Raw genomic sequence first — 112668 nt, forward strand, 5'->3', positions numbered from 1 at the left:
AGCTCCCACAGGGTTCGTGCCCATTGCAATAGAGGCTTACATGAACAACGCCCTGAACCAGCTGCAGCCCTACCCGTTCGAGAAACTGCGCGCCCTGCTCGGCAGCGTTACGCCAAACCCGGACAAACGCCCGATTGCGCTGTCCATCGGTGAGCCCAAGCACACATCGCCGGAATTCGTTGCCAAGGCGCTGGCTGACAACCTCGACCAGATGGCCGTGTACCCGACCACGCTGGGCATTCCGGCATTGCGCGAGGCCATCGGCGCCTGGTGCGAACGCCGCTTCAACGTGCCCAAGGGTTGGCTGGACCCGGCGCGCAATATTCTGCCGGTCAACGGCACCCGTGAAGCGCTGTTTGCCTTCACCCAGACCGTGGTCAACCGCGCTGACGACGCGCTGGTAGTGAGCCCGAACCCGTTCTACCAGATCTACGAAGGCGCCGCGTTCCTGGCCGGCGCCAAGCCGCATTACCTGCCGTGCCTGGACGCCAACGGTTTCAACCCGGATTTTGACGCCGTGTCGCCGGACATCTGGAAACGCTGCCAGATCCTGTTCCTGTGCTCGCCGGGCAACCCCACCGGCGCACTGATTCCGGTCGATACCCTGAAAAAGCTCATCGCCCTGGCCGACGAGTACGACTTCGTCATCGCCGCCGACGAGTGCTACAGCGAGTTGTATTTCGACGAACAAACCCCGCCGCCCGGCCTGCTCAGTGCCTGCGTCGAGCTTGGCCGTCAGGATTTCAAACGCTGCGTGGTCTTCCACAGCCTGTCCAAGCGCTCCAACCTGCCGGGCCTGCGCTCGGGCTTTGTGGCCGGTGATGCCGACATCCTCAAGGCCTTTTTGCTGTACCGCACCTACCATGGCTGCGCGATGCCGGTGCAAACCCAACGGGCGAGCATCGCGGCCTGGCAGGATGAAGCCCACGTGCTGGCCAACCGTGACCTGTACCGCGAGAAGTTTGACGCCGTGCTGGCCATTCTCAAGCCAGTGCTGGACGTACAAAGCCCGGACGGCGGGTTTTACCTGTGGCCGAACGTGAATGGCGACGACGCCGCGTTCTGCCGTGACCTGTTCGTGGAAGAACACGTGACCGTGGTGCCAGGTTCGTACCTGTCCCGGGACGTGGACGGCGTCAACCCAGGCGCCGGGCGCGTGCGCATGGCGCTGGTTGCACCGTTGGCGGAATGCGTTGAAGCGGCCCAGCGCATTCGCGACTTCATTCAGCGCCGCCGCTGACACTTATGGGTCATTTCACATGACCCAGATTCGCCTCGCTCATGTCCAGATCCGCCAGCACTTCACGCAAAACGTCATCACCAATCTGGTGATGACGGCTCAAGCTGTACAACTCCAACCGCTGCGCTCGCAGGGCCTTGAGGCGTAATTTGCGCTCCAGCTGGTCCATCTGCAGCGCCAGCGCCTGGGCGTCGGCGGAGTCATTGAACACTTCCAACTGATGGCGATATTCCGACATCAGCCGCGCCTTGAGCTCAGTGGCCAGTGCGGCCTGGGCGGCGTCCGAGGTTTCGGTTTCGGCGGGTTCTTCCGCTTCAAGGGCATGGATCGCCGCCACGGCGGTCTTTTTCCACGCCTCGCGCACTTCGTTATGACGCTTTTCGTCGGGACTTTGCTCGATGCCGCGCAACAGCAACGGCAGCGCGATGCAAGCGGCGATCAGCGATAGCAGAATCACCCCGGCAGCGATGAAAATCAGCAGGTCCCGCTCAGGGAAGGCCTCGCCCGGCGCCAGCAGCAGGGGCACCGACATCACACCGGCCAGGGTCACCGCACCGCGTACGCCGCCGACCGTCAATAGCCAGCAGGAGCGCGCGGTCGGCACCAGGGTCAGTTCGCTTTTGCCACGCAGGCGTCGCAGTAAACCCGACAGGCGCCAGATGCTCTGCACCCAGATAAAGCGCAACACCACCAGCACCACAAAGATCGCAATCACATCCAGGCAGCGATACAGCAGGGTGGGCCACAACGTTGTCTCGTGGCTGACCACAGCCTTGATGATGTCCGGCAGTTGCAGGCCCAACAGCAGGAAGATCAGGCCATTGAAGGCAAACTCCAGCAGCGACCAGACACTGCGGTTAAGCAAGCGCGTGCTGGTCTGGCGCGGCAACAGGTCGAGCCAGCTTTGCATCATGCCCGCCGCCACCGCCGAGAGAATGCCCGATGCGCCCAGGCGCTCCGCCAATACATAGGCCGCAAACGGCAACAGCAACATGAACACAACATGCGTGGCCGGGTCATCCCAACCGCGCGCGATCATCCAGGCGCGCAAACGGCCGACCAGCCAGCTCAGTGCCACGCCAACCGCCAGACCACCCACGGCGACCAGCACAAAGGTCAGGCTGGCATCCGCCAGGGAGAACACGCCGGTCAGCGCCGCCGCCAGGGCGAACTTGAAGGTCACCAGGCCCGAGGCATCATTCATCAACGCTTCGCCCTGAAGCATGTGCATCAACGGCTTGGGCAGACGATTCTGGGCAATGGCCGACACCGCCACGGCATCCGTCGGCGATAAAACCGCTGCCAGGGCGAAGGCCACCGGCAACGGGATCGTCGGCAATATCCAATGAATGAAATAGCCAGCACCCACCACGGTGAACAGCACCAGCCCCACCGCCAACGTCAGAATCGGGCCGCGCAATCGCCAGAGCTCGCGCTTGGGCATGCGCCAGCCATCGGAGAACAACAGCGGCGGCAGGAACAGAAACAGAAACAACTCAGGGTCCAACGCCACATGCAGCCCCAGGGTGGGCCAGGCCAGCAAAGCGCCGGCGGCGATCTGCACCAGGGGTAACGGCAGAGGAATGATGCGCCCGACCAGGCGCGAAACGCTGACCAGCATCAGCAGGATAAGAACGGTGTAGGCGGTTTGCATAAAGCGGGTTTCCCGGACAATCGACTTGCAACGACATCCATCAGGCAACAGCTGGCCGTTGAAGTGCCATATTACTCGGCTATGTTAACCAGCCATGTTACGCGGCCATGCCGCGCCATGGCGTTTGCACAAAAGTCGCACTGCGCCATCAGCAAGCATGACGAGCGGCACCCAAACCTGCTGGTCATGGCATAATCCGTGACCTTTCGTTTCTACTTGGTCCAAAGGGGGGCAATTCCTTGACCGCTTCAAGCAAAACGTTGCACCTTTTCGGCATCAAAGCCTGCGACACCATGAAAAAAGCGCGCACCTGGCTCGATGAGCACGCTGTGAGCTATGAGTTTCACGACTACAAAACGGCCGGTATCGACCGCGAACACTTGACCCAATGGTGCAACGAGCACGGTTGGCAGGTGGTTTTGAACCGTGCGGGCACCACCTTTCGCAAACTCGAAGACGAACGCAAAGCCGATCTCGATCAGTCGAAAGCCATTGAATTGATGCTCGCACAACCCTCGATGATCAAGCGCCCGGTGCTCGATCTCGGAGACAGAACCCTGATTGGCTTCAAGCCAGATAGTTATTCGGCGGCCCTCAAGTAGGCCAGCCTTCCATTTTTGTAGAGGTAACAGCATGTCCAATTCCCTGTTCAGCCTGGGCTTCGGCGTCGGCACTCAGAACCGCCAAGGTGCTTGGCTGGAAGTGTTTTACGCACAACCGTTGCTCAACCCGTCGGCCGACATCGTCGCAGCCATTGCGCCGATCCTGGGCTACACCGAAGGCAACCAGGCCATCACCTTCACCGTCTCCCAGGCGCTGCAAATGGCTGACGCGCTCAAAGGCGTCGACGCTGCCCAAGCTGCCCTGCTGAGCCGCCTGGCTGAAAGCCACACCCCGCTGGTCGCCACCCTGCTGGCCGAAGACGCCGCACTGACCTCCACGCCTGAGGCCTACCTCAAGCTGCACCTGCTGTCCCATCGCCTGGTCAAGCCACACGGCCTGAGCCTGGCCGGTGTGTTCCCGCAACTGCCGAACGTGGCGTGGACCAGCCAGGGCGCGATCGACATCAATGAGCTGGCCGAACGCCAACTGGAAGCACGCCTGCGTGGCGAGCTGCTGGAAGTGTTCTCGGTGGACAAGTTCCCGAAAATGACCGACTACGTGGTCCCGGCCGGCGTGCGTATCGCTGATGCCGCGCGTATCCGCCTGGGCGCCTATGTGGGCGAAGGCACCACCGTGATGCACGAAGGCTTCGTCAACTTCAACGCCGGCACCGAAGGCCCGGGCATGATCGAAGGGCGCGTCTCCGCTGGCGTGTTCGTCGGCAAGGGTTCGGACCTGGGCGGCGGTTGCTCCACCATGGGCACCCTGTCGGGCGGCGGCAACATCGTGATCAAGGTGGGCGAAGGCTGCCTGATCGGCGCCAACGCCGGTATCGGCATCCCGTTGGGCGACCGCAATACCGTGGAGTCGGGCCTGTACGTCACCGCCGGCACCAAGGTCGCGCTGCTGGATGAGCAGAACCAACTGGTCAAAGTGGTCAAGGCGCGCGAGCTGGCCGGCCAACCGGACCTGCTGTTCCGCCGTAACTCCGAGACCGGTGCCGTGGAGTGCAAAACCCACAAATCGGCCATCGAACTGAACGAAGCGCTGCACGCTCACAACTAAGCAGCCACTCGATGCCACTAGCGGGTCGCGCCTCCGGGTCGGCCCGCTTATACGAGTCTTGAACACCATGCTTGTGCCCTCTCCCTGGCGCGCCGATTTTCCGGCCATCGCCACCCTGCAACGGCAAGACCAGACCTACCTGGACAACGCCGCCACCACGCAAAAACCCCAGGCCCTGTTGGATGCCATCAGCCATTACTACGCCAATGGCGCAGCCAATGTGCACCGTGCCCAACATTTGCCGGGCGCCCATGCGACCCAGGCGTTTGAAGACAGCCGCAGCAAGGTCGCGCAGTGGCTTAACGCAGGTGACAGCGGGCAAATCATTTTTACCCACGGCGCAACCTCTGCGCTGAACCTCCTGGCCTATGGCCTTGAGCACTTATTCAATGCGGGCGATGAAATTGTTATCAGCGCCCTGGAACACCACGCCAACCTGCTGCCCTGGCAGCAACTGGCCAAACGTCGCGCGCTCACGCTGGTGGTGCTGCCACTGGGTGACGACGGCGTGATTGACCTGCATGCCGCAGGCGAATTGATCGGCCCGCGCACGCGCGTGCTGGCGGTGAGCCAGCTTTCCAATGTGCTTGGCACCTGGCAGCCCTTGGACGCCTTGCTGGCGATGGCGCGGGCACACGGCGCGCTGACCGTGGTCGATGGCGCCCAGGGCATCGTGCATGGCCGCCATGACGTGCAGGCGCTGGGGTGCGACTTCTACGTGTTTTCCAGCCACAAACTGTACGGCCCGGACGGCGTCGGCGTGCTGTTTGGCCGCAACGAAGCCCTGCATCACCTGCGCCACTGGCAGTTTGGCGGCGAAATGGTGCAACAGGCGGACTACCACAGCGCCAGTTTCCGCCCTGCCCCGCTGGGTTTTGAAGCGGGTACGCCACCAATCGCCAGCGTGATCGGCCTGGGTGCCAGCCTGGATTACCTGAGCTCACTGGACCCGACCGCCGTGGTCGCCCATGAAGCGGCGCTGCACGACTACCTGCTGCGCGGCCTCAAGGCACGCAATGGCATCCGCGTGTTGGGATCGCCTCACGTAGCTTTGGCCAGCTTTGTGGTGGAAGGCATACACAACGCCGACCTCGCCCACCTGCTGACCGAACAGGGCATCGCCGTGCGCGCCGGCCACCATTGCGCGATGCCGTTGCTCAAGGCGATGCACTTGTCCGGGGCGATCCGCGTGTCCCTTGCGCTGTACAACGACTCCGATGACCTGGAGCGCTTCTTTGAAGCCCTCGACCAGGCGCTGGATATGTTGCGATGAGCTTGCCGGCCGAAGCCGCCGCTGCCCTGCACGCCTTTCAGGCGATCGGCAGTTGGGAGCAGCGCGCGCGGATGCTGATGCAATGGGGCGAGCGCCTGCCAGCCTTGGCCGATGAGGACAAAGTCGACGCCAACCTGGTGCAGGGCTGCGAGAGCCTGGTGTGGTTGGTGGGGCGTCTTGAGAACGGCCATTGGCAGTTCGCCGCGAGCAGCGATGCGCGGATGATTCGCGGGTTGGTGGCGCTGCTGCTGGCGCGGGTCAATGGGCTGTCAGCGGCGCAGTTGCAGGCCGTTGACCTGCCCGATTGGTTCAGTCAACTGGGGCTGTCCCGGCAGCTGTCACCTTCGCGCAGTAATGGCCTCAATGCAGTCCTGCAGCGCATGCGCGAACTAAGCCATACGCAAAACTAAATGTGGGAGCTGGCTTGCCTGCGATGCAGACACCTCGGTCAATCAATCAGACTGCGGTGATGCTATCGCAGGCAAGCCAGCTCCCACACTTTAGGCGTGTGCCGAGGGTGAGAGTTAAGTGGGCTTGACCCGCTCCGACGGCCTGCGCACCCCAGCCACAATCTTGTCCACCGCCTTGGTCGCCGCCACCATACCGAACGTGGCCGTCACCATCATCACCGCGCCAAACCCGCCGGCGCAGTCCAGCTTCACCCCATCCCCAACGAAACTTTTTTGCAGACAAATGCTGCCGTCCGGCTTGGGATAGCGCAGCTGCTCGGTGGAAAACACGCACGGCACGCTGTAATGGCGGGTCACGGTGCGGGAGAAACCGTAATCGCGGCGCAACGTGGAGCGCACCTTCGAGGCCAGTGGGTCATTAAAGGTGCGGTTCAGGTCGCACACCTGGATCAGCGTCGGGTCGATCTGCCCGCCGGCGCCGCCGGTGGTGATGATCTGGATCTTGCGGCGCTTGCACCAGGCAATCAGCGCAGCCTTGGCGTTGACGGCGTCGATGCAGTCGATCACGCAATCGATATTCGGCGTGATGTACTCGGCCATGGTGTCGCGGGTCACGAAGTCCGCCACCGCATGCACGGTGCAATCGGGGTTGATAGCGCGCAGGCGCTCGGCCATGACCTCGACCTTGGGCTTGCCCACCGTGCTGTCCAGCGCGTGCAACTGGCGGTTGCTGTTGCTGACGCAGACGTCGTCCAGGTCAAACAGCGAAATCTCGCCCACCCCGCAACGGGCCATGGCTTCGGCCGCCCACGAGCCTACGCCGCCGACGCCGACGATCGCCACATGGGCCGCTTTCAAGCGTTCCAGGCCTTCAATGCCATACAAGCGGGCGACGCCTGCAAACCGCGGATCTTCTGTGCTCATGACCATTACCCCAAAAACCGGCGCGCATTATGGACTACGCAGCGACAAGTTCGAAGCTTCCAGCTACAAGTAAAGAACTTAGGTGAACATTCGCGGACTAACGTCCGGCTTTTCTCTGTCTGCTGTACGCTCGGGGAAAGGCCGGTGTAGGATGCGCGCCGTTCGGCGTAAGCCGACACCTCTTTTCGTTCCACACCCTTTGGAACCCGAAATAGCCATGTCATCGCGTAAATTTGGACTCAACCTGGTGGTGGTGCTGGCAATTGCCGCGCTGTTCACCGGTTTCTGGGCGCTGATCAACCGCCCGGTCACCACACCCAACTGGCCTGAACAGATCTCCGGGTTCTCCTACTCGCCGTTCCAGCAAGGCCAGTTCCCGCAGAAAGACCAGTACCCAAGCGACGAAGAAATGCGTCGTGACCTCGAGATCATGAGCAAGCTGACGGACAACATCCGTACCTACTCGGTCGACGGCACCCTGGGCGACATCCCCAAGCTGGCGGAAGAGTTCGGCCTGCGCGTGACGCTGGGCATCTGGATCAGCCCGGACCTTGCGCGTAACGAACGCGAGATCCAGCGGGCCATCGAACTGGCCAACAGCTCACGCAGCGTCGTACGCGTGGTGGTCGGTAACGAAGCGTTGTTCCGTGAGGAAATCACCCCAGAGGCGCTGATTGCGCTGCTCGACCGCGTACGCGCCGCCGTAAAAGTGCCGGTGACGACGTCCGAGCAATGGCACATTTGGGAAAAGAATCCGCAACTGGCCAAGCACGTTGACCTGATCGCGGCGCACATCCTGCCGTTCTGGGAATTTATTCCGATGGACAAGGCCGGCCAATACGTACTCGACCGCGCCCGGGATCTGAAGAAACTGTTCCCGAAAAAGCCGCTGCTGCTGTCGGAGGTTGGCTGGCCGAGTAACGGCCGTATGCGCGGGGGCAATGAAACCTCGCCCGCCGACCAGGCGATTTACCTGCGTACGCTGGTCAATAAGCTCAACCGCCAGGGCTACAACTACTTCGTGATCGAGGCGTTCGACCAGCCGTGGAAAGTCAGTGACGAAGGCTCGGCCGGCGCCTATTGGGGCGTGTACAACGCCGCGCGCCAGCAGAAATTCAACTTTGAAGGCCCGGTGGTCGCGATCCCGCAATGGCGCGTGCTGGCCATCGGCTCGGTGGTGCTGGCGCTGCTGTCGCTGACCTTGCTGATGATCGACGGCTCGGCCCTGCGCCAGCGTGGCCGTACGTTCCTGACCTTTATCGCGTTCCTGTGCGGTTCGGTGCTGGTGTGGATCGGCTACGACTATAGCCAGCAATACAGCACCTGGTTCAGCGTGACCGTGGGGATCTTGTTGGCACTCGGCGCCCTCGGCGTGTTTATCGTGTTGCTGACCGAAGCCCACGAACTGGCGGAAGCGGTGTGGACCCACAAGCGCCGGCGTGAATTCCTGCCGGTGGAAGGCGATTCGGACTACCGCCCGAAAGTGTCGATCCATGTGCCGTGCTACAACGAGCCGCCAGAGATGGTCAAACAGACCCTCGACGCCCTCGCCGCCCTCGATTACCCGGACTATGAAGTCCTGATCATCGACAACAACACCAAGGACCCGGCGGTATGGGAACCGGTGCGCGACTACTGCGAAACCCTCGGCCCGCGCTTCAAGTTCTTCCACGTCTCGCCCCTGGCCGGTTTCAAGGGCGGCGCGCTGAACTACCTGATCCCGCACACCGCCAAGGACGCCGAAGTGATCGCGGTGATCGACTCGGACTACTGCGTATCGCCCAACTGGCTCAAGCACATGGTGCCGCACTTCGCCGACCCGAAAATCGCCGTGGTGCAGTCGCCGCAGGATTACCGCGACCAGAACGAAAGCACCTTCAAGAAGCTCTGCTATGCGGAATACAAAGGCTTCTTCCATATCGGCATGGTCACCCGTAACGACCGCGACGCGATCATCCAGCACGGCACCATGACCATGACCCGTCGCTCGGTGCTCGAAGAACTTGGCTGGGCTGACTGGTGCATCTGCGAAGACGCCGAACTGGGCCTGCGCGTATTCGAGAAAGGCCTGTCGGCGGCGTATTACCACGACAGCTACGGCAAAGGCTTGATGCCCGATACCTTTATCGACTTCAAGAAGCAGCGTTTCCGCTGGGCCTACGGCGCGATTCAGATCATCAAGCGCCACACCGCCAGCCTGCTGCGCGGCAAGGGCACTGAGCTGACCCGTGGCCAGCGCTACCACTTCCTCGCAGGCTGGTTGCCGTGGGTGGCGGACGGCATGAACATCTTCTTCACCGTCGGCGCCCTGTTGTGGTCGGCGGCGATGATCATCGTGCCAACGCGGGTTGATCCGCCGCTGCTGATTTTCGCGATTCCGCCGTTGGCGCTGTTCGTGTTCAAAGTGGGCAAGATCATTTTCCTCTACCGCCGTGCGGTGGGTGTGAACTTGAAAGATGCGTTCTGCGCGGCGCTGGCCGGCCTGGCGTTGTCGCACACCATCGCCAAGGCGGTGCTGTACGGCTTCTTCACCACCAGTATTCCGTTCTTTCGAACCCCGAAAAACGCGGATAACCACGGCTTCTGGGTAGCGATCTCCGAGGCCCGCGAAGAAATGTTCATCATGCTGCTGTTGTGGGGCGCGGCGCTGGGGATCTACCTGGTGCAGGGCCTGCCGAGCAATGACATGCGCTTCTGGGTGGTGATGCTGCTGGTGCAATCGCTGCCGTACGTGGCGGCGTTGATCATGGCGTTCCTCTCGTCGCTGCCAAAACCTGCGCCGAAGGTTGAGCCGGTAACGGCTGAGTAAAAACTTGCGCAATGCACTAAACGGCGGCCCTTGGCCGCCGTTTTGCTATAAGATAACGGCCGTTTTGTGAGACTTGGCCTAGCCCTGCTTTCTGTGGGAGCTGGCTTGCCTGCGATGGCACCGCCGCGGCGTACCTGCCAGACCGCGGCGTCTGCATCGCCGGCAAGCCAGCTCCCACATTGAATCTGCGCCCATTCAGGTTGTGTATTCCACATTCGTCCTGCGCCCATAACACGCTTCCGGAGTTCCCCCATGACGGCCCATGCCGACCTTTCGCCGACCCTTCAACTCGCTATCGACCTGATCCGTCGCCCCTCGGTGACGCCGATCGACGCCGATTGCCAGAAGCTGATGATGCAGCGCCTGGGCGACGCCGGCTTTGCGCTGGAGCCGATGCGTATCGAAGATGTGGACAACTTCTGGGCCACCCACGGCAAGCACGACGGCCCGGTGCTGTGCTTTGCCGGCCACACCGACGTGGTACCGACCGGCCCGGTGGGCGCCTGGCAGAACGACCCGTTCGACGCGCTGATCGACGAAAACGGCATGCTCTGCGGCCGTGGCGCGGCAGACATGAAAGGCAGCCTGGCCGCCATGCTGGTGGCCTGCGAACGTTTCGTCAGCGACTACCCGGACCACAAAGGCTCGGTCGCCTTCCTGATCACCAGCGATGAAGAAGGCCCGGCGCACCACGGCACCAAAGCCGTGATCGAACGCCTGGCAGCCCGCAAGGAACGCCTGGACTGGTGCATCGTCGGCGAACCGTCGAGCACCACGCTGGTGGGCGATGTGGTCAAGAACGGCCGCCGTGGCTCCCTCGGCGCCACCCTGACCGTGCGCGGCGTGCAAGGCCACGTGGCGTACCCGCACCTGGCGAAGAACCCGATCCACCTCGCCGCCCCGGCCTTGGCCGAATTGGCCGCCGAGCACTGGGACGACGGCAACACCTTCTTCCCGCCGACCAGCTTCCAGATTTCCAACCTCAATTCCGGCACCGGCGCCACCAACGTGATCCCCGGTGACCTGACGGCGGTGTTCAACTTCCGCTTCTCCACCGAGTCCACCGTCGAAGGCCTGCAACAGCGTGTTGCGGCGATTCTCGACAAGCATGGCCTGGACTGGCACGTGGAGTGGGCGCTGTCGGGCCTGCCGTTCCTCACCGAACCCGGCGCGTTGTTGGATGCGGTGTCGGCCAGCATCAAGGCGATCACCGGGCGCGAAACCAAAGCCTCCACCAGCGGCGGCACCTCCGATGGCCGCTTCATTGCCACCCTCGGCACTCAGGTCGTGGAACTGGGCCCGGTCAACGCGACAATCCATCAGGTCAACGAGCGCATTCTGGCCAGCGACCTCGATGTGCTGACCGAAATCTATTACCAGACCCTGATCAAGTTGCTCGCCTGATGCTCGCTTGCCCCATTTGCAGCGCACCGCTCCACGCGGTGGACAATGGCGTGGCGTGCCCGGTCGGGCACCGTTTCGACCGCGCGCGCCAGGGTTACCTGAACCTGTTGCCGGTGCAGCACAAAAACAGCCGCGACCCGGGCGATAACCTCGCGATGGTCGAGGCACGCCGCGACTTCCTCAACGCCGGACACTACGCCCCGGTGGCCAAGCGCCTGGCTGAACTGGCCGCTGAGCGCGCACCGCAGCGCTGGGTGGACATCGGTTGTGGCGAGGGTTACTACACCGCGCAAATCGCCGAGGCCCTGCCCCACGCCGACGGCTATGCGTTGGACATCTCCAAGGAAGCGGTCAAACGTGCGTGCAAGCGCAACCCGGCGCTGACCTGGTTGATTGCCAGCATGGCGCGCGTACCGCTGGCCTCGGGCAGTTGCCAATTTCTCGCCAGCGTTTTCAGCCCATTGGATTGGCAAGAGGCCAAGCGTCTGCTCAGCCCTGGCGGCGGTCTGATGAAAGTCGGCCCGACGGCCGGCCACCTGATGGAACTGCGCGAACGCCTGTACGACGAAGTGCGCGAGTACACCGACGACAAACATCTGGCCCTGGTGCCGGATGGCATGAGCCTGGCACACAGCGAAACCCTGGAATTCACCTTGAGCCTGGCCGAGCCCAATGACCGCGCCAACCTGCTGGCGATGACACCACACGGCTGGCGCGCGAGTGCCGAGCGCCGCGCCGAGGTGATCGAGGCCGCCGAGCCGCTGCAGGTCACGGTGTCGATGCGCTACGATTATTTCGTGCTTCAATAACCGACTTTTAAGCATCCGCGAATGGATTTTCGAATCCCGCAACGAGGAACATCCATGCGCCAACCTGATATCGAGATTTACCTGAAGGACGCCGACGTCGACCACAAAGCCATCGCCGCCTGGCTGGGCGCCGCGCTGGGCCCGTGCACCGACTGGGTCCAGAAGGGCCAGACCTACAAGTGCAAGGCCGGCAACGTGCCCGTCACCTGGCTGCCCAAGGCCGTAGGCAAATGGAACAGCCTGTACCTGGAAAGCGACCAGACCCCGTGGCACGACGACATCGCCTGCGCCCGCGCAGCCTTCGCCGCACTCAACGTTGAAGTGCGTTGTGCGCCGGGTACCTGGGTGGAGGAAGAAGGTGAGGAAAGCGCCGACACCTGGATTCGCATCAGCGTGGACGGTGAAGAACAGATCACCTGGAAAACGGCTTGATCTAAACCTGCGAACCCGATCAATGTGGGAGCTGGCTTGCCTGCGATGCAGGCACCTCGGTCTGTCAATCAGACCGCAGTGATGCAATCGCAGGCAAGCCAGCTCCCACCGTTGATTGGGTTATCAAGGCCGGATGTGGTCTGTGTTACAACCCCACCACATCCTCCGCCTGCAACCCCTTCTCGCCGGTCACCACGGCGTATTCCACCTGCTGGCCCTCGGCCAGTGAGCGGTGACCATCACCGCGAATGGCGCGGTAGTGCACAAACACATCCTTGCCGTCCTCGCGTTGTATAAAGCCATAGCCCTTTGCATCGTTGAACCACTTCACATTGCCGGTTTCGCGCGTTGCCATCAGTTTTGCTCCCACATGCTTTTTATTGTTGAGTCAGTCGCATTGAACTGCCGAGTATAAGACAGGCTCAAAAACGATCAACTCAAGTTTACATCGCCGCTTTTTTGCCGATTTTCGGCGAATACGGCACACTACCCGCCCGAGCGCCTGCTCGGTTTTTCCCACTTGAAGCAGCACGCCTATGACCCGCTCTCCGTTCCGCCGTCTGGTGTTTGGCACCTTGCGCCGACTGTTGTACCTCTGGGTTCGCTCGGAGACGATCAACCAGTCGTCCCTAACCCTTAACCTCGACCGCAGCCGGCCGGTGTTTTACGTCCTGCAATCGCCCTCCCTTACCGAACTGGCCGTGGTCGATACCGAGTGCACCAAGGCCGGCTTGCCGCGCCCGGTGCTGCCGGTCTCGGTAGGCCCGCAGATCGAACCCGCCGCGTTCTTCTACCTCACGCCCGAGCCGGATTGGCTCGGCCGTCAGGACAAGCGCGGCGCGCCGCCGACCCTGACCCGGCTGGTCAACACCCTGACCGAACACGCCGAAGAGAATGCACAAATCATTCCGGTCAGCGTGTTCTGGGGCCAGTCGCCCGAGAGCGAGTCCAGCCCGTGGAAACTGCTGTTTGCCGACAGCTGGGCCGTCACCGGGCGCCTGCGCCGTTTGCTGAGCATCCTGATCCTGGGTCGCAAGACCCGCGTGCAATTCTCCGCGCCTATCAACCTGCGTGAATTGATCGAGCACAATAAAGGTCACGAACGCACCGTGCGCATGGCCCAGCGCATCCTGCGGGTGCACTTTCGCAACCTGAAGACCGCCGTGATCGGTCCCGACCTTTCGCACCGGCGCAACCTGGTCAAAGGCCTGGTGAACATGCCGTTGGTGCGCCAAGCCATCAGCGAAGAGGCCGAACGCGAGAAAATCTCCCCGGAAAAAGCCAAGGCCCAGGCCTTGCGCTACGGCAACGAGATCGCTTCGGACTACACCTACACCGCGATTCGCTTCCTGGAAGTGGTGCTCAGCTGGTTCTGGAACAAGATCTACGACGGCATCAAGGTCAATAACATCGAAGGTGTGCAAAAGGTTGCCCAGGGTTACGAGGTGATCTACGTACCGTGTCACCGCAGCCATATCGACTACTTGCTGCTGTCCTACCTGCTGTTCAAAAACGGCCTGACCCCGCCGCACATCGCCGCCGGTATCAACCTGAACATGCCGGTGATCGGCAGCCTGCTGCGCCGGGGCGGTGCGTTTTTCATGCGCCGCACCTTCAAGGGCAACCCGCTGTACACCTCGGTGTTCAACGAATACCTGCACACTTTGTTCACCAAGGGCTTTCCGGTGGAGTACTTCGTCGAAGGCGGACGCTCGCGTACCGGGCGCATGCTGCAACCCAAGACCGGGATGCTGGCGATTACCCTGCGCAGCTTTTTGCGCTCCTCACGCATGCCGATCGTCTTCGTGCCGGTGTACATCGGCTATGAGCGCGTGCTGGAAGGCCGCACCTACCTCGGCGAGCTGCGCGGCGCGAGCAAGAAAAAAGAGTCGATCTTCGATATTTTCAAAGTGGTTGGCGCGCTCAAACAGCGCTTTGGCCAGGTCGCGGTCAACTTTGGCGAGCCGATCAAACTGGCCGAGTTCCTCGACGCCGAGCAACCCGACTGGCGCGCCCAGGAGCTGGGCCCGAACTACAAGCCGGCATGGCTCAACGAAACCACCAACCGCCTTGGCAAGCTGGTGGCGCGTCACTTGAACGAAGCCGCCGCGGTCAACCCGGTGAACCTGGTGGCCTTGGCGTTGCTGTCCACCACACGCCTGGCGCTGGATGAACAGGCCATGGCGCGCCAATTGGACCTGTACCTGGCGCTGCTGCGCCGCGTGCCCTACTCACCGCACACCACCTTGCCGGAAGGCGATGGCCTGGCGCTGATCAAGCACGTCAAGGACATGCACCTGCTGTCGGAGCAGAGCGACGCCCTGGGTAAGATTTTGTACCTGGACGAGCAACATGCCGTCCTGATGACCTACTACCGCAACAACGTGCTGCACATCTTCGCCCTGCCGGCGTTGCTGGCGAGTTTCTTCCAGAGCAGTTCGCGCATGAGCCGCGAACAAATCCTGCGCTACACCCGTGCGCTGTACCCGTACCTGCAATCGGAGCTGTTTATCCGCTGGTCGCTGGATGAGCTGGACGCGGTGGTCGACCACTGGCTGGAGGCGTTTGTCGAACAAGGCCTGCTGCGCTTCGAGAATGAGGTGTACCTGCGCCCGGCACCGAGTTCGCGGCATTTTGTGCTGCTGACGCTGCTGTCCAAGAGCATCGCCCAGACCCTGCAACGCTTTTACATGGCGATCTCGCTGCTGCTCAACAGCGGCCAGAACACCATCAGCGCCGAAGAGCTGGAAGACCTGTGCACGATCATGGCTCAGCGCCTGTCGATCCTGCATGGCCTCAATGCCCCGGAGTTCTTCGACAAGAGCCTTTTCCGACATTTTATCCAGACGTTGCTGGAGCAAGATGTGCTGCGTCGCGATGAGGCCGGCAAGTTGAGTTATCACGACCTGCTCGGTGAGTTGGCCGAAGGTGCAGCCAAACGCGTGCTGCCTGCCGACATTCGTTTGTCGATTCGCCAAGTGGCGTTGCACCGCGTCGATGGCGCAGCCGAAACGCCGACCGAACCCGAGCCGGTAAACGCTGAAGAACGCCGCTAGATTGAACGAGGCGCCGGGCGGTTTCCGGCGCCGTTGAAAAGGAGCTGTACCATGAAAAAGATCATCCTCCTGGGCCTGACCGCCCTGCTCGGAGCCTGCCAATCCATGACCCCCAAGGCCAGCCTCGACGGCGAAGTGTTCTACCTGCAACGCATCGCGCTGCCGCCCGCCGCCACCTTGAGCGTCAGCCTGCAGGACGTGTCCTTGATGGACGCTCCGGCCGTGACCGTCGCCGAACAGAAAGGCCCGGTCAAAGGCCAGGTGCCGCTGCCATTTCACCTGAGCTACGACCCGGCACAGATCAAACCGGGCCACACGTACTCGGTCAGCGCTCGCATCGAGCTCGATGGCAAGCTACTGTTTATCACCACCGAGCGGCACGCCGTGCAACTCAACGGCCAAGACCCACAACCAATGCGTCTGCGGGTTGATGCGGTCTCACACTGATTATTCCCAGCTTGAAAAAGGAAGCGCCCATGCTCCGTAATTCTCTTCGCCTCACCGCCCTGTGCGCCGGCCTGCTGCTTGGCGCCAACGCCATGGCGGTGTCACTTGGCAGCCTGTCCCAGGGCGACGCCAGCGGCGGCCTCAAGGATGCACTGACCCAAGGCGCACAAATCGCCGTGAAACAACTGGGCGCGCCCGGTGGCTTCAGCAACAACCCGCAAGTGAAAATCGGCCTGCCCGGCAAACTCGGCAAAGTCGCCGACAAGCTGAAAATGTTCGGTATGGGTGATCAGGTCACGCAGCTCGAAACCAGCATGAACAAAGCGGCAGAAACCGCCGTGACCCAGGCTCAGCCGATCCTGGTCAATGCGGTGAAGAACATGAGCGTGACCGACGCCAAGGGCATCCTCACCGGTGGCCAGGACTCGGCCACTCAATACCTGAACAAAAGCAGCCGCGAAGAGATTCGTGCCAAGTTCCTGCCGATCGTCAAGGCCGCCACCGACAAGGTCGGCGTCGCCCAGCAATACAACGCCCTGGCCGGCAAGGCCGCAGCGTTTGGCGCGGTTGATGCCAAAAGTGCCAACGTCGAAAGCTACGTGACCGAACAGGCGCTGGACGGCCTGTTCAAGATGATCGCGCAGCAGGAAGAAACCATCCGCAAGAACCCGGCCGCGGCTGCCACCAGCCTGGCGAAGAAGGTGTTCGGCGCCCTGTAAACGCTGGCAGTAAACCTTCAATCACTGCGCCAAGGCCGCTGTTCACGGGCCTTGGCGCAGTTGTTTCAGCCCTGGATAACCGCCTGCGCCAACCGCCCAAGCATGAGCGTGGCGAAACAACAAATCGCCACGGATGCCGCGCGGTTGATCTTCAGCGGCGTGAGCCACGTCTTCTGAATCCCTTCAAAGCGGCTGCCCAGCACGATCCAGGCAGACCCCACCGGCACCACCACCAACGCCAGCGTGGCCATGAACCCGGCATAGCCCTGCAACGATGCAAATGCGCTGAGCGGGGCGATGAACGAAACGATCAACAGGCCTTTGGGATTCATCACGGTGAGCCAGAAAAAATACACGCCAGAGAAGCGGTCACGGGTCGAATCGATGGCGCTGTGTTTGCGTTGCCACAGCTTGAACGAGACATACAGCAGGTAGCAGCCCGCCGCCAGTTGCGTGGTTTTCAACGCCCACGGCGAATGCGCCGCCAGATACAGCCACGCCACGCCCCACACCGAGACCTGCAACAGGTACGCCAGGCACTCGACCAGCGCCAGCGTCCACGACGCCCGATAGCCGAACAACACCCCGGCACGAAACAACAGGGTGTTGGTCGGGCCAGGGGCAAGCAGCAACAACAGTAGGGCTGAAACAGTGGCCAGCATGATTACGCGACGTCCCTCCTCACTCGGAACCACGCAGCATACAGGGCCGGCAGGAACAACAGGGTCAACGCCGTCGCCACAATCAACCCGCCCATGATCGCCACGGCCATCGGCCCGAAGAACACGCTGCGTGACAGTGGAATCATGGCCAACACCGCCGCGAGCGCCGTCAGCACAATCGGGCGGAAGCGTCGCACGGTCGCTTCAATGATCGCTTGCCAGGGTGTCAGGCCGGCCTTGATGTCTTGCTCGATCTGATCGACCAGGATCACCGAGTTGCGCATGATCATGCCCGACAAGGCGATGGTCCCGAGCATGGCGACAAACCCGAAGGGCTGGCGGAACACCAGCAGAAACAAAGTCACGCCGATAAGGCCCAGCGGAGCCGTCAGAAACACCATCGCAGTGCGTGAGAAGCTGCGCAGTTGCAGCATCAGCAAGGTCAGGACCACCACGATAAACAGCGGCACGCCGGCCTTGACCGAATTCTGGCCACGCGCAGAGTCTTCAACGGTGCCGCCGACCTCCAGCAAGTAACCTTCCGGCAGTTCGGCGCGCACGCCTTCAAGGGTCGGCAGGATCTGCTGGACCAGGGTCGCCGGTTGTTCCTTGCCATAGATGTCGGCGCGCACAGTCACCGTCGGCAGGCGGTTGCGGTGCCAGATAATGCCCTCTTCGAAGCCGTACTCAAGGGTGGCAATCTGCGACAGCGCAACGCTTTTGCCGTTGTCGGTCGGCACGGCCAGGCTTGGCAACAACGACAACTCGGTGCGCTCGTGCACGGTGCCGCGCAGGAGGATTTCGATCAACTCGTTGTCCTCGCGGTACTGGCTGACGCTTGCACCAGTCAGCGAACTCTGCAGGAACTTCGACACGTTGGCGGTGCTTACACCCAGGGCGCGGGCGCGGTCCTGATCGATATTGAGGTAGACGATTTTGCTCGGCTCTTCCCAATCCAGGTGCACGTTGACCACGTGGGTATTTTCACGAACTTTGGCCGCCACTTTGCGGGCCAGGGCACGGACCTCTTCGATGTGTTCGCCGGTCACGCGAAACTGCACCGGGTAACCCACCGGTGGACCGTTCTCCAGGCGTGTGACCCGTGAACGCAGTTCGGGGAATTGCTCGTCAAGGGTTTCGATCAGCCAGGTGCGCAGGCTTTCACGCTCTTCGATGGTCTTGGCCAGCACCACAAATTGCGCGAAGCTCGCGGCCGGCAATTGCTGGTCCAGCGGCAGGTAGAAGCGCGGCGAACCGGTGCCGACATACGCCACATAGTTGTCGATGCCGGCGTGTTCCTTGAGCAGCGCTTCCAGGCGTTTGACCTGCTCGGCGGTGTTGCTCAGGGACGCCCCTTCAGCCAGCTTGAGATCGACCATCAACTCCAGGCGACCGGAAGCCGGGAAGAACTGTTGCGGCACAAAGCGGAACAGCGCGACCGAGCCGATAAACAACAGCAACGTCAGCACGATCACGGTTTTGCGCCGACGCACACACCATTCAACCAAACGTCGCACACGCTGATAGAACGGCGTGCCGTAGGGATCGGGCCCATCGGTGCCGTGCTTGGCTGCATGAATTTTCGCCAGGTCCGGCAGGAGTTTTTCCCCCAGGTACGGCACAAACACCACAGCGGCCACCCATGAGGCCAGCAGCGCGATGGTCACGACCTGGAAAATCGAGCGGGTGTATTCACCGGTGCTCGATTGCGCAGTGGCTATCGGCAGAAACCCTGCAGCGGTGATCAACGTACCGGTGAGCATCGGGAACGCAGTGCTGGTCCAGGCAAAGCTGGCGGCCTTGAGCCGGTCGTAGCCCTGCTCCATTTTGATCGCCATCATTTCCACGGCGATGATCGCGTCATCGACCAGCAGGCCCAGGGCCAGGACCAATGCGCCGAGGGAGATCTTGTGCAAGCCGATGCCCAGGTAATACATGGTGGCGAAGGTCATCGCCAACACCAGCGGAATCGCCAGGGCCACCACCATGCCGGTGCGCACACCGAGGGAAAAGAAGCTCACCAACAACACGATCGCCAGTGCCTCGGCGAGTACCTGGACGAATTCGCCGACGCTGGTTTTCACCGCGGCCGGTTGGTCCGACACCTTGCGCAGCTCCATGCCTGCCGGAAGGTTCTTCTGCAGGCGTGCGAATTCACCTTCGAGGGCCTTGCCCAATACCAGAATGTCGCCGCCGTCACGCATGGCCACGGCCAGCCCGATGGCGTCCGCGCCCATGTAGCGCATGCGCGGTGCCGGTGGGTCGTTGAAACCCCGGTGGATGTCGGCCACGTCGCCAATGCGAAAGGTGCGGTCACCGACGCGAATCGGGAAATTGCGGATCTCCTCCACCGTCTTGAAGTTGCCGGACACGCGCAACTGCACGCGCTCGGTCGGGGTTTCGAAGAAGCCGGCGGTAGAGACGGCGTTCTGCTCCTGCAACGCCTGCTGCACGGCGGCCAATGGCAGGCCGAGGGTGGCGAGTTTGAGGTTGGATAATTCGATCCAGATTTTTTCGTCCTGCAGGCCGAGCAGCTCGACCTTGCCCACATCCGGCACACGTTGCAGTTGAATCTGGATGCGGTCGGCGTAGTCCTTGAGCACCGCGTAGTCGAAGCCATCACCGGTCAACGCGTAGATATTGCCGAAGGTGGTGCCGAATTCATCGTTGAAAAACGGCCCCTGGATATCCGGCGGCAAGGTCTGGCGAATGTCGCTGATCTTCTTGCGCACCTGGTACCACAAGTCCGGAATCTGCGCCGAGTGCATCGCGTCGCGCGCTATGAAAGTGACTTGGGATTCACCGGGGCGCGAGAAGGAAACAATGCGCTCGTAGTCGCCGGTCTCCATGAGCTTTTTCTCGATACGCTCGGTGACTTGGCGCGAGACTTCCTGGGCCGTGGCCCCGGGCCAGTTGGTCTTGATCACCATGGCCTTGAAGGTAAACGGCGGGTCCTCGCTTTGCCCCAGCTTGGTGTAGGACAGCGTACCGACGACCGCCAGCAGGATCATCAGGAACAGTACGATCTGGCGATTACGCAACGCCCATTCGGAAAGATTGAAACCCATCGGGGACTACTCCTTGTTGGCCGCCAGATTCACCACGCGGTTGGAGCGATCCACCGGGCGCACCTGCTGGCCCTCATGGAGCACATGCACACCGGCCGCAATCACCCAATCGGTGGGGGCCAGACCTTCCAGTACCGGCACGGTTTTTTCACCAAAGGCGCCGATCCGCACCGGCGTGCGCTTGAGCGTGTTGTCTGACTGCACCACCCAGACGTAGGACGCGCCATTCTCTGCACTCAGCGCTGACAGCGGCACCGCCAGCGCAATCACGCCGTCAGCCTGTATGAATACGCGGGCGCTCTGGCCCAGCTCGGCCGGGACTTTGCCGCCGGTGAAGGCAACCCGGGCGGCAAAGGTGCGCGATTTTGGATCGGCAGCCGGCGACAGTTCACGGATACGCCCGGCAAAACGTTGGTCGGGCTGACTCCACAACTCAACCGACACAGGCTGGCCGATCTTGAACCGGCCGAAACCTTGCTCCGGCAGGCTGATCAGCACTTCGCGCTCGCCATCGGTGGCCAGGGTGAAGACGGTTTGGCCGGCCGACACCACTTGGCCAACTTCCACCGCGCGCTTGGCGACCACACCGTCCTGGGGCGCGCGCAGCACGGCGTAACCGGCCTGGTTGCTGGACACGTCGAACTCGGCCTTGATCTGCTTGAGGCGCGCTTCACCGGATCGGTAGAGGTTTTCGGAATTGTCGTACTGAGAACGGCTGACCATCTGACGGTCCATCAGGGTCTTGTAGCGATCACGCTCGGCGCGCACCAGGCTCAGGTTGGCTTCGGCGGCGGCCACTTGGGCGCGCGTGGCTTCCAGTTGCAGGCGTACGTCCTGCGGATCGAGTTCGGCCAGCGGTTGGTTGGCCTTGACCCGCTCGCCCTCCTCCACCAGACGTTTACTGACTTTGCCGCCAATGCGAAAGGCCAGGTCCGGCTCATAACGGGCACGTACCTCGCCTGGAAAGCTGTCCATCGCCTGCGCCGAGGGCTGCGGTTGCACCACCATGGCTGGACGGAGGGTGGTGTGGGCCGCTTCTTCATGGCCGCAGGCGGCCAACAGGAAGATCAGGCTGACAGGCAACGCAAGGGGCAGGAAAGTGCTGCGCATGCTGTAGGACCTTTCGCAAATGGAGCTAGGAATAATTATACTGGCCGGTATGTTATTAATACCAAACTCACCAGTCCAGTATTAAAGGTGAAAATGTCCGACAATCCTGTAAACACCAATAGCCCCGGGCGTCCCAAGGACATGGCAAAACGCCAGGCAATCCTCGAAGCCGCGAAGAATCTGTTTTTGAGCAATGGCTACGCCAGCACCAGCATGGATGCCGTAGCAATGGAGGCCGGCGTGTCGAAACTGACCGTCTACAGCCACTTCACCGACAAAGAGACGCTGTTCACTGCCGCCGTCGTGGCCACATGCGAAGAACAGTTGCCGGTGATGTATTTCGAGCTGCCCGCCGGCATGCCGGTGGAAACCGTGCTGCTGAACATCGCACGGGGCTTTCATCGGCTGATCAACAGCGAGGAGTCGGTGAACCTGCATCGCCTGATGATGACCACCGGCAATCAGGACGTGAAACTCTCACAGATCTTCTTTGAAGCCGGGCCGATGCGCATGCTGCAGGGCATGGAGCGCCTGCTCAGCCGCATCCACCAGAGTGGCGCGCTGAGCATCGACAAACCGTTTACGGCAGCCGAGCACTTCTTTTGCCTGCTCAAGGGCACGGCGAATTTCTGCTTGCTGTATGGCTGCGGCGGGCAACTGAGCGAAGAAGCCGCCGAGGCGCATGTGCAGGAGGTGGTGGGGTTGTTTATGCGGGCTTACAAGCCCTAACGCTGGGTGGTGTCTGGACCGGCGCTATCGCAGGCAAGCCAGCTCCCACAGGAGAATGCATTCCAGCATGAGAACACGGTGAACTGTGGGAGCTGGCTTGCCTGCGATGAGGCCCTCAAGGCTTGAGCGCTTTCTTGGGATAAATGTCATACCGGCTCGACTTGCCATCCAACGCATGGCTCGGCTTTGGCCCTTCAATGCACGGCGCCTTGCGTGGACGCTTGACCACCACGCGGTGACTGGCCAAAGCCAAGGCCGCGGCGAGCAACGCCGGTGCGTCCGGGTCATCGCCCACCAGTGGCCGGAACAGGCGCATTTCCTTCTTCACCAGCGCGGTTTTCTCACGGTGAGGAAACATCGGGTCCAGGTAGATCACCTGCGGCGGCTCACCTTCCCAATTGCGCATCACGTCGATGGAGTTGCCCTTGAGCAACTTCATGCGCGCCACAATCGGCGCCACTTCGAAGTCGTCCGCGCCACGCGCCAGGCCGTCTTCGAGCAAGGCGCCGATCAGCGGCTGGCGCTCGATCAGGCTCATCTCGCAGCCAAGGCTGGCCAGCACGAACGCGTCCTTGCCCAGCCCCGCCGTGGCGTCCAGCACGCGTGGGCGCACGCCTTGGGCAATGCCCACCGCCTTGGCGATCATCTGCCCGCTGCCACCGCCGTATAGACGCCGGTGCGCCGCGCCACCTTCGACAAAATCCACGCGCACCGGCCCCGGTGCATCGGGCCCGAGCTGCTGCAGTTGCAGGCCGTGCTCGCCCACTTGCAGGGAAAAATCCGCCTCCTCCAGCTGCACAGGCAGGCCGAGCTGCGACGCCCACTGCTCGGCACGCGCCTGAAAACCTTCGGCCAAAGCCTCGACCCGAATGCGGCTGGCCGCTGGTTGTTCGCTCATCAATCGCTACGCTCAAAAATATTAAGGATCGGCAAACAGCGGCCGATAAAAACAACAGTCAGGTATTTTGCCAGAGCTGAGCGTCGACCGAGAAAAATGTCAGACATTCTTCCCCTAACCATCGGTGTACTGCCGACCCACAACCACTACGGCCTGCGCAATACTCAAGCACTGGCCGGGGTGAGTCATGTGTGGCAGGACTTCTTCGCCCGGGCGCTGGCCGAGCAGCTCGGCGACACGCCGGACGCGCGCGCCGCCAAAGCACCGGCCCCCAGAGACCCGGCGGTAGAACCCAGCGAAGGCGCCGACCTGCTATCGCAGATCCTCACCCAGCGTGAATGCGACGTGAAAGACGCCGAGATCGCCCCGCCGGAACCGCTGTTCCTGCCGATCGCCGAATTCGAAACCGAGTTGCTGCCGCCACCCGCTACGCCGTTCCCGGCGCAAGAAATCGTTGCCCAACAGCGCCAGCAGAACTTTGAAAGTGGCTGGGTGCGCCCGCTGGTGCTGAATGCCGGCCAGCCGCTGCCTGAGCCTGGGCCGGCGCCTGAACCGCAGCCGCTGCACCTGCCCATCGCCGAGTTCGAACTGGACTTGCTGCCGCCGCCCGCCGTGCCTTATCCAAAGGAAGAGCTGGTGGCGCAACAGAAAGCGCTCGACTTCGACTACCACTGGGCGCGCCCACTGATCCTCAACAACCTGCGCCTGGCCGCCTGAGGCTCAGCGACACACTCCCCAACGCCCCATGTCCAGATGGAAGTGGTTGCGATGAGCAGCGTTGTAGTCCGGGCTCAGCACCACGTTGAAATCATCGCAGGCGCCATCGCGCACCTGGCGCAGAAACCGCGCGCTGTCGCCCGTCCCCGGCCAATCCTTGAGCACACTGATGCTGCGCCCATCCGCCAGGCGGAAGCCGGCGATATCCAGCGCATTGGCCGAGGCGTGCTGACTGAGCCGCCCGTCTGCACGGTTATACATATTGCGACAGGCAAAGCTGCCCAGGTGATCGACCCGCGTCACCGCCTGACCAAACACCGCCTGTGCCGCAGGTTGCAGGCTGTGGCGTTCGAACAGGGCAAAGGCGACGGCCAGCGGGCAACTGGCGAGAAAGCTGCTGCTCAAGGCTACGTCAGCGCCTTGTACGCGCAAGACATTGCGCAATGGGCACGCGGCATCAGCCGGGCTGTCGGCCTGATGGCTGACGCGCAAGTCCGAGGTTTTCAGCACCTCATCGCACAGCGCTGGATCATCCTGCAGGCGACCGAGCTTGAAGCGCGTGAGCAGGTTCGGCTTGGCACGCACATCCAGCGGCGCCCAGGGGTTCCATTCGGCAGGCAACGGCACCCAGCCACGCCACACGCCCACTGCGGACACCCCCGCCAGCAACAGCAGCGCACCGCTCACGTTAAGAAAACGCACGGCTCAGCCCTTGAAGAATTGGTTGGCCTGGCTGAATGGCATCTTGCGCTCGGTGAAGGTAAAGGTGCCCAACTGGTAGACCTCCTGCGCGGCGCGGTAGAACTCGCCATACGCCGCCAGCGCCATGGCCGAGCCGACACTGATGCGGCGCACGCCCATCTCGCTCAACTGCGCGACGCTGAGGTTCAAGCCACCGGACATCAACACATTCACCGGTTTCGGCGCGACCGCCCTGACCACCGCCAACACGTCTTCGGCACTGCTCAACGCCGGCGCATAGAGCACGTCGGCTCCCGCCTCGGCGTAGGCCTGCAGGCGGCGAATGGTGTCAGGCAAATCCAGGCGACCATGCAGGAGGTTTTCCGCGCGAGCCGTCAGGGTGAACGCAAATGGCAGACTGCGGGCCGCCGCAACCGCCGCTTCGACGCGCTCAACAGACAAATCAAACGGATAGATCGGGTCGACGGCAATGCCTGTGGCGTCTTCGATGGAGCCACCGACGATGCCCGTGGCGGCCGCGCGCAGGATGGTCTGAGCGCAGCCTTCGGGGGTATCGCTGAAACCGTTTTCCAGATCGGCCGCCACCGGCAGTGCGGTCGCCCGAACGATGGCTGACGCATTGCCCAGCGTGTCCTCCAGCGACAACGCACCTTCCGCATCCGGCCGCCCCAGGCTGAATGCATAACCCGCGCTGGTGGTGGCCAGGGCTTCAAAACCCAGGCTGGCGAGCATGATGGCCGAGCCAGCGTCCCACGGGTTGGGCATCACGAACGCGCGATCACGCTCGTGCAAGGCTTTGAAGGTTTCGGCGCGAAGGGTTTGGGCATCCATGTCTGACTCCTGGCGGAAAAAGGAGCCTTAGAGTAACCCCAGTTGCTCCGCTGCGGGTTCTCGATGCAAGGTCGGCAGCGGTGGCAGGCCCGGCAAACGCGCCATCAGTTGTTGATGAAAACGCAGCGCCAGTTGCGCGGCAAGGCGGTTATCCGAGGTGTGCAGGAACACATACGGCGTACGCCCTTCCTCGATCCAACCAGCGACTTTTTCCACCCACGGCACCAGGAACGGGTCGTTGGCTTCCAGCTCCGGATGACCAATGAAACGCACTTGGGGAAACAGCGTCAGTGCGGCCGGACGCGGCGGCACCTTGGGTTTCTTCGACTGAGCGTGCAGCACGGCGGCTGAGGTAGAGGTGCAACTGAACAGCGCGCGCGGGTCGAGGCAGATTCGCTCAACGCCACGGTCACGCAGCAGACGGTTGAGGCTGCGCTCGTCATCGCCCTTGGCGAAGAACGCCTGATGGCGCACTTCCACCGCCAGCGGGCGCTCCAGTCCATCAATAAAACCGGCCAGTTCACCGAGGCGTTGGGGCGAAAAGCTCGCCGGCAGTTGCAGCCACAGCGGCGCGACACGCTCACCCAATGGGCTCATCAAGCCGACAAAACTTTCCGCTGCCGGCAACTGCTCAAGCAGGTCGCCACTGTGGCTGATGTCGCCGGGGAATTTGGCGGTGAAGCGAAAATCCGCGGGCATGATTTCAGCCCAGCGCTGCACGGTGGCGGCCGAGGGTCGGGCATAAAATGTGGTGTTGCCTTCAACGGCGTTGAAGACTTGGGCATACAGCGAAAGGTAATCGCTGGCGCGTGCATCGGCTGGATACAGGTACTCGCGCCAGGCGTTGTCACTCCAGGACGGGCAACCGATAAAGTAAGGCAGACGCATCAGATATGGATGTCGAGACCCAGCACTTCCATATCCCATTCGACAAAGCCGGCAGTGGTCAGGTAGCTGGCCAGGGCGGTAGCGACGCTTTTGCTCATGGAGCGGGGGAAGACCATGTCTTGCTGACGCGCGGGAAGACCGCTGATACGCGCGCCGGCTGAACCTTGGGCGCTGGAATGAGAACTGGCATGCGACTCGGATTGGACCTCGATGAAGTCCGGCGAATCCTCGACGGAATCGTCTACCGTCACGTTCGCCTTGCGCAGCTTACGTTTGAGGGGGTAGGACTGTGAGGAGAAGCCGTCTATACGCATACATGCAGACTCGGTATCAATGATGGCAATTTAGCGGCACTTTCCGTGGTGCGCAAATGCTCTGGTGATAACTAGAACACATAATTTGTAAAAGGTTTAAAAACGGGGCCAAATTCTGACGATTGGCGAACTTTGCCCCAAATTGCCATCATTTTTGACGTCAAATAATCCCGCGTTCAGCCTTGGTCTGCGCGACTTTATCACGCAGATAAACCGGCGCCGCCTGATCGGCCGGAATCGCTTCGCCACGCTCGAAAGCGAAGCGTGCCAGCGTCAGCAAGTCCTGGGCATGAGGCAACATCCCAGCGTCCTGCCCCACCAGCTTTACGCCAATGCGCTCGCCATAACCCCAGCCAGTGCCGGCACCGAACCAGTCACCGTTGCCATCAGCCGGCAACACAGAGGACTGCGGCGATTGCACCGCTTCGACGCCCACCAGGCGCATTTCGCCAGCGTGCTCGCGGTAGCAACCCCAATAGACTTCGTCCATGCGCGCGTCGATGGCCGCGGCGACTTGCGAAGCGCCGTGTTCACGCAAGGCACGCTGGGCCAGCACTGCCAGGTTGGAGACCGGCAATACCGGACGCTCCAACGCAAAGGCCAGGCCCTGGACCACACCGATGGCAATCCGCACACCGGTGAACGCACCCGGGCCACGGCCAAAGGCAATGGCGTCGACGGCCGCGAGCGTGGTGCCCGCGTCCTCAAGCAGTTGCTTGATCATCGGCAACAGCTTCTGCGCATGCAGGCGCGGGATCACCTCGTAGTGGCTCGTTACCTTGCCATCGTGCAGCAAGGCAACGGAGCAAGCTTCAGTCGCGGTGTCCAGGGCCAGCAGGGTGCTCATGGGTGTCGGTGTCCAAGTCGAAAAAAAGTGCGCCAGTATAAACAACAACGGCCCGCAAGCGGGCCGTTGTCAGTGAAGCCGATCGATGGATCAGCTCAACGCTTGCAGCACCTTGGCGGTGATGGCTTCTACGGAGCCGACGCCAGGGATGTGGCTGTACTTCGGCTTGCCGTTGGCAGCAGACAACTTCTGGTAGAAATCCACCAGCGGCTTGGTCTGCGAATGGTAGACCGACAGGCGATGACGCACGGTTTCTTCAGTGTCGTCTTTACGCTGCACCAGGTCGTCGCCGGTGACATCGTCCTTGCCGGCCACTTTAGGCGGGTTGTAGACGATGTGGTAAACGCGGCCCGAGGCTTCGTGAACACGACGACCGGCGATACGCTGAACGATTTCTTCGTCTTCAACTGCGATTTCAACCACGGCATCCAGCTCGACGCCGGCTTTCACCAAGGCTTCGGCCTGGGGAATGGTGCGTGGGAAACCGTCGAACAGGAAGCCGTTCTTGCAGTCTTCCTGGCTGATGCGTTCCTTGACCAGGTTGATGATCAGGTCATCGGAAACCAGGCCGCCGCTGTCCATCACGCTTTTTGCTATCAGGCCCAGCTCGGTGCCGGCCTTGACGGCCGCGCGCAGCATGTCGCCGGTGGAGATTTGTGGAATGCCGAATTTTTCAGTGATGAACTTTGCCTGAGTACCTTTACCGGCCCCGGGAGCTCCCAGCAGAATGACGCGCATCGATGTGCTCCTCAATTTTTTATAGAGATGACGCTCGGATTCGCCGCGTGGGGCCAATCTCGTAAAAATATGGGTCCAGGCCGATCAAACGGCCAAAGGCTGATCAAGATACACAGCGGGCTCTATCCATACAAGCCGCCGAAAGTCGCAGGAACCCACGCCCGGCATGCGTCACAGCTCGGGTGTGCCTGAGTGCAACCTTGCCCCGCAAACGCCGACCGCCCTTTTCGGGGCGGTCGTCATGGTTTATCTGCAAGCCCTTGAGAACACGCAGAAAACTTTAACCGGTGTTGCGCAAACCGGCGGCAATACCGGCCACAGACACCAGCAGCGCCTGTTCCAGAGGGCTGTCCTGTGCGGCCTCCTGCTCACGCGAGCGCGCCAGCAACTCGGCCTGCAGCAAGTGCAACGGGTCGAGGTAGGTGTTGCGCAGACGGATGAACTCAAGGGTGTCCGGGCTATGGGCCAGCAGTTGCGACTGGCCAGTCAGGCCAAGCACCACGCTGCACGCCTGCGACAATAGGTCGCGTAAGTGCGCACCCAATGGCAGCAGGTCCGGTTGCACCAGGCGCTCGTCATACAGGCGAGCAATATCGGCATCGGCCTTGGCCAGCACCATTTCCAGCATGTCGATGCGCGTGCGGAAGAACGGCCACTGCTCGCGCATCTGCCCCAGCAACTCGCCTTCACCACGCTCCAGGGCCTTGCTGAGTGCTGCTTCCCAGCCGAGCCACGCAGGCAGCATCAGGCGGGTTTGGGTCCAGCCGAAGATCCATGGAATGGCCCGCAGGCTTTCGATCCCGCCCGCGCGGCGCTTGGCCGGGCGACTGCCGAGCGGCAAGCGGCCGAGCTCCTGCTCTGGCGTGGACTGGCGAAAGTACTCGACGAACTGCGGATTTTCCCGCACCACGGCGCGGTAGGCGCTGACACCGTCTGCTGCCAATTCATCCATCAAATGGCGCCAGGCAGGCTCCGGTGGTGGCGGTGGCAACAGCGTGGCTTCCAAGACGGCGGCCAGGTAGAGGTTGAGGTTCTGCTCAGCAATGTCCGGCAAGCCGAATTTGAAGCGGATCATTTCGCCTTGCTCGGTGGTACGGAAACGCCCCGCCACCGAGCCCGGCGGCTGCGACAGGATCGCCGCGTGCGCCGGGCCGCCGCCACGGCCGACGGTACCGCCGCGACCGTGGAACAACAGCAATTCCACCTGTTGTTCGCGGCAGATATCCACCAAGCGTTCCTGTGCCCGGTACTGTGCCCAGGCGGCGGCAGTGGTGCCGGCATCCTTGGCTGAGTCCGAGTAGCCAATCATGACTTCCTGCGGGCCTTGCAACCGCGCGCGATAGCCCGGCAATTGCAGCAGGGTTTCCATGACCGGCCCGGCGTTATCCAGGTCGGCCAGGGTTTCGAACAACGGCGCCACCCGCATTGGCCGTTGCACGCCCGACTCTTTAAGCAGCAGTTGCACCGCCAGCACATCGGAGGCGGCACCTGCCATCGAGATGACATACGAGCCGAGCGACGCAGCGGGCGCCGCGGCGATTTCCTTGCAGGTGTTCAACACCTCGGCAGTGTCCGCCGACGGTTTGAAGTAGCCCGGCAGCAGCGGTCGGCGATTGGTCAGCTCCTGGGTCAGGAAACTGATGCGCGCCTCTTCGTCCCAGTCTTCATAACGACCCAAGCCCAGGTAATCGGTGATTTCGGTCATGGCCGACGAATGCCGGCTGGAATCCTGGCGCACGTCCAGGCGTACCAGGAACAGGCCAAAGGTCACCGCACGGCGCAGGCAGTCGAGCAGCGGGCCATCGGCGATCACGCCCATGCCGCACGCGTGCAGCGACTGATAACACAACTCCAGCGGGTCCAGCAGGTCACGGTTGTTCTGCAACACTTCGGCCGGCGCCGGGGTGTTGGCGGCCAGCGAGGTGTGCGCCCATTGGCGCGTGGCGCGCAGACGTTCGCGCAGTTGCTTGAGCAAGGCGCGATAAGGCTCGACGCTGTCGCCTACCTTGGCCTGCAACGCGGGGCTGGCCTGTTGCATCGACAGCTCGGACGCCAGGTGATCGATGTCGCGCAGGTACAGGTCCGCCGCCATCCAGCGCGCCAGCAGCAGCACTTCACGGGTCACTGGTGCGGTGACATTCGGGTTGCCGTCACGGTCGCCGCCCATCCACGAAGCAAAGCGGATCGGCGCTGCCTCCAGCGGCAGGTGCAGGCCGGTGGCGGCGTGCAGGGCATGATCGGCTTTGCGCAAGTAGTTGGGGATGGCGTGCCACAGCGAATGCTCGATCACTGCAAAGCCCCATTTTGCCTCGTCGACAGGCGTCGGGCGCACGCGGCGGATTTCTTCGGTGTGCCAGGCTTCGGCGATCAGTCTTTGCAGGCGTTCACGGATCTGTTCGCGCTCGGCAGTGGTGAGGTCGCGGTGGTCCTGCAGCGCCAGTTGCGCGGCAATCGCATCGTATTTCTGAATGAGAGTGCGCCGCGCCACTTCGGTGGGGTGGGCAGTGAGGACCAGTTCAATCTCCAGTCGCGCCAACTGGCGGGCCAGCGACTCGTTGCTGTGCCCTTCGCTTTGCAGGCGGGCCAGCAACTCGGGCAACACACGGGATTCGAACGGTGCCGGTTGCGACTCATCGCGCCGGTGGATCAATTGGTATTGCTCGGCAATGTTGGCCAGGTTGAGGAACTGGTTGAAGGCTCGCGCCACGGGCAGCAGTTCGTTTTCCTGCAATTGGTTCAAGCTGGCGCTGAGTTCCTCGCCGGCGGCTTGCTCGGCTACGGCTCCACGGCGGTCGGCCTTGGCGCCTTTGCGGATCTGCTCGATCTTGTCGAGAAACTCGTCGCCGTACTGCTCTCGAATGGTGTTGCCCAACAGCTCACCCAGCAGGTGAACATCCTCACGCAAGCGTGCATCGATATCACTCATCAGCCAATCTCCAGCCAGAAATCCGGGACGCGCAGGGGTTCCAGAGTGCCGCCCGCGTCGGTTTCTGACAAGACACTTTAAACCTTGTGAGTTGCAGCTAGTCTCAACAGTGAGTCGCCGCGTTAACCGCGCTGGCGGCCGGACACTCATCACCGCCTGCTACTGCGGGCTCATTGAGGTTGCCATGAAGATTCGAGAACTGGCCCAGCATTGGGAAGAGAACGCCACGGGTCGCCTGACCAAGACCGAGTACGCGATTCATCTGGATGTGGAGTCTGCTGCACGGCTGGCCGCCATTGCCGAGATGTACCCCAAGCGCCACACCGAAGAACTGCTCGGCGAGCTGATCGGCGCCGCCCTTGAAGAGCTGGAAGCAAGCTTTCCTTACGTCAAGGGCCAGCACGTGATTGCCACCGATGAAGAGGGTGATCCCCTCTACGAAGACGTGGGCCCGACGCCACGCTTTCTCACGTTGTCCCGGCGCTATCTGCATGATTTGTCAGACAGTGCTGACGAACAGCAGCACTGATACACACCTGCAAAACCTCTTTTGACCCAAGTATTCCGGGCCTTTCACGGGTCCGGAGTACCTCTGCGCGTGGCGAAAGTTCCAACTTTTAAACACTGACCATTCAGTCAGATATTTTTTTAGGCAATTCGCCATCTTCTCTGAACTTTTGAAAAAAGCCTCCGGTCACAGCCAGTAAGCCATCACTTGGAACGGCCGTTTGAATGAGTGTTTCGAGCCTTGCCGCCGAGACCCGAACCGCCGACCAGTGCCATGGATTTTGATGTTTTTCAGGAGTTACCCAATGGAGTTGAAGACGATGAAGACCAGCACTGCCAAAACCTCGTTTAACCACCTGCGCGGGCTTAAATTGGCCGCGCTGGCAATCGGCACCAGCTTCGTTCTGGCGGGCTGCGCCGGCAACCCACCGACCGAGCAATACGCCGTGACCCAATCTGCGGTCAACAGCGCTGTAAGCGCCGGCGGCACCGAGTACGCAGCTGTGGAAATGAAGTCGGCTCAGGACAAGCTCAAAGAAGCCGAAATCGCCATGCATGACAAGAACTACGACAAGGCTCGTCAGCTGGCCGAACAAGCCGAGTGGGACGCTCGCGTTGCAGAGCGCAAAGCTCAGGCCGCCAAAGCCCAACAGGCTGTGAAGGACTCCCAGAAGGCTGTTCAGGAGCTGCGTCAGGAAGGCATGCGCCCAGCTGTTATCCAACAGCAATAAGCCAACGCCCCTGATTGCATTGCACCCGAAATCGAATTGAAAGGACGACACGACTATGCGTAAACAATTGATGATCCCTGCTCTGCTGGCGATGAGCGTTGCCCTGGCGGCCTGCTCCACCCCGCCGAACGCGAACCTGGAAAACGCACGGACCAACTTCTCGGCCCTGCAGACCAACCCACAAGCCACCAAGCTTGCGGCGCTGGAAACCAAGGACGCCAGCGACTGGCTGGACAAGGCTGACAAGGCCTACCGCGACAAGGAAGACGAAAAGAAGGTCGACCAACTGGCTTACCTGACCAACCAGCGCGTTGAAGTGGCCAAAGACACCATCGTGCTGCGTGAATCCGAAGCCAAGCTGAAAAACGCTGGCGACGAACGTGCGCGCGCCCTGCTGCAAGCCCGTGATGCCCAGATCAAGCAACTGCAAGACAGCTTGAACGCCAAGCAAACTGATCGCGGCACCCTGGTGACTTTCGGTGATGTGCTGTTCGCCACCAACAAGTCCGATCTGAAATCCAGCGGCCTGGTCAACATCACCAAGCTGGCGCAGTTCCTGCGTGACAACCCGGACCGTAAAGTGATCGTCGAAGGCTACACCGACAGCACCGGCTCCGACTCGTACAACCAGAGCCTGTCCGAGCGTCGCGCGGCTTCCGTGCAGCGCGCACTGGCTCAACAAGGCGTGGATATCTCGCGCATCGTGACCCAGGGTTACGGCAAGGAATACCCGGTTGCCGACAACGGCAGCGCCTCGGGCCGTGCCATGAACCGTCGCGTTGAAGTGACCATCTCCAACGACAACCAGCCGGTCAAGCCACGTTCTTCCGTTGCTAATTGATCGATTGAAGCAGTAAAAAAAACCCACCTTTTGGTGGGTTTTTTTATGCCTCAGACTTCGATTTTACGGCTGCTGTCATCGGCGGGCATCATGGCCTCCATGCCTTGTCGGCCCGCCATCAGTTTCTCCAGTTCCTGCGGGCCCTTCTGGTCCTCGGCGCTGCCGCCCTGAGACCCGCCCGCCGCCTTCGACAGCATGTCCATGAGCATCTTCATAGGGTCTTGCTTCTCTTGCTTCTGGGCGTCTTGAGCGCCGTCCTCGCCGCCCTGCCCCAGCTTTGCTGCGCCCTGGGCCATTTCCAACATCTTACTGATCGCGCCAATTCCACCAACCATGATCACTCTCCCGGATTCGATATACGCAAGTTAACTATCAGCAACACTGACACGTCATTCAGTGGCTTCTTACGCGATACGGTTCCAGATATTTCCGTGATCATGTGGCTGCGATGAAGCGAAGGTCACTCCTGCAGTTGCGGCGTCTCCTGGCCCATGCAACGCACGGCCTGCTTCTTGTTGTTCACCAGCACGCCGCTCAAGCCTTTTTGTTCGGTATCAAACATCACCAACACACCGTCGACGCACTGCGCCACTTGCGCCGCTGGCGTGAGGGAGATTTTGTAATCCTCGCCCGGCACTGTCTTGAGTAGGGTGAAGTCGCTGAGCAGCAACGCATCTTCCGGCTTGGCGAAGTGCAGGTAGCCGTAGTACCACAGGCACCCGACGGTGCCGATGATGGTGCCGACGCCGGTGAGGATCAGCGGGATCATGTTGCGTTCTTCGCTCATTGCGGGCTCTCTGACGTGTCAACGTTAGGGTTCGGGTAGTTGGGGATTTCCCCCAGGCGGCGCAGGCCATTGAAGTGCTGCGGGTCGTCCAGATAACGCAGCATCACGGTTTGCCAGGTCTTGTCGGCAAACGTCTGTACATGGCCGCCACGCGTCAACTGCAACACCCTGGGCGGCGGCGCGGCCTGATACAGGCGAATGCCATTGGCCAGCGGCACGATCGGATCATCCAGGCTATGAAACAGCAGCTTGGGTACGCCGGTCAGTTGCGGCATGGCGTTGATCGCACTGTCAGCATCGGGCACCAGCCAGGACAGGGGCACTTGAAACGGCCATGTTATCCAGGACGTACTCAGAGCGAATTGTCCTACGTCACGATAACTGGCGGGCACCCCGTCCAATACCAGCGCCTTGAGCTGCGGCTGGCGCTGCGGGTGCGCCGCCAGGTAATGCACGGCGAGCGCGCCACCCAGGCTTTGACCCAACACAATCAACGGTTGACCCTGGGTTTCGGGCGCCTTGTCGATCCAGTTGAACGCCGCATCAATGTCCTGGTAGATCGCCGGCAACGACGGCTTGCCTTCCGACAAACCGTACCCGCGGTAGTCCAGCAGCAGCACTTGATAGCCCTGCTCCGGCAACCACCAACTGCCCCCCAGGTGCCACGCCAGGTTGCCGCCGTTGCCATGCAAGTGCAGCACCGTGCCTTTGACTGGCACGCCGGATTTGGCCGGCAGCCACCAGGCGTGAAGTTTCACCCCGTCGGCGGTGGTCAGGGTGACATCGCGGTACTGCAGATGGGCTTTTTCCGGCGTGAACGGCAGGCCGGGTTCAGGGTAGAACAGCAGCGAGCTGCAGCCGTTCAATGTGAGTAGCAGGCAAAGAATGCCGAGGATTCTCATCCGTTGAAGCCTCGTAAGTGGGTTGGAAATCAGTCTTAAGATCAATAGAGATCAAAGGTGGGAGCTGGCTTGCCTGCTCCCACCTTTTGATCCGGTTTTTTCAGGACTATCGCCTACAGGATATTCGAGTAATCCGCCTCGATCCGGTCCAGGCTCAAGTGGTTGAGGAAGTTGGAGAAGCACATCCACGCCGCCAGCGCGTTCATGTCGCGAAACTGCTCGGGCAGGTACTTGGGCGGCACCACCAGGCCTTCATCGACCAATTGGCGCAGGGTGCGCATGTCTTCCAGCGTGGTCTTGCCGCAGAACAGCAGCGGCACTTGTTCCAGCTTGCCTTTGCGCACGGCCAGCTGGATGTAGTTGTAGACCATGATAAAGCCCTTGAGGTAGGACAAATCCTTGGTAAACGGCAGACCGGTCGGCGTCGAGCCGCGGAAAACCCGGCTGGCATTGCCGTAGCTTTCGGCCATCTCAAAGCCTTGCTCACGGAAGAATTCGAACACCTGCAGGAAATCGGCGCCCTCCTCGACCATATGGATCGCGCGGGTGCGGTTGGTCAATTTGCGCAAGCGGCTCGGGTAGGAGGCGAAGGTGATGATCTCCATCAGAATCGCCAGGCCTTCCTGGGTCACCGTGGACGACGGTGGGCCCTTGGACAGGAAGGTGCAGATCGGCTGGTTCTGGCCGTTAAGCGTGGTGCCGACGTGCACCAGGCCTTCATGCACTTCCAGGGCGCGCACATCGCGGTCGTTGAACATCGCATCGGCGCGAATCTTGATGTAGTCGGCGCCAGCCGCCGCGTCCGCGACAATCCCGTCGGACTCAAACACGCGGATGGTTTCTTCGGCTTCGCCAAACACCTTGTTCAGGCGGGTTTGCAGCAACGCCACTGCATCCTTGGCGGTGAGGGTCTTGGCTTCGTCCTTGAGGTCGCCACGGCCGTCGATGTTGTTCAGGTAGTCAGACAGCATCAGGCCCAAGTCGGCGAGGGTCGGGTCGCCGGCGTGGAACGCATCGGAGGCGGCGCCATACAGCTCCTGGGAGATCAGACCGAAATCCTCGGTGCCGCGCGCTTCGAGCATGCGCACCACCATGCGGTATTCACGGCACATGCGCCGCATGATCTGCCCCACCGGGCTGAACTGGCCGAGGCGGCGAGTGATGTCGCGCTCGATGTTCTGGAACTCCAGCTTGACTGCGCTGGAATCGAACGACAGTGGCCGGTTCAGGTAGTAGTCGCGGTCCACGGCCGGCATCGCCTTGCCCTTGGCCTTGAGGAAACCCTGACGAATGTTCTCGTCCCACTTCACGGCGTCGAGGACGCGAATCGGTGTTTGCGCCAGCACAATGCGATCAGACAAGGTGCGTATCGTCTGCTGGTAATCGTCCACCCGGTGCTTCCTCTTTAAACGTTATTTGCCCGCGCGCTGGTAGCGCACGGCTTCAACGAACACATCGGCATTGGCCGGGTCATCCAGGTAGGCAAACACCTGGTCCATGGAGCTGTCCACCAGCACGCCGGCGCCTTCGACCGTGTCGACGGTGCTGCCGTGCAGCACGTGTTGGCCGATGGCTTGGTGGATCTGCTCAAGGTCGAGGTTGTAGACCACCAATTCAGGCTTTTTGTCGCCTTCGCTTTCAAAGTCAAAGCCGGCGAGGATGAAATGCCCACCCAGCTTGTCCGGCAACGGCGCCGACAAATACCAGCGGTTGCCATGGCGCACCACGGTAAACAGGTACTCATCGCGCTGAGCCGGCTTGGCTTTAGGGTAGCTCACGGCTTTATAGCGGTGCTCGCCGACGCGCGTGATCTGCAGGTTAAGCGGCTCGCCCCAGGCATTCTTGCTCGACCAATGGCCAAGCAAGGCGGCCGGCGCAGCGTCGCGCGCCGGCAGCGGGTCCTTGAAAGTCACCAGGCAACCGCTGAGCAACAGGAACGACAAGGCGATCAACGCGACATGCCAGGCTTTCATTGCGTACTCCATCAAGTGTCGGAGCTGGCTGGCCTGCGATACAGGCGCCTCAGTGCATCAGGTAATCCAAGGCGATGCTATCGCAGGCAAGCCAGCCCCCACATAAAGCGGATAGCGCACAGGGTGTGCTAGACCGAAGCCAGCACCAAATGCATATAACGCTTGAGGATCTCAAGCATCTCTTCACCGGTCAGAGGCTCTGGGCCGCCAAGCAGGCCCTGATATTCCATCCGACCGATTATCGCCGTCAACACTTTGGCATCCTGTTGCGGCTCGCGAGAACCCAAGACCTGGAAAAACTGCCCGGTGCCCTGCAACAGAATCTGCTGATGGGACCGCACCAGTTGCGCCAGACGCGGGTTGAGCAAGGCTTCCTGGCGAAAGGCCTGCTCGGCCATCAGGTGTTCACGGCGGTTGGTCAGTTGGCGCATCACGTAGTCGGCGGTGAGCCGCGCGATGTCATCGGCCAATTGCGAGCGCGACTGCGGGCTGCCATCGCCATAGGCGACCATCTCGCGCAGCAGGCCTTCGTTGCGCACCCACAGCTTGCCCATGAAGGCGGCGCTGCGTTCCACGTATTGGGCGAAGGTATCGGTGAGCAGGTCATCGATGTCCTTGAAATAATAGGTGGTGGCCGACAACGGCACGCCCGCCTCTGCCGCCACGGCGCGGTGGCGAACGCCACGTACACCATCGCGCACGACGATGCGCATGGCCGCATCGAGAATATCCTGCCTGCGCTGCTCGCTGCCCCGCCGACTGGCCTTGCGGCCCTGGTACTGAACACTTTCAGCCACGGCAGCAGCAATGCCGGCGGCACCTTCTTGAGCCATTACGCGGTTCACGACAGATCTTCCTTTAAAGGGTGACGCGGAGCGTCACGGGCTGCGTTCCTACGCACAGTGTGGGAACGATCACCTCGCGCCGTTCTCTTGACGGCTGAATACGCCACATAAAAAAGCCGCCTTATAAAAGGCGGCTTCGGATTTCACTACGGTTACGCTTGTGGCCGCATGTGCGGGAACAAGATCACATCGCGGATCGACGGCGAGTTGGTCAACAACATCACCAACCGGTCGATGCCGATACCTTCACCGGCGGTTGGCGGCATGCCGTATTCCAGGGCGCGGACGAAGTCGGCGTCGTAGTGCATCGCCTCGTCGTCGCCAGCGTCCTTGTCGGCCACCTGGGCCATGAAGCGCTCGGCCTGGTCTTCGGCGTCGTTAAGCTCGGAATAAGCGTTGGCGATTTCGCGCCCGCCGATGAACAGCTCGAAACGGTCGGTGACGTTCGGGTTGTCATCGTTGCGACGGGCCAGCGGCGACACTTCGAACGGGTACTGGGTGATGAAGTGCGGCTGCTCCAGCTTGTGCTCGACCAGCTCTTCGAAAATCATCACCTGCAATTTGCCCAGGCCTTCGAAGCCCAGCACCTTGGCGCCGGCTTTCTTGGCGATGGCGCGGGCCTTGTCGATGTCGTTCAGGTCATCGGCGGTCAGCTCAGGGTTGTACTTGAGGATCGAATCGAACACCGACAGGCGCACGAACGGCTCGCCGAAGTGGAACACCTTGTCGCCGTACGGCACGTCGGTGCTGCCCAGGACCAGCTGCGCCAGCTCGCGGAACAACTCTTCGGTCAGGTCCATGTTGTCTTCATAGTCGGCGTAAGCCTGGTAGAACTCCAACATGGTGAATTCTGGGTTGTGACGGGTCGAGACGCCTTCGTTACGGAAGTTGCGGTTGATCTCGAAGACTTTTTCGAAGCCGCCAACCACGAGCCGCTTGAGGTACAGCTCAGGCGCAATGCGCAGGAACATTTCCATGTCCAGCGCGTTGTGGTGGGTTTCGAACGGCTTGGCTGCGGCACCACCGGGGATGGTTTGCAACATCGGCGTTTCCACTTCCAGGAAGTCGCGCTTCATCAGGAAGCTGCGGATGTGCGCAATCACCTGAGAACGCACACGGAACGTCTGGCGCACGTCTTCGTTGACGATCAGGTCAACGTAGCGCTGGCGGTAGCGCTGTTCGGTGTCGGTCAGGCCGTGGTGCTTGTCCGGCAGCGGGCGCAGGGATTTGGTCAGCAGGCGCACGCTGGTCATTTCGACGTACAGGTCGCCCTTGCCGGAACGGGCCAGGGTGCCTTCAGCGGCGATGATGTCGCCCATGTCCCAGGTTTTCACCGAGGCCAGGGTTTCTTCCGGCAGGGTTTTACGGTTGACGTAGACCTGGATGCGACCGGTCATGTCCTGGATCACCATGAACGAGCCACGGTTGAGCATGATGCGACCGGCAACCTTGACCGGGATTGCAGCCTCTGCCAGCTCTTCCTTGGTCTTGTCCGCGTATTGCTTCTGCAAGGCATCGCAGTAGTTTTCGCGGCGGAAGTCGTTGGGGAAGGCATTGCCCTTGGCGCGCTCGGCAGCAAGCTTTTCCTTGCGCAGGGCGATCAGGGAGTTTTCTTCCTGTTGCAGGGCTTGCGGGTCGAGTTGTTGGTCGCTCATGTCTTTAAATTTTCCATCAGGTTCGTTGCCCCAGCCTGTGGCTGGGGATCGCGGGCAAGCCCGCTCCCACAGGGATCGAGGGGTGTCAGCCAATCCCGCATTGCATGTATTACAAGCCCGATTTCAGGCTGGCTTCCAGGTATTCGTCAATGTCGCCATCGAGCACCTTGTCGCAGTCACTGCGCTCGATGTTAGTGCGCAGATCCTTGATCCGCGACGCATCAAGCACATACGAACGGATCTGGTGACCCCAGCCGATATCCGACTTGGTGTCTTCCAGCGCCTGGGACGCGGCGTTGCGCTTCTGCATTTCCTGCTCGTACAACTTGGCCCGCAGCATTTTCATGGCGGTGTCCTTGTTCGCGTGCTGGGAACGTTCGTTCTGGCAGCTGACCACGGTGTTGGTCGGTACGTGGGTAATACGTACGGCCGAGTCGGTGGTGTTTACGTGCTGACCACCGGCACCGGAGGAGCGATAGGTGTCGATCCGCAGGTCGGCCGGGTTGATCTCGATTTCGACCTTGTCGTCGATCTCTGGCGAGACGAACACCGCCGAGAACGAGGTATGGCGACGGTTGCCGGAGTCGAATGGGCTCTTGCGCACCAGGCGGTGCACGCCGATCTCGGTGCGTAGCCAGCCAAAGGCGTATTCACCCTTGATGTGCACGGTCGCGCCTTTGATGCCAGCGACTTCACCGGCCGACAGCTCCATGATGGTCGCGTCGAAACCGCGTTTGTCAGCCCAGCGCAGGTACATGCGCAACAGGATGTTGGCCCAGTCCTGGGCCTCGGTGCCGCCGGAACCGGCCTGGATATCCAGGTAGGCGTTGTTCGGGTCCATTTCGTGGCTGAACATGCGGCGGAATTCAAGCTTGGCGAGGTTTTCCTCGAGACGGGCCAGCTCGGCGACGACATCGCCCACTGCGCCTTCGTCGTTTTCTTCGACGGCCATGTCCAGCAGGTCGCGGCAATCGCCCAGACCGGTGTTCAGTTCGTCGAGCGTGTCGACGATTTGTGCCAGCGCAGCGCGCTCGCGGCCCAGTTCCTGGGCGTATTCAGGTTTGTTCCAGACAGCCGGATCTTCAAGCTCGCGATTGACTTCGGTCAGACGCTCATGCTTTTGATCGTAGTCAAAGATACCCCCGAATAGTTTCGGAGCGCTCGGACAGGTCCTTGATGGTGTTAAGGATCGGGTTGATTTCCATGGCGGGCAGCACTCGTTGGCGAACTTTTGAAAGCCGACGAGTATAACGACAAACCAGCGTGAACGGCAGCCCGCTTGGCGAAAAGGCCGGATTTGTACACAATCCAAGACCCATGAAGATCCAAATGTGGGAGGGGCTTGCCCCCGCTGGCAGCCTGTCAGTCAATGATGTTGTGACTGCCCCACCGCTATCGGGGGCTAGCCCCCTCCCACATTGAATGGGGCACGGCCTCAGGTCACTCGATACCGACCTGATTGCGCCCATTGTGCTTGGCCGTATACAAGCCTTTATCCGCCGCCATGATCAGCTGCCGGCAATCCGTGCCCTGCACCGGCGTCAGGGTCGACAGGCCGATGCTGATGGTCAGGCTGGCGCCTTCGGCCGGGGCAATGTGCGGGATTTTCAGCGCCGCCACGGCCATGCGCAGCTTTTCTGCCACCAGGCGTGCGCCGCCCGGCGAGGTGTTCGGCAGCACCAGCGCAAACTCTTCACCGCCATAACGTGCCGGCAGGTCGGAAGGACGACTGCTGGCTTCGCGGATCGTCGCAGCGACTTTGCGCAACGCTTCGTCACCTTCGACATGGCCAAAGCTGTCGTTGTAGGTCTTGAAGAAATCCACATCGATCATCAACAACGACAACTGAGTCTGGTCACGCATGGCGCGACGCCATTCCAGCTCAAGGTACTCATCGAAGTGCCGGCGATTGGACAGCCCGGTAAGACCGTCGGAGTTCATCAACCGTTGCAGCACCAGATTGGTGTCCAGCAACTGCTGCTGGCTGACCCGCAGCGCCCGATACGCCGCATCCCGCTGCAACAACGTCATGTACGAACGCGAGTGATAGCGGATGCGCGCCACCAGCTCGATGTTGTCCGGCAGCTTGACCAAATAGTCGTTGGCCCCGGCCGCGAACGCCGCGCTCTTGATCAGCGGGTCTTCCTTGGTCGACAGCACGATGATCGGGATATTCGCGGTGGCCGGATGGTTGCGGTATTCACGCACCAGCGTCAGGCCATCAAGGCCCGGCATGACCAGATCCTGCAGGATCACCGTGGGCTTGATGCGAATCGCCTGGGCAATCGCCTGATGCGGGTCGGCGCAAAAGTGGAAGTCGATGTTTTCCTCATGGGCCAGGCCGCGCCGCACCGCTTCGCCGATCATGGCCTGGTCGTCGACCAGCAACACCATGGCGGCATTTTCGTCGGTCTTGATGTCGTCGATCTGTAAATCATTCATGTGCAGTCACCTGAATTACTTTCCTGCATGCCGGCACCGCGGAGGGTTTGATCATTTTGCAAAGACCTCCAGCAATCGGGGCGCAATTCTGTCCAGTGGGCGAATTTCAACAGCGGCATCAATGGCCGCCGCCGCTTTGGGCATGCCATACACCGCCGAGCTCTGTTGATCCTGGGCGATGGTCAAATATCCTTGTTCACGCAGCAATTTGAGCCCCTGGGCGCCGTCGCGACCCATGCCGGTCAGCAATACGCCGACGGCGTCGCCGTTCCAATGGCTGGCGACGCTTTCAAAAAACACGTCGATGGAAGGCCGGTAAATCTCGTTAACGGGCTCTGCGGTATAGGCCAGCGTGCCGTTTTTCAACAGGCGGATGTGGTGGTTGGTGCCGGCCAGCAGGACCACACCGCTTTGTGGCGGCTCGCCCTCACGCGCCAGGCGCACCGGCAGGCCGGACGCGCTGCTCAGCCACTCGGCCATGCCCGCGGCGAACACCTGATCCACATGCTGCACCAGCACGATGGCCGCCGAAAAGTCCCGTGGCAAACCCTTGAGCAGGATTTCCAGGGCAGCCGGCCCGCCGGCCGACGAACCAATCGCCACCAGGCTTTGACGTTTGCCGGTGCCGCGCTGGGGCGCCGTTTCGGTGCGCACCCGGCTGCCGCGCTGGCCGACCAGCCAGCCAATATTGAGGATTTTGCGCAGCAACGGCGCCGCCGCATCCTTGGCGTTGCCAACGCCCAGCGCCGGCGTATCCACCACATCCAGGGCGCCATGGCCCATGGCTTCGAACACGCGGCTGACATTGGCCTGGCGGTCGACGGTGACGATCACGATCGGGCACGGGGTCTCGGCCATGATCCGCCGAGTGGCCTCCACGCCATCCATCACCGGCATGATCAGGTCCATCAGGATCAGGTCCGGGACCACCTCGGCGCAGTGCTGCACGGCTTCCAGACCGTTGCTGGCCACCCACACCACCTGGTGCGCGGGTTCAAAACTCAAGGCGCGGCGCAAGGCCTCCACCGCCAGGGGCATGTCATTGACGATCGCAATCCTCATGCCCGTGCGCCTCCGATCAGTTCCATCACGGCGTCCAGCAAGGCATCGTCATGGAAACTGGCTTTAGCTAAATAATAGTCGGCGCCGGCATCCAGTCCACGACGCCGGTCTTCTTCGCGATCCTTGTACGACACCACCATCACCGGCAACGATTGCAGGCGACTGTCACGGCGCAAGAGTGTGACCAATTCAATACCGTCCATGCGAGGCATATCAATGTCAGTGATGAGCAGGTCGAAGTCTTCGGAACGCAACGCGTTCCAGCCGTCCATGCCATCGACCGCGACAGCCACTTCATAACCGCGATTAAGTAACAATTTGCGTTGCAGCTCACGCACAGTGAGCGAGTCGTCCACCACCAGCACGCGTTTACGCGGTGCCTCGGTGGCCTGCTGGCTACGCCGGGCGATGCGTTCCAGGCGGCCGGTATTGAGCAGCTTGTCCACCGAACGCAGCATGTCTTCAACGTCGACGATCAACACCACCGAACCGTCGTCCAGCAAGGCGCCGGCAGAAATATCCTGAACCTTGCCGAGGCGATCATCCAGCGGCAACACCACCAGCGTGCGCTCGCCGATAAAGCGCTCCACCGCGATGCCATACACCGCATCGCGCTCGCGAATCACCACGACTTTAAGCGTCTCCTCATTGCTCTGCCCCGGCGGGCGCTGCAGCAACTGGCTGGCGGCGACCAGGCCGACGTGGCGGCCCTCGTGCCAGAAATGCTGGCGGCCTTCCAGTTGCACGATGTCATCGGGGGCCAGGTCGCACATGCGTTCGATGTGCGCCAGCGGGAACGCATAGGCTTCCTCGCCGACTTCCACCACCAGGCTGCGCACCACCGACAGGGTCAGCGGCACCTCAAGGTGGAAGCGGCTGCCGCGCCCCGCCGTCTGCTCCAGCACCACCGCGCCGCGCAGTTGGCGCACCATATGCTGCACCGCATCCAGGCCGACGCCGCGCCCGGACACTTCGGTGACCTTGTCGCGCAGGCTGAACCCCGGCAGGAACAGGAACGTCAGCAATTCTTCCTCACTCAGGCGCTGAGCGGTTTCCAGTGGCGACAGGTGCCGGTCGACGATGGTGCCGCGCAGGCGCTCAAGATCGACGCCGTTGCCGTCGTCGCTCAACTCCAGCACCAGCAAACCTGCCTGGTGCGAGGCGCGCAGGCGGATCAGGCCCTCGGCCGGCTTACCGGCCAGCATGCGCTGCTCGGGCATTTCGATACCGTGATCGACGGCATTGCGTAAGAGGTGCGTGAGCGGGGCTTCGAGCTTTTCCAGTACGTCGCGGTCAACCTGGGTTTTTTCGCCTTCGATTTCCAGGCGCACTTGCTTGCCAAGACTGCGGCCCAGGTCGCGGACCATACGCACTTGACCGGCCAGTACATCGGCAAACGGGCGCATGCGGCAGGCCAGCGCGGTGTCGTAAAGCACTTGGGCACGCTGCCCGGCCTGCCAGCCGAACTCGTCCAGCTCGGCGGTTTTTTCCGCCAGCAAGGCCTGGGCTTCGCTTAACAGGCGCCGGGTGTCGGCCAGCGCTTCCTGGGCTTCGAGATTCAAATCCAGGGCCTTGAGCTGGGCGTCCAATGTGTCCAGGGCGCGGGCGCTGTTGCTTTGAATGCGTTTGAGGCGCTGCATGCTCGCCAGGTAAGGCTTGAGCCGCTGGGTTTCCACCAGGGATTTACTCGACAGGTCGAGCAGGCTGTTCAAGCGCTCGGCGGTGACCCGCAGCACACGCTCGCCGCCTTCGGTCATGCGTTTGTTCTGGCGTGGCGGCTCGCTGGTCACGGGCGGCGCAGGCTCGGGTTCCGGCGGCGGCTCTTCGATAATCGGCGCCGGTGCAGATTGCGCAGGCGGCGGTGGCGCGATGTTGGCGGTCGGCTGCGACGGATCGAGCAAGCGCTCCATCAACGCCACATAAGCCTGGATATCCGCCGGACCAACGTCGTTGCCGGGCGTGGCGATGCGCATCAGCAGGTCGGTGCCTTGCAGCAGCGCGTCGATATGTTCGGGTTGCAAGTACAGGCGGCTTTCCTGGGCGCTGACCAGGCAATCCTCCATGACGTGGGCCACGCTGACCCCAGCGTCCACCCCGACAATCCGCGCCGCGCCCTTGAGCGAATGCGCGGCGCGCATGCACGCCTCCAACTGGTCGGCCTGGGTCGGGTTGCGCTCAAGCGCCAGCAGGCCGGCGCTCAGCACCTGGGTTTGCGCATCGGCTTCCAGGCTGAACAGCTCCAGCAGCGAGGCATCGCGCATCTGCTCGGGGGTCATGAGAGGCTCCGGGTCACGGCGGACAACAATTGCGCCTCGTCCAGCCAACGCAGGCTGCGGCCTTTCCACTGCAACACGCCCTGGGTGAAGCGCGCACTCGCCTGGGTGCCAGAGGCCGATGCGGCCTTCAAGGTACGCTCATCGATGGCGTGGATGCCGTCAACTTCATCGACCGGCACCACGACCGGGCCGTCCTGCGCGGCGATGATCAACATGCGCGGCATGATGCGCCCGCCGCTGGCACCGTTGCTGGTCGCGTCCAACCCCAGCAGCTCCACCAACGACAGGCATGCCACCAAGGCGCCACGCACATTGGCCACGCCGAGCAGCGCCCGGGAACGCTGGTGCGGCAGCGAATGAATCGGTTGCAGCGGCGCCACTTCGACCAGGCACCGGGTGGCGATGCCCAGCCATTCCTCGCCAAGACGGAACATCAACAGGGAACGGGTAACGATGTCTTCGTCGAGTTCGGCCACGGCATAAGCGCGCTCATCGCCCTGCTGCAGGGCGTAACGGTCGAGCAAACGGGTGGCGGCAGCGGAATACACCGAGCAGTTGCGGCAGTGAATATGCTCCGCCAACAGCGGGCAGGACTTGTCGCCATGGATGCCGATGCGGTTCCAGCAGTCGTCAATGGCATGGGTGTCGGCCAGGGTCAGGTCCAGGCTTGCGGTGTTGAGCGCGTCGGTGCTACTCATCGTTTGGACTCACTGTCAGCTCGCTCGCTACGCGCGGCCCGCGCCTGCAAACGGCGCGCCCCCGCACTGTCGCCCTGGGACTCAAGCAACGCCGCCAGGTGCATCAAGGCCTGCGGATGCTGCGGTTCCAGGTACAAGGCTTTTCGATAATAGCCCTGGGCTTCCAGGGCGCTGCCGGCCACATCGCTGAGCAGCCCCAGCCAATAAAACACCTGGGCGGCCGGCGGATGGTTACTCAAATACTGCTCACAGGCGGCGCGGGCTTCGGCGCTCTTGCCTTCATTGGCCAGCGTGGCGATACGGCCGAGCAAGTCGCCGGCATCCGTCTGCGGCGCCTTGATCGGCACCACCTGCGCGCTGACCGTGCTGAACGGCCGCGGCTTGACCGGAATCGGTGCGGCACTGCGCTGCGGAACCGGCGCAGGCACGGGCACAAACACCGGCTCAGGCTTGATCGGCTCGACGTGCCGACTGAAGGCAAAAGATTGCGGTACGCCAATCGAGCGCATGCCATGGCGCCCCAACAGGCTGCCTTCGGCCGGGCCGATAAACAGCACACCCTCCTGATGAGTCAGGCCCTTGAGCACATCAAAGACTTGCTTTTGGGTCGGCTGGTCAAAGTAGATCAGCAAGTTGCGGCAAAACACGAAGTCGTAGCTCGGCTCATTGGCCAGCAGGCCCGGATCGAGCAGGTTGCCGACTTGCAGGCGCACTTGTTCGCGCACCCGGTCGGCGATGCGAAAACCGTCGGCCTCCTCGGTGAAATGGCGCTCGCGAAAGTCGATGTCGCTGCCGCGAAACGAATTCTTGCCATACACGCCACGCTTGGCGCGCTCCACCGACAACGGGCTGACATCCAGGCCCAACACCTTGAATTGATGCGGCGCCAGGCCCGCATCGAGCAGGGCCATGGCAATCGAATACGGCTCTTCGCCGGTGGAACACGGCAAGCTCAGAATACGCAGCGCGCGCATCTGCTTGATCTCGGCCAGCCGCGCCTTGGCCAGCCGCGCCAGGGTGGCAAAGGATTCGGGGTAACGGAAAAACCAGGTCTCGGGCACGATCACGGCTTCGATCAGCGCCTGCTGCTCATCATGCGAGCTCTGCAGATGCCTCCAGTAAGCCTCTGGCGTCTGCGCCTGCACAATCTGGCTGCGCTGGCGCACCGCGCGCTCGATGATCGCCTCGCCCACAGACGCGACGTCCAGGCCGATGCGTTCCTTCAAGAAGGCAAAGAAGCGCGGGTCGTTGCTCATAGACTCAGCTCGGCAGAAAACAGCAAGGTACGCACGGGCTCCGTGAGCAATTCGTTGACACCAATCCATTGCATCAAGCCCAAGGCGTCCTCACGCACCAGCCCCAGGTAGGGTGCCTCGCGATTGTCCAGGCCATACGGCTTGAACTCCCCAAGGCCGCAGCGCAGGGTGTCGGTGGCCTGTTCCAGGATCAGCCCCAGCCAGCGCGCTTCAACCCACGGTTGCGGCTGGTAGTTGACCAGCACCAACCGCGTACTGGTGCGGGCTTGGGCCGGCGTGCCGAAGGTCAGCGCACACAGGTCGATCACCGGCACCAGCGCGCCACGGTGGGCAAAAATCCCCGCCACCCAGACCGGCGCATGCGCGATGGGTTTGAGCGGCAGGCGCGGCAGCACCTCGGCCACTTCCGTGGCTTTGAGGGCATAACGTTCGCCGCCGATGTGAAACACCAGAAACAACGCCTTTTTCGCTGCCGGGACGGCGCCGCGTTTAGCCGCGAGGTCGCTCATCAGACTTTGAAACGCGACACGCCGCTGCGCAGACCGACCGCAACCTGGCTCAATTCATCAATGGCAAAGCTGGCCTGGCGCAGGGATTCGACGGTCTGGCTGCTGGCATCGCCCAGTTGCACCAGTGCGTGGTTGATCTGCTCGGCACCGGTGGCCTGGGCCTGCATGCCTTCGTTGACCATCAACACGCGTGGCGCCAACGCCTGCACTTGATGAATGATCTGCGACAGCTGCTCGCCCACTTGCTGCACTTCGAACATGCCGCGGCGCACTTCCTCGGAGAATTTGTCCATGCCCATTACGCCGGCCGACACTGCTGACTGGATCTCGCGCACCATCTGCTCGATGTCGTAGGTGGCCACGGCGGTCTGGTCGGCCAAGCGCCGCACTTCGGTGGCAACCACGGCAAAACCGCGGCCGTACTCACCGGCCTTTTCGGCCTCGATGGCAGCGTTGAGCGACAACAGGTTGGTCTGGTCGGCGACCTTGACGATGGTCACCACCACTTGGTTGATGTTGCCGGCCTTCTCATTGAGGATCGCCAATTTGGCATTGACCAGGTCGGCGGCGCCCATCACCGAGTGCATGGTTTCTTCCATGCGCGCCAGGCCCTGCTGGCCGGAACCGGCAGCGACCGAGGCCTGGTCGGCAGCGGTGGACACTTCGGTCATGGTACGCACCAGGTCTTTGGACGTGGCGGCGATCTCCCGCGACGTTGCGCCGATCTCGGTGGTCGTTGCCGCGGTTTCGGTGGCGGTGGCCTGTTGCTGCTTGGAGGTGGCGGCAATTTCGGTGACCGAGGTGGTGACCTGCACCGACGAACGCTGGGCCTGGGACACCAGGGCCGTCAGCTCGGTCATCATGTCGTTGAAACCGGTTTCGACGGCGCCGAATTCGTCCTTGCGCTCCAGGTTCAGGCGCTTGCTCAAATCGCCGTCACGCATGGTACCGAGGATCGCCACGATGCGCTGCATCGGCGCCATGATGGCGCGCATCAGCAGCAGGCCACACAGGCCGGCGGCGAGAATGGCCAGGGCCAGCGACACGAACATGCTGACTTTGGCAGCCGACACCGCGTCATCAATCGCCGTGGTTGCACGGTCGGCGACGTCTTTGTTCTCGGTAATGATGTCGTTGAGCTTCATGCGTCCTGCCGTCCAGGCGGGCGTCAGGTTGGTGTTGAACTCTTTGCGCGCGGCGACCAGGTCATTGCGCTGCAGGGCGTCGAGCACGGTGGCCAGGCTCTTGTTATAGGCCTGGTGCAGGGCTTCGAACTTGTCGAACTCGGACTGGTCGTCGCGACCGTTGATGGTGTGCTGGTAGTTGGCCATCTGCTCCCGGACACGCCCTTCAAATGACTTGAAGTCAGCCCTGTCGGCATCGGTCAGGCCCTTGTCGTCACGCAGACCGAGCAATACCAGGGTTTGCAGGTAGCTGTCGACCCAGGCACTGCGGATCATCGAGCTCAGATAAACCCCCGGCACCGCGTCATCGCGGACAGCCGTCTCGCTGACCTCAATCTTCAGCAACCGTGAATAAGAGACCACAACCATTGACAGCATGATCGCGATAATGACCGCAAAGCTCGCCAAAATCCGTTGGCGCAAGGTCCAGTTCTTCACAGTAATTCCTCGAAGGGCCATTCAAATGGAGGGGAGTATAGCTGAGCGGATGGCCTCATTTATCAATGGGATTTGATGTAGCGTGCACAGAATGCAAATAAATGTGGGAGGGGCTTTCCCCCGACGGCGGTGAGTCAGCTAGCGATAAGCTGACTGATACATAACTTGTTTCACATGCAAGGCCATCACGCCGCCATCAATCAATTTTCCTGCGTCGCCGAACCGCTTAAGCTATCCGGCGTCTGTTTATAGTCCGTTGCGTTTGGCCGAAGGCATGTCCGAACCGTTATTTCTGATCCAGCACGTGCCAGGAACGGCGCGGGATTTGCTCACGACAGGTTGTCTCTATGCACCGCAGGAATTTGCTTAAAGCGTCCATGGCCATTGCGGCTTACACCGGTTTATCGGCCAGTGGCCTGCTGGCCGCGCAGGCCTGGGCCGGTAACCGTGCCGCCGATGGCAAGGCCGTGGCGTTTGACTTTGAAACACTCAAAGCCCAGGCCAAACAGCTCGCCGGCACCGCGTATAAAGACACCAGGCAGGTGCTGCCGCCGACCCTGGCAAACATGACGCCGCAGAATTTCAATGCCATCGGCTACGACGGCAACCATTCGCTGTGGAAGGAATTGAACGGCCAACTCGACGTGCAATTCTTCCACGTCGGCATGGGGTTCAAGACGCCGGTGCGCATGCACAGCGTCGACCCCAAGACCCGTGAAGCCCGCGAGGTGCATTTCCGCCCGTCGTTGTTCAACTATGAAAAGACCACGGTGGACACCAAGCAACTGACCGGCGACTTGGGTTTCTCCGGCTTCAAGCTGTTCAAGGCGCCGGAGCTGGATCGCCATGACGTGCTGTCGTTCCTTGGCGCCAGCTACTTCCGTGCGGTGGATTCCACCGGCCAGTACGGCCTTTCCGCACGCGGCCTGGCGATTGATACCTACGCGAAAAAACGCGAAGAATTCCCCGACTTTACGCAGTTCTGGTTCGAAACCCCGGCCAAGGACGCCACGCGTTTTGTGGTCTATGCCCTGCTCGACTCGCCGAGCGCCACCGGCGCCTACCGCTTCGACATTGATTGCCAGGCCACTCAGGTGGTGATGGCCATCGACGCGAACATCAATGCGCGCACCGCCATCGAACAATTGGGTATCGCGGCGATGACCAGCATGTTCAGTTGCGGCACCGTTGAGCGCCGCATGTGCGACACCATCCACCCGCAGATCCACGATTCCGACCGCCTGGCGATGTGGCGCGGCAATGGCGAGTGGATCTGCCGCCCGCTGAACAACCCGGCCACACTGCAATTCAACGCGTTCGCCGACACCGACCCGAAAGGCTTCGGCCTGGTGCAGACCGACCATGAGTTCGCCAGCTACCAGGACACCGTCGACTGGTACAGCAAGCGCCCAAGCCTGTGGGTTGAACCGACGACCGCATGGGGCGAAGGCTCGATCGACCTGTTGGAAATCCCCACCACCGGCGAAACCCTGGACAATATCGTGGCCTTCTGGACCCCGAAAAAGCCCGTGGCCGCCGGCGACTCACTCAACTATGGCTACAAGCTGTACTGGAGCGCATTGCCACCGGTGAGCACACCGCTGGCGCAAGTCGATGCCACCCGTTCAGGCATGGGCGGCTTTACCGAAGGTTGGGCACCGGGCGAGCACTACCCCGAAGTGTGGGCGCGCCGCTTTGCCGTGGACTTCAAGGGCGGAGGCCTGGACCGTCTGCCGGCCGGCACCGGCATCGAGCCCGTGGTGACTTGCTCTCACGGTGAAGTGAAAGACTTCAGCGTGCTGGTGCTCGACAACATCAAGGGCTACCGCATTCTGTTCGATTGGTACCCGACCAGCGACAGCATGGAGCCGGTGGAATTGCGGCTGTTTATCCGCACCCAGGACCGCACCTTGAGTGAAACCTGGCTGTACCAGTATTTCCCGCCTGCACCGGACAAGCGCAAGTACACCTGACCCACAAAGTGGGGGCTGGCTAGCCAGCGCCCACACGGTTAAAGCGTTGTCTAAAACCGCGACACACTCTTCATCGCCCCTATCAGATACCGCATCGCGACCTGATCGTTTTCGGTCAGGGCGCGATATTGCGCCAGCAATTCGGCTTCATCCGAACTCAACCTGCGGCCACGCAAGAACATCCTGCGGGTTAGAAAAGACGCCACCACACCCGCAACACCATAGGACTTGGCCATGGACTGTTTCTCCTGATATCGATCTAAGACTCCTGTCGCCCATCACCACCTTCCCTGAGGCGCAATGCCTTCGCGGACACACCGACTGACTCCCTGGGCCAGAAATCAGACATACCTTAAGCGTAGAAACAATCTCGGCACGTGTGGGATTTTTTTAGAGTATTAACTTAAATAATTCGCTTAGGTAACAAAGACCTACAGCCCTTTCGCACGCGGCAACCGCCAGCGCTGGAAGTCATCGGAAACGCGCGCAAGAAAAAACCCACCGGGTCAGGGTGGGTTTCGGTGAATCAGGCGCTGGTCAGTCCCGCAGATCAGACTCATGAATCGGCTGATCACGATGGGTCGCCCGTTGGTACTGCGCCGGCCAGGTGGCCTGGCGGCCGCCCAAGTCATCGTCGGCATGCAACGGCCAGTACGGGTCACGCAACAGCTCACGGGCCAGGAAGATGATATCGGCCTGGCACGTGCGCAAAATGTGCTCGGCCTGGGCCGGCTCGGTGATCATGCCGACCGTGCCGGTGGCGATGCCCGACTCTTTGCGCACACGCTCGGCAAAGCGCGTCTGGTAGCCGGGGCCGGTGGGGATCTCGGCGTTGGCGGCGGTGCCACCGGACGATACGTCGATCAGGTCTACGCCAAGGTCTTTGAGGCGGCGCGCCAGCTCCACGGTTTCATCCGGGTTCCAGCCGTCTTCGACCCAGTCGGTGGCCGACACGCGCACAAACAGCGGCAATTCCTGTGGCCAGACCTCGCGCACAGCCTGGGTCACTTCCAGCACCAGGCGTATGCGGTTTTCAAACGAGCCACCGTAGTGGTCCTGGCGTTGATTGCTGATGGGCGACAGGAATTGATGCAGCAGGTAACCGTGGGCCGCATGGATTTCCACCACTTCAAAACCAGCCGTAAGCGCGCGTTTGGCAGCGGCGACAAAGTCGGCGATCACTTGCTGGATTTGCGCATCATCCAATGGCTTGGGCTGGGTGTGGTTGGGATCAAAGGCAATCGGCGAAGGCCCAACCGGCACCCAACCGCCCTCTTCCGGCTTGACGCTGCCGTGCTTGCCGATCCACGGCCGGTGTGTGCTGGCCTTGCGCCCAGCGTGCGCCAGTTGAATGCCCGCCACTGCGCCCTGGGCAGCAATGAAACGCGTGATGCGTTGCAACGGTTCGATTTGTGCGTCGTTCCACAGGCCCAGGTCCTGGGCAGTGATGCGGCCATCGGCGGTCACGGCGGTGGCTTCGGTGAAAATCAGCCCGGCGCCGCCCACGGCGCGGCTGCCAAGGTGCACCAGGTGCCAGTCATTGGCCAGGCCATCGTCGGATGAGTACTGGCACATCGGCGAGACGGCAATCCGGTTGAGCAGGGTCAATTGACGGAGGGTGTAGGGTTCGAGCAGCTGACTCATGGCGCACCTCTTCTGGGTTCTGTGGGCACTATTCAAACAGTGCTTAGAGCCTAGTCGACAACGGTGGCTTGCATAGGGTTCAGATGGAAAACGGGAGCCGATTGCCGGCTCCCGTGCAGCAGCGGCTTACATTTCGACCTGGGTGCCCAGCTCGATCACCCGGTTGACCGGGAGTTTGAAGAAGCGCAGGTTGCCGTTGGCATTCTTCAACATGAAGGCAAACAGGCTTTCACGCCAACGGGCCATGCCCTTGATGCGCGAGGCAATCACCGTTTCGCGGCTGAGGAAGTAGGTGGTGCGCATCGGGCTGAAATCCAGGTCGTCCAGATGGCACAGCTTGAGTGCCTCGGGCACGTCCGGCTCATCGGTAAACCCGAAGTGCAGGATCACCCGGAAGAACCCTTCCCCATAGGCGTCCACCTCAAAGCGCCGCGAGGCCGGCACACGCGGGATGTCCTCGTAGACCACCGTCAGCATCACCACCTGCTCATGCAGCACCTGGTTGTGCAGCAGGTTGTGCAACAGCGCGTGGGGCACGGCGTCTGGGCGCGCGGTGAGGAACACCGCCGTGCCCTGCACGCGATGAGGCGGCTGCACGCGAATACTGCTGATGAAGATCGGCAACGGCAGGCCGCCCTCGTCGAGACGGTCCACCAACAATTGCTTGCCGCGCTTCCAGGTGGTCATCAGCACAAACAGCACGATCCCCGCCAACACCGGAAAGGCGCCGCCCTGGATGATCTTCGGCACGTTGGCCGCAAAGTACAGACCGTCCACCAACAGGCAGCAAACCAAGACCGGCACGGCGAGTATCGGCGGCCATTTCCACAACAGCAGCATCACCGCCGACACCAGGATGGTGGTCATCAGCATGGTGCCGGTAACCGCTACGCCGTACGCGGACGCCAGCGCATTGGAGGACTCGAAGCCGATCACCAGCAGGATCACGCCGACCATCAGCGACCAATTCACCGCGCCGATGTAGATCTGGCCCTGTTCGGCGCTGGAGGTGTGTTGTATGTGCATGCGCGGGATATAACCCAGCTGGATCGCCTGGCGCGTCAACGAGAACGCACCCGAAATCACCGCCTGGGAGGCAATCACCGTGGCCAGGGTGGACAACACCACCAGCGGGATCAGCGCCCAGCTCGGCGCCAGCAGGTAGAACGGGTTACGCGCGGCTTCCGGATCGCCCAACAGCATGGCGCCCTGGCCGAAATAGTTAAGCACCAGCGCCGGCAGCACCAGAATGAACCAGGCGCGAGCGATGGGTTTGCGGCCGAAGTGGCCCATGTCGGCGTACAACGCCTCGGCGCCCGTCAATGCCAGCACCACCGCACCGAGGATTGCCACACCAATACCAGGGTGAGCCTCGAAGAAACGCACGCCCCACATCGGATTCAATGCGTTGAGCACTTCAGGGTGCAGGGTGATGCCATACACACCGAGGCCGCCGAGCACCAGGAACCACGTCACCATCACTGGCCCGAACAGCTTGCCGATGCGGTCGGTGCCGTGTTTCTGGATCAGGAACAGCGCCACCAGTACCACCAGTGCGATCGGTACGACCCATTTGTCGAGGCCATCGAATGCCAACTCCAGGCCTTCAATAGCCGACAACACCGAAATCGCCGGGGTGATCATGCTGTCGCCGTAGAACAGTGCCGCGCCGCACAAGCCACACACCACCAGGAAACTGCGCAACTTCTTGCGCTCCCCTGCCGCTCGTCGCGCCAACGCCGTCAGCGCCATGATGCCGCCTTCGCCTTGGTTGTCGGCGCGCAACACGAACAGCATGTATTTGATCGACACCACCCAGATCAGCGACCAGAAGATCAGCGCCAGGATCCCCAGCACACCATCATGGTTGACCTGAACACCGTAACCACCGGTAAACACTTCTTTAAGGGTATAGAGCGGGCTGGTACCGATATCGCCGTAAACCACCCCGACTGCCGCCACCAGCATGCCAATCGGCTTTGCATTGGAATGCTCGGCACCTGCCGCCTGACTATTTGCCTGACCCATCAACCACTCCTGCCCTTTGACCCAAGGTCTTTTATAAACAACGCGCCTAAGCTGACCGTAGCATGCGCTGTTTTACTTCTCGTAACAGACGTTTTATTGACCCAAGGGTTTTACCCATGCGCAACGGCGCGAAGCATAGCGCAGCACTCGTCTCATTTCGCTGCTCAAGTGATTCAGGGAATGCAGTCAGTCAGAGAGGAAGCGGCAATTTGCAGCCTTTTTGCCTGCATTGATCACATTTACGGCCACCCGTATATTTTTGGCCCGGCCCAGTAGTGCCGCCTTCGCGGTGTGAGCGAAAGATTCCTGACCGGCTTACCCGATCAATAAACCATGCCCCTACATGGCGCGCGCAGCCGATATAGAAACTCAATGATCGGCCTGTCTCTTTTAAGGTACATTTCTCATGTACGAAGTGAAACACGTACTGTCAGTCAATGGCGTGGATATCTACCAGGCCTGGCTGGACACCGTGCAGGACACGCGCTCAAAAGCAAGAATCACCACCAGAGTGGACCGCGCGTCCCTTGGTCACTTTGGCGCTACCGAGCCAGTGGGTGGTGGGGTCTTTGAGATGAAACTCGATTTCGGACCTGGGTTTCGCGTGTATTACGCAATCCACGATCGGCAAATTGTTTTTCTGTTGGGTGGTGGATCAAAAGCCAGGCAGCAGAACGATATCGATCAGGCTAAGGCGCTCTGGAAATCTTATAAGGTGCAGCAAAAATGACCATTCGTACTCGTTCTCATGAAGACAGCGTTCTTGAAATGCTTCGAGACGACGAAGCGTTCGCCCTCGAATATCTGTCTGTCGCGCTTGAAGAAATCGATGAAGCGGGTGGTGAAGACGCCTTCCTTGTTGCTATCCGTCGAGTGGCGGAGGCTCGTGGCGGAATGCTCAGCTTGTCGAAAAACACAGGGCTTAATAGGGCGAATCTCTACCGGTCCATCGCCGTCGGCGGCGACCCGAAGCTCTCGACTCTCTTGAAAGTGCTTCAGGCGTTAGGTGTGGGCATGTCTAAAGTTGTAGCGCACCGCGCAGAGCAAGACGTCCGGGCTTAAGAGCCTGGTAAGGATTGTGCGAATCCGCCACTGCAGCACTCGTCGCATTTCCCCGCATAAAGCTGGTCAAGTGCGTTGCCCGTCGCTAGAATTGCGCACTTTTTGATCAGAGGCGCACCAAGCGCCCGTCTACCGCCGTGTCGTGCCCGACTGGCGGCGCCATTCAATACCGAGGTTAGACATGTCCACCACCATCGCAAAAGCCAACCCCAAGGTCGGCTTTGTATCCCTGGGTTGCCCGAAGGCTCTGGTCGACTCCGAGCGCATCCTTACGCAACTGCGCATGGAAGGCTATGACGTCGTGTCCACGTATCAGGACGCCGACGTGGTGGTGGTCAACACCTGCGGCTTCATCGACTCGGCCAAGGCTGAGTCGCTGGAAGTGATCGGCGAAGCCATCAAGGAAAACGGCAAGGTCATCGTCACCGGCTGCATGGGCGTGGAAGAAGGCGCTATCCGCAACGTGCACCCAAGCGTGCTGGCCGTGACCGGCCCGCAGCAGTACGAGCAGGTGGTCAACGCCGTGCACGACGTGGTGCCGCCGCGTCAGGACCACAACCCGCTGATCGACCTGGTGCCGCCGCAAGGCATCAAGCTGACCCCGCGCCACTACGCGTACCTGAAGATTTCCGAAGGCTGCAACCACAGCTGCAGCTTCTGCATCATCCCGTCGATGCGCGGCAAGCTGGTCAGCCGCCCGGTCGGTGATGTGCTGGACGAGGCTCAGCGCCTGGTCAAATCCGGCGTCAAAGAGCTGTTGGTGATTTCCCAAGACACCAGCGCCTACGGCGTCGACGTAAAGTACCGCACCGGTTTCTGGAACGGCGCGCCGGTGAAAACCCGCATGACCGAACTCTGCGAAGCCTTGAGCAGCCTCGGCGTATGGGTGCGCCTGCACTACGTTTACCCGTACCCGCACGTGGACGAGCTGATCCCGTTGATGGCTGCCGGCAAGATCCTGCCGTATCTGGACATCCCGTTCCAGCACGCCAGCCCGAAAATCCTCAAGGCCATGAAACGCCCGGCCTTCGAAGACAAGACCCTGGCGCGCATCAAGAACTGGCGCGAGATCTGCCCGGAGCTGATCATCCGCTCGACCTTCATCGTCGGCTTCCCCGGCGAAACCGAAGAAGACTTCCAGTACCTGCTGGACTGGCTGACCGAAGCGCAGCTGGACCGCGTCGGCTGCTTCCAGTACTCGCCGGTCGAAGGCGCACCCGCCAATTTGCTGGACGCAGCCATCGTACCGGATGAGGTCAAGCAAGACCGTTGGGAGCGCTTCATGGCGCACCAGCAGGCCATCAGCTCGGCACGTCTGCAACTGCGCATCGGCCGGGAAATCGAAGTGCTGATCGACGAAGTCGACGAGCAAGGCGCCGTAGGCCGTTGCTTCTTCGATGCGCCGGAAATCGACGGTAACGTGTTTATCGACGATGCCAGCGGCCTGAAGCCGGGCGACAAGGTCTGGTGCACCGTGACCGACGCCGACGAATACGACCTGTGGGCCGTCAAGCGCGACTGATCAAAAAAACCTTAAAAGCCCCGCCTCTGGACAAGATGCGGGGCTTTTTTAGGTCTATCGTTTGCCCATTGGCGTAGAAACAGGCAAGGGGCAGCGCGCATGCGTCAGCTTTCGGCAATTCATACACCCAAACTCAGCGACTTCGCGCACCTGGCGCAACTGTGGGAAGACTCGGTGCGGGCGACCCACGACTTTTTGCCGGACAGCTACATCGTGTTGCTCAAGGAGCTGGTGCTGACGCGCTACCTCGACTCGGTGATGCTGATCTGCACCAAGGACGCGCGCCAACGCATCACCGGGTTCGCCGGCGTGGCGTCAGGCAAGGTCGAAATGTTGTTTATCGACCCGCAGCACCGTGGCCAGGGCCTCGGCCGGCAACTGCTGCGTTATGCGATCGAGCACATGAACGCCGACACGCTGGACGTCAACGAACAGAACCCGCAGGCCCTGGGCTTTTACTTCAAGCAGGGCTTTGAGGTGATCGGACGGGCGGAGCATGACGGGCTGGGCCAGCCGTATCCGTTGCTGCACATGCGTTTGCGCCAGCAGCAACTGCGCAGAGGCTGACGCAACACAGAATAAAATGTGGGAGCTGGCTTGCCTGCGAACGCGGTGGCCCATCAGCACACCTTGGGCTGATACACCGCCTTCGCGAGCAAGCCCGCTCCCACATTTTGAACCGTGTATTGACCAATAAAGCCCCTGCGCTGAAATGGAGCCGGGATTAACCCGCGCCAGGCAGGTACAATAGCTCCCCCATTTTGCTACGGCCCTTGTCATGACTGACCCCATACGCCTCTCCAAACGCCTTATCGAACTGGTCGGTTGCTCCCGTCGGGAGGCTGAGCTGTTTATCGAAGGCGGCTGGGTCTCGGTGGACGGCGAAGTGATCGACGAACCGCAGTTCAAGGTCACCACCCAGAAGGTCGAGCTGGACCCAGAGGCCAAAGCCACTGCACCGGAGCCGGTGACCATTCTGCTGCACGCGCCGGCTGGCGTGGACGCGGAAACGGCGATGGCCTCGATCAGCGCCGAAACGCTGTCCGAAGAGCATCGCTTCAGCAAACGCCCGCTCAAGGGCCACTTCCTGCGCCTGACCGCCAGTGCCGACCTGCAAGCCAAGGCCAGCGGCCTGCTGGTATTCACCCAGGACTGGAAGATTCTGCGCAAGTTGACCGCCGATGCCGCCAAAATCGAGCAGGAATACGTGGTGGAGGTTGAAGGCGACATGGTCGCCCACGGCCTCAATCGCCTGAACCACGGCCTGACTTACAAAGGCAAAGAGCTGCCCGCCGTGAAAGCCAGCTGGCAGAACGAAAACCGCCTGCGCTTTGCGATGAAAAACCCGCAGCCGGGCGTGATCGCGCTGTTCTGCGAAGCCGTTGGCTTGAAAGTCATCGCCATCCGCCGCATCCGCATTGGCGGCGTGTCCATCGGCAAAGTGCCGGTCGGCCAATGGCGTTACCTGTCCGGCAAAGAGAAGTTCTAAGCCGCTGCCCCTTTCTCGACGCCGCCTGAGTGGGCGGTGTCCCCAGCTGAATACCAGGATTGCCCACCATGATTCACAACGACGTACTGCGCAGCGTGCGCTACATGCTCGACATCAGCGACAACAAGATGGTCGAGATCATCAAGCTCGGCGGCATGGACGTGACCAAGGAGGACCTGCTGACCTACCTCAAGAAAGATGAGGAAGAAGGTTTTGTGTTCTGCCCGGACGACGTCATGGCGCACTTCCTTGACGGCCTGGTGATTTTCAAGCGCGGCAAGGACGAAAGCCGTCCGCCGCAGCCGATCGAAACCCCGGTGACCAACAACATCATCCTCAAGAAGCTGCGCGTGGCCTTCGAACTGAAGGAAGACGACATGCACGCGATCCTCAAGGCCGCCGAGTTCCCGGTGTCCAAGCCTGAGCTGAGCGCGCTGTTCCGCAAGTTTGGCCACACCAACTACCGCACCTGTGGCGACCAGTTGCTGCGTAACTTCCTCAAGGGCCTGACGCTGCGGGTTCGTGCGTAAACCATGAGCTACAACGTCTCCCCCGTCGGCTTCGTGCGCTCCTGCTTCAAGGAGAAGTTCGCCATCCCACGCCAACCGCAACTGGCGCCTGCCGCCCGCGGCGTGCTGGAACTGGTGACGCCGTTCGACGGGGGTGAGGCCGTGCAGGGCCTGGAGCAGGTCAGCCATGTCTGGTTGCTGTTTCTGTTCCACCAGGCCCTGGAAGACAAGCCGCGCCTCAAAGTGCGCCCGCCGCGCCTGGGCGGCAACACGTCCATGGGTGTGTTCGCCACCCGCGCCACCCATCGCCCTAACGGCATTGGCCAGTCAGTGGTCAAGCTGGACAAGGTGGAGCCGGGGCGGTTGTGGATTTCCGGGATTGATTTGCTCGATGGCACGCCGGTGCTGGATATCAAGCCGTATGTGCCCTACGCCGATATTATCGACACGGCCACCAACCGCATCGCCAGTGGCGCGCCGCAGCTGATTCCGGTGCAGTGGCTGAAGACCGCGCTGCAACAGGCACAAGGCCATGCTCAGCGTCTTGGCGAGCCTCTGGTGGAGTTGATTGATCAGTGCCTGGCGCAGGACCCAAGGCCTGCGTATCAAACGCCGGGGCCGGAGCGCGAATATGGCGCGCAGTTCTGGGATGTGGATGTGCGCTGGCACTATCCAGAGGCGGGCCTCATCTGTGTACTGGAAGTGCTTGCTGCTGGATAAACCGGAAAAAATGTGGGAGGGGGCTTGCCCCCGATAGCGGTGGTACATTCAACATCTCTGTTGACTGACTTGGCGCCATCGGGGGCAAGCCCCCTCCCACATTTAGATCTTCTTTGTTGCCCTGACTGTTTTACTTCTCGACGAACGCACGCTCGATCAAGTAATCACCCGGCTCACGCATACGTGGCGAAACTTTCAGGCCGAAGCTGTTCAACACTTCGCTGGTTTCGTCCAACATGCTTGGGCTGCCGCACAGCATGGCGCGGTCGTCTTCAGGGTTGATCGGTGGCAGGCCGATGTCGCTGAACAGCTTGCCGCTGCGCATCAGGTCAGTCAGGCGGCCTTCGTTTTCGAATGGCTCGCGGGTCACGGTCGGGTAGTAGATCAACTTGTCACGCAGGGCCTCGCCGAAGAATTCGTTCTGCGGCAGGTGCTCGGTGATGAATTCGCGGTAGGCGACTTCGTTGACGTAACGCACGCCGTGGCACAGGATCACCTTTTCGAAACGCTCGTAGGTTTCCGGGTCCTGGATCACGCTCATGAACGGCGCGAGGCCAGTACCGGTGCTGAGCAGGTACAGGTGTTTGCCCGGCTTCAAATCGTCAAGCACCAGGGTGCCTGTCGGTTTTTTGCTGATGATGATCTCGTCGCCTTCCTTCAAGTGCTGCAATTGGGAAGTCAGCGGGCCATCGGGCACCTTGATGCTGAAGAACTCCAGATGCTCTTCCCAGTTCGGGCTGGCAATGGAGTAAGCGCGCATGAGCGGGCGGCCGTTTGGCTGTTGCAGGCCGATCATCACGAACTGACCGTTCTCGAAGCGCAGGCCCGGATCGCGGGTGCACTTGAAGCTGAACAGAGTGTCGTTCCAGTGATGAACACTGAGGACACGCTCGTGGTTCATGTTGCTCATGTACGGGGGACTCCTGGAAATGGGTCTGCGCCAAGATTGAGGTGCGCAATTGCACAGCATTCTAATGGCGGCGACAATATCTGTTAACTGGATTATTAAGATAAGGGTTATCGGTTATATCGATATGCGATTTACTCTCCGTCAACTGCAAGTCTTCGTCGCCGTCGCCCAGCAGGAAAGCGTCTCACGCGCTGCTGGCCTTCTGGCCTTATCTCAATCCGCCGCCAGCACCTCGATCACCGAGCTGGAGCGTCAGTCCAGCTGCCAATTATTCGACCGCGCGGGCAAACGCCTGAGCCTCAACGCCCTCGGCCATCAGTTGTTGCCGCAGGCGGTGGCACTGCTGGACCAGGCCAAGGAGATCGAAGACTTGCTCAACGGCAAGTCAGGCTTTGGCTCCCTGGCGGTTGGCGCCACCCTGACCATCGGCAATTACCTGGCCACGCTGTTGATCGGCAGCTTCATGCAGCAGCACCCCGAGAGCCAGGTGAAGCTGCATGTGCAGAACACTGCGCATATCGTGCATCAGGTAGCGCACTACGAAATTGACCTGGGTCTAATCGAAGGTGACTGCAGCCACCCGGACATCGAAGTGCAGACCTGGGTGGAAGATGAGCTGGTGGTGTTTTGCGCGCCGCAGCATCACTTGGCCAAACGCGGCATGGCAACCATGGAAGAGTTGACCCATGAAGCCTGGATCCTGCGCGAACAAGGCTCCGGCACGCGGCTGACCTTTGACCAGGCGATGCGACATCATCGCAGCGCGCTGAATATCCGCCTGGAGCTGGAACACACCGAGGCGATCAAGCGTGCGGTGGAATCGGGCTTGGGGATTGGCTGCATTTCCCGGCTGGCGCTGCGCGATGCATTCCGCCGTGGCAGCCTGGTGCCGGTGGAAACCCCGGACCTGGACCTGGCCCGGCAGTTTTACTTCATCTGGCATAAACAGAAGTACCAGACCTCGGCAATGCGCGAGTTTCTGGAACTGTGCCGCGCCTTTACAGCTGGGGTTCAGCGCAGCGACGAAATCGTGCTGCCGAGCATCGCCTGATGCTTTAGATCAGAATCACGGCCCACACCAGGGTGATCATGGTCAGCGCCACGAATTGCGCAGCGCTGCCCATGTCCTTGGCGTTTTTCGACAGCGGGTGCAGGTCGAGGGAAATCCGGTCGATGGCCGCTTCCACCGCAGAGTTGAGCAATTCGACGATCAGGGCCAGCAGGCACACCGCGATGAGCAAGGCTCGCTCCACCCGGCTGACGTGCAGGAAAAAGCTCAGCGGAATCAGGATCACGTTGAGCAGCACCAACTGACGGAATGCCGCCTCGCCAGTGAAAGCCGCACGCAGGCCATCCAGGGAATAGCCCCCTGCGTTGAAGATACGTTTGATACCGGTTTGACCCTTGAAAGGCGACATAGATGTAGGCAACTGAACCAAAGAAGTGGGGAAACTAGATCACGCAAAGTCAAAAAAGCGTGAATCGGCAATGTCTTAGTGCTGCGAAATTGACTCAAGTTGTTGCAAGAGCAGCGCCGCCTGAGTGCGCGTGCGCACGCCCAGCTTGCGAAAAATCGCCGTCACATGGGCCTTGATGGTCGCTTCCGACACGCTCAATTCGTAAGCAATCTGCTTGTTCAGCAAGCCTTCGCAGACCATGGTCAACACCCGAAATTGCTGGGGCGTCAGGCTGGCGAGGCCATCACGGGCGGCCTTGGCTTCGTCGGACACGTTGATTTCTTCAAACGCTTGCGGCGGCCAGGACACATCGCCGTCAAGCACGGTGCGCACGGCTTTCTGGATCGCTTCCATTGAACTGGACTTGGGAATGAAACCGCTGGCACCAAACTCCTTGGAGCGCACCACCACGTCAGCTTCTTCCTGGGCCGAAACCATCACCACCGGGATCTGCGGGTATTGCCCGCGTAACAGCACCAGCCCGGAAAAACCGTAGGCGCCGGGCATGTTCAGGTCGAGCAGCACCAGGTCCCAGTCGGATTTTTCGGTGAGTCGTGCTTCCAGCTCGGCAATGCTGGCCACTTCAACCAGTCGCACGTCCGGGCCAAGGCCCAGGGTTACCGCCTGATGCAGCGCACTGCGAAACAGCGGGTGGTCATCGGCTATCAGGATTTCGTATGTGGCCATTGATTAAATGATCCTGTTTTTTATGGCAGCCCTGACGGGTTCAGGGTTCGCCAGTACACAAGGCAACGGCCAGGCAGCCACCGCCACGGGGCAGGCTCAGCGTCAAAAACACCTGCAACGACGCTGAAAATTCACGGTTACGCCCCAATCGGCGCCCAGCATGCCCAGCGTAGCCTGGGGGGTCAAGCACTACGCCCGTGGGCATTTTAGCGAGTTGCAGGTTTACAGTGCCATCATGCAAACGTCGTCTGGTCATACCGCCGGGATGTGGGGCGAGAGGCGCGCATGAACGCTGTCCGACGGGTCCAGCGGCAACAGGAACTTGGCCGCCAGGTAATGGGTGCTGAATACGTCGAGGTAAGCATCCAGCACTTCACTGGCCGCCTGATCGCTGACCAGCTCCAGGCACAGCGCCGCGACTTCGGCGGTGCAAAAATGATCATCCCGCTTGGAGCGGCGCAGCTTGTAGCGCGACAGCTGTTCAGGCGCCAGGCTCAACACGGGCAAGTGCTCAAGGTAAGGGCTCTTGCGGAACATCTTGCGCGCTTCGCTCCAGGTGCCATCCAGCAGGATGAACAACGGGCGCTTGCCCTCCTCCACCTTCACCTCACTGACAACCCGCTCTGGCGCGACGAATTCGCCGGGAAACACGATGTAGGGTTGCCACTGCGGGTCGGCCAGCAGGGTCAGCAACGCGGGATCGACCTCGGTGCGCGACCAGGCGAACGCGGTGGTGTCGTCAATCACATCGGCAATCAGCCAGCCGGTGTTGCTCGGCTTCATCGGCTCCACATCGTGCATCAGCAGGCAAATCGCCGAACGCGCCTCTACCTGCGGCCGCCAGGCACACAGGCAATATTCGGGAATCACCCGGCAGCCGGGGCAACGTTCGGCGCGCGAACCTCGGTTGAGGAACGGGCGCACGGCCCGCGCCAGCCGCTGGGTACGCAAGCGGGAAACGGCATGGCTCATCGGGTGCAACCCGTAGAAGGCAAAATCGACACTGGGGGAACTCGAGACAGGCTTAAGTGGCGGCAGTTTACCAGAGCCGCCGGCACTTCTGAGCGATACGCCTGGCTGTAGTGGCAGGCGCTCACCTATAATTGCGCGCCACTGAACGCACAGCGCAGTGGCTGGTCTATGCACCAGTAACCGAATCAGGAGATTTTCATGCTGCGTTCCATGCTGCGCCTTGTTGCCCCATCCGTCGCCCTCGCGCTGGTATTGCCCATGGGCGCCCACGCGGCCTCGCTGCTGGAGGCCCAAATGAACAGGAAGCTGCAAAGCGTCGCGGCCGAAAGCAACAAGGACCTGCCCCGGGAAATCGATGAAAAAACCCTGGAAGTGGCCTACACCGTTGAAGGCATGCAGCTGATCGATCACCTCAGCGTGCAGCCTGACCGTGCCGAACAGATGCGCGCCAACCCCAAGGCCGTGTATTTCCAGCTGGGTCAAAGCGTTTGCCTGAACAAGGGTTACCGCGAGTTGATGGCCAAGGGCGCCGTGATGCGCTATGACATCTCCGAGAACAAGACCAACCGCCCGGTGGCGTCGGTCAAGTTTGTCGAAGCCGATTGCCCGGCACCTGCCGCAGCGAAGAAGAAAAAGTAACGATTGCTCGACCATCGCGCGCTGCTGTCCTGTGGCGCGCACTTCCCTCGCTGCCTATGCTTGCCGACGACTAAACTGCTTGATGTGCGGCCAATAACCGGTTGCCAGCCAAGGGTTTTTCGGCTCATGATCAAGTCATCCCGACCGCCTGCCCCGCGCATTTTCCACGCCGTTCTGTAACATTTTCAGGGCAAAAGAGGGTTGCCCTCCTGCGACTTGCAGTGCAAAGGTTTCCAAATCACAAGGAACATACAGAGCCCGCTTCGCCGCTCGGTGCATACCGTGCAATGCCCCTGGCGTGCGGCGACACATGCAGTGTCGTGGCCGCGGACGAATACCTCGCCGAGGGCCCAGGTTCTGTGAAGAAGGAGAAGTTGAATGCCTTACGAATCGAATGACCGTCTGCTCCGTCATTTTGAAGAACACGGGACCGATCTCACTCAGCAGGTCGACGCGCAACTCCAGCTGGTCGCGCCCAGCAGCCCGAACATTCCCCTTTATCGCGACATGATCCTCACCGTTCTGCGCATGGCCCAGGACGATCGCAACCGTTGGAACGCCAAAATCACCTTGCAGGCGATCCGCGAACTGGACAATGCCTTCCGCGTGCTCGAACAGTTCAAGGACCGCCGCAAGGTGACCGTGTTCGGCTCGGCACGCACACCGGTTGAAAGCCCGTTGTATGCCCTGGCCCGGGAAGTCGGCGCCCAGCTGGCGCAATCGGACCTGATGGTGATCACCGGCGGTGGCGGCGGCATCATGGCGGCAGCCCACGAAGGCGCCGGCCTGGAACACAGCCTGGGGTTCAACATTACCCTGCCGTTTGAGCAGCACGCCAACCCGACCATCGACGGCACTGAGAACCTGCTGTCCTTCCACTTCTTCTTTACCCGCAAGCTGTTTTTCGTCAAGGAAGCCGATGCGCTGGTGTTGTGCCCGGGCGGGTTCGGCACCCTGGATGAAGCGCTTGAAGTGCTCACCCTGATCCAGACCGGAAAGAGCCCACTGGTGCCAGTGGTACTGCTGGATGCTCCGGGCGGCGGTTTTTGGCAAGGCGCTCTGGACTTTATCCGCAGCCAGCTGGAAGCCAATCGCTATATCCTGCCCACCGACCTCAAGCTGGTCCGACTGGTACACAGTGCTGAAGAAGCCGTGGACGAAATCAACCAGTTCTATGCCAACTTTCACTCCACGCGCTGGTTGAAGCGTGAGTTTGTGGTGCGCATGAACCATCCGCTCAGTGAACGGGCGCTGGCTCATTTGCAAAGCGAGTTTGCCAGCCTGCGGCTGAGTGGTGAGTTCCAGCAGCTTGCCTATACCGGCGAGGAACACGATGAGCCGAGGTTCAGCCATTTGACGCGCTTGGTGTTCAACTTCAATGGCCGCGATCAAGGCCGACTGCGAGAGTTGGTGGATTACATCAATCTGCCGGAAAATTGGGCACAGGCTCAGGGGAAAGCGCAGCAGCGAGTAACGCCCGAGCCAGCATGATTTTTTGAAGGCAAAAAAAAAGGCCCACTATTTTCATAGTGGGCCTTTTTAATTTACCGAGTTCGATCAGATGCAGCAGATTCGATGTGGGAGCTGGCTTGCCTGCGATGGCATCATCGCGATCCTACTGGGAAACCGAAGTGTCCACATCGCAGGCAAGCCAGCGCCTGGATTCTAAATTTCAGCAGCTCGAAAGCTCAGTCTTCCATGTCTCGGCCGCTTAACAGGCGGCTGATCATATCCATCGAAAACCCGCGATAACTCAGGAAGCGACCTTGCTTAGCACGCTCCCTGGCATCAATCGGAAGATGGCCGGCAAACTTGCGGCGCCATGTATCTTCCAACTGCGACTGCCAACTGATACCGCACTCACGCAGGGCGAGGTCGATATCAGCGCGTTGCAGACCGCGCTGGCTCAGCTCTTCACGAATTCGCGCCGGGCCATAGCCGGAGCGCGCGCGGTAGGAGACAAAGCTTTCCAGGTAACGCGCTTCCGACAGAAGCCCTTCTTCCGTTAAGCGGTCGAGGGCAGTTTCGATCATCTCGGGCTCTGCACCGCGCTGACGCAGTTTACGCGTCAGCTCGACTCGACCATGCTCGCGTCGAGCGAGCAGGTCCATCGCAGTGCGCCGAACGGCGACGAGTGTATCCAGTACAACAGTCATCGTTTGCTTCAGATATCAGTGTCAGCTTCTTCGACTTCCTCAACCGGCTCACGATTGGCAGCAGCTTTCACGTCTGGCGCTGCGGTCAGCAGTTTGTCGCGAATCTGCTTCTCGAGCGTGGCGGCGATATCCGGGTTGTCCGCCAGGAACTTGGCCGAGTTGGCCTTGCCCTGACCGATCTTGCTGCCGTTGTAGGCATACCAGGCGCCGGACTTCTCGACGAAACCGTGCAACACGCCCAGGTCGATCATCTCGCCGTTCAGGTAGATACCCTTGCCGTAGAGAATCTGGAACTCAGCCTGACGGAAAGGCGGAGCCACTTTGTTCTTCACGACTTTAACGCGGGTTTCGCTGCCGACAACCTCGTCACCTTCCTTCACCGCGCCGGTACGGCGGATATCCAGACGGACCGAAGCGTAGAACTTCAGCGCGTTACCACCGGTGGTGGTTTCCGGGCTGCCGAACATCACGCCGATCTTCATACGGATCTGGTTGATGAAGATCACCAGGCAGTTGGCGTTCTTGATGTTACCGGTGATTTTACGCAGCGCCTGGGACATCAGGCGGGCTTGCAGGCCCACGTGCATGTCGCCCATTTCGCCTTCAATTTCAGCTTTCGGTACCAGGGCTGCCACGGAGTCGACCACGATCACGTCGATGGCGTTGGAGCGCACCAGCATGTCGGTGATTTCCAGGGCTTGCTCACCGGTGTCCGGCTGGGAAACGAGCAGGTCGTCTACGTTGACGCCCAGTTTGCCGGCGTATTCGGGATCGAGTGCGTGCTCGGCGTCGACGAACGCGCAGGTGGCGCCCATTTTTTGCGCCTGGGCAATCACCGACAGAGTCAGAGTAGTTTTACCGGAAGATTCAGGACCGTAGATTTCGACGATACGGCCTTTTGGCAGGCCGCCAATGCCGAGCGCGATGTCCAGACCCAGAGAGCCAGTGGAAATAGCCGGGATCGCCTGACGGTCGTGATCGCCCATACGCATTACGGCACCCTTGCCGAATTGACGTTCGATCTGACCCAGGGCCGCAGCCAAGGCTTTCTTCTTGTTGTCGTCCATTAAAGTCCTCACGTAATCAATAAGGCCTGACGGCCAACACCTGTATAAGTAGACAGTATTGTTCCACAAAGATCGAAGATCGCCTACCCCTGTTTTTCTATTTCTAGTGCAGCTCGTCGCAACAAGCCCTCAAGCGCGGCTTTTACCGTTTGTCGGCGGACCTCGTCGCGGTTGCCGGGGAAGTGCGCAAGCTCGGCCGTCACCTCTTCGCCAACCCCAAACGCCAGCCAGACGGTGCCGACCGGTTTGTCCGGCGAACCACCATCCGGCCCTGCCACACCACTGACCGCCACGGCAAAGCGCGACAGGCTTTTTTCCTGTGCGCCGCGGACCATCGCCTCCACCACTTCCTGGCTGACAGCGCCGACTTTGCCGAACAGTTTCTCCGGTACGCCCAACTGCCGGGTCTTCTGCCGGTTGGAATAGGTGACATATCCCGCCTCAAACCAGGCCGAACTGCCCGGAATCCGCGTGATCGCTTCGGCGATACCGCCGCCGGTGCACGACTCGGCAGTGGTGACGTGGGCATTGAGCACCTGCAAACGGCGACCCAGTTCAGCGGCCAGTTGAGTGATTTCCTTCACGGTCGACTCCAGAAGTAGGCGGGGGATTTGCCTACCCTACAGGAGCAAATCGCACGCGCAAGCGACAGACTGGATCAAGATGCTAACGCCCGACGGCGCGCACGTACGCTTGGCAGGCACGTAAGGCGATCAGGGCGTTATCGCCGTCGTCGGTGATGGCGATAATTCGTTGAGCATGCGCAGGGTCAAGTCGGGCTCGCGGGGCTGCATGAACCACGCCGCCGGAGGTGGTGGCGGCTGGCATTGGGCAGCCGAGGGTACGGTCGGTGGCGTCGAGAAGGACTGACAACCGCACATCAGAAGTGGCCAGGCGGTCGCGCAGAGCAGCTTGATTACGCTGGGCATCAATCAATTCCTGGGCATGTTGTCGGTCGCTGGCACTGAGTTGCTGCTCCAGCGCCAGCCGTTTTTTCTGCTCTGCCTGCTGTCGAAGCGAGGCCGCCTGAGCGTTTAGATCCGCCTGCTGCTCAAGCTGCGAACCATATCGCCACGCCTGCACCTGCCAAACCGCAACCACCAGCAAGCACACGCCGATCAGCCGTAACCCGCCTAAGAAGCGCACAACACCGCCTTCGCCCGGGCCCACAATTGCAGACGATGCTCCAGCCCGTTCAACCCACCGTTGATGCGTCGGGTGATGGTGGTGAACTGGTCCTTGTCGGCCAGCTCATTCAAACCGTTGCTTTGCCAAAACCACGCCGCCGATTCACACGCCCACTGCGGCTGCTCCAGCAACTCGGGCTGGCGCAGCAGGCGATCGTCGCCAAACAGCGCCTGGCTGCACGCCAGGTAATTGCGCCGACCCGTAATCTGGATCAGCCCCCTGCCCCGGTACTTCTGGCCATCGCCGTCCGCTTCGGGGGTGTTGCCCAGGCGTGCGGCCAAGATGCCGGTGTCGTATTTGCTGAGGTATTGGTCGCTGCCCAACTCGCGCACGTAGCGCAGCTCACCAGATTCGTGGCCGACTTGCGCGAGGAACGCAGCGATGCGCTTGGTTTGGCCGATCTCGGACCTGGACATTGCAGTGTTCAATGCGGACAAAAAAAGACCCGCAACAGGGCGGGCTCCGGGCAGGATTTGAACCAGTTGAGAAAGCGTTATAGCCATGGGTCCTCACTCGGCCGCGGATAAACCGTTGGCCATGATCGTGCATCGATAACTCTCGCTGCGCTTGCCACTGGAGGTCACCGTCTTGATCGACCAACGGCCGCGCATGAAGTCGGGCCACGACTCGTCCAGCAGCAACAGGCCTTCAGCGCCGAACAAGGGGTTTCCGGGGCAGATCACATTGACCTGCATCCCTTCGCGCCCCACTCGGCGCATCTCGCCCTCGGCAGCGGTTCTGGCTTCAGCCTCGTTCTGGTAACGCTGCGTCACCACCTTGAACGGCGCGATGCCCACCTGCACCACCCGTTGTTTACCGGCTGCCGCGTCCCACCAGGACGTTTGTGCGCCCAGGTAAGTAGCGCGGCTGGTTTGGGTAAAGCTGGCGGTGATAAACGCGCGATCACCCGGACGATTGTCGCGGGTGATCGACAACGGCACGACCGGCAAGACCTTGCCCGACAGCGATTTTGTCTGCCCTTTGCGGCCCAGCACATACAGCTCGTCGACAGGCTTGGCCACGGCATCGAAGCGATTGGCCAGCCGCGTGAGAAACGCCATGTCACTTTCATTGGTCTGGTCGATGTGCGGGATATGCTCGCCTTCCAGATCAGGCGCCACGCGCGGTGAAAAACCGTAGCGCGTGGTCAATTGGCGAAATAGCGCACCCAGGCTGATCGGCCCGTGACTGGCGGTGCGTCGCTTCTTGAATTCGGACTCATCAAAGGGCGCCGCCGTCGCCACCAGCACCAGACGCAGCGGGAACAGTGACGGTGTGCGCTGGGTGATTTTGAAGCGGCCCTTGTCCACCAGGCCCGACTCCCGATACCCGATGCGCAGGCCGATACGCCCGCCCAGACTGGGCAGCCCTTCAAGGCCCTCGATGTCGAGTGTCAGCTTGAGCTGGTCGGACGTGAACCCGGCCATGTCAGTATGCTCCCACTCCAATAGCCGCTCATTGAGGAGCGCGGCATTGGCACCGTAAATCTCCACCACGGGTGTAAATCCAAGTGTCATGGTTGCTCCTTAATCCCAGGCCGTAACCGGCTGCCTGGCCACGGGCTGGGTATCCAGCTCAGGCACAATCACATTGACGCCTGCCGGCAATACCGCGCCCTGTTCGGCCAACTGCGGGTTCAAGCGCCACAGCACCTCTTCGGCGGCATCATCACAGCGACCGAGCTCGCGATAGAGCAACAGGTTGACCGAATCACCGGCAATACTTCGAACCTTACGCATTGACGAACTCCTCCAGTACCAACACCCAATTGACCACCATGGCCGTGCCGTCATCGATCACACAGGACTGTTTTTCGTCCACCGATTTGATGGTCCACAGCCCCCAGTTCAGGCCTACGCCATCGACCAGCGGCAACGGCACACGCTGGGCTTGCAGCGCACGCAATTCGTCCATCCGCGCCATGCCCAGCGCGCGTGCAGCCTTGCCGCCGAATGACAGCGTTTCGAGCGCCTGGCCAACTTGGGTGGATTTGGGCTTGCCGGAAACGATATCCAGGCTGCCCCAACCCCCACTGCTCAAACGGTCCAGGGTGTCGTAGGCAAACCCACGGGACAGCCCGAAAATAAACGGGCCCAACGCCATTTGTTGTCGCATCACACCACTCCTGTATCGGTCAGGGCCGAGTCACGTCGCGTCGCCAGCAGGCTGTCCATCGACAGCGGCGAGAATTGCGCCTCAATCTGTTGCACCACGATCGCGGCCAGTTGTTGTGGGTTGGCCTGCTCGGGTGCGTTGATGGTGATTTGCGGCGCGAAGTTGATTTGGCGGTTGTCGGCTTGAGCGCTACTGAGGTTTTTGCTGGTCTCGCCAGGTGATGGCAGACGGTCATCGGAGCCCATCAGCTTTTCACTCAGCCAGGCGCCGATATCACTGCCGGCAAACGTACCCAGCGCGCCGCCGACCACTTTGCCGATGGCACCGCCAGCGACACCGCCCATGACCCCGCCCAGTACTGTGCCAGCCCCCGGCACCACCGAACCGATCGCCGCCCCGGCGAGCGTGCCGAGCGCGCGGCCAACGGCCATGCCCGCAAATTCGCCAGCAACGCCACCAACAACGCCGCCGCCCACTGACCCTACCGTGGTGCCGACGGCTTTACCCAGGTTCCCCGACATCGCGCCCTGGACAAGGTCAATGCCAGCACCCGCCAGCACCACGCCAAGGGAGCCACTTCGCGCGACCTTGCTGGCTCTCGCGGTTCGTGAAGGCTTGTCTGCCGAGCGATCACCGCGCGGCGTTTCGCGGCCTTTGGGTGTGTCCTGGCTGGCGGGCGAACTCACCTTGCTCGGTGCCTTATCGCCGTCACCGAGAACCTTGCCGGCGACCTTCTCGAACACCTTGTCCTTCACCGCATCAAACACACCGGAAAACACCGGCCCCAGCGCCGCGCCAGCCAGCGTTACAGCGGCCGTGGTCTTGGGCAGCGCCTCGGCCAACCAGCCCACGCCCGTCACCAGCCCGGTCATCGCGGTCAGCGAGGTGTCCACGATCGGCGCCAGCGCGGCATCCTTGGCGGTATCCAGACGCGTGGTGCTAGCCTCGAAGGCTTGACGACGTGCTTGTGTGGAGTCTGCGCGAACCGCTGCCGAACGCAGGACCGAGCCTTGTTCGCCCAGTGCCGACGTTGCGTACACCGACTTGTCGGCCACCAGCGTAAACGCCTGCTTTACCGTATCGATGGCGGGCACCAGGCTCAGAATCGACTGGTTGCCATCGAACAATTGAGTGGCCAACGCCGCTTGTTTTTCAGCCGGTTGCGCCTTGAGCGCTTCAAGCACCGTGAGCAGGGTCTGTGGCGCATCCTGCTGCATCCCGCCAGCGAGCAACGTGGGATCAAGCTTGAGCGCCGCCCACGCGTTGCGCTGGCTTTCAGAAGCGCCGTCGCCTTTGGCCAGGGTGCTGCTGATTTTCTCTAGCCCGACACCCGCTGCACTCTTGCTGTTGCCGGCACTGAGCAATGCCGCCGAAAGCGCCGCTGCCTGCTCGGGGCTCATGCCCGCGGCGGTGGCCGTCCCCCCTGCGCGCTGCACAATAGCGCCGATATCCGCCGCTTCTGCCTTGAGCGAAACGTGGGTGCCCAACACATTGGTCGCGTCAGCCAGGTCCCGGGTTTGCTCGCGGTCGATTTTCATCGACTCGCGCCAGCCGCCCATCATGTCGCCGGCATTTTTGACGTCGACCTTGAAGGCCGTCGCCATGATGGCTGCGTCGCGGGCAAACTGGGTCAGGTCGTCCTGACGAGCCGCGCGGTCGATATTGCCCGAGGCATCCTTGCGGTCGCTGCCGATGCCGGACCGGGCGGCCACATACTCGACCTGTGCCAGCTCCACAGCGCTTGCACCGCTCGCCGCTACCATCGGTTCCGACGCCATGGCCAAGTTGGTTTCGCGCAGTTGTTTGCGCTGGCGGCCGACAAACATCAACAACTGATCCAGGTCAGTCATCGCGGCATCCAGTGCCTGCGAGGGTTTGCGCGCCTCAGCGGGGGCTGCAGCTTTTGCTGCTCCCGCGCCTTCGCCAGCTTCGACTTGCCGGGCGTCCATCATCTTGAGCAGTGAGGCGTTGAACAGCTCGAGGGTATTCACCAGCCGATCCTGCCCCGCCGCCAGGAGATTGATCTCAAGGCTGGCAGTCGCCAGCGCCAGCCCCAGACTCGCGGCCTCTACCGGCATCACGCCCGAGGGCCCGGCGAGTGTTGACGCAATGGGTTTGATACTGGCCTGCGCCACTGCGGTGTCACGTGAGCCCAGCGTCAGCTCGCCTTCCGTGGCGATGGCTGACGGGCTTGCATGGTTATTGCCTGCCATACCGCTCTACTCCTGTTTGACGCCAAGGCGAGTGATCGCGATGTCGTAGCGGCGCAATGCTTTTCCGGCGTCCCAGTCGAGGATCTCCGCCTCATTGACCGAGTAAATCAGTGGCACCACATCGAGGATCACTTCGATGTCGCGCTCCGAAAGAAGTCCGCCGGTTTGTTTAAAAAATCGTCGATGCGCTCCTGCAGTTCCGTCCAGTCGGGAACGGTCAGCCCGGCCAGGTCAGGGATCATCAGGCCGGTGCAGTGAGCCGTAATGAATTCGGCGCGTTCTTTGTTGGTGGCGAGTTTCTTCATGGCCTTGGTGGCACGCAGGGCAGGCATTTCCAGGCTCAGCGCGGTCAGGTTGCGGCCGGCGGCATCGAGGGGCAGCAGCAGGTGCACCTGTTCATGCTGCGACGGTTCATCGCGTTCGCCGAGGAAGAACGACGCTGGGCGCGTCGACATTTCGTGCACGTACTGAGCAATGCTCACGTAGTCCGGGCGCTTGAGCTGATCGAGTTCTTTTTCCGACAGGCCGGTGGCGAGTTTCGCCAGTTCAAAAAACTGGTCGTCCTCGTCATCACCGGCCCGGGCCAGCGCAGCTTTTTGCGCGGCGTAGAACAGCGGCTTGAGTTGAATCTGCTGGATCGTCGCGCCAGTGTCGGCGGTGATCGGAGACAGCAGAATGTGCAGCGGTGGCATCCAGGCCATGGGGCAATTCCTTGTTTAAGCGTTGTTGAAAGCAGCGCAAATCTAAAGCTGAGCGCGGTCGATGTGGGAGCTGGCTTGCCTGCGATGGCATCAGCTCGGTACACCAGGCACACCCAGTCGCCTGCATCGCGGGCAAGCCCGGCTCCCACATTGACTGTGCTCACTTCAGGTCACGGTAGCCCTTAAGGCATCAGCACAGCGCGGCGGGCATCGCCGAGAATGTCGACACCGTTGAGCATGAACTTCTGGGTACGCACGTCGATGTCGATCACCGGAATGCCGTTTTCCAGACGGTTGTAGGTACGGCACGACAACTCCAGGGTGGTAGTGGCCTTGTCGCCCATCTTCAGCTTCGCCTCCTCCAGGGATTTAAGTTTGCCGCCGACGGTGTGGTAGGTGAAATAGGTCTTGCCATCCTGGTCCTGACCGGCTTCACGCACGTTCAGCAGAATATCGTCGCCCTGACGCACGCCCAGGGCCAGCATGATTTCCGGCCCGGCACCTTGCAGAACCAACTTGGCATTGAGCACCTTGCCGCTCTTGGCCATTTCTTCGGCGATGAAGCGCCCGCCGGACATGGATTCCATGTCGAATTCGATCTTCGGCGGGGTGAACTCTTCTACCGTCGCGGACAACGGCAGGCCTTGAAGGGTGGCCGCAATGGCCTGTCTTACACGGTTGGTAAACATTAGAGAACGTCCTCCAGGAACTGCTCGATGATTTCATCGCGGGCATTGAGTTGGTAAATCATGTGTTCATTCGGCGCGTAGCGGCCGTAGTCGATGACGATGAACCAGGTGCCGTTCTTGTACTTCTCGACACTGTTGAGTTCCGGGTGCAGGTACACGCTGCCGCCGGGGATGGTTTCGTCGGCGACCAGGGTTTGCAGCCAGTCGTTGATGCGCTTGACCTCCTGGTCCATGAACGACTTGGTGAGGTTCTTGGCCATGGCTTTCTGGCCGGCCTTGACCAGCTTGCGGCTGATCGCATCTTCCAGGCCGACGTAGCTGATGAACTTGCCGGTGATGGAGCGATTACCCAGCAGCGAAAAACCGCCAAGGATGGTGCGCGCGTAGTAGCTCACGCCGTAACGGTTGAGCAGGTCGCCTTCGGTGGAGGTGTCGAGGATGTTGTACTCGACCACGCGGGAAACGTCCTCAGCGAACGTCACCTGGTTGCCTGGGCTTTCCCACTGCTTGACCTTGGCCAGTGCAGCGATGGCCAGCGACGATGGCGACAGGAACACGTTCTTTTTCGCCGCCTTGGAGTACACCGACGGCATGTTGTGCACCAGCAGGCAACGGTCGAAACCGAGGTCGGCCCCGCCCAGTTCGCCGCTGTAGGTCACTTGGTCAGCAACCGAAGCATCCTTGCCATCCAGTACCACACGGGCCTTGATGCGTTTGCCGAAGGCGGCGAACTCACCGGCCACGGCTTTGGTGCCGGTGAAGCCCGGAGCGCCGATGATAGTCAGGTCTTCGGGGACGCTGCTCAGGGCAGCCAGGCCCAGTTTGCGGCCAGTGGTCGGCTCGTTGCCGCCGATCACATTGTTGAGGGTGTCGGCCGGGGTTGCGCCCTCCTCCACGATCACCACGTAGACCGGCACCTTCACCACTTTGAGGATCTGGTAGACGGCCTGGAACAGCGTGCCCGACTCGGCGCCGGTCGGATCCAGCAGCGCCTGGGTGGTGAAGCTGTTGATGCGAAACGGCGCGTTTTTCGGGATCGACGCGTGAGCGTTCGGCGCAGTGCCGACCAGGCCGATGACGTTATCGCCCAGGCCACCCATGGCCTCGGGGGATTCGGTGGCATTCACGGTGATGCCGTTGTGCTCGAAGTTAAGAACCTCAGCCATGGTTAGTCAGCCTTCTTGGGGGTGGAGTTGAGGACGCTGGTCAGTTCCAGGCGGCCGGCGGTGCGCAGGGCGGATGCTTCGACGTCGAGCAGTTCCAGTTCTTCGCCGGCGGTGGACCAGTGGCCACCTCCGGTGGGGAATGGGATGAGGACGGTGTAGGTTTGGCGGTTGGCCATGTGTAAATTTCTCCAGATGCAAAAATGCCCCTTAAGCAGGGGATTCATTGGGCGAAAAAAAACCGCTTTCGCGGTCATGTCAGTCCCTAGATTGGCGCTACAGGCCAGTTGATTAAGGCCGGAAAACCTTCCTGCTTATCGATACGGTTCAATTCAATTCGATACAGCTTCCAGGCTTGCAGCCGTGCCACCTCGTCATCGGTTGCCTTCCCCAGGTCTTGTGCATCCAACAGGGGGGCGATACGTATCGCCGCGACTTGCAACAGTTCGTCTCGACGCTGCATGGCTTCGTTACTCATCAGTTGTGCCATAACCTCAGCTGCATCTTCAGCCGACAAACCAATCCCTTCCAAACTGTCTGCATCTGGATTGACGTATATCGAGCCCTTGTAATTCACTGTTCTCATTTAAACGCTCCTTATGCGGAAATAGTTGTATATGCCTGGCGGGCCGTGTAAGAACCTGGCGACAAGGTAAGCAAACTATCAAGTGTCGCACCGGAGCCGAAACCGACAATAGACACGGTACTGATATCAACCATTTTCGGCACACCGACATTGATGATTGTCGTCTGGGCGCCGCCTTTACTAATGGTCGTCTGCGCGAGGCTTAGCTGAATAAAACCGTAGTACGTAGTGAACAATGGAACGTCCTGAACCACGACCTCACACTTATGAAAACACAACTTAAAGCTCACACTTTCGCCTGCCCCTCCATCGCGAGAAAACAAGCCGCCGTAATCAGGGCCCCATTGCGAAACGCCATTCGCCAAGCCGGTTTCTATTCGGCAGTCGGTGAACTTAATCGACATTTCCGTGATAGCGGAAAAACCACCACATATGTAGACATTCGAATCAGGAAATCGCATCAGCGCGCCACGAACGATTGGTTTAGAAGCTTCTGTCCCATACGGGATGAATAGAAGCGACATATTGTCAACATTGGTTCCACCCAAGCCCCGACCTACCTCATAGACCTTTCCACGCCGTAGGAAAATTGTGGCTGAGCCGCACAACATGACCCTGCCAACTGCAGCAGCAATGGTTTTAAGTGGCTTATCCGAAGTGAGACCGCTATTGGTGTCCAGGCCACTGGAGGAGTCGACATACAGAACCTTGTTAACTTCTGCTCGAACAGCCGCTGGAACCTGCTCAGTTGCCGCAACTACTTTCTGGTCGATTAAGGATATCTTTTTACTTACCGTATCCGTTAGTGCATTGCATGCCGACACCAGGCCGGCGATTACCGTTTCCAAACTCATCTTTTACACTCCTTGTAAAACGTCGTTTTTTCCAGTACCCAAAGGCGAGGACTATTTAAGTTCTACGCTCATGACCCGAAACAAAACCCCCACATGCCGCGCCATGTTATCAATACTCGCTGCGGCGAGCTCCGCGAACTCCCCAGCCATCAAGACATTAAGATTTTCATTACCTACTACAACCGTCACACTGTCCGTCGGCAATGGCGAAATATCTAACGTAAATCGTTGAAGCACTCGAGTCGCAGACGCTTTATAAGTCAGCAACTTTCCCGCCACCGAGTAAATCGCCAGCAAGGTCCCACTGGCGAGATAAAAACCAAACTCGCCAATCTCATATTCGGCCTCGCCATCAAACAGCGCGGCCATCCTGAGTTGCCGGTCGCCCAAGTCCTCATAATCCACAATGGCGACACGCTGGCGTTCATCACGCAAGGCCACTTCCGTGCCGTCTGGGTTGTAGCGGCCGGTACCGGCGCCGATGTGGGTAATTTCGCCTTTCAAACCCTGGTTCTTTGCCTGCAGCACTTCATCCAAACCTTTGGAGGTGAAGCGCACCAGGCGCGTAATGTCATCTGTCATGGCTGCGCCCTGAGGTCGTAGTCGTTAATGGTGTAGTGCTGGGCCACCCCGGCACTGTTAAGTCGCGCAACCAACGCCAACTCCGGCAGCGCCCCGTTCAGACACAACTCGCCGTCGCTTAAAGGGGCGTCGAGGACTTGAGTGAACGCAAGCCGACCTTCGGTTTCATGCACGATGGTGATGGTCGCCTGATCCCGCTCGCTCTTCGCCGCATTGATACGGCGAATCAAGCGGTTGTGGTCACCACTGGACCAACTGCGCCCGATGATCGCTTGCACATCGAAGGTGTAAGGCAGGCTCAACGGCTGCTGCTGATACCACGCGCTGATATTGGGGGTGAACCCCAGCGACTCCACCGCATGACTCAACGCCTTGGGTGTACCCGCCTGGCGTTGGATCTGCCAGGACAAAGCCACGGTGAGACGCTTTTCAGCTTCGCTGGCGTCAGCATCCCATTCGCTCACCCCGCGGTCGGCAGCAAGGTAAGGAAGAAATTCGGCAGGCGTTTGCAGTGGGTTCATCAACGCCGGAAACGGTGGAAAAACCCGGTCGAGCAACTGTCCGAAGCCCAGGTCCAGGGCTTTTTCCAGGGGTGAGCTGTTGGCAGGTAACAAACTCGTTTTGGGCTCACTCATAGCGTGCGCACCTCCACCTCGACCGCCGTGCAATACGGTGCCTGGAATGCGGTACCGATGATCGGCTGCAGCGGTTCAAGGATCTGCAGTTGCGCAGCGCCGGCGCTGTGAATCGCATAATCAATCCAGCTCGGGTCCACCCGCCCTTCCAGGCGATGACAGGACTCTGCATAGTCTTGCAGCAGCTTTTGAGCGGCGACTTGTGTAAGCCCCGAATCCGGGCCGGCGTTGATCTTGGCGACCACGCGGATTTTGTAGGGAAGGATTTGCGCACTTTGCACGCTCACTAGGTCCGTCTCCGGCCGCACATCCGGCCGTGCGAAATGGCGACGAACGCCGTCAAGCAAATCGGCGGACGGCGTGCCGTCGCCCTCACGGGAAAGCACGGTGACCATGACTTCGCCGGGCGCTGTTCGACGCCCGTTGCCATCTTTGACCTGGGCCGCATAGCCGTCCGGGTCAAAGGTGTAGCTGACCGTCACCACGCCCGGCGTCGCGCTTTGCACCTTCACCGACGGCCGTTCGCCTAGAGTGAAAACCTCACGCCGATACTGCATTCGCGAACCCGCGGCCGGGGCATGTGGCGCCAGGTAGTAACGAAGGCGAGCGTCGTCATCGCTCTCCAATGTTGGCGGCACGGGCGGAAACGCTGCCGGGTCGCCGGGATCGAGCACTTGGCGCTCCAAGCCCATATCGGCCAGGCGTGCATCCAAATTGCTGCCGGTGGCCCACCACGCCAGCATCTGTTTGATGCGCGCGTTGTATTTGCGCTCGTGGGTTTGCAGCCGCACACAAAACGCTTCCAGCGCCAGGGTCAGCAGCTCGCTTTCATTGTCGAGGCTGGCCTTGAGTTTGGCCGCACTTTGCGGCGCTCGGGTGGCGACGTAATCGACAACAAACGCCTTGAATTCGGCCAGCAACGGTTCGAACTCATCCACCGCGATGATGGCCGGTTCCGCCAGTTGGTTCTGGCCGGGGATCAGCATGCTCATGTCACGACCTCAAAGGATTGTTGGCGATTTTTCCAAGTGCCGGCAAAGCGCAGCAGCAGGCCCGCGCCTTGGCGGGTTGCGACGATGACCTGGGGTTGGAAGTCGCCGATGCCGTTCTGCGCGTTATAGAACGCTTGGGCGGCGTGGCTTTGGGCGAGGATCAGCAGGTCGTCGCCGAGGTTCTGGCCGAGCAGTTGCGGGATCTGCGAGCCGTACAGCGGGCGTTTTTGGCGAGTGCCCACGGGGGTGGTCAGCGCTCGGGTGGCGCGCTGCACGAATTGCAGCCAGTCATCGACGGCTGCCCCGGTGTTCCTGTCGATTCCGATCATGCGGTGTCCTTATCGGGGGCTGATGACGCGTCCTTGGTGGTCCACCACGGGGCCGCTGAAGTGTGCGCCGCCAGCATCGAGCAACAGGCTAGTGCCGCCGATTTGCAGGGTGATGCCCTGGGCGCTCATGGTCAGGCTGGCGGCGCCGACCTTGATGTCGACCTGTTCGCGGGAGCCGGTAAATGTGGTGGGGCCGTTGACCCAGTTGAACGTGTGGCTGGCGTCGTCGTAGTCGCTTTGAGTGCCGTCCTGATGGCGGCGCCGGGTCAAGCTGGCAACGCTGGAGACCGGCGGAAACTGGCTACTGTTCAGGCCGAACAAGGCTACAGACTGGCCGCCGCCTTCGCCGCCGCCGTAGTTGAGCAACAGGCATTGTTCGCCCACGGACGGAATGCGCGTTTCAGTCTGTGCACCGGCGCTGGGGTTGAAAAAGCGGATGGCCGGCGTGAGCAACTCACCGTGGCTGACCTTGCAGGTACTGCTGGCGGCGTCGACCTCCTGACACACGCCAATGCGGCAGAAGCTTTCGGCACGTCGGTAAAGGTCTTCAAGCTGGGTTTCCATTTCCACCAGGCGCTCGACGATCGGCCCCAGTTGCATGCGTAACAGCGCGTCGAACATGGGCTACTCCGCCAGTGGTTTGTATTGATCGGGGTCGTTGATGTTCGAGACTTCCCAGGTGCGGGCGAACAGCGGTTGGCCTGTGGGATCGGTGAGTAACACAGGTCCCAAGTAAAGGGTTTGGGTGAACGAAACGGTCCAGGTGTCGTAGTCCGTTTCCGCCGTGGTGCGCACAGACGGCGCGGCGACGATATTCATCGGCAAATCACACTGTGCCTGCGGCAGCTTCCAGCGGTTATCCAGCACCAGATCCATAAGTTGGCTGGCCAGGTCGCAGGCATCAAATGGCAATGCCCCGGGCGCAACCATGGCCTTGAGCGAAAGGGTCAACGCGTGAGCCTTGCGCCCTTCGCGAGAGCGAATGCCGGGGCCATTGCCCTCGACCGTAATCAGTACGCCGGTTTTGTCCCCGGCGCCGTTAAAGTCTTGGTGATTGCCGACCTTCAAGTCCGGGAAGGCCGCTTTTAGCGCTTCGCCAATGGCGAGGGGCAGTTGAGAGGGCTTTTCGATGAGCGTCATTTTAAGTAGCGTCCTTGCAACAGTTACTGCGGGTCCTGACGGGAGTTTTCGTTGATCCCGATGCGCTTGGCGGCCCACCGCTCATACAGGCCGATGGCTACATCGGCACCGGCCATGGCAGTCAGGCAACCGATGGCGCCGGCCGTCCAGATCGACATGCCGGCGGCGTAGCACAGCATCAGCGCTGAAACGCCGCACACCATGCAGGCCCCGGAGCGCAGGGCCAGACGGCGGATCAGCGACCAACCCCGTGCGCCCTCTTTGTCGGCGCGCCACATTTCGCCGGATACCCCGCCGATCACTGCCAATACGATGACCAGCCAGATAGGCATTTCCGCTAACGCTTGCTGTTCATTTGTCATGTCACGCCTCCTGGCTGAGCAATAGATAGTCCGTTTTTCATTTACAAATGCTTCGATAGGTAGGCATTCCAAAAAGCCCGGTCGCCCGGGCTTTTCAGTAATACGGTCCAGATTCGGTCTTTCGGCGCTACTGGCGCGGTACGGACCTTTCCTAAGATGTTTTTCCGACCACGATCCCTGTCTGCCGGATAACTGCTTCTGGTGCTTTACGCTGCACACCCGGGTCAGTTGCCAACCCTCTGAACCGTTATTAGGCCGGTTCATCGCTGCCTGTTTTTGAAGCGTTGAAACTAAAGAGCGTCGGCATCCTTGCCGGTGTTGCCTGGCATCCCTGCCATCGCTTCGATGGCGTCCTTGCCGATGTTGCGCGCCTTCCTTGTCTTCCTTGGCAGCATCCTTGCCGCCTCCACCACCTTGTTGGCTGGCTTGAGATGAAGAATATGCATGCATGCATATACAGTCAATGCATAAATGCATTTATTTTTCTGTGAGAAATGCACGGATGCATTTTCAGCCTTGCGGGTGAAGGGTTTGCCGGTTTTTTGCAGACGAAAAAAAGCCCGCGCACTGGCGGGCTCTGTCTTACGTAAGGAGGTTAACGGGCGTACATGCCCCACCAGAATACATGGCCGAGGATGCTGATCTGCTCATCCTGGATATCCTGGAAACTGTAGTCCTCATCCGGGTGCTCATCGCGATTGAAACTGCGCAGACGAATCCCGGAAGGCAGGCGGTAGAGCTGTTTCACCCGCAACTGGCCATTGTGGTTGATGGCATACAAGTCGCCATCGACGATGTCGCCAATGCCACTCTTGCCTGCGTTCACCCCGACCGTGGCGCCGTCGCGCAGCACCGGCAACATACTGTTGCCGCGCACCGTCACACACTTGGCCTGATCAAACTGCACACCATTATGCCGCAGGCTGCGCTTGCCGAACCGCAAGCTGGCCTTCTCGCTTTCCTCGATGACGAATCTTCCTGATCCAGCAGCCAATTCAACCTCGCGCAGAAAGGGGATCGACACCTCGTCATCATTAACGGGCGTGTCGTCATCCCACAGGCTTATGTCCTTGAGTTCCGAATGCATCGGGTCGCGCCCGTCATCGCGCAAAGCCCCCGCCGCCGCGCGCCCGCGCAGGTGGTCGGTGCTGACGCGAAAGTACTCGGCGATGCGCGAGATGTGCTTGTCCGACGGATCAACGATCTTGCCGCTGAGGATCCGCGAGAGTGTGGATTGAGGCACGCCGGTACGCCGGTGAAGCTCCGTGGGGGAGATCCGGTCGCGGTCCAGCAGTTCTCTTAAGACGGTAGAAACGTTGCGTTTTTGCATAACGCGGATAGTGCCGGGTGTTTTGGGGGTTGGCAAATGCTAATTTGCATAATTTATGCAAAATCAGAAAACGTAATCCAACGCGTCGGTAAGTAATGGGGCCTAAGCACTCGTCATTTTCAAAGTCTGAGAGGCTGCTATCAGCCAAAAGCAGTCATTCATCTCACGTTCAAACAAGAGGATGTTTATAGGGAGGACGATAACCGAGAACTCATGAGGCACCGACAGTCGGACTCGTCTCAAGCACCGCTCTGGAAGGCCGATACCACAGGTGTTAGTTTGCGCGGCTCCGGCTACAAACCGGAACCGCAGACAGGGATGTTTGGACGTCTTTTACGCCCAACCAGGCGTACCTAATTCCTGTCATGAGTATCATCCGATGCTGCAAAGATCCCTAAGAACCCAAATCCTCGCGCTGCTGAGCGGCAGCCTGTTGGCGATGTTGCTGATTGCTTTGGCATGCTTTCATTTCCTGTCCAACGGCGTGCAAAACTACGCCAACCTAATCGAAGGTCCGCTGCACACTTCGCAACTGATCGACGAGGCCAACCTGCAATTCAAGGTGCAGGTGCAGGAATGGAAAAACGTATTACTACGGGGCAAGCAGCCGGCAGACCTGGATAAATATTGGAAGCAATTCGAAGAACGTCAGCGTGACGTGCAGGGGATCCTCGGCGAACTGGCTAACCAGAAAGGCCTGGACGGCCAACTCAAGGCCCGCATCGAACGCCTGCGTGACGAACACCGCCAGCTGGGAAGCGCTTACCAGAAAGGTCGCGATGCCTATATCGCCGCGGGTGCAGACCCCAGCGCAGGCGACGCCGCCGTTAAGGGCGTCGACCGTGCTACCAGCGACCAGATGAGCGAACTTGTCGGCGAACTGCGCAAGCAGGGTACCGAGCAATCGACGCTGATCAGCGCGGGTGCAAAGCGCACGGTGATGTTGGGGATTATCGTAATGCTCGCCTCGGGTCTGTTGATCGGCCTGTTGAGCCTGTGGCTCATCAACCGTAACTTGGTTGACCCCATCCGCAAGCTGATCGATTACGTGGCGCAACTGAGCCAAGGCAAATTTGCCGAACGCGTGGCCAGTAGCCGTGAAGACGAGTTGGGCAAACTGGCCATGGCCGCCAACACTTTGCGCGACTTTCTAGCCGAAACTTTCAACCGCTTGCAGCGCAGCGCCAAGGATCTGGACAGCGCAAGTAGCGAGTTAAGTACCATCGCGGGTCTCATGGCCAGCGGCACCAACGAGCAGTTCGACCGTACCGATCAGGTGGCCACGGCGATGAACGAAATGTCCGCCACCGCCCAGGAAGTGGCCCGTCACGCAGCCGATGCCGCACGCGCAGCCGATGATGCCGACCAATCCGCACAGCAGGGCGAAAAAGTCATGCGGGGCACCATTCACACCATCACCCAAATGCGTGGCGAGATCGCCAACACAGCGACGGTCATCCGTCGCCTGGAAACCGACAGTGGCCGCATCGGCAAGGTGCTGGAAGTGATTCGCGGCATCGCCGAACAGACTAATTTGCTGGCGCTGAACGCGGCGATCGAAGCGGCCCGTGCCGGTGAAGCCGGACGCGGTTTTGCGGTCGTGGCCGACGAAGTACGAAGCCTGGCCCAGCGTACGGCGGCGTCGATCATCGAAATCAACCAGATCATCCAAACGGTGCAAACCGGCGCGGTGGACGCAGCTCAGGCGATTGAAAGTGGCCAGTCGCGCAGTGAAGAAAGTGTCGCGCAGGTGAATGAGGCCGGCGCCATGCTGGAGCGCATCACCCATGCCGTAGAAGCCATTCGCGACATGAACCGCCAGATTGCCACCGCCGCCGAAGAGCAAACCTCGGTGGCGGAAGACATCTCGCGCAACCTCACCGAAATCACCACGATTGCCAGTACCAACCTGGACAACATGCAGCGCACCGAAGCGGCAAGCCGCAACCTTCACGGGTTGTCAGGGCAGTTGAACGAAGTGACGGCACGCCTGAGTGCTTAGTCGGACCGTTAGCGTTTAGATCGGCTTCAGGCTGAGCAGCCATGTTGGAAGACCGAGCCCCGTAGGTCATAGCCTTACACGGGGCAAATGCTCAGACCAAAGACTCTCAGCATGTGTAACCTTGCGGCGGTGATACTTAATCGACGAAACGTATGCTTTTTTGCTGCCATGCTGGACAGCTTTTTGGCCAGGCACTTTTGGCAGCAACTGCGTTAGATCCAATAATTGGGTCTCCGCTTTTTCGAGCGCGGTGATTGAGTAGCGCAGCCAAACCTTTTCAAGTGGCCGCAGGTCAGGGCTCTTATCGTTAGGTGATCATTAGCGGGGCGTATCGTCCCGCATGGGTCCGCTGGCAACTGGCAAAGCAAAGAGGCTCCCCTTTTTCCCAGTTGCGCCCACCCCACCACCACGCTACCCTCCCCTCCGTCGCTGCCAATTCAGCGATCGGGCCTGATAACCCGGCAAGATGCAGGCGCACCAAGCGCCCCCAAAACTCGATTTGCAGGCGTTTTTTTTCGCCTCACAATTCGTGCAATGGCGGCTGTGCGTGGGAGACCTTCGGGTCTGCCGGGTTCCTGTATCTCCGGTTTATCAGCCTGCGCACAGCTGCCACCCAATTCGCCTGATAACGAACGTGGTAGCTCTCAACTGATATGGGAGTTTTACCGATGAGCGCTACAAATCCGTCTGCATTAACCACCCTGGGCGTCACCCCCTTCTCCTTCCACTCCGACCAACCTCTACTGCGCGTCAACAGCGGTGTTGCCCTGCACGAAGCCTTGCATCACGCCTCCGACCTCCTCCACGTTGCCAAGCAGCTCGCAGAAGATGCGGCGATGACCAAGGAGACGGATCGTTACGCCTGGGCGTCGCATTACTTGCAGGAGATGGCGAAAGCGGTGGTGGATGATGTGGTGAAGGTGTTGGATTCGCCCGGTAACATTCAGTAAATCGGGCAACCGTAAAAAAGGGCGGCGCTTATATAAAGGCGCCGCCCTTTTTTGTGTTTTACCTGGCCGTTTGCGACCTGCGAAGGGCCGACTTCACGTGTTAACCTTGCGCCCATCGCAACAAATGCTGGGCCAAGCGCCCGATGCCGATCAGTTGTGCGCCCACGATTGGGCAGACACCGAAGATAAATGTGGGAGCTGTCGAGCTACAGCTCCCACCTTTGACCTGCTGTGTTTGGACGTCCGCACTTTTAACTGATCGACACTGGACCACGCGCCCCCTTTGCCCCATCACTTTCAACGAATTTGCCTACTATCCAATGAGTAAAAACACCTCCGATCTGTCCTCCCACACGCCGATGATGCAGCAGTACTGGCGTCTGAAAAACCAGCACCCTGATCAGTTGATGTTCTATCGCATGGGCGACTTCTACGAGATCTTCTACGAAGACGCGAAGAAGGCTGCCAAGTTGCTGGACATCACCTTGACCGCGCGCGGGCAGTCGGCGGGGCAGTCGATTCCGATGTGTGGGATTCCTTACCATTCTTTGGAAGGCTACTTGGTCAAGCTGGTGAAGCTGGGCGAGTCGGTGGTGATCTGTGAGCAGATCGGCGACCCGGCGACCAGCAAAGGGCCGGTGGAACGTCAGGTGGTACGCATTATTACGCCGGGTACGGTGAGTGATGAGGCGTTGCTGGACGAGCGTCGTGACAACCTGATCGCGGCGGTGCTGGGCGATGAGCGTTTGTTCGGCCTGTCGGTGCTGGACATCACCAGCGGCAATTTCAGCGTGCTGGAGATAAAGGGCTGGGAGAACCTGCTGGCGGAGCTTGAGCGCATCAACCCGGTGGAGTTGTTGATTCCGGATGATTGGCCGAAGGATTTGCCGGCAGAAAAGCGTCGTGGGACCAAGCGTCGTGCGCCGTGGGATTTTGAGCGTGATTCAGCGCTGAAAAGTCTGTGCCAGCAATTTTCGGTGCAAGACCTCAAAGGCTTCGGCTGCGAAACCCTGACCCTGGCCATCGGCGCCGCCGGTTGCCTGCTTGGTTATGCCAAGGAAACCCAGCGCACCGCCCTGCCGCATTTGCGCAGCCTGCGCCATGAGCGCCTGGACGACACCGTGGTGCTTGATGGCGCCAGCCGTCGCAACCTCGAGTTGGACACCAACTTGGCCGGTGGCCGCGATAACACGCTGCAATCGGTGGTCGACCGTTGCCAGACCGCCATGGGCAGCCGCTTGCTGACCCGCTGGCTGAACCGGCCGCTGCGGGATTTGACCGTGCTGCAAGCGCGCCAAACCTCTATTACCTGCCTGCTGGATGGCTATCGCTTTGAAACGCTGCAGCCGCAGCTGAAGGAAATCGGCGATATCGAGCGCATCCTGGCGCGGATCGGCCTGCGTAACGCGCGGCCGCGCGACCTGGCGCGTCTGCGCGATGCCTTGAGCGCGCTGCCGCAGTTGCAAGCGGCGATGGCCCACCTCGACACGCCGCACCTGCAACAGTTGGCCGTGACCGCCGGCACTTACCCGGACCTCGCAGCGCTGCTGGAAAAAGCCATCATCGACAACCCGCCGGCGATCATCCGTGACGGCGGCGTGCTGAAAACCGGTTACGACACCGAGCTGGATGAACTGCAATCGCTGAGCGAAAACGCCGGGCAATTCCTGATCGACCTGGAAGCTCGCGAAAAGGCCCGCACCGGCCTGGCCAATTTGAAGGTCGGTTACAACCGCGTGCACGGCTACTTTATCGAGTTGCCGAGCAAGCAGGCCGAGTCGGCACCAATCGACTATCAGCGTCGCCAAACGCTCAAAGGTGCCGAGCGTTTCATCACGCCGGAGCTCAAAGCGTTTGAAGACAAGGCGCTGTCGGCCAAGAGCCGCGCCCTGGCGCGCGAGAAAATGCTCTATGAAGCCCTGCTCGAAGACTTGATCAGCCGTCTGGCGCCGCTGCAGGACACCGCCGCGGCCCTGGCGGAACTGGATGTGTTGAGCAACCTGGCCGAGCGCGCGCTGAACCTTGACCTGAACTGCCCGCGGTTTGTCAGCGAGCCGTGCATGCGCATTGTGCAGGGGCGTCACCCGGTGGTGGAGCAGGTGTTGACCACGCCGTTCGTCGCCAACGACCTGTCGCTGGATGACGACACCCGCATGCTGGTGATCACCGGTCCGAACATGGGCGGTAAATCCACCTACATGCGCCAGACCGCCTTGATCGTACTGCTGGCGCATATCGGCAGCTTTGTGCCAGCGGCCAGTTGCGAGTTGTCGCTGGTCGACCGCATTTTCACGCGGATCGGTTCCAGCGATGACCTGGCCGGTGGCCGTTCGACCTTTATGGTGGAAATGAGCGAAACCGCCAAAATCCTCCACAACGCGACCGAACGCAGCCTGGTGCTGATGGACGAAGTCGGCCGCGGCACCAGCACCTTCGACGGGCTGTCGCTGGCCTGGGCGGCGGCCGAGCGATTGGCGCATTTGCGCGCCTATACATTGTTCGCCACGCACTATTTCGAGCTGACCGTGCTGCCGGAAAGCGAGCCGCTGGTGGCCAACGTGCATCTCAATGCCACTGAGCACAACGAACGTATCGTGTTTCTGCACCACGTGCTGCCAGGGCCGGCAAGCCAGAGTTACGGCCTGGCCGTGGCGCAGTTGGCCGGTGTACCAGGCGATGTGATCACCCGCGCTCGCGAGCACCTCAGCCGCCTGGAAACCACGGCCTTGCCCCATGAAACCGTGGTGGCAAGCCCGAAAAAAGCCAGCAGCAAACCGGCCGCGCCGCACCAGAGTGATATGTTCGCCAGCCTGCCTCACCCGGTGCTGGATGAACTGGCCAAGCTTGACCTGGACGGCCTGACCCCGCGTAAAGCGCTAGAAATGTTATATGCACTGCAAGTTCGGATATAACGCAGACGCTTGCAAGCTGATAGAATCTCGCGCGGTTTGGGATGCTGCGGGCTTTTAGCCTGGCCTGCAGACTATCGCTCCCGAACCTCGCGAGCCCCACCACAAGGGGTTTCGCTGCCGCCGCCTGAGGAGAGAATTAGAAATGACCTTCGTCGTTACCGACAACTGCATCAAGTGCAAGTACACCGACTGCGTCGAAGTGTGTCCGGTGGACTGCTTCTACGAAGGCCCGAACTTCCTGGTTATCCATCCGGATGAGTGCATCGACTGCGCCCTGTGTGAACCAGAATGCCCGGCCGTCGCTATTTTCTCCGAGGACGAAGTCCCGGCAGAGATGCAGGAATTCATTCAGTTGAACGTCGAATTGGCGGAAATCTGGCCGAATATCACCGAACGCAAGGATCCGATGCCGGATGCAGCGGAGTGGGATGGCAAAAAGGGCAAGATTGCAGACCTCGAGCGCTAAAGCGCCGTCGCCCAATAAAAAAGGCCCCTTGCGGGCCTTTTTGCGTTTCTGCGGGGCGGGTTTTACTTTTCTACAGGCAAAAAAAGGGGCGGTATGACCCGCCCACATTTTTTCCCTAGTCCCTGTATTCCTTTTTCATCATCCTGATGAATCGCATCCTGCGACGTTCCTTCAACCATCGTTCCTTGATGGCTGTGTCAATCCGTGGACACAGGGCTGATGTTAGAGAGTTCCAAGGGAAGTTCAACGGGATCCAACGGTTGGGTTGAAGAGCTTCATCGCTAAGACGACAATAAATAATTGTTATATTTCAACAAGATAGAAAAGTCTCTCGCCATTTCGAGATGTCCACGCCCGGTAAAAAACCCAAACACTTACGAAAAAGTAAGCGAATGCTTACACGCGCAAATGCGTAAAAGCGCAACAGCACCCGGTTGACCTTCCTGCGGACAAGAAAAAGCCCCGACACTGTCGAGGCTTCTTTTCCTTCAGGCTGATCAGTCGTCGCTGACCGTAATCGTCGGCATTGCCGGCGCAGCCGCTTCCTGCAGGACGATGCGCGCGCCTACATGACGGGCCAACTCCTGATAGATCATAGCGATCTGCCCATCGGGCTCAGCCGCCACGGTGGGCTTGCCGCCATCAGCCTGTTCACGAATCTCCATCGCCAGCGGCAACGACGCCAACAGCTCAACACCATACTGGGTCGCCAGCTTCTCACCGCCGCCTTCGCCGAAAAGGTGCTCAGCATGCCCGCAGTTGGAGCAGATGTGCACCGCCATGTTTTCCACGACGCCCAGCACCGGGATGTTGACCTTGCGGAACATCTCGACGCCTTTTCTCGCATCCAGCAGCGCCAGATCCTGCGGCGTGGTCACGATCACCGAGCCGGCCACCGGGACTTTCTGCGCCAGGGTCAGTTGAATGTCGCCGGTGCCTGGCGGCATGTCGATCACCAGGTAATCCAGGTCGCCCCAGGCGGTCTGGGTGACCAATTGCAGCAAGGCGCCGGACACCATCGGCCCGCGCCACACCATCGGCGTGTTGTCATCGGTCAGGAAGGCCATGGACATGACCTCGACGCCCATCGATTCAATCGGCACGAACCACTTCTGATCCTTGACCTTGGGCCGGGTGCCTTCGGCGATACCGAACATCACGCCTTGGCTTGGGCCATAAATGTCGGCGTCGAGAATGCCAACGCGGGCTCCCTCGCGGGCCAGCGCCAGTGCGAGGTTGGCGGCCGTGGTGGATTTGCCTACGCCGCCCTTGCCGGATGCCACGGCGACCACGTTCTTGACGTTGGCCAAGCCTGGAACCTGCGCCTGGGCCTTGTGCGCGGCGATCACACACTGGATGTCGACCTTGGCCGAACGCACACCGTCGAGACCCTCGATGGCCATTTGCAGCATCTGCGCCCAACCGCTCTTGAACAGGCCGGCGGCATAACCCAGCTCCATCTGGACCGAGACCTGGTCGCCCTGCACATCGATGGCGCGTACACAGCCGGCGCTGACCGGGTCCTGGTTCAAATAGGGGTCGGTGTATTGGCGAAGAACGGCTTCCACCGCTGCGCGATTGACGGCGCTCATGGGCTACTCCCGAAAAAAGACTGACTGAAACAGGCGGCTATCCTAACCGTTCCAGCCGCCAAGCGGCATGCTTTCGCGCCCCGGGAAGATTCAGAAACAGCGCCACGGGGTGAAATATATTTCCCGGCGCTTTATAGTGGCCGACCTCCGTTTCATCAAGTAGCCGAGCCCCATGTCCGAGCCACGCAAGATCCTCGTCACCAGCGCCCTGCCCTATGCCAATGGTTCTATCCATCTTGGCCATATGCTTGAGTACATCCAGACCGATATGTGGGTGCGCTTCCAGAAGCATCGCGGCAATCAATGCATTTATGTCTGCGCAGACGACGCCCACGGATCGGCCATCATGTTGCGCGCCGAAAAGGAAGGGATCACCCCGGAACAACTGATCGCCAATGTGCAGGCTGAACACAGCGCCGACTTTGCCGAGTTCCTGGTTGATTTCGACAATTTCCACTCGACCCACTCCGACGAAAACCGCGAGCTGTCGAGCCTGATCTACACGCGCTTGCGCGACGCCGGGCACATTGCCACGCGTTCGATCACGCAATATTTCGACCCGGAAAAGAAAATGTTCCTGGCCGACCGCTTCATCAAGGGCACCTGCCCGAAATGCGGCACTGAGGACCAGTACGGCGACAACTGCGAGAAGTGCGGTGCCACTTATGCACCGACTGACCTGAAGAACCCGCGCTCGGCCATCTCTGGCGCCATTCCGGTGCTCAAGGATTCCCAGCACTTCTTCTTCAAGCTCCCGGACTTCCAGCAGATGCTGCAAACCTGGACGCGCAGCGGCACCCTGCAAGACGCCGTGGCCAACAAGATCGCCGAATGGCTGGATGCCGGCCTGCAGCAGTGGGACATCTCCCGCGATGCGCCGTATTTCGGCTTCGAGATCCCGGACGAGCCGGGCAAGTACTTCTATGTGTGGCTGGACGCGCCAATCGGTTACATGGCCAGCTTCAAGAACCTGTGCGACCGCACGCCGGAGCTGGACTTCGATGCGTTCTGGGCCAAGGATTCCACCGCCGAGCTGTATCACTTCATCGGCAAGGACATCGTCAACTTCCACGCCCTGTTCTGGCCAGCGATGCTTGAAGGTTCGGGCTACCGCAAACCAACCGGCATCGCCGTGCACGGTTACCTGACGGTCAACGGCCAGAAGATGTCCAAGTCCCGTGGCACCTTTATCAAGGCGCGCACTTACCTGGACCACCTGTCGCCGGAATACCTGCGCTACTACTACGCCTCCAAGCTGGGCCGTGGCGTCGACGACCTCGACCTGAACCTGGAAGACTTCGTACAGAAGGTCAACTCGGACCTGGTGGGCAAAGTCGTCAACATCGCCAGCCGTTGCGCCGGGTTTATCCATAAGGGTAATGGCGGTTTGTTGGTGGCCGAGAACGCCGCACCGGAACTGACCGAGGCCTTCCTGGCCGCCGCGCCAAGCATTGCCGACGCCTATGAAGCGCGCGACTTCGCCCGCGCCATGCGCGAAATCATGGGCCTGGCCGACCGTGCCAATGCCTGGATCGCCGACAAGGCGCCGTGGTCGCTGAACAAGCAGGAAGGCAAGCAAGCTGAAGTGCAGGCGATCTGCGCCACGGGCGTCAACCTGTTCCGCCAGCTGGTGATCTTCCTCAAGCCGGTGTTGCCATTGCTGGCCGCTGACGCCGAGGCGTTCCTGAATGTCGCGCCGCTGACCTGGAATGACCACGCTACCTTGCTCAGCAACCATCAGTTGAACGAGTTCAAGCCGCTGATGACCCGTATCGACCCCGTCAAGGTGCAGGCGATGACCGATGCTTCGAAAGAAGACCTGGTCGCCAGCCAGACCGACACCGGCGAATCGGCACCGGCCGGCAATGGCGAGTTGGCCAAAGACCCGCTCTCCCCGGAAATCGACTTCAATGCTTTTGCCGCCGTTGACCTGCGCGTTGCGCTGATCATCAAGGCCGAAGCCGTGGAAGGTGCCGACAAGCTGCTGCGCCTGACCCTGGACATCGGTGATGAGCAACGCAACGTGTTCTCCGGGATCAAGAGCGCTTACCCTGACCCGTCCAAGCTCGATGGTCGCCTGACCATGATGATTGCCAACCTCAAGCCACGGAAAATGAAGTTCGGTATTTCCGAAGGCATGGTGATGGCGGCGGGCCCTGGCGGTGAAGAGATCTACCTCCTGAGTCCGGATAGCGGTGCCAAACCGGGTCAACGGATCAAGTAAACGATTTGGCGAGCAGCCTTGTTGTGGCGAGCGGGCTTGCCCCGCGTTGGGGCGCGTAGCGGCCCCTAAACCAAACACCCGGTTCTACCTGTGGAAACCCGGTGGCCTTGGTGGGGCCGCTTCGCAGCCCAACGCGGGGCAAGCCCGCTCGCCACAAAAAAGCCGCCACCCGCAACCAGCGGGCTCACCCCTACAGGCCCTGTTTGTCTAACCGGCATGCCAATGATCACCCCATGACCCTGATCCAACGTATCGACGCGCTGCTGCCGCAGACCCAATGCGGCAAATGCGGGCACCCTGGCTGCAAGCCTTACGCCGAGGGCATCGCTCAGGGCGAGGCAATCAACAAGTGCCCGCCCGGTGGGCAGGAAACCATCGCCGGCCTTGCGCAGTTGCTGCGCGTGCCGGTGCTGGAACTGGACACCAGCCGAGGCGAGGCCCCCGCTCAGTTCGCCTATATTCGCGAGGCCGAGTGCATCGGCTGCACCAAATGCATCCAGGCTTGCCCGGTCGATGCGATTGTCGGCGCCGCGAAGTTGATGCACACCGTGATCATTGATGAGTGCACCGGGTGCGACCTGTGTGTGGCGCCCTGCCCTGTCGATTGCATTGAGATGCGTCCAGCCACGAGCGTGCTGCCGATTGTTGGCGGCCTGGCTGCCAATGATCAGCAGCGCCATGCGCGTGCCCTCAAGCGCGACCGGGCGCGGCGGCGCTATGAGCAACGCAACGCGCGGCTGCAACGCGAGGATGCACATAAACTCGCCGAACGCCTGGCGCGAGCCAAACGTCCGACGCCGAGTGTGCCTGCGCACACCGACAGTGCTCAGGCAGCCCAGGATGCAGCGGTCAAGAAAGCCAAAATCACCGTGGCGATGAGTCGCGCCCAGTTGCATAAATCCTTGAAGGCATTTGGTCATCCGCCGACGTTTGAGCAACAGTCGCAGCTGATCGTCCTGCAGCAACAGTTCGAAGCGGCAGAGCAGGCGCTCAGCGCACTGGAGGCGAACAGTCTACCTCCACCGCCGACCGCCAAAGACCCTGAACTCAAGCGTGCGAAAATCCAGCTGGCGATGCGCCGTGCCGAATTGAAGAAGGCCCAGGACCGTAATGCTGACGAGCAGCAATTGGCAACCTTGAGTGCCGCGCTGGCCACCGCAGAGCAAACCCTGCATGACGCCGAGGCTGTCAGTGAACAGCCAAGACCTGAGTTGCAGCGTGTGGAAAAACGCCCCATCGACACTCAACTGCGCCAGCTTAAAACTGCCTTGGCGTACGCGCGCGCAGACGTCAGCAGGTTGCAACGCCAACCGCACACCACCGCGGATGAGCTGAAAGCCGCACAACACACGTTGGAGCAAGCGCAGCGCCAAGTGGACGCGCATACCGGCGATTGATCCGCGACAGGCGCTGCCGGGCAAGGTGGCGATGGTTTATCCTGCAACGCCTGCACTTTTGAAACTACGACGACAGCCTGCAAGGAAACACCCGCCCCATGAACGCCGCAAAACGCCTGGAAATTTTCCGCAGGTTTCACGAAGACAATCCTGAGCCCAAAACCGAACTGGCCTACTCGTCGCCATTCGAGTTGCTGATTGCGGTGATTCTGTCGGCCCAATCCACGGACGTTGGCGTGAACAAGGCCACAGCCAAGCTGTACCCGGTGGCCAATACGCCGGAGGCTATTTACGCACTGGGTGTGGACGGGTTGTCGGAGTACATCAAGACCATCGGCTTGTACAACAGCAAGGCCAAGAATGTCATCGAGACCTGCCGCCTGCTCGTCGAGCTGCATGGCAGCGAAGTGCCACAGACTCGCGAAGCCCTGGAAGCGCTGCCGGGTGTGGGTCGCAAGACGGCCAACGTGGTGCTCAACACTGCGTTCCGGCAACTGACCATGGCGGTGGACACGCATATTTTTCGTGTCAGCAACCGCACCGGCATCGCTCGCGGCAAAAACGTCGTTGAGGTGGAAAAACAGCTGATGAAGTTCGTGCCCAAGCCCTACCTTCTCGATTCCCACCACTGGTTGATCCTTCATGGACGTTACGTCTGCCAGGCACGCAAGCCTCGCTGCGGGAGCTGCCGTATCGAAGACCTGTGCGAATACAAGGACAAGACGTCCGACGATTGAGCGATCATTGGTTTTCTCGATCAATCGATTGAAAAAATCTTTTTTACCCGTTCATGGATTATCGTTATAAGGAGCGCCAATGGCAGTCTTAGCCTGGAGTGAACCTTATGAGCACTGGCAAAGAACAACTGGATGTAGAAGACGACCTTGTTGCAGAGTCGGATGACGATGGGGACGCACCTGTTGTAGAGGTGGCCAAGACCAATTTGAGCAAACGCCGCACTATCGATAACCTTCTGGAAGAGCGACGCTTGCAAAAACAACTGGCCGATTACGATTTCGACCTCTGATCAGCCCGTTCACGACCGGAAGCCTCCCTGATGGAGGCTTTTTTTTGCCGACTATTTCTGCGCCCCGCGCTAGACCAGGCCGTTGCGTTGAGCCAACTCGATCAGGTCCACCAGGGACCGGGCATTGAGCTTGAGCAACAGGCGAGTCTTGTAGGTACTGACGGTCTTGTTGCTCAGGAACATGCCGTCGGCGATTTCCTTGTTGGTTTTGCCACGGGCCAACTGCTGCAGCACCATCATTTCGCGCCCCGACAAGCGCTCGACCATGTCCGCTTCGCTGGCGTTGCCCATGGTTGAACGCACGGAGTTGAGCGCCTGGTTGGGGAAATAGCTGTAGCCGGAGAGCACGGCCTTTATCGCGCTCAGCAACTCGGTCAGGTCCTGCTGCTTGCACACGTAGCCCGCCGCTCCCGCCTGCATGCAGCGCATGGAAAAATGCCCGGGCGCCTGGGACGTCAGCACCAACACTTTGAAAGGCGCGGGCTGCTTGGCAGACGCCAGACGGCAAATAACTTCCAGCCCATCGAGTTTGGGAATCCCGATATCCAGTATGACAATGTCCGGTACATGTTCCCGTGCAAGTTGCAACGCATCGACACCGTTATCAGTCTCGGCAACGACTTCATAACCATGACGCTCCATTAGCATGCGCACAGCAAGACGAATGACGGGATGATCATCCACGATCAGCACTTTATTCATGAGAAAGTCCAATTTCGCTGTTCGAATTATTTAGAGCAAGCACAATAGCGTAGTCGTTTCCTAGTTGGCATAGCATTACCCCCCAAGCAACAGCAAGCAGAGACCCACCCCACAGCGATATAGGAATTAACCTACAAAAAAACATTAACTCGGACAGTTTGGGCTTTATGGAGCCTTTCAGACCTTTCCGGGGGCTGACATGTTTTGAGTGAAATAACCGCCGCGTAAGGGCTTCAAGGTAAACGTGCCGCACAGGACTTTCAGGAAATGCCCATTGCTCATCACCCACAAGCGAATGAGCAGACGCAAAAAACCCGCCTGCATTAGTTCCTTTGAACATATTCATTTACACCCCTGTTTCCTACAGAACTTTCCATGTCTTACATACCTTTCTTACTCGTGTAGTGAATTTTCTGTAAGACATAGTTCCTAGGCAGGTGTTAAAAATTCATTCAACAACGCAAAAGTTGAATTCGACCTGAAAAAATAAACCCATCAACTTCCTTATCCGACAAAACTTAAACATCCCCCTGAGTTTTTAAACATTGTGTTCGGTCCAAGGCCCGCGACTTAATGGGCAGGCAAAAAAAATGGCCCCTTAACAGGGGCCATTTTTAACAGCGCAGATCACTCAGAACAGCTTGCGACCCTTGTTGGCAGCAATGCGCATGCGCAGTGCGTTCAACTTGATGAAGCCCGCAGCATCCGCCTGGTTGTAGGCGCCGCCGTCTTCTTCGAAGGTAGCAATGTTGGCGTCGAACAGCGACTCATCGGACTTGCGGCCGGTGACGATCACGTTGCCCTTGTACAGCTTCAGGCGCACAACGCCGTTCACGTGGGCCTGGGAGGCGTCGATCATCTGTTGCAGCATCAGACGCTCAGGGCTCCACCAGTAGCCGGTGTAGATCAGGCTGGCGTACTTGGGCATCAGCTCGTCTTTGAGGTGAGCCACTTCACGGTCCAGGGTGATGGACTCGATGGCGCGGTGAGCGCGCAGCATGATGGTGCCGCCTGGGGTTTCGTAGCAGCCACGGGACTTCATGCCCACGTAACGGTTCTCGACGATGTCGAGACGGCCGATACCGTGTTCGCCACCGATACGGTTCAGGGTCGCCAGCACGGTGGCCGGGGTCATTTCGACGCCGTCCAGCGCGACGATGTCGCCGTTGCGGTAGGTCAGTTCCAGGTATTGCGGCTTGTCAGGAGCGTTCTCCGGGGAGACGGTCCATTTCCACATGTCTTCTTCGTGCTCGGTCCAGGTGTCTTCCAGCACGCCGCCTTCATAGGAGATGTGCAGCAGGTTGGCGTCCATCGAGTACGGGGACTTCTTCTTGCCATGACGCTCGATCGGGATCGCGTGCTTTTCAGCGTAATCCATCAGCTTTTCACGGGACAAAAGGTCCCACTCACGCCACGGAGCAATCACTTTCACGCCTGGTTTGAGCGCGTAGGCGCCCAGTTCGAAGCGCACCTGATCGTTGCCCTTGCCGGTCGCGCCATGGGAAATGGCGTCGGCGCCGGTTTCGTTGGCAATTTCGATCAGGCGTTTGGCGATCAGCGGACGTGCGATGGAAGTACCCAGCAGGTACTCGCCTTCGTAGACAGTGTTGGCGCGAAACATCGGGAAGACGAAATCGCGGACGAATTCTTCGCGCAGGTCGTCAATGTAGATCTCTTTCACGCCCATGGCTTGCGCCTTGGCACGTGCAGGTTCGACCTCTTCGCCCTGACCCAGGTCAGCGGTGAAGGTCACCACTTCACAGTTATAAGTATCCTGCAGCCACTTGAGGATCACCGAAGTGTCCAGGCCGCCGGAATACGCGAGAACGACCTTGTTTACGTCGGCCATGCCATCACTCCACGGGGTTGTACGGAAAGGCGTCGATTCTACCGACCAAAACCGTGAATTTACAGAGGCGCGACAGCAAATGAAGATAAAGCGACAGATTATGTCAAACGGGCGACCAAGGGTCGCACCTTAAGACGTGTGTGCCGGGTTGCTCGGTGCGGTGGCCTGGGGCGCCGGTTTCTCGGGGGCTGCCACGCGTTCCAGCTGGATATTCACGCGGCGATTGCGCGCCCGGTTGGCGGCATTCGTGTTGGGCGCCAGTGGGTAGCTTTCACCGTGAAAACGCATGGTGATCTGTGATTCGGGGATGCCATTGGCCTTGAAGTAGTCTGTGACTGCCAGGGCTCGACGGCGCGAGACGTCACGGTTGGTCAGGCGATTGCCGCTGTTGTCCGAATGGCCATTCAACTCGATATGGTTGACGGTAGGGTCGGCTTTCATGAACGCCAGAATCACGTCCAGCTTCTTCTTCGCGGCCGCGTCCAGTTCAATACCGCCACCGGGGAAGCCGACTTCGGTCTGTTTGACCTGGTCGTAATTCATCGGCAACAGCTTGGTGGTGCACAGTTGATAGTCGTTGAAGGCCTTGTTGAACTTGACCGGCAACAGACGAATTTCCGAGTAGCCGCCCTCGCGCCCGTAATGCCGCACGGTCGGGCTACGCCCTTCCAGCAAACCGGTGAACAGACGCCCGGCCTGGGCCTGGGAGCTGTTGAACAATACGTCGCCACTGCCGACACGCACGGCACCAAGGTTGATGTCACCACGGCCCGGCTGCCAGGGCGCAGCGGCGGCCAACAAGGTCGCCGAGCCCGCACCCAGCGCGCCGTTGTAGGCTTTCAGGCGAAACGTCGCTTGCTCGCCGGCCCGGCGCACGAACTCACCCGAGCCGAAATCGGTGATCGGTTGGGTGAGTCGGCACTCGAACTGATCGCCTTCCACCTTCCACTCAATATTCTCCAGACGTGTCTGGAACGTGAGGGCCATCGCAGGCAGGCTGGCGAACACACTGAGCAGGGCTAGATAATGCTGGCGCACGGGAGGCTCCACTGGTTTCTACAACACTTCAAAGCGTCATACGTCGTTAAGGCATACCCAGGGATATCGGTAGCGTCCTGCAAAACTTGATAGCGAGTGCCTGCAAGAGTCTTTTCCGGTAGCATTCCCACCAGATTGACCCGCCTGGAATCCCCAATGTCCGACCGCCTGACCCTGCTGCGTCCCGACGACTGGCATATTCATCTTCGCGATGGTGCTGCGTTACCCCAAACTGTGGCCGATGTAGCGCGCACGTTTGGCCGCGCCATCATCATGCCTAACCTGGTACCTCCGGTGCGTAATGCCGCTGAAGCCGACGCCTATCGCCAGCGCATCCTCGCTGCACGGCCGGCCGGCAGCCGCTTCGAACCGTTGATGGTGCTTTACCTCACTGACCGCACCCAGCCTGACGAAATTCGCGCCGCCAAAGCGACTGGTTTCGTGCACGCCGCCAAGCTGTACCCGGCCGGTGCGACCACCAACTCCGACTCCGGCGTGACCAGTATCGACAAGATCCTGCCGGCCATCGAAGCCATGGCTGAAGTCGGTATGCCGCTGCTGATTCACGGTGAAGTCACCCGTGGCGATGTCGACGTGTTTGATCGCGAGAAGATCTTCATCGACGAGCATATGCGCCGTGTGGTCGAGCTGTTCCCGACGCTGAAAGTGGTGTTTGAACACATCACCACCGCCGACGCCGTGCAGTTTGTGACCGAGGCTTCGGCCAATGTCGGTGCGACCATCACCGCGCATCACCTGCTCTACAACCGCAACCACATGCTGGTGGGCGGGATTCGGCCGCACTTCTATTGCCTGCCGATCCTCAAGCGCAACACTCACCAAGTGGCCTTGCTGGACGCCGCCACCAGCGGCAGCCCGAAGTTCTTCCTCGGCACCGACTCCGCGCCGCATGCCCAACACGCCAAAGAAGCCGCGTGTGGCTGTGCCGGTTGCTACACCGCGTATGCGGCAATTGAGCTGTACGCCGAAGCGTTCGAACAGCGCAATGCCCTGGACAAACTTGAAGGCTTCGCCAGCCTCAATGGCCCGCGTTTCTACGGCCTGCCGGCGAATACCGACCGCATTACCCTGGTTCGTGAAGACTGGACCGCCCCTGCCAGCCTGCCGTTTGGCGAGCTGACTGTTATCCCGCTGCGCGCCGGTGAAACACTGCGCTGGCGCCTGCTGGAGGAAAGCAAGTGAGTGAAGACCATTACGATGACGAACACGAGCACAGTGGTGGCGGTTCCCGTCACCCGATGGCCGAGCGGTTTCGCGGCTATCTGCCGGTGGTCATCGACGTAGAAACCGGCGGCTTCAACTGCGCTACCGACGCCTTGCTGGAAATTGCCGCGACCACCATCGGCATGGACGAGCAGGGTTTTGTGTTTCCGGAGCACACCCACTTCTTTCGTGTCGAGCCGTTCGAAGGCGCGAACATTGAAGCAGCCGCTTTGGAGTTCACCGGGATCAAGCTCGACCACCCGCTGCGCATGGCGGTGAGTGAAGAAGCGGCGCTGACCGATATCTTCCGTGGTGTGCGCAAGGCGTTGAAGGCCAATGGCTGCAAACGCGCGATCCTGGTCGGCCATAACAGCAGCTTCGACTTGGGCTTCCTGAATGCCGCCGTGACGCGGTTGGACATGAAGCGCAACCCGTTTCACCCGTTCTCCAGCTTCGACACTGCTACCCTCGCGGGCCTGGCGTATGGCCAGACTGTACTGGCGAAAGCCTGTCAGGCAGCCGGCATCGACTTTGACGGGCGTGAGGCTCACTCGGCTCGCTACGACACCGAGAAGACGGCCGAGTTGTTCTGCGGCATCGTCAACCGCTGGAAGCAGATGGGCGGCTGGGAAGACTTCAACGACTGAGGTTTGCCCGAGCGCTGTTGTGGCGAGCGGGCTTACTGTGGCGAGCGGGCTTGCCCCGCGTTGGGCTGCGCAGCGGCCCCAGAACCAGGCAACGCGGTTCGCCAGATGAATCGCGGCGGTCTAATTGGGGCTGCTGCGCAGCCCAACGCGGGGCAAGCCCGCTCGCCACGACAAGCCCGCTCACCACAACATACCCACTCGCCACAACAGCCCTCCAGCCACTGAACACCAGTGGCCACAGGGTCATTTCCCGCGCATAAAAAAACCGGCCTTCTCAGGCCGGTTTTTTTGCTTCGAACGTGGCTTACAGCTTGCCGGCGTTCTCGGTCAGGTAAGCCGCAACACCTTCGGTGGAAGCGGTCATGCCTTTGTCGCCTTTTTTCCAGTTGGCAGGGCAAACTTCGCCGTGCTCTTCGTGGAATTGCAGCGCGTCGACCAGACGGATCAGCTCTTCCATGTTACGGCCCAGCGGCAGGTCGTTGATGATCTGCGAGCGCACAACGCCCTTGTCGTCGATCAGGAACGCGCCACGGAAAGCCACGCCGCCTTCGGATTCAACGTCGTAGGCCTTGGCGATGTCGTGCTTCATGTCGGCAGCCATGGTGTATTTGACTTTGCCGATGCCGCCATCATTGATGGCGGTGTTGCGCCAGGCGTTGTGAGTGAAATGGGAGTCGATGGAAACGGCTACCACTTCAACGTTGCGCGCCTTGAAATCGTCCATGCGGTGGTCCAGAGCGATCAGCTCCGACGGGCAGACGAAGGTGAAGTCCAGCGGGTAGAAGAACACCAGGCCGTATTTGCCTTTGATGGCTTCAGACAGTTTGAAGCTGTCTACGATTTCGCCATTGCCGAGGACGGCAGGTACGTCGAAATCCGGGGCTTGTTTGCCGACGAGTACGCTCATTGGTTATCTCCTGATGCAGGGGTGACGATTGAAGTAAAAGGACCGGCCCAGTCTGACGCGCATAAGCGACAGCCCTGTGACGCGGTCGCGCTTCGTGAAGACCGACCATCATACACTGAAAAAACCGTTCGTCAGTGGGTAGCCAGGCCAGGGCAATACCCTATGAAACTACTTTGACAATCATTCTCGTTAACATTAAGATCCATCGCACTTAAGCCTTAACCCGCGATGGTTCTCCCTTATGTATGTCTGCCTCTGCACTGGCGTCACCGACGGACAAATCCGCGAAGCAATCTACGAAGGTTGCTGCAGCTACAAGGAAGTACGTGAAACCACCGGCGTTGCCAGCCAGTGCGGTAAATGTGCTTGCCTCGCCAAGCAAGTGGTACGGGAAACCCTGACGCAGCTGCAAACCGCTCAGTCAGCGCTGCCCTACTCAGCAGAATGTACACACGCTTAAATAGCGTGTTTTGAAGAACCGGACTTAGTGTCCGGTTTTTTTATGCCCGTAATTCAATTAGTTAGCGTCAAGACGCGGAACACAAACATTCTTATTCCGATTAATTTTCATTTATTATTCAATAACTTAGGTTTGACACTAGGGATTTCGCCGCTCAAACTCCGCCTTATATACAGCTATTACAGGGCAGGACCCCAGTCATGAAAGGCGACATCTCAGTCATCCAGCAACTCAATAAAATCCTTGCCAATGAACTGGTCGCGATTAATCAGTACTTTCTGCATGCACGCATGTATGACGATTGGGGCCTGGAAAAGCTCGGCAAGCGTGAATACAAAGAATCCATCAAGGCCATGAAAGACGCGGACGCGCTGATCAAGCGCATCCTGTTCCTGGAAGGCCTGCCGAACGTGCAGGATCTGGGCAAGCTGAACATCGGCGAGCACACCCAGGAAATGATCATCAGCGACCTGAAGTTCGAACAGAAAAGCCACAGCGACCTCAAGGCCGCCATTGCACACTGCGAAACCAAGGGCGATTTCGGCAGCCGTGAACTGCTCGAAGACATTCTGGAAGACCAGGAAGAACACATCGACTGGCTGGAAACCCAGCTGGGCCTGATCGACAAAGTCAGTCTGGAAAACTACCTGCAATCGCAGATGGGTGAATAACCCGTAGTCAACAGGCCATAAAAAGCCCCGCTCTCTTTCGAGAAGCGGGGCTTTTTATTGACTGACGCATTGCACGCGCCGGCTCGCCGGCGCCTGCAGGATTACGCGTCGGTCTTGGCGGCGGCGTTTGCCGCTGCTTCTTTGATCAGCGCTTGCAGAGAACCATCCGCAGCCATCTCAGTGATGATGTCGCTGCCGCCGACCAGCTCACCGGCTACCCACAGTTGTGGGAACGTTGGCCAGTTGGCGTACTTCGGCAGGTTGGCGCGGATTTCAGGGTTTTGCAGGATATCCACGTAGGCGAATTTCTCGCCGCACTGCATGATGGCCTGGGAAGCCTTCGCGGAGAAACCGCACTGAGGAGCGTTTGGCGCGCCCTTCATGTAAAGCAGAATGGTGTTGTTGGCAATCTGCTCTTTGATCGTTTCGATGATATCCATGGAACACCTCGGCTGGAACTTTGCGACTCACGGGTCGGCACGGTGGCGCATTGTAACGCAAAATTCCAGCCCGGTGGTCGGGCGCCTCAGGCAGCCGCCACCTGCACCGGCACACCGTTGAGCGCGGCGTTGCCGGATAACTCGTCCAACTGCCGCTCGTCGGTGAGGTCATTCGCACTCGCCCCCGGCTGCCCGCTGGCGATGCTCATCTGCACGCCTGGGCGTCCATGCCCCCAGCCATGGGGCAGGCTGACCACGCCGGGCATCATGTCCAGGCTGGCCACCACCTCCACTTCGATCATGCCGATGCGCGAACTGACGCGCACCCGCTGACCATCGCGCAATTGCCGACTGGCCAAGTCATCAGGGTGCATATGCAACTGGTGCCGAGGCTTGCCCTTCACCAGACGGTGATAGTTATGCATCCACGAGTTATTGCTGCGCACATGACGACGGCCGATCAGCAGGAGTTCGTCCACCACCGGCACAGGGTGCGCCGCGAACCGCACCAAATCAGCAAGGATCACCGCCGGCGCCGCCTGCACCTGGCCGTTGGCAGTCTTCAAGCGCGTGGCGAGATTGGGCTTGAGCGGCCCTAGGTCCACGCCGTGCGGATGGTCCGCCAGCATCGCCACCGACAGCTTGTGATCAGAGGCATCACCGTAAGCCCCGGCACGCAAACCAAAGTCAATCATCTGCGCCGGCGCCATGGTCGGTTTGAGCGCCACGCCTGTCTGCGCCGCAAAGGCCTTGGCCAGGCCGACAAAGATTTCCCAGTCGTGCAGCGCGCCTGCGGGCTTGGGCAGGATCGCGCGGTTGAACCGAGTGACGTTGCGCACGGCGAACATATTGAAGGTGGTGTCGTAGTGATCGTTTTCCAGCGCCGACGTGGACGGCAGGATCAGGTCGGCGTATCGCGTGGTCTCGTTGATATAGAGGTCGATGCTGAGCATAAACTCAAGCCCGTCCAGTGCCTGCTCCAACTGGCGACCATTTGGCGTGGACAACACCGGGTTGCCGGCCACGGTCACCAAGGCGCGGATCTGGCCTTCGCCTTCGGTGAGCATTTCTTCTGCCAAGGCGGACACCGGCAACTCACCGCCATATTCCGGGCGTCCGGACACGCGACTCTGCCAGCGATTGAAATGCCCGCCACCGGTTGACGCCACCAGGTCCACGGCCGGCGAGCTGCACAAGGCGCCGCCGACACGGTCCAGATTGCCGGTCACCAGATTGATCAATTGCACCAGCCAATGGCACAGCGTACCGAAGGCCTGGGTGGACACGCCCATGCGCCCGTAACACACCGCCTTGTCCGCTGCGGCAAAGTCCCGCGCCAGCTGGCGGATCTGTTCGGCAGGCACTGCGCATTGGCGGCTCATGGCTTCAGCGGTGAACCCGGCAATCGCGCGGCGCACGTCTTCAAGGCCTTCGACCGGCAAGTGGCTTTCACGCGTCAGGTTCTCGGTAAACAAGGTGTTGAGTAAGCCGAACAACAGCGCCGCATCGCCTCCAGGGCGCACGAACAGATGCTGATCGGCGATCGCCGCCGTCTCGCTGCGGCGTGGATCAACCACCACCACACTGCCGCCCCGCGCCTGGATGGCCTTGAGGCGCTTCTCTACGTCAGGCACGGTCATGATGCTGCCGTTGGACGCCAGCGGGTTGCCGCCCAGGATCAGCATGAAATCGGTGTGATCGATATCCGGAATCGGCAGCAGCAGGCCGTGGCCGTACATGAGATGACTGGTGAGGTGATGTGGCAGCTGGTCCACCGAGGTCGCGGAAAACCGATTGCGCGTCTTGAGCTGCCCAAGGAAGTAGTTGCTGTGGGTCATCAACCCATAGTTGTGCACGCTGGGGTTGCCCTGATACACCGCCACTGCATTCTGCCCGTGCCGGGCCTGGATGCCCGCCAGGCGCTCAGCGACCAGCGTGAACGCCTCGTCCCATGGGATCGGCTGCCATTCGCTGCCCACACGTAACATGGGCTGGTGCAGGCGGTCCGGGTCGTTCTGGATGTCCTGCAACGCCACGGCCTTGGGGCAGATGTGCCCACGGCTGAAGGTGTCCAGCGGGTCACCCTTGATCGAGGTGATCGCCAGGCTGCCGTCGTCGGCCTGGGTGGTTTCCAGGGTCAGGCCGCAGATGGCTTCACACAGATGGCAGGCACGGTGGTGGAGAGTCTTGGTCATGGCCAGTCTCTTTATTGGGCTTTGGCCTAACTATGGCCCCTCACCTGAGCGCGCACCAGTAAGGTTCGCCCCGTGAATCGAGAGGCATCAGGCCAGACCATGAGCAAATGTTTCAAAACCTTGCGAAGAGCCACCGAAACCGACGCAGCCTGGCCTGCGCCCGCCCCCACGCATTGCAAAAGATCTCAGCGCCAGTGTACAAATGGCCCGCTGCTGTCAGGAATCAGTCTTCAAAAGCGCTTCAGCGCCCTTCTTGAACACCCTTAAAAACCGTAGCCCTATTGGTAAGACGCGACATTTAATTATAAGATCGCGCCTTCCCCCATTTCGTCGCCCCGTGCGGCTTTCGCCGCAGGTCTCGCCCGTTGTCACAATAAACAAGGCTTTGAGTATCTGCGGTCTGTTGCAAAAAGGTAGTTAATGATGAGCGCAAGGCACTTTCTCTCCCTGATGGATTGCACGCCCGAAGAGCTGGTCAGCGTGATCCGTCGAGGCATTGAGCTTAAAGACCTGCGTAACCGCGGCGTACTGTTTGAGCCTTTGAAAAACCGTGTGCTAGGGATGATTTTCGAGAAGTCGTCGACCCGCACCCGCGTGTCGTTCGAAGCCGGCATGATCCAGCTGGGTGGCCAAGCCATCTTTCTGTCTTCGCGCGATACCCAACTGGGCCGCGGCGAGCCGATTGCCGACGCTGCGCGCGTAATGTCGCGCATGCTCGATGCGGTGATGATCCGTACCTTCGCGCACAGCACCGTGACCGAATTTTCCGCCAACTCCCGGGTGCCGGTGATCAACGGCCTGTCCGATGACCTGCACCCCTGCCAGTTGCTGGCCGACATGCAAACCTTCCTTGAGCACCGCGGTTCGATCCAGGGCAAGACCGTGGCCTGGATCGGCGACGGCAACAACATGTGCAACAGCTATATAGAAGCGGCGATCCAGTTCGACTTCCAGCTGCGTGTTGCCTGCCCGGAAGGCTACGAGCCTGATGCACGTTTCCTGGCTCAAGCCGGCGACCGTGTCACCGTCGTGCGCGACCCGCGTGACGCGGTGATCGGCGCGCACTTGGTGAGCACCGACGTGTGGACCTCCATGGGCCAGGAAGAAGAAACCGCTAAGCGCCTGGCCCTGTTCGCACCGTACCAAGTGACCCGCGCCCTGCTCGACCTGGCCGCGCCGGACGTGCTGTTCATGCACTGCCTGCCCGCCCACCGTGGCGAAGAAATCAGCCTTGACCTGCTCGACGATGAGCGTTCGGTCGCGTGGGACCAGGCTGAAAACCGCTTGCACGCCCAGAAAGCGTTGCTTGAATTTCTTGTCCCGCCGTCGTACCACCACGCATGAGCCAGCCATTACTGCTGAACCTGCGCAATCTGGCATGCGGCTATCAAGACCAACGCGTGGTGCAGAACCTCAACCTGCACCTCAACGCCGGCGACATCGGCTGCCTGCTCGGCTCATCCGGTTGCGGCAAAACCACGACCTTGCGCGCGATTGCCGGGTTTGAACCGGTGCACGAAGGTGAAATCAGCCTGGCCGGCGACGTGATCTCCAGCGCCGGCTTCACCCTCGCGCCGGAGAAACGCCGGATCGGCATGGTGTTCCAGGACTACGCACTGTTCCCGCACTTGAGCGTGGCCGACAACATCGCCTTCGGCATTCGCAAGCACCCGCAAAAAGACCGCGTGGTTGCCGAGTTGCTCGAACTGGTCAATCTGAAGAACCTTGGCAAGCGTTTTCCCCACGAGCTTTCCGGCGGTCAGCAACAACGCGTCGCCCTCGCCCGCGCCCTGGCGCCGGAGCCGCAACTGTTGCTGCTCGATGAGCCGTTCTCCAACCTCGACGGCGAACTGCGGCGCAAGCTCAGCCACGAGGTGCGCGACATTCTCAAGGCGCGCGGCACCAGTGCGATTCTGGTCACCCATGATCAGGAAGAAGCCTTCGCCGTGAGCGATCAGGTCGGTGTGTTCAAAGAAGGCCGCCTTGAGCAGTGGGACACGCCCTACAACCTCTATCACGAACCGCAGACGCCGTATGTCGCGAGCTTTATCGGCCAGGGTTATTTCATCCGTGGCCAATTGAGCTCACCGGAATCGGTCAGCACCGAACTCGGCGACCTGCGCGGTAACCGTGCCTACACATGGCCCACGGGCGGCGCAGTGGATGTATTGCTGCGCCCGGATGACATCGTTTATGCACCGGACAGCGCGCTGAAAGCGCGGATTGTCGGCAAGACGTTCCTTGGTGCCTCGACCTTGTACCGCCTGCAATTGCCGACCGGTGCACAGTTGGAGTCGATTTTCCCAAGCCATGCGGATCATCAAGTGGGTGCGGATGTAGGGATTCGTGTGGCGGCTGAACATCTGGTGTTGTTCCAGGCGTCAGGCAGCGTTGCGGCGCAGGTTGCGCAGTCCGAATCCGGAGTAAGGCGTTACAGCCCCGTTAACTGAGGAAACTGACTCAACAGGTGGAAGCGGGCGTCTGTGGGAGCTGGCTTGCCGGCGACAGCATCACCTCGGTCTGAGTGAAAGACCGAGGCGCTTGCATCGCGGGCAAGCCCGACGCCCACAGTGGCGTCATGCTCTTCAACAGTGAAATTCAGGCCCGGCCAATCGGCGCAAATGCGGCCTGGGTATGCTCAGCCAACACCGTCGCCGGCAGTTCAACTTCCAATCCCCGCCTCCCGGCACTGACAAAAATCGTTGCGAACGGCTGCGCCGTCACGTCGATAAATGTGCGCAAACGCTTTTTCTGTCCCAACGGGCTGATGCCGCCCAACAGGTAACCGGTGGAGCGTTGCGCCGCTGCGGGGTCGGCCATTTCGACCTTTTTCACCCCGGCCGCATGGGCGAGCGCCTTTAAATCCAGACTTCCGACGACCGGCACCACCGCCACCAACAATTCCCCTTTCTCACTGCTGGCCAGCAAGGTCTTGAACACCTGCGCGGGGTCGAGCCCCAACTTTTCCGCAGCCTCCAGCCCATAGGAGGCTGCCTTGGGATCATGTTCGTAACTGTGGATATGATGTTCGGCACGAACTTTTTTCAACAGGTCCAGTGCGGGGGTCATGGCTACTCCGGGCGTGGAAAACAGAGGGCCAATTCTAGGCCAAGCCTGAGCAAAACGCTCTAGTGCGCCACTCCCGCGAGGCGTACTGGTAGACGCAAGCGTGATCATTCATCAGACCAATAGTTCGAAAATGACCAATGGTTCACTTTCGACCTTTGACAGCCGTCATTCTTGTCTATATTTTTTCGTTTCCGAATACTGTAGGAATAGCACCTGCGGTACTCCAGCAACAAGCCATGGCCTGGATGGGGATCCTCGCCACGGTGAAAATCGCGCAACAGCCCGTTGAGGCCGCGCGCCAAACAAGAACAACAATCGAGGTTTGCCATGACAACTGCTCTTCAACAGCCTTCACTTTCGAGCCAATGCATGGCCGAATTCCTGGGGACTGCGCTTCTGATCTTCTTCGGTACAGGATGTGTCGCTGCGCTCAAGGTCGCGGGTGCCAGCTTTGGGTTGTGGGAAATCAGTATCATCTGGGGGGTCGGCGTCAGCATGGCGATCTACCTGAGCGCCGGTATTTCCGGGGCTCACCTCAATCCGGCGGTGAGTATCGCCCTGTGCATTTTTGCCGATTTCGAAAAGCGCAAACTGCCCTTCTATATCCTTGCCCAGGTCGCCGGCGCCTTTTGCTCCGCCGCGCTGGTGTACACGCTGTACAGCAATCTCTTTTTCGATTACGAACAAACCCACCACATGGTTCGCGGCTCCCAGGCCAGCCTGGAGCTGGCTTCGGTGTTCTCCACCTACCCGCATGCCCTGCTGAGCACAGCCCAGGCATTTCTGGTGGAAATGGTCATCACCGCCATCCTGATGGGCGTGATCATGGCCCTTACCGACGACAACAACGGCCTGCCACGCGGCCCGTTGGCCCCGCTGCTGATCGGCCTGTTGATCGCGGTGATTGGCAGTGCCATGGGCCCACTGACCGGCTTTGCGATGAACCCGGCGCGGGATTTCGGGCCCAAGCTGATGACCTTTTTCGCCGGCTGGGGTGAAATCGCCTTTACCGGCGGCCGCGATATCCCTTACTTCCTGGTTCCGATTTTCGCGCCGATTGTCGGCGCCTGCCTCGGTGCTGCGGCCTATCGCGGGCTGATTGCCCGCCATCTGCCGAGCGCCGCACCTGCTATAGATGAGACACCTGACACGGCTGTCAACGGCAAGACGCGTATTTCCTGATAGCGCCAGCCTGGTCCCACTGCCCCTTTGCGGCCCAGGCTGATTCCTTACTCTCTTATTTTCCGTCCAAGGCAATCGACATGACCGACATTCAGAATAAGAACTACATCATTGCCCTTGATCAGGGCACCACCAGTTCGCGGGCGATCATCTTTGACCGTGACGCCAACGTGGTCTGCACCGCCCAGCGCGAATTCACTCAGCATTACCCACAAGCCGGCTGGGTCGAGCATGACCCGATGGAAATTTTCGCCACCCAAAGCGCGGTGATGGTCGAGGCCCTGGCACAAGCCGGCCTGCACCATGACCAGGTCGCTGCCATCGGTATCACCAACCAGCGTGAAACCACCGTGGTCTGGGACAAGATCACCGGCCGCCCGATCTACAACGCGATCGTCTGGCAGTGCCGGCGCAGCACCGAGATCTGCCAGCAGCTCAAGCGTGATGGCCACGAGCAATACATCAACGACACCACCGGCCTGGTCACCGACCCGTACTTCTCCGGTACCAAGCTTAAGTGGATCCTAGACAACGTCGAAGGCAGCCGTGAGCGTGCGCGCAATGGCGAGCTGCTGTTCGGCACCATCGACAGCTGGCTGATCTGGAAATTTACCGGCGGCAAAACCCACGTTACCGATTACACCAACGCCTCGCGCACCATGCTCTTCAACATCCACACCCTGGAGTGGGATGCGAAGATGCTGGAGATTCTCGACGTGCCGCGCGAAATGCTGCCGGAAGTGAAATCCTCGTCGGAAATCTACGGCCGCACCAAAAGCGGCATCGCCATCGGCGGCATCGCCGGTGACCAGCAAGCGGCCTTGTTCGGCCAAATGTGCGTAGAAGCGGGTCAGGCCAAGAACACCTACGGCACCGGCTGCTTCCTGCTGATGAACACCGGCGACAAGGCCGTCAAATCCCAACATGGCATGCTCACCACCATCGCCTGCGGCCCCCGCGGCGAAGTGGCCTACGCCCTGGAAGGCGCGGTATTCAACGGCGGTTCCACCGTACAGTGGCTGCGTGACGAGCTGAAAATCATCGCCGATGCTACCGACACCGAATACTTCGCCGGCAAGGTCAAAGACAGCAACGGCGTGTACCTGGTCCCGGCCTTCACCGGCCTGGGCGCTCCGTACTGGGACCCGTATGCGCGTGGCGCGCTGTTCGGCCTGACCCGTGGCGTACGGGTTGATCACATTATTCGTGCAGCCCTGGAGTCGATTGCCTACCAGACCCGCGACGTATTGGACGCCATGCAACAAGACTCCGGCGAACGCCTCAAAGCCCTGCGTGTGGACGGCGGCGCAGTCGCCAACAACTTCCTGATGCAGTTCCAGGCCGACATTCTCGGCACTCGGGTCGAGCGCCCGCAAATGCGCGAGACCACCGCCCTCGGCGCCGCTTACCTGGCCGGCCTGGCCTGTGGTTTCTGGGGCAGCCTGGATGAGCTGCGCGGCAAGGCGGTGATCGAGCGCGAGTTCGAACCCACGCTGGACGAAGCCGCCAAAGAAAAACTCTACGCCGGCTGGCAGAAAGCGGTGAGCCGTACCCGCGATTGGGAACCGCACGAAGGCGCTGAATAAGCCAAGCGCCGGACCCACATAGGGTTGTAACTGGCGGGGAGCGGCGTGCTGCGTCATCATGGGCCACTTTTGTATGGCAGCCCAAAGGACGCCCCATGAATCTGCCTCCCCGCCAGCAACAAATCCTCGAACTGGTCCGCGAACGCGGCTATGTCAGTATCGAGGAGATGGCGCAGCTATTCGTTGTCACCCCGCAAACCATCCGCCGCGATATCAACCAACTGGCGGACGCCAATCTGCTGCGCCGCTACCACGGCGGCGCGGCCTATGACTCCAGTGTCGAGAACACCGCGTACGCCATGCGTGCCGACCAGATGCGCGATGAGAAACAACGCATCGGCGAAGCCATTGCCGCACAAATTCCTGATCATGCCTCGCTGTTCATCAATATCGGCACCACCACCGAATCGATCGCGCGTGCGCTGCTCAATCACAATCACCTGAAAATCATCACCAACAACCTCAACGTCGCCACCATGCTCAGTGCCAAGGACGACTTCGACGTGCTGTTGACCGGCGGCAATGTGCGCCGTGACGGCGGTGTGGTCGGTCAGGCGAGCGTCGATTTCATCAACCAGTTCAAGGTCGACTTTGCACTGGTAGGCATCAGCGGCATCGATGAAGACGGCAGCTTGCTCGACTTTGATTATCAGGAAGTGCGGGTTTCCCAGGCGATCATTGCCAATGCACGCCAGGTGATTTTGGCCGCCGACTCCAGCAAGTTCGGGCGCAATGCCATGATTCGTTTGGGGCCGATCAGCCTGGTGGACTGTTTGGTGACCGATCAACAGCCGGTGCCAGCGTTGGTGCAGTTGTTGAACCAGCACAAGGTTCGGCTGGAAGTCGTTTAGCGCCGTTACCGGCGCCATCGGGGCAAGCCCCCTCCCACATTGGAATGCGATCAACCTGTGGGAGGGGGCTCGCCCCCGATGGCGATCTATCTGACACCCTCATGTTCACAAATTTTCCTTTTCCAGCCCTTCGATGAGTTTTTTCAATCGAAGTCGGCTGGCTGTGCGCGCGTTTATCAGCT

At 60.5% G+C, this 112668-nt stretch carries 115 protein-coding genes; 45 read left to right on the forward strand and 70 right to left on the reverse strand.

Going from position 1 to position 112668, the window contains the following annotated elements:
- Nucleotides 1–40 precede the first annotated feature (40 nt).
- Entirely contained in the window at nucleotides 41–1240 is a 1200-nt protein-coding gene (gene dapC, locus NTD89_RS26005) for a succinyldiaminopimelate transaminase (RefSeq protein ID WP_145161862.1), read from the forward strand.
- 10 nt (nucleotides 1241–1250) lie between these two features.
- Here dapC and NTD89_RS26010 read toward each other — a convergent pair whose 3' ends face one another.
- Nucleotides 1251–2894: a Na+/H+ antiporter gene (locus NTD89_RS26010; RefSeq protein ID WP_262210438.1), complete on the reverse strand. Its 1644-nt coding sequence runs from the start codon at nucleotides 2892–2894 to the stop codon at nucleotides 1251–1253.
- A gap of 293 nt (nucleotides 2895–3187) precedes the next feature.
- Here NTD89_RS26010 and NTD89_RS26015 point away from each other — a divergent pair, with 293 nt between their 5' ends.
- The 4 genes from NTD89_RS26015 (at nucleotide 3188) to NTD89_RS26030 (ending at nucleotide 6245) form a co-directional block, all read left to right on the forward strand.
- A complete protein-coding gene (locus tag NTD89_RS26015; RefSeq protein WP_231982825.1) occupies nucleotides 3188–3496 on the forward strand; it encodes an arsenate reductase in 309 nt (102 codons plus the stop codon).
- Between the two features lie 31 nt (nucleotides 3497–3527).
- The gene (dapD, locus tag NTD89_RS26020; RefSeq protein ID WP_145161856.1) at nucleotides 3528–4562 is read left to right on the forward strand and encodes a 2,3,4,5-tetrahydropyridine-2,6-dicarboxylate N-succinyltransferase; all 1035 of its coding nucleotides are present in this window, start codon (nucleotides 3528–3530) and stop codon (nucleotides 4560–4562) included.
- A 67-nt stretch (nucleotides 4563–4629) separates the two neighbouring features.
- Nucleotides 4630–5835, forward strand: coding sequence for an aminotransferase class V-fold PLP-dependent enzyme (locus NTD89_RS26025; RefSeq protein WP_262210439.1), 1206 nt, complete (start codon nucleotides 4630–4632; stop codon nucleotides 5833–5835).
- Entirely contained in the window at nucleotides 5832–6245 is a 414-nt protein-coding gene (locus NTD89_RS26030; RefSeq protein ID WP_262210440.1) for a SufE family protein, read from the forward strand. Before NTD89_RS26025 ends, NTD89_RS26030 begins: the two co-directional genes overlap by 4 nt.
- Before the next feature lie 114 nt (nucleotides 6246–6359).
- On the opposite strand, the gene tcdA is transcribed toward NTD89_RS26030, so the two are convergent.
- Nucleotides 6360–7169: a tRNA cyclic N6-threonylcarbamoyladenosine(37) synthase TcdA gene (gene tcdA, locus NTD89_RS26035; RefSeq protein WP_046036662.1), complete on the reverse strand. Its 810-nt coding sequence runs from the start codon at nucleotides 7167–7169 to the stop codon at nucleotides 6360–6362.
- 217 nt (nucleotides 7170–7386) lie between these two features.
- Here tcdA and NTD89_RS26040 point away from each other — a divergent pair, with 217 nt between their 5' ends.
- The 4 genes from NTD89_RS26040 to NTD89_RS26055 all read left to right on the forward strand — a co-directional run bounded on the left by NTD89_RS26040 (nucleotide 7387) and on the right by NTD89_RS26055 (nucleotide 12623).
- Entirely contained in the window at nucleotides 7387–9978 is a 2592-nt protein-coding gene (locus NTD89_RS26040; RefSeq protein ID WP_145161845.1) for a glycosyltransferase, read from the forward strand.
- Between the two features lie 252 nt (nucleotides 9979–10230).
- Nucleotides 10231–11382 (forward strand): succinyl-diaminopimelate desuccinylase, encoded by a 1152-nt coding sequence (gene dapE, locus NTD89_RS26045; protein ID WP_262210441.1) that lies wholly within the window; start codon nucleotides 10231–10233, stop codon nucleotides 11380–11382.
- On the forward strand, nucleotides 11382–12191 hold the full coding sequence (locus NTD89_RS26050) for a putative RNA methyltransferase (protein ID WP_145161839.1): 810 nt from the start codon (nucleotides 11382–11384) through the stop codon (nucleotides 12189–12191). Before dapE ends, NTD89_RS26050 begins: the two co-directional genes overlap by 1 nt.
- Before the next feature lie 54 nt (nucleotides 12192–12245).
- On the forward strand, nucleotides 12246–12623 hold the full coding sequence (locus tag NTD89_RS26055) for a hypothetical protein (protein ID WP_262210442.1): 378 nt from the start codon (nucleotides 12246–12248) through the stop codon (nucleotides 12621–12623).
- A 145-nt stretch (nucleotides 12624–12768) separates the two neighbouring features.
- Here NTD89_RS26055 and NTD89_RS26060 read toward each other — a convergent pair whose 3' ends face one another.
- Nucleotides 12769–12978 (reverse strand): cold-shock protein, encoded by a 210-nt coding sequence (locus NTD89_RS26060; RefSeq protein ID WP_032891681.1) that lies wholly within the window; start codon nucleotides 12976–12978, stop codon nucleotides 12769–12771.
- Between the two features lie 181 nt (nucleotides 12979–13159).
- Between NTD89_RS26060 and plsB the strand changes: the two genes are divergently transcribed.
- The 3 genes from plsB to NTD89_RS26075 are packed head-to-tail and all read left to right on the forward strand — an operon-like array spanning nucleotide 13160 to nucleotide 16845.
- Nucleotides 13160–15679, forward strand: a complete 2520-nt coding sequence (gene plsB, locus NTD89_RS26065) for a glycerol-3-phosphate 1-O-acyltransferase PlsB (RefSeq protein WP_262210443.1) — start codon at nucleotides 13160–13162, stop codon at nucleotides 15677–15679.
- Between the two features lie 51 nt (nucleotides 15680–15730).
- Complete coding sequence (locus NTD89_RS26070; RefSeq protein ID WP_262210444.1) at nucleotides 15731–16126, forward strand: YbaY family lipoprotein; 396 nt, start codon at nucleotides 15731–15733, stop codon at nucleotides 16124–16126.
- 29 nt (nucleotides 16127–16155) lie between these two features.
- Nucleotides 16156–16845, forward strand: coding sequence for a DUF4197 domain-containing protein (locus tag NTD89_RS26075; RefSeq protein ID WP_119738730.1), 690 nt, complete (start codon nucleotides 16156–16158; stop codon nucleotides 16843–16845).
- 65 nt (nucleotides 16846–16910) lie between these two features.
- Here NTD89_RS26075 and NTD89_RS26080 read toward each other — a convergent pair whose 3' ends face one another.
- Genes NTD89_RS26080 through NTD89_RS26090 form a run of 3 tightly spaced genes read right to left on the reverse strand, consistent with a single transcriptional unit; the run spans nucleotide 16911 to nucleotide 21685 of the window.
- A complete protein-coding gene (locus NTD89_RS26080; RefSeq protein ID WP_145161828.1) occupies nucleotides 16911–17507 on the reverse strand; it encodes a LysE family translocator in 597 nt (198 codons plus the stop codon).
- Between the two features lie 2 nt (nucleotides 17508–17509).
- Nucleotides 17510–20575, reverse strand: coding sequence for an efflux RND transporter permease subunit (locus tag NTD89_RS26085; RefSeq protein WP_262210445.1), 3066 nt, complete (start codon nucleotides 20573–20575; stop codon nucleotides 17510–17512).
- Between the two features lie 6 nt (nucleotides 20576–20581).
- Nucleotides 20582–21685, reverse strand: a complete 1104-nt coding sequence (locus NTD89_RS26090; RefSeq protein ID WP_262210446.1) for an efflux RND transporter periplasmic adaptor subunit — start codon at nucleotides 21683–21685, stop codon at nucleotides 20582–20584.
- A gap of 93 nt (nucleotides 21686–21778) precedes the next feature.
- Between NTD89_RS26090 and NTD89_RS26095 the strand changes: the two genes are divergently transcribed.
- Nucleotides 21779–22414 carry a TetR/AcrR family transcriptional regulator gene (locus NTD89_RS26095; protein ID WP_242194319.1) on the forward strand — a complete coding sequence of 212 codons (636 nt, stop codon included), beginning with the start codon at nucleotides 21779–21781 and terminating at the stop codon, nucleotides 22412–22414.
- Between the two features lie 115 nt (nucleotides 22415–22529).
- On the opposite strand, the gene NTD89_RS26100 is transcribed toward NTD89_RS26095, so the two are convergent.
- Complete coding sequence (locus NTD89_RS26100; protein ID WP_145161817.1) at nucleotides 22530–23312, reverse strand: class I SAM-dependent methyltransferase; 783 nt, start codon at nucleotides 23310–23312, stop codon at nucleotides 22530–22532.
- A gap of 96 nt (nucleotides 23313–23408) precedes the next feature.
- On the opposite strand from NTD89_RS26100, the gene NTD89_RS26105 reads away from it, so the two are divergent.
- On the forward strand, nucleotides 23409–24029 hold the full coding sequence (locus NTD89_RS26105; protein WP_262210447.1) for an energy transducer TonB: 621 nt from the start codon (nucleotides 23409–23411) through the stop codon (nucleotides 24027–24029).
- Nucleotides 24030–24032: 3 nt separating this feature from the next.
- Here NTD89_RS26105 and NTD89_RS26110 read toward each other — a convergent pair whose 3' ends face one another.
- The 7 genes from NTD89_RS26110 to ppc all read right to left on the reverse strand — a co-directional run bounded on the left by NTD89_RS26110 (nucleotide 24033) and on the right by ppc (nucleotide 31275).
- Complete coding sequence (locus tag NTD89_RS26110) at nucleotides 24033–24731, reverse strand: extensin family protein (protein ID WP_262210448.1); 699 nt, start codon at nucleotides 24729–24731, stop codon at nucleotides 24033–24035.
- A 3-nt stretch (nucleotides 24732–24734) separates the two neighbouring features.
- On the reverse strand, nucleotides 24735–25562 hold the full coding sequence (locus tag NTD89_RS26115) for an isocitrate lyase/phosphoenolpyruvate mutase family protein (protein ID WP_262210449.1): 828 nt from the start codon (nucleotides 25560–25562) through the stop codon (nucleotides 24735–24737).
- A 27-nt stretch (nucleotides 25563–25589) separates the two neighbouring features.
- The gene (locus NTD89_RS26120; protein WP_262210450.1) at nucleotides 25590–26450 is read right to left on the reverse strand and encodes a DUF72 domain-containing protein; all 861 of its coding nucleotides are present in this window, start codon (nucleotides 26448–26450) and stop codon (nucleotides 25590–25592) included.
- Nucleotides 26450–26764, reverse strand: coding sequence for a hypothetical protein (locus NTD89_RS26125; RefSeq protein WP_262210451.1), 315 nt, complete (start codon nucleotides 26762–26764; stop codon nucleotides 26450–26452). Before NTD89_RS26125 ends, NTD89_RS26120 begins: the two co-directional genes overlap by 1 nt.
- 160 nt (nucleotides 26765–26924) lie before the next feature.
- Nucleotides 26925–27611: a tRNA (adenosine(37)-N6)-threonylcarbamoyltransferase complex dimerization subunit type 1 TsaB gene (tsaB, locus tag NTD89_RS26130; RefSeq protein ID WP_262210452.1), complete on the reverse strand. Its 687-nt coding sequence runs from the start codon at nucleotides 27609–27611 to the stop codon at nucleotides 26925–26927.
- Nucleotides 27612–27701: 90 nt separating this feature from the next.
- A complete protein-coding gene (adk, locus tag NTD89_RS26135) occupies nucleotides 27702–28349 on the reverse strand; it encodes an adenylate kinase (RefSeq protein WP_145161799.1) in 648 nt (215 codons plus the stop codon).
- A 280-nt stretch (nucleotides 28350–28629) separates the two neighbouring features.
- A complete protein-coding gene (gene ppc, locus NTD89_RS26140) occupies nucleotides 28630–31275 on the reverse strand; it encodes a phosphoenolpyruvate carboxylase (protein WP_262210454.1) in 2646 nt (881 codons plus the stop codon).
- Nucleotides 31276–31459: 184 nt separating this feature from the next.
- On the opposite strand from ppc, the gene NTD89_RS26145 reads away from it, so the two are divergent.
- From NTD89_RS26145 to NTD89_RS26155, 3 genes are all read left to right on the forward strand, one after another.
- Nucleotides 31460–31804 (forward strand): pilin assembly protein, encoded by a 345-nt coding sequence (locus tag NTD89_RS26145; protein WP_145161793.1) that lies wholly within the window; start codon nucleotides 31460–31462, stop codon nucleotides 31802–31804.
- Between the two features lie 283 nt (nucleotides 31805–32087).
- Nucleotides 32088–32513, forward strand: a complete 426-nt coding sequence (locus tag NTD89_RS26150) for a DUF4398 domain-containing protein (protein WP_145161788.1) — start codon at nucleotides 32088–32090, stop codon at nucleotides 32511–32513.
- 55 nt (nucleotides 32514–32568) lie between these two features.
- The gene (locus NTD89_RS26155; RefSeq protein ID WP_106577200.1) at nucleotides 32569–33354 is read left to right on the forward strand and encodes an OmpA family protein; all 786 of its coding nucleotides are present in this window, start codon (nucleotides 32569–32571) and stop codon (nucleotides 33352–33354) included.
- Between the two features lie 50 nt (nucleotides 33355–33404).
- Here NTD89_RS26155 and NTD89_RS26160 read toward each other — a convergent pair whose 3' ends face one another.
- The 15 genes from NTD89_RS26160 to NTD89_RS26230 all read right to left on the reverse strand — a co-directional run bounded on the left by NTD89_RS26160 (nucleotide 33405) and on the right by NTD89_RS26230 (nucleotide 49381).
- On the reverse strand, nucleotides 33405–33689 hold the full coding sequence (locus tag NTD89_RS26160; RefSeq protein ID WP_242194332.1) for a hypothetical protein: 285 nt from the start codon (nucleotides 33687–33689) through the stop codon (nucleotides 33405–33407).
- A gap of 125 nt (nucleotides 33690–33814) precedes the next feature.
- A complete protein-coding gene (locus tag NTD89_RS26165) occupies nucleotides 33815–34141 on the reverse strand; it encodes a hypothetical protein (protein WP_106577202.1) in 327 nt (108 codons plus the stop codon).
- A complete protein-coding gene (locus tag NTD89_RS26170; RefSeq protein ID WP_145161785.1) occupies nucleotides 34138–35043 on the reverse strand; it encodes an alpha/beta hydrolase in 906 nt (301 codons plus the stop codon). Before NTD89_RS26170 ends, NTD89_RS26165 begins: the two co-directional genes overlap by 4 nt.
- Nucleotides 35044–35156: 113 nt before the next feature.
- Nucleotides 35157–36434 carry a flavohemoglobin expression-modulating QEGLA motif protein gene (locus NTD89_RS26175; protein WP_106577204.1) on the reverse strand — a complete coding sequence of 426 codons (1278 nt, stop codon included), beginning with the start codon at nucleotides 36432–36434 and terminating at the stop codon, nucleotides 35157–35159.
- Nucleotides 36435–36455: 21 nt separating this feature from the next.
- Complete coding sequence (locus tag NTD89_RS26180; protein WP_145161782.1) at nucleotides 36456–37016, reverse strand: hypothetical protein; 561 nt, start codon at nucleotides 37014–37016, stop codon at nucleotides 36456–36458.
- Between the two features lie 128 nt (nucleotides 37017–37144).
- A complete protein-coding gene (locus tag NTD89_RS26185; protein WP_145161779.1) occupies nucleotides 37145–37861 on the reverse strand; it encodes a TetR/AcrR family transcriptional regulator in 717 nt (238 codons plus the stop codon).
- A 152-nt stretch (nucleotides 37862–38013) separates the two neighbouring features.
- Nucleotides 38014–39516, reverse strand: coding sequence for a lysine--tRNA ligase (gene lysS, locus NTD89_RS26190; protein ID WP_145161776.1), 1503 nt, complete (start codon nucleotides 39514–39516; stop codon nucleotides 38014–38016).
- A 109-nt stretch (nucleotides 39517–39625) separates the two neighbouring features.
- Nucleotides 39626–40721 (reverse strand): peptide chain release factor 2 gene (gene prfB, locus NTD89_RS26195; protein WP_096236834.1). Its coding sequence is split into 2 segments (ribosomal slippage): nucleotides 39626–40648 and nucleotides 40650–40721, totalling 1095 coding nucleotides; the frame shifts between segments, so codons are not numbered across the junction.
- Nucleotides 40722–40956: 235 nt separating this feature from the next.
- On the reverse strand, nucleotides 40957–41958 hold the full coding sequence (locus NTD89_RS26200; RefSeq protein WP_145161774.1) for a PleD family two-component system response regulator: 1002 nt from the start codon (nucleotides 41956–41958) through the stop codon (nucleotides 40957–40959).
- A gap of 51 nt (nucleotides 41959–42009) precedes the next feature.
- Complete coding sequence (locus NTD89_RS26205) at nucleotides 42010–43020, reverse strand: chemotaxis response regulator protein-glutamate methylesterase (RefSeq protein WP_262210458.1); 1011 nt, start codon at nucleotides 43018–43020, stop codon at nucleotides 42010–42012.
- Nucleotides 43017–45296: a hybrid sensor histidine kinase/response regulator gene (locus tag NTD89_RS26210; RefSeq protein WP_262210460.1), complete on the reverse strand. Its 2280-nt coding sequence runs from the start codon at nucleotides 45294–45296 to the stop codon at nucleotides 43017–43019. Before NTD89_RS26210 ends, NTD89_RS26205 begins: the two co-directional genes overlap by 4 nt.
- Nucleotides 45293–45994 carry a chemotaxis protein CheW gene (locus tag NTD89_RS26215; RefSeq protein WP_262210461.1) on the reverse strand — a complete coding sequence of 234 codons (702 nt, stop codon included), beginning with the start codon at nucleotides 45992–45994 and terminating at the stop codon, nucleotides 45293–45295. The genes NTD89_RS26210 and NTD89_RS26215 overlap by 4 nt, the downstream gene beginning before the upstream one ends.
- Nucleotides 45991–47250, reverse strand: a complete 1260-nt coding sequence (locus tag NTD89_RS26220; RefSeq protein WP_262210463.1) for a CheR family methyltransferase — start codon at nucleotides 47248–47250, stop codon at nucleotides 45991–45993. Before NTD89_RS26220 ends, NTD89_RS26215 begins: the two co-directional genes overlap by 4 nt.
- Entirely contained in the window at nucleotides 47247–47759 is a 513-nt protein-coding gene (locus NTD89_RS26225; protein ID WP_145161752.1) for a chemotaxis protein CheW, read from the reverse strand. Before NTD89_RS26225 ends, NTD89_RS26220 begins: the two co-directional genes overlap by 4 nt.
- A complete protein-coding gene (locus NTD89_RS26230) occupies nucleotides 47759–49381 on the reverse strand; it encodes a methyl-accepting chemotaxis protein (protein ID WP_262210464.1) in 1623 nt (540 codons plus the stop codon). The genes NTD89_RS26225 and NTD89_RS26230 overlap by 1 nt, the downstream gene beginning before the upstream one ends.
- Before the next feature lie 347 nt (nucleotides 49382–49728).
- On the opposite strand from NTD89_RS26230, the gene NTD89_RS26235 reads away from it, so the two are divergent.
- Nucleotides 49729–51354 (forward strand): glucan biosynthesis protein D, encoded by a 1626-nt coding sequence (locus tag NTD89_RS26235; RefSeq protein WP_262210465.1) that lies wholly within the window; start codon nucleotides 49729–49731, stop codon nucleotides 51352–51354.
- A gap of 50 nt (nucleotides 51355–51404) precedes the next feature.
- Here NTD89_RS26235 and NTD89_RS26240 read toward each other — a convergent pair whose 3' ends face one another.
- From NTD89_RS26240 to NTD89_RS26250, 3 genes are all read right to left on the reverse strand, one after another.
- The gene (locus NTD89_RS26240) at nucleotides 51405–51590 is read right to left on the reverse strand and encodes a hypothetical protein (protein ID WP_106577224.1); all 186 of its coding nucleotides are present in this window, start codon (nucleotides 51588–51590) and stop codon (nucleotides 51405–51407) included.
- Between the two features lie 301 nt (nucleotides 51591–51891).
- Nucleotides 51892–52998, reverse strand: coding sequence for an NADH:flavin oxidoreductase/NADH oxidase (locus NTD89_RS26245; RefSeq protein WP_106577225.1), 1107 nt, complete (start codon nucleotides 52996–52998; stop codon nucleotides 51892–51894).
- Nucleotides 52999–53124: 126 nt separating this feature from the next.
- Entirely contained in the window at nucleotides 53125–55026 is a 1902-nt protein-coding gene (locus tag NTD89_RS26250; RefSeq protein ID WP_145161742.1) for a potassium transporter Kup, read from the reverse strand.
- Nucleotides 55027–55432: 406 nt separating this feature from the next.
- Between NTD89_RS26250 and NTD89_RS26255 the strand changes: the two genes are divergently transcribed.
- The 7 genes from NTD89_RS26255 (at nucleotide 55433) to tsaA (ending at nucleotide 60328) form a co-directional block, all read left to right on the forward strand.
- Nucleotides 55433–55756 (forward strand): type II toxin-antitoxin system RelE/ParE family toxin, encoded by a 324-nt coding sequence (locus NTD89_RS26255; protein ID WP_145161739.1) that lies wholly within the window; start codon nucleotides 55433–55435, stop codon nucleotides 55754–55756.
- Complete coding sequence (locus tag NTD89_RS26260) at nucleotides 55753–56088, forward strand: addiction module antidote protein (protein ID WP_145161736.1); 336 nt, start codon at nucleotides 55753–55755, stop codon at nucleotides 56086–56088. Before NTD89_RS26255 ends, NTD89_RS26260 begins: the two co-directional genes overlap by 4 nt.
- A 181-nt stretch (nucleotides 56089–56269) precedes the next feature.
- Complete coding sequence (rimO, locus tag NTD89_RS26265; RefSeq protein ID WP_106577227.1) at nucleotides 56270–57610, forward strand: 30S ribosomal protein S12 methylthiotransferase RimO; 1341 nt, start codon at nucleotides 56270–56272, stop codon at nucleotides 57608–57610.
- Nucleotides 57611–57709: 99 nt separating this feature from the next.
- Entirely contained in the window at nucleotides 57710–58177 is a 468-nt protein-coding gene (locus NTD89_RS26270; protein WP_106577228.1) for a GNAT family N-acetyltransferase, read from the forward strand.
- Between the two features lie 211 nt (nucleotides 58178–58388).
- Nucleotides 58389–59099, forward strand: a complete 711-nt coding sequence (locus NTD89_RS26275; protein ID WP_242194352.1) for an rRNA pseudouridine synthase — start codon at nucleotides 58389–58391, stop codon at nucleotides 59097–59099.
- A gap of 68 nt (nucleotides 59100–59167) precedes the next feature.
- The gene (locus NTD89_RS26280; RefSeq protein WP_003189058.1) at nucleotides 59168–59629 is read left to right on the forward strand and encodes a DUF1456 family protein; all 462 of its coding nucleotides are present in this window, start codon (nucleotides 59168–59170) and stop codon (nucleotides 59627–59629) included.
- Between the two features lie 3 nt (nucleotides 59630–59632).
- Nucleotides 59633–60328: a tRNA (N6-threonylcarbamoyladenosine(37)-N6)-methyltransferase TrmO gene (tsaA, locus tag NTD89_RS26285; RefSeq protein WP_262210469.1), complete on the forward strand. Its 696-nt coding sequence runs from the start codon at nucleotides 59633–59635 to the stop codon at nucleotides 60326–60328.
- A 130-nt stretch (nucleotides 60329–60458) separates the two neighbouring features.
- Here the strand turns inward: tsaA and fpr are convergent, their stop codons facing one another.
- On the reverse strand, nucleotides 60459–61238 hold the full coding sequence (gene fpr, locus NTD89_RS26290) for a ferredoxin-NADP reductase (RefSeq protein ID WP_003189055.1): 780 nt from the start codon (nucleotides 61236–61238) through the stop codon (nucleotides 60459–60461).
- A gap of 124 nt (nucleotides 61239–61362) precedes the next feature.
- Between fpr and NTD89_RS26295 the strand changes: the two genes are divergently transcribed.
- Nucleotides 61363–62289: a LysR family transcriptional regulator gene (locus tag NTD89_RS26295; RefSeq protein WP_262210471.1), complete on the forward strand. Its 927-nt coding sequence runs from the start codon at nucleotides 61363–61365 to the stop codon at nucleotides 62287–62289.
- A 4-nt stretch (nucleotides 62290–62293) separates the two neighbouring features.
- Here the strand turns inward: NTD89_RS26295 and NTD89_RS26300 are convergent, their stop codons facing one another.
- From NTD89_RS26300 to NTD89_RS26310, 3 genes are all read right to left on the reverse strand, one after another.
- Nucleotides 62294–62656, reverse strand: a complete 363-nt coding sequence (locus tag NTD89_RS26300) for a diacylglycerol kinase (protein ID WP_094949927.1) — start codon at nucleotides 62654–62656, stop codon at nucleotides 62294–62296.
- Between the two features lie 75 nt (nucleotides 62657–62731).
- Nucleotides 62732–63382 carry a response regulator transcription factor ErdR gene (erdR, locus tag NTD89_RS26305; RefSeq protein ID WP_106577231.1) on the reverse strand — a complete coding sequence of 217 codons (651 nt, stop codon included), beginning with the start codon at nucleotides 63380–63382 and terminating at the stop codon, nucleotides 62732–62734.
- A 252-nt stretch (nucleotides 63383–63634) separates the two neighbouring features.
- Nucleotides 63635–64354 (reverse strand): tRNA-uridine aminocarboxypropyltransferase, encoded by a 720-nt coding sequence (locus tag NTD89_RS26310; protein ID WP_262210476.1) that lies wholly within the window; start codon nucleotides 64352–64354, stop codon nucleotides 63635–63637.
- A 198-nt stretch (nucleotides 64355–64552) separates the two neighbouring features.
- Between NTD89_RS26310 and NTD89_RS26315 the strand changes: the two genes are divergently transcribed.
- Nucleotides 64553–64993, forward strand: coding sequence for a PA3611 family quorum-sensing-regulated virulence factor (locus NTD89_RS26315; protein ID WP_106577233.1), 441 nt, complete (start codon nucleotides 64553–64555; stop codon nucleotides 64991–64993).
- Between the two features lie 378 nt (nucleotides 64994–65371).
- Nucleotides 65372–66484, forward strand: coding sequence for a TIGR00730 family Rossman fold protein (locus tag NTD89_RS26320; RefSeq protein WP_145161636.1), 1113 nt, complete (start codon nucleotides 65372–65374; stop codon nucleotides 66482–66484).
- Between the two features lie 197 nt (nucleotides 66485–66681).
- On the opposite strand, the gene recX is transcribed toward NTD89_RS26320, so the two are convergent.
- From recX to NTD89_RS26445, 25 genes are all read right to left on the reverse strand, one after another.
- The gene (gene recX, locus NTD89_RS26325) at nucleotides 66682–67149 is read right to left on the reverse strand and encodes a recombination regulator RecX (RefSeq protein WP_017137076.1); all 468 of its coding nucleotides are present in this window, start codon (nucleotides 67147–67149) and stop codon (nucleotides 66682–66684) included.
- Between the two features lie 8 nt (nucleotides 67150–67157).
- On the reverse strand, nucleotides 67158–68216 hold the full coding sequence (gene recA, locus NTD89_RS26330; RefSeq protein ID WP_003189042.1) for a recombinase RecA: 1059 nt from the start codon (nucleotides 68214–68216) through the stop codon (nucleotides 67158–67160).
- A gap of 83 nt (nucleotides 68217–68299) precedes the next feature.
- Nucleotides 68300–68800 (reverse strand): CinA family protein, encoded by a 501-nt coding sequence (locus NTD89_RS26335; protein WP_106577235.1) that lies wholly within the window; start codon nucleotides 68798–68800, stop codon nucleotides 68300–68302.
- An 82-nt stretch (nucleotides 68801–68882) separates the two neighbouring features.
- Nucleotides 68883–69362 carry a lysis protein gene (locus NTD89_RS26340; protein WP_262210477.1) on the reverse strand — a complete coding sequence of 160 codons (480 nt, stop codon included), beginning with the start codon at nucleotides 69360–69362 and terminating at the stop codon, nucleotides 68883–68885.
- Nucleotides 69350–69907: a glycoside hydrolase family 19 protein gene (locus NTD89_RS26345; protein ID WP_262210478.1), complete on the reverse strand. Its 558-nt coding sequence runs from the start codon at nucleotides 69905–69907 to the stop codon at nucleotides 69350–69352. The genes NTD89_RS26340 and NTD89_RS26345 overlap by 13 nt, the downstream gene beginning before the upstream one ends.
- A 6-nt stretch (nucleotides 69908–69913) precedes the next feature.
- Nucleotides 69914–70921, reverse strand: a complete 1008-nt coding sequence (locus NTD89_RS26350; RefSeq protein WP_262210479.1) for a contractile injection system protein, VgrG/Pvc8 family — start codon at nucleotides 70919–70921, stop codon at nucleotides 69914–69916.
- Between the two features lie 9 nt (nucleotides 70922–70930).
- The gene (locus NTD89_RS26355) at nucleotides 70931–71143 is read right to left on the reverse strand and encodes a tail protein X (RefSeq protein WP_106577239.1); all 213 of its coding nucleotides are present in this window, start codon (nucleotides 71141–71143) and stop codon (nucleotides 70931–70933) included.
- Entirely contained in the window at nucleotides 71136–71519 is a 384-nt protein-coding gene (locus NTD89_RS26360) for a phage tail protein (protein ID WP_145161628.1), read from the reverse strand. The genes NTD89_RS26355 and NTD89_RS26360 overlap by 8 nt, the downstream gene beginning before the upstream one ends.
- The gene (locus NTD89_RS26365) at nucleotides 71519–73732 is read right to left on the reverse strand and encodes a phage tail tape measure protein (RefSeq protein WP_262210482.1); all 2214 of its coding nucleotides are present in this window, start codon (nucleotides 73730–73732) and stop codon (nucleotides 71519–71521) included. The genes NTD89_RS26360 and NTD89_RS26365 overlap by 1 nt, the downstream gene beginning before the upstream one ends.
- A 6-nt stretch (nucleotides 73733–73738) precedes the next feature.
- A complete protein-coding gene (locus NTD89_RS26370) occupies nucleotides 73739–73864 on the reverse strand; it encodes a hypothetical protein (protein WP_017844653.1) in 126 nt (41 codons plus the stop codon).
- Nucleotides 73861–74433, reverse strand: coding sequence for a phage tail assembly protein (locus tag NTD89_RS26375; protein ID WP_262210484.1), 573 nt, complete (start codon nucleotides 74431–74433; stop codon nucleotides 73861–73863). Before NTD89_RS26375 ends, NTD89_RS26370 begins: the two co-directional genes overlap by 4 nt.
- A 182-nt stretch (nucleotides 74434–74615) precedes the next feature.
- The gene (locus tag NTD89_RS26380) at nucleotides 74616–75122 is read right to left on the reverse strand and encodes a phage major tail tube protein (RefSeq protein ID WP_106577243.1); all 507 of its coding nucleotides are present in this window, start codon (nucleotides 75120–75122) and stop codon (nucleotides 74616–74618) included.
- Nucleotides 75122–76288: a phage tail protein gene (locus NTD89_RS26385; protein ID WP_110624383.1), complete on the reverse strand. Its 1167-nt coding sequence runs from the start codon at nucleotides 76286–76288 to the stop codon at nucleotides 75122–75124. Before NTD89_RS26385 ends, NTD89_RS26380 begins: the two co-directional genes overlap by 1 nt.
- Before the next feature lie 2 nt (nucleotides 76289–76290).
- Nucleotides 76291–76464, reverse strand: a complete 174-nt coding sequence (locus tag NTD89_RS26390; protein WP_163005422.1) for a hypothetical protein — start codon at nucleotides 76462–76464, stop codon at nucleotides 76291–76293.
- Nucleotides 76465–76550: 86 nt separating this feature from the next.
- A complete protein-coding gene (locus NTD89_RS26395) occupies nucleotides 76551–76871 on the reverse strand; it encodes a tail fiber assembly protein (RefSeq protein ID WP_262210487.1) in 321 nt (106 codons plus the stop codon).
- A gap of 11 nt (nucleotides 76872–76882) precedes the next feature.
- The gene (locus tag NTD89_RS26400; RefSeq protein ID WP_106577245.1) at nucleotides 76883–77725 is read right to left on the reverse strand and encodes a hypothetical protein; all 843 of its coding nucleotides are present in this window, start codon (nucleotides 77723–77725) and stop codon (nucleotides 76883–76885) included.
- A gap of 51 nt (nucleotides 77726–77776) precedes the next feature.
- On the reverse strand, nucleotides 77777–78307 hold the full coding sequence (locus NTD89_RS26405) for a hypothetical protein (protein WP_262210489.1): 531 nt from the start codon (nucleotides 78305–78307) through the stop codon (nucleotides 77777–77779).
- Nucleotides 78304–78942: a phage tail protein I gene (locus NTD89_RS26410; RefSeq protein WP_106577247.1), complete on the reverse strand. Its 639-nt coding sequence runs from the start codon at nucleotides 78940–78942 to the stop codon at nucleotides 78304–78306. The genes NTD89_RS26405 and NTD89_RS26410 overlap by 4 nt, the downstream gene beginning before the upstream one ends.
- The gene (locus tag NTD89_RS26415; RefSeq protein WP_262210491.1) at nucleotides 78939–79934 is read right to left on the reverse strand and encodes a baseplate J/gp47 family protein; all 996 of its coding nucleotides are present in this window, start codon (nucleotides 79932–79934) and stop codon (nucleotides 78939–78941) included. Before NTD89_RS26415 ends, NTD89_RS26410 begins: the two co-directional genes overlap by 4 nt.
- Nucleotides 79931–80263 carry a phage baseplate protein gene (locus tag NTD89_RS26420; RefSeq protein WP_106577249.1) on the reverse strand — a complete coding sequence of 111 codons (333 nt, stop codon included), beginning with the start codon at nucleotides 80261–80263 and terminating at the stop codon, nucleotides 79931–79933. The genes NTD89_RS26415 and NTD89_RS26420 overlap by 4 nt, the downstream gene beginning before the upstream one ends.
- 9 nt (nucleotides 80264–80272) lie before the next feature.
- Entirely contained in the window at nucleotides 80273–80884 is a 612-nt protein-coding gene (locus tag NTD89_RS26425; RefSeq protein WP_262210493.1) for a phage baseplate assembly protein V, read from the reverse strand.
- Nucleotides 80885–80887: 3 nt separating this feature from the next.
- Nucleotides 80888–81403, reverse strand: a complete 516-nt coding sequence (locus NTD89_RS26430; RefSeq protein WP_106577251.1) for a hypothetical protein — start codon at nucleotides 81401–81403, stop codon at nucleotides 80888–80890.
- Nucleotides 81404–81426: 23 nt separating this feature from the next.
- Nucleotides 81427–81765: a phage holin family protein gene (locus tag NTD89_RS26435; RefSeq protein WP_106577252.1), complete on the reverse strand. Its 339-nt coding sequence runs from the start codon at nucleotides 81763–81765 to the stop codon at nucleotides 81427–81429.
- Between the two features lie 290 nt (nucleotides 81766–82055).
- Nucleotides 82056–82382, reverse strand: coding sequence for a hypothetical protein (locus NTD89_RS26440; protein ID WP_262210494.1), 327 nt, complete (start codon nucleotides 82380–82382; stop codon nucleotides 82056–82058).
- Nucleotides 82361–83095: a helix-turn-helix transcriptional regulator gene (locus tag NTD89_RS26445; protein ID WP_410017233.1), complete on the reverse strand. Its 735-nt coding sequence runs from the start codon at nucleotides 83093–83095 to the stop codon at nucleotides 82361–82363. Before NTD89_RS26445 ends, NTD89_RS26440 begins: the two co-directional genes overlap by 22 nt.
- A gap of 379 nt (nucleotides 83096–83474) precedes the next feature.
- On the opposite strand from NTD89_RS26445, the gene NTD89_RS26450 reads away from it, so the two are divergent.
- From NTD89_RS26450 to fdxA, 4 genes are all read left to right on the forward strand, one after another.
- Nucleotides 83475–85097: a methyl-accepting chemotaxis protein gene (locus tag NTD89_RS26450; RefSeq protein ID WP_262210495.1), complete on the forward strand. Its 1623-nt coding sequence runs from the start codon at nucleotides 83475–83477 to the stop codon at nucleotides 85095–85097.
- Between the two features lie 668 nt (nucleotides 85098–85765).
- A complete protein-coding gene (locus NTD89_RS26455) occupies nucleotides 85766–86047 on the forward strand; it encodes a DUF3077 domain-containing protein (RefSeq protein WP_262210497.1) in 282 nt (93 codons plus the stop codon).
- Between the two features lie 320 nt (nucleotides 86048–86367).
- Complete coding sequence (gene mutS / locus NTD89_RS26460) at nucleotides 86368–88959, forward strand: DNA mismatch repair protein MutS (RefSeq protein WP_262210498.1); 2592 nt, start codon at nucleotides 86368–86370, stop codon at nucleotides 88957–88959.
- Nucleotides 88960–89101: 142 nt separating this feature from the next.
- Complete coding sequence (fdxA, locus tag NTD89_RS26465; RefSeq protein ID WP_003208688.1) at nucleotides 89102–89425, forward strand: ferredoxin FdxA; 324 nt, start codon at nucleotides 89102–89104, stop codon at nucleotides 89423–89425.
- Between the two features lie 497 nt (nucleotides 89426–89922).
- Here fdxA and apbC read toward each other — a convergent pair whose 3' ends face one another.
- Nucleotides 89923–91017 carry an iron-sulfur cluster carrier protein ApbC gene (gene apbC, locus NTD89_RS26470; protein WP_262210499.1) on the reverse strand — a complete coding sequence of 365 codons (1095 nt, stop codon included), beginning with the start codon at nucleotides 91015–91017 and terminating at the stop codon, nucleotides 89923–89925.
- A gap of 172 nt (nucleotides 91018–91189) precedes the next feature.
- Here apbC and metG point away from each other — a divergent pair, with 172 nt between their 5' ends.
- The 4 genes from metG to NTD89_RS26490 all read left to right on the forward strand — a co-directional run bounded on the left by metG (nucleotide 91190) and on the right by NTD89_RS26490 (nucleotide 95665).
- A complete protein-coding gene (gene metG, locus NTD89_RS26475) occupies nucleotides 91190–93241 on the forward strand; it encodes a methionine--tRNA ligase (protein ID WP_262210500.1) in 2052 nt (683 codons plus the stop codon).
- Between the two features lie 233 nt (nucleotides 93242–93474).
- Nucleotides 93475–94638, forward strand: coding sequence for an electron transport complex subunit RsxB (rsxB, locus tag NTD89_RS26480; RefSeq protein WP_262210502.1), 1164 nt, complete (start codon nucleotides 93475–93477; stop codon nucleotides 94636–94638).
- A gap of 98 nt (nucleotides 94639–94736) precedes the next feature.
- Nucleotides 94737–95375: an endonuclease III gene (nth, locus tag NTD89_RS26485; RefSeq protein WP_106577263.1), complete on the forward strand. Its 639-nt coding sequence runs from the start codon at nucleotides 94737–94739 to the stop codon at nucleotides 95373–95375.
- Between the two features lie 107 nt (nucleotides 95376–95482).
- Nucleotides 95483–95665, forward strand: coding sequence for a PA3496 family putative envelope integrity protein (locus tag NTD89_RS26490; protein ID WP_145161575.1), 183 nt, complete (start codon nucleotides 95483–95485; stop codon nucleotides 95663–95665).
- 69 nt (nucleotides 95666–95734) lie between these two features.
- On the opposite strand, the gene NTD89_RS26495 is transcribed toward NTD89_RS26490, so the two are convergent.
- The 4 genes from NTD89_RS26495 to NTD89_RS26510 all read right to left on the reverse strand — a co-directional run bounded on the left by NTD89_RS26495 (nucleotide 95735) and on the right by NTD89_RS26510 (nucleotide 99254).
- Nucleotides 95735–96367 (reverse strand): response regulator transcription factor, encoded by a 633-nt coding sequence (locus NTD89_RS26495; RefSeq protein WP_106577265.1) that lies wholly within the window; start codon nucleotides 96365–96367, stop codon nucleotides 95735–95737.
- Nucleotides 96360–96713, reverse strand: coding sequence for a hypothetical protein (locus NTD89_RS26500; protein WP_262210504.1), 354 nt, complete (start codon nucleotides 96711–96713; stop codon nucleotides 96360–96362). Before NTD89_RS26500 ends, NTD89_RS26495 begins: the two co-directional genes overlap by 8 nt.
- Before the next feature lie 285 nt (nucleotides 96714–96998).
- Entirely contained in the window at nucleotides 96999–98216 is a 1218-nt protein-coding gene (locus NTD89_RS26505; protein WP_017738284.1) for an argininosuccinate synthase, read from the reverse strand.
- A 129-nt stretch (nucleotides 98217–98345) separates the two neighbouring features.
- Entirely contained in the window at nucleotides 98346–99254 is a 909-nt protein-coding gene (locus tag NTD89_RS26510) for a flagellar protein MotY (protein WP_262210508.1), read from the reverse strand.
- Nucleotides 99255–99410: 156 nt separating this feature from the next.
- Between NTD89_RS26510 and pyrC the strand changes: the two genes are divergently transcribed.
- Nucleotides 99411–100457, forward strand: coding sequence for a dihydroorotase (pyrC, locus tag NTD89_RS26515; protein WP_262210510.1), 1047 nt, complete (start codon nucleotides 99411–99413; stop codon nucleotides 100455–100457).
- Nucleotides 100454–101125, forward strand: a complete 672-nt coding sequence (gene rnt, locus NTD89_RS26520) for a ribonuclease T (protein ID WP_017137041.1) — start codon at nucleotides 100454–100456, stop codon at nucleotides 101123–101125. The genes pyrC and rnt overlap by 4 nt, the downstream gene beginning before the upstream one ends.
- 304 nt (nucleotides 101126–101429) lie before the next feature.
- On the opposite strand, the gene NTD89_RS26525 is transcribed toward rnt, so the two are convergent.
- A complete protein-coding gene (locus NTD89_RS26525) occupies nucleotides 101430–102032 on the reverse strand; it encodes a peroxiredoxin (RefSeq protein ID WP_057724790.1) in 603 nt (200 codons plus the stop codon).
- Nucleotides 102033–102273: 241 nt separating this feature from the next.
- On the opposite strand from NTD89_RS26525, the gene NTD89_RS26530 reads away from it, so the two are divergent.
- Complete coding sequence (locus NTD89_RS26530; protein WP_262210511.1) at nucleotides 102274–102492, forward strand: bacterioferritin-associated ferredoxin; 219 nt, start codon at nucleotides 102274–102276, stop codon at nucleotides 102490–102492.
- A 200-nt stretch (nucleotides 102493–102692) separates the two neighbouring features.
- Entirely contained in the window at nucleotides 102693–103163 is a 471-nt protein-coding gene (gene bfr / locus NTD89_RS26535; protein WP_106577268.1) for a bacterioferritin, read from the forward strand.
- A 101-nt stretch (nucleotides 103164–103264) separates the two neighbouring features.
- On the opposite strand, the gene grxD is transcribed toward bfr, so the two are convergent.
- Both grxD and NTD89_RS26545 read right to left on the reverse strand, forming a co-directional pair.
- On the reverse strand, nucleotides 103265–103603 hold the full coding sequence (grxD, locus tag NTD89_RS26540; RefSeq protein WP_106577269.1) for a Grx4 family monothiol glutaredoxin: 339 nt from the start codon (nucleotides 103601–103603) through the stop codon (nucleotides 103265–103267).
- Between the two features lie 86 nt (nucleotides 103604–103689).
- Nucleotides 103690–105798 (reverse strand): molybdopterin oxidoreductase family protein, encoded by a 2109-nt coding sequence (locus tag NTD89_RS26545; RefSeq protein ID WP_262210514.1) that lies wholly within the window; start codon nucleotides 105796–105798, stop codon nucleotides 103690–103692.
- Between the two features lie 423 nt (nucleotides 105799–106221).
- Here NTD89_RS26545 and argF point away from each other — a divergent pair, with 423 nt between their 5' ends.
- Entirely contained in the window at nucleotides 106222–107142 is a 921-nt protein-coding gene (gene argF, locus NTD89_RS26550; RefSeq protein WP_145161561.1) for an ornithine carbamoyltransferase, read from the forward strand.
- Entirely contained in the window at nucleotides 107139–108248 is a 1110-nt protein-coding gene (locus NTD89_RS26555; protein WP_145161558.1) for an ABC transporter ATP-binding protein, read from the forward strand. The genes argF and NTD89_RS26555 overlap by 4 nt, the downstream gene beginning before the upstream one ends.
- 148 nt (nucleotides 108249–108396) lie before the next feature.
- Here NTD89_RS26555 and ybaK read toward each other — a convergent pair whose 3' ends face one another.
- A complete protein-coding gene (gene ybaK, locus NTD89_RS26560) occupies nucleotides 108397–108867 on the reverse strand; it encodes a Cys-tRNA(Pro) deacylase (RefSeq protein WP_262210515.1) in 471 nt (156 codons plus the stop codon).
- Between the two features lie 327 nt (nucleotides 108868–109194).
- Here ybaK and NTD89_RS26565 point away from each other — a divergent pair, with 327 nt between their 5' ends.
- From NTD89_RS26565 to NTD89_RS26575, 3 genes are all read left to right on the forward strand, one after another.
- Nucleotides 109195–110049 carry an MIP/aquaporin family protein gene (locus tag NTD89_RS26565; RefSeq protein WP_145161555.1) on the forward strand — a complete coding sequence of 285 codons (855 nt, stop codon included), beginning with the start codon at nucleotides 109195–109197 and terminating at the stop codon, nucleotides 110047–110049.
- A gap of 80 nt (nucleotides 110050–110129) precedes the next feature.
- Nucleotides 110130–111635, forward strand: a complete 1506-nt coding sequence (gene glpK, locus NTD89_RS26570; RefSeq protein WP_242194415.1) for a glycerol kinase GlpK — start codon at nucleotides 110130–110132, stop codon at nucleotides 111633–111635.
- 95 nt (nucleotides 111636–111730) lie between these two features.
- Nucleotides 111731–112486 carry a DeoR/GlpR family transcriptional regulator gene (locus NTD89_RS26575; RefSeq protein ID WP_010212755.1) on the forward strand — a complete coding sequence of 252 codons (756 nt, stop codon included), beginning with the start codon at nucleotides 111731–111733 and terminating at the stop codon, nucleotides 112484–112486.
- Nucleotides 112487–112668: the final 182 nt, after the last annotated feature.

Source organism: Pseudomonas sp. 14P_5.3_Bac1 (assembly GCF_025466135.1).
Taxonomy (GTDB): Bacteria; Pseudomonadota; Gammaproteobacteria; order Pseudomonadales; family Pseudomonadaceae; genus Aquipseudomonas.

Coding starts and splice junctions, on each gene's coding strand:
- dapC (WP_145161862.1), top strand. CDS start 41: ATGAACAACGCCCTGAACCAGCTGCAGCCCTACCCGTTCGAGAAACTG.
- NTD89_RS26010 (WP_262210438.1), bottom strand. CDS start 2,894: ATGCAAACCGCCTACACCGTTCTTATCCTGCTGATGCTGGTCAGCGTT.
- NTD89_RS26015 (WP_231982825.1), top strand. CDS start 3,188: ATGAAAAAAGCGCGCACCTGGCTCGATGAGCACGCTGTGAGCTATGAG.
- dapD (WP_145161856.1), top strand. CDS start 3,528: ATGTCCAATTCCCTGTTCAGCCTGGGCTTCGGCGTCGGCACTCAGAAC.
- NTD89_RS26025 (WP_262210439.1), top strand. CDS start 4,630: ATGCTTGTGCCCTCTCCCTGGCGCGCCGATTTTCCGGCCATCGCCACC.
- NTD89_RS26030 (WP_262210440.1), top strand. CDS start 5,832: ATGAGCTTGCCGGCCGAAGCCGCCGCTGCCCTGCACGCCTTTCAGGCG.
- tcdA (WP_046036662.1), bottom strand. CDS start 7,169: ATGAGCACAGAAGATCCGCGGTTTGCAGGCGTCGCCCGCTTGTATGGC.
- NTD89_RS26040 (WP_145161845.1), top strand. CDS start 7,387: ATGTCATCGCGTAAATTTGGACTCAACCTGGTGGTGGTGCTGGCAATT.
- dapE (WP_262210441.1), top strand. CDS start 10,231: ATGACGGCCCATGCCGACCTTTCGCCGACCCTTCAACTCGCTATCGAC.
- NTD89_RS26050 (WP_145161839.1), top strand. CDS start 11,382: ATGCTCGCTTGCCCCATTTGCAGCGCACCGCTCCACGCGGTGGACAAT.
- NTD89_RS26055 (WP_262210442.1), top strand. CDS start 12,246: ATGCGCCAACCTGATATCGAGATTTACCTGAAGGACGCCGACGTCGAC.
- NTD89_RS26060 (WP_032891681.1), bottom strand. CDS start 12,978: ATGGCAACGCGCGAAACCGGCAATGTGAAGTGGTTCAACGATGCAAAG.
- plsB (WP_262210443.1), top strand. CDS start 13,160: ATGACCCGCTCTCCGTTCCGCCGTCTGGTGTTTGGCACCTTGCGCCGA.
- NTD89_RS26070 (WP_262210444.1), top strand. CDS start 15,731: ATGAAAAAGATCATCCTCCTGGGCCTGACCGCCCTGCTCGGAGCCTGC.
- NTD89_RS26075 (WP_119738730.1), top strand. CDS start 16,156: ATGCTCCGTAATTCTCTTCGCCTCACCGCCCTGTGCGCCGGCCTGCTG.
- NTD89_RS26080 (WP_145161828.1), bottom strand. CDS start 17,507: ATGCTGGCCACTGTTTCAGCCCTACTGTTGTTGCTGCTTGCCCCTGGC.
- NTD89_RS26085 (WP_262210445.1), bottom strand. CDS start 20,575: ATGGGTTTCAATCTTTCCGAATGGGCGTTGCGTAATCGCCAGATCGTA.
- NTD89_RS26090 (WP_262210446.1), bottom strand. CDS start 21,685: ATGCGCAGCACTTTCCTGCCCCTTGCGTTGCCTGTCAGCCTGATCTTC.
- NTD89_RS26095 (WP_242194319.1), top strand. CDS start 21,779: ATGTCCGACAATCCTGTAAACACCAATAGCCCCGGGCGTCCCAAGGAC.
- NTD89_RS26100 (WP_145161817.1), bottom strand. CDS start 23,312: ATGAGCGAACAACCAGCGGCCAGCCGCATTCGGGTCGAGGCTTTGGCC.
- NTD89_RS26105 (WP_262210447.1), top strand. CDS start 23,409: ATGTCAGACATTCTTCCCCTAACCATCGGTGTACTGCCGACCCACAAC.
- NTD89_RS26115 (WP_262210449.1), bottom strand. CDS start 25,562: ATGGATGCCCAAACCCTTCGCGCCGAAACCTTCAAAGCCTTGCACGAG.
- NTD89_RS26120 (WP_262210450.1), bottom strand. CDS start 26,450: ATGCGTCTGCCTTACTTTATCGGTTGCCCGTCCTGGAGTGACAACGCC.
- NTD89_RS26125 (WP_262210451.1), bottom strand. CDS start 26,764: ATGCGTATAGACGGCTTCTCCTCACAGTCCTACCCCCTCAAACGTAAG.
- tsaB (WP_262210452.1), bottom strand. CDS start 27,611: ATGAGCACCCTGCTGGCCCTGGACACCGCGACTGAAGCTTGCTCCGTT.
- adk (WP_145161799.1), bottom strand. CDS start 28,349: ATGCGCGTCATTCTGCTGGGAGCTCCCGGGGCCGGTAAAGGTACTCAG.
- ppc (WP_262210454.1), bottom strand. CDS start 31,275: ATGAGTGATATCGATGCACGCTTGCGTGAGGATGTTCACCTGCTGGGT.
- NTD89_RS26145 (WP_145161793.1), top strand. CDS start 31,460: ATGAAGATTCGAGAACTGGCCCAGCATTGGGAAGAGAACGCCACGGGT.
- NTD89_RS26150 (WP_145161788.1), top strand. CDS start 32,088: ATGGAGTTGAAGACGATGAAGACCAGCACTGCCAAAACCTCGTTTAAC.
- NTD89_RS26155 (WP_106577200.1), top strand. CDS start 32,569: ATGCGTAAACAATTGATGATCCCTGCTCTGCTGGCGATGAGCGTTGCC.
- NTD89_RS26160 (WP_242194332.1), bottom strand. CDS start 33,689: ATGGTTGGTGGAATTGGCGCGATCAGTAAGATGTTGGAAATGGCCCAG.
- NTD89_RS26165 (WP_106577202.1), bottom strand. CDS start 34,141: ATGAGCGAAGAACGCAACATGATCCCGCTGATCCTCACCGGCGTCGGC.
- NTD89_RS26170 (WP_145161785.1), bottom strand. CDS start 35,043: ATGAGAATCCTCGGCATTCTTTGCCTGCTACTCACATTGAACGGCTGC.
- NTD89_RS26180 (WP_145161782.1), bottom strand. CDS start 37,016: ATGAAAGCCTGGCATGTCGCGTTGATCGCCTTGTCGTTCCTGTTGCTC.
- lysS (WP_145161776.1), bottom strand. CDS start 39,516: ATGAGCGACCAACAACTCGACCCGCAAGCCCTGCAACAGGAAGAAAAC.
- NTD89_RS26200 (WP_145161774.1), bottom strand. CDS start 41,958: ATGAATGATTTACAGATCGACGACATCAAGACCGACGAAAATGCCGCC.
- NTD89_RS26205 (WP_262210458.1), bottom strand. CDS start 43,020: ATGAGGATTGCGATCGTCAATGACATGCCCCTGGCGGTGGAGGCCTTG.
- NTD89_RS26210 (WP_262210460.1), bottom strand. CDS start 45,296: ATGACCCCCGAGCAGATGCGCGATGCCTCGCTGCTGGAGCTGTTCAGC.
- NTD89_RS26215 (WP_262210461.1), bottom strand. CDS start 45,994: ATGAGTAGCACCGACGCGCTCAACACCGCAAGCCTGGACCTGACCCTG.
- NTD89_RS26220 (WP_262210463.1), bottom strand. CDS start 47,250: ATGAGCAACGACCCGCGCTTCTTTGCCTTCTTGAAGGAACGCATCGGC.
- NTD89_RS26225 (WP_145161752.1), bottom strand. CDS start 47,759: ATGAGCGACCTCGCGGCTAAACGCGGCGCCGTCCCGGCAGCGAAAAAG.
- NTD89_RS26235 (WP_262210465.1), top strand. CDS start 49,729: ATGCACCGCAGGAATTTGCTTAAAGCGTCCATGGCCATTGCGGCTTAC.
- NTD89_RS26240 (WP_106577224.1), bottom strand. CDS start 51,590: ATGGCCAAGTCCTATGGTGTTGCGGGTGTGGTGGCGTCTTTTCTAACC.
- NTD89_RS26245 (WP_106577225.1), bottom strand. CDS start 52,998: ATGAGTCAGCTGCTCGAACCCTACACCCTCCGTCAATTGACCCTGCTC.
- NTD89_RS26250 (WP_145161742.1), bottom strand. CDS start 55,026: ATGGGTCAGGCAAATAGTCAGGCGGCAGGTGCCGAGCATTCCAATGCA.
- NTD89_RS26255 (WP_145161739.1), top strand. CDS start 55,433: ATGTACGAAGTGAAACACGTACTGTCAGTCAATGGCGTGGATATCTAC.
- NTD89_RS26260 (WP_145161736.1), top strand. CDS start 55,753: ATGACCATTCGTACTCGTTCTCATGAAGACAGCGTTCTTGAAATGCTT.
- rimO (WP_106577227.1), top strand. CDS start 56,270: ATGTCCACCACCATCGCAAAAGCCAACCCCAAGGTCGGCTTTGTATCC.
- NTD89_RS26270 (WP_106577228.1), top strand. CDS start 57,710: ATGCGTCAGCTTTCGGCAATTCATACACCCAAACTCAGCGACTTCGCG.
- NTD89_RS26275 (WP_242194352.1), top strand. CDS start 58,389: ATGACTGACCCCATACGCCTCTCCAAACGCCTTATCGAACTGGTCGGT.
- NTD89_RS26280 (WP_003189058.1), top strand. CDS start 59,168: ATGATTCACAACGACGTACTGCGCAGCGTGCGCTACATGCTCGACATC.
- tsaA (WP_262210469.1), top strand. CDS start 59,633: ATGAGCTACAACGTCTCCCCCGTCGGCTTCGTGCGCTCCTGCTTCAAG.
- fpr (WP_003189055.1), bottom strand. CDS start 61,238: ATGAGCAACATGAACCACGAGCGTGTCCTCAGTGTTCATCACTGGAAC.
- NTD89_RS26295 (WP_262210471.1), top strand. CDS start 61,363: ATGCGATTTACTCTCCGTCAACTGCAAGTCTTCGTCGCCGTCGCCCAG.
- NTD89_RS26300 (WP_094949927.1), bottom strand. CDS start 62,656: ATGTCGCCTTTCAAGGGTCAAACCGGTATCAAACGTATCTTCAACGCA.
- erdR (WP_106577231.1), bottom strand. CDS start 63,382: ATGGCCACATACGAAATCCTGATAGCCGATGACCACCCGCTGTTTCGC.
- NTD89_RS26310 (WP_262210476.1), bottom strand. CDS start 64,354: ATGAGCCATGCCGTTTCCCGCTTGCGTACCCAGCGGCTGGCGCGGGCC.
- NTD89_RS26315 (WP_106577233.1), top strand. CDS start 64,553: ATGCTGCGTTCCATGCTGCGCCTTGTTGCCCCATCCGTCGCCCTCGCG.
- NTD89_RS26320 (WP_145161636.1), top strand. CDS start 65,372: ATGCCTTACGAATCGAATGACCGTCTGCTCCGTCATTTTGAAGAACAC.
- recX (WP_017137076.1), bottom strand. CDS start 67,149: ATGACTGTTGTACTGGATACACTCGTCGCCGTTCGGCGCACTGCGATG.
- recA (WP_003189042.1), bottom strand. CDS start 68,216: ATGGACGACAACAAGAAGAAAGCCTTGGCTGCGGCCCTGGGTCAGATC.
- NTD89_RS26345 (WP_262210478.1), bottom strand. CDS start 69,907: ATGGCTATAACGCTTTCTCAACTGGTTCAAATCCTGCCCGGAGCCCGC.
- NTD89_RS26350 (WP_262210479.1), bottom strand. CDS start 70,921: ATGACACTTGGATTTACACCCGTGGTGGAGATTTACGGTGCCAATGCC.
- NTD89_RS26355 (WP_106577239.1), bottom strand. CDS start 71,143: ATGCGTAAGGTTCGAAGTATTGCCGGTGATTCGGTCAACCTGTTGCTC.
- NTD89_RS26360 (WP_145161628.1), bottom strand. CDS start 71,519: ATGCGACAACAAATGGCGTTGGGCCCGTTTATTTTCGGGCTGTCCCGT.
- NTD89_RS26365 (WP_262210482.1), bottom strand. CDS start 73,732: ATGGCAGGCAATAACCATGCAAGCCCGTCAGCCATCGCCACGGAAGGC.
- NTD89_RS26375 (WP_262210484.1), bottom strand. CDS start 74,433: ATGGCCTGGATGCCACCGCTGCACATTCTGCTGTCTCCGATCACCGCC.
- NTD89_RS26380 (WP_106577243.1), bottom strand. CDS start 75,122: ATGTTTACCAACCGTGTAAGACAGGCCATTGCGGCCACCCTTCAAGGC.
- NTD89_RS26385 (WP_110624383.1), bottom strand. CDS start 76,288: ATGGCTGAGGTTCTTAACTTCGAGCACAACGGCATCACCGTGAATGCC.
- NTD89_RS26390 (WP_163005422.1), bottom strand. CDS start 76,464: ATGGCCAACCGCCAAACCTACACCGTCCTCATCCCATTCCCCACCGGA.
- NTD89_RS26395 (WP_262210487.1), bottom strand. CDS start 76,871: ATGAGAACAGTGAATTACAAGGGCTCGATATACGTCAATCCAGATGCA.
- NTD89_RS26400 (WP_106577245.1), bottom strand. CDS start 77,725: ATGAGTTTGGAAACGGTAATCGCCGGCCTGGTGTCGGCATGCAATGCA.
- NTD89_RS26405 (WP_262210489.1), bottom strand. CDS start 78,307: ATGACAGATGACATTACGCGCCTGGTGCGCTTCACCTCCAAAGGTTTG.
- NTD89_RS26410 (WP_106577247.1), bottom strand. CDS start 78,942: ATGAGTGAGCCCAAAACGAGTTTGTTACCTGCCAACAGCTCACCCCTG.
- NTD89_RS26415 (WP_262210491.1), bottom strand. CDS start 79,934: ATGAGCATGCTGATCCCCGGCCAGAACCAACTGGCGGAACCGGCCATC.
- NTD89_RS26420 (WP_106577249.1), bottom strand. CDS start 80,263: ATGATCGGAATCGACAGGAACACCGGGGCAGCCGTCGATGACTGGCTG.
- NTD89_RS26425 (WP_262210493.1), bottom strand. CDS start 80,884: ATGTTCGACGCGCTGTTACGCATGCAACTGGGGCCGATCGTCGAGCGC.
- NTD89_RS26430 (WP_106577251.1), bottom strand. CDS start 81,403: ATGACGCTCATCGAAAAGCCCTCTCAACTGCCCCTCGCCATTGGCGAA.
- NTD89_RS26435 (WP_106577252.1), bottom strand. CDS start 81,765: ATGACAAATGAACAGCAAGCGTTAGCGGAAATGCCTATCTGGCTGGTC.
- NTD89_RS26445 (WP_410017233.1), bottom strand. CDS start 83,095: ATGCAAAAACGCAACGTTTCTACCGTCTTAAGAGAACTGCTGGACCGC.
- NTD89_RS26450 (WP_262210495.1), top strand. CDS start 83,475: ATGCTGCAAAGATCCCTAAGAACCCAAATCCTCGCGCTGCTGAGCGGC.
- NTD89_RS26455 (WP_262210497.1), top strand. CDS start 85,766: ATGAGCGCTACAAATCCGTCTGCATTAACCACCCTGGGCGTCACCCCC.
- mutS (WP_262210498.1), top strand. CDS start 86,368: ATGAGTAAAAACACCTCCGATCTGTCCTCCCACACGCCGATGATGCAG.
- fdxA (WP_003208688.1), top strand. CDS start 89,102: ATGACCTTCGTCGTTACCGACAACTGCATCAAGTGCAAGTACACCGAC.
- apbC (WP_262210499.1), bottom strand. CDS start 91,017: ATGAGCGCCGTCAATCGCGCAGCGGTGGAAGCCGTTCTTCGCCAATAC.
- metG (WP_262210500.1), top strand. CDS start 91,190: ATGTCCGAGCCACGCAAGATCCTCGTCACCAGCGCCCTGCCCTATGCC.
- rsxB (WP_262210502.1), top strand. CDS start 93,475: ATGACCCTGATCCAACGTATCGACGCGCTGCTGCCGCAGACCCAATGC.
- nth (WP_106577263.1), top strand. CDS start 94,737: ATGAACGCCGCAAAACGCCTGGAAATTTTCCGCAGGTTTCACGAAGAC.
- NTD89_RS26490 (WP_145161575.1), top strand. CDS start 95,483: ATGAGCACTGGCAAAGAACAACTGGATGTAGAAGACGACCTTGTTGCA.
- NTD89_RS26495 (WP_106577265.1), bottom strand. CDS start 96,367: ATGAATAAAGTGCTGATCGTGGATGATCATCCCGTCATTCGTCTTGCT.
- NTD89_RS26500 (WP_262210504.1), bottom strand. CDS start 96,713: ATGAATATGTTCAAAGGAACTAATGCAGGCGGGTTTTTTGCGTCTGCT.
- NTD89_RS26505 (WP_017738284.1), bottom strand. CDS start 98,216: ATGGCCGACGTAAACAAGGTCGTTCTCGCGTATTCCGGCGGCCTGGAC.
- pyrC (WP_262210510.1), top strand. CDS start 99,411: ATGTCCGACCGCCTGACCCTGCTGCGTCCCGACGACTGGCATATTCAT.
- NTD89_RS26525 (WP_057724790.1), bottom strand. CDS start 102,032: ATGAGCGTACTCGTCGGCAAACAAGCCCCGGATTTCGACGTACCTGCC.
- NTD89_RS26530 (WP_262210511.1), top strand. CDS start 102,274: ATGTATGTCTGCCTCTGCACTGGCGTCACCGACGGACAAATCCGCGAA.
- bfr (WP_106577268.1), top strand. CDS start 102,693: ATGAAAGGCGACATCTCAGTCATCCAGCAACTCAATAAAATCCTTGCC.
- grxD (WP_106577269.1), bottom strand. CDS start 103,603: ATGGATATCATCGAAACGATCAAAGAGCAGATTGCCAACAACACCATT.
- NTD89_RS26545 (WP_262210514.1), bottom strand. CDS start 105,798: ATGACCAAGACTCTCCACCACCGTGCCTGCCATCTGTGTGAAGCCATC.
- argF (WP_145161561.1), top strand. CDS start 106,222: ATGAGCGCAAGGCACTTTCTCTCCCTGATGGATTGCACGCCCGAAGAG.
- NTD89_RS26555 (WP_145161558.1), top strand. CDS start 107,139: ATGAGCCAGCCATTACTGCTGAACCTGCGCAATCTGGCATGCGGCTAT.
- ybaK (WP_262210515.1), bottom strand. CDS start 108,867: ATGACCCCCGCACTGGACCTGTTGAAAAAAGTTCGTGCCGAACATCAT.
- NTD89_RS26565 (WP_145161555.1), top strand. CDS start 109,195: ATGACAACTGCTCTTCAACAGCCTTCACTTTCGAGCCAATGCATGGCC.
- glpK (WP_242194415.1), top strand. CDS start 110,130: ATGACCGACATTCAGAATAAGAACTACATCATTGCCCTTGATCAGGGC.
- NTD89_RS26575 (WP_010212755.1), top strand. CDS start 111,731: ATGAATCTGCCTCCCCGCCAGCAACAAATCCTCGAACTGGTCCGCGAA.